Source organism: Corynebacterium sp. 239_CJEI, assembly GCF_001055995.1.
Classification (GTDB): Bacteria; Actinomycetota; Actinomycetes; order Mycobacteriales; family Mycobacteriaceae; genus Corynebacterium; species Corynebacterium jeikeium_D.
The window spans coordinates 1-115,343 of the sequence record NZ_JVOW01000007.1 but is presented as its reverse complement, the minus strand read 5'-3'; the positions used below and the strand labels follow the sequence as shown (position 1 = coordinate 115,343).

General features: G+C 59.8%; 97 protein-coding genes, 2 tRNA genes and 1 pseudogene (1 of these 100 running past the window's edge). 61 read left to right on the top strand and 39 right to left on the bottom strand.

Annotation, left to right across the window (positions count from 1 at the left end; translation table 11 throughout):
• Positions 1 to 904, bottom strand: partial view of an aconitate hydratase AcnA gene (gene acnA / locus ADB08_RS02735; protein WP_080971469.1) — the start only. Its footprint begins 1,883 nt before the window's first position; 904 of the gene's 2,787 nt are visible here — the first part of the coding sequence; the start codon lies at positions 902 to 904; its stop codon lies beyond the left edge, outside the window.
• A gap of 367 nt (positions 905 to 1,271) precedes the next feature.
• Between acnA and ADB08_RS02730 the strand changes: the two genes are divergently transcribed.
• The 6 genes from ADB08_RS02730 (at position 1,272) to ADB08_RS02705 (ending at position 8,484) form a co-directional block, all read left to right on the top strand.
• Positions 1,272 to 1,781 (top strand): DUF6676 family protein, encoded by a 510-nt coding sequence (locus tag ADB08_RS02730; protein WP_038625409.1) that lies wholly within the window; start codon positions 1,272 to 1,274, stop codon positions 1,779 to 1,781.
• Positions 1,782 to 2,410: 629 nt separating this feature from the next.
• The gene (locus ADB08_RS11685; RefSeq protein ID WP_049170593.1) at positions 2,411 to 4,291 is read left to right on the top strand and encodes a DIP1281 family NlpC/P60 protein; all 1,881 of its coding nucleotides are present in this window, start codon (positions 2,411 to 2,413) and stop codon (positions 4,289 to 4,291) included.
• Positions 4,292 to 4,345: 54 nt separating this feature from the next.
• Positions 4,346 to 5,350: an AAA family ATPase gene (locus tag ADB08_RS02720; RefSeq protein WP_016422767.1), complete on the top strand. Its 1,005-nt coding sequence runs from the start codon at positions 4,346 to 4,348 to the stop codon at positions 5,348 to 5,350.
• A complete protein-coding gene (locus tag ADB08_RS02715; protein ID WP_016422768.1) occupies positions 5,350 to 6,198 on the top strand; it encodes a DUF58 domain-containing protein in 849 nt (282 codons plus the stop codon). The genes ADB08_RS02720 and ADB08_RS02715 overlap by 1 nt, the downstream gene beginning before the upstream one ends.
• Positions 6,199 to 6,313: 115 nt before the next feature.
• Entirely contained in the window at positions 6,314 to 7,306 is a 993-nt protein-coding gene (locus tag ADB08_RS02710) for a VWA domain-containing protein (protein ID WP_049170590.1), read from the top strand.
• A 119-nt stretch (positions 7,307 to 7,425) separates the two neighbouring features.
• Positions 7,426 to 8,484: a ferrochelatase gene (locus ADB08_RS02705; RefSeq protein WP_049170588.1), complete on the top strand. Its 1,059-nt coding sequence runs from the start codon at positions 7,426 to 7,428 to the stop codon at positions 8,482 to 8,484.
• A gap of 40 nt (positions 8,485 to 8,524) precedes the next feature.
• On the opposite strand, the gene ADB08_RS02700 is transcribed toward ADB08_RS02705, so the two are convergent.
• Complete coding sequence (locus tag ADB08_RS02700) at positions 8,525 to 9,382, bottom strand: hypothetical protein (RefSeq protein ID WP_016422771.1); 858 nt, start codon at positions 9,380 to 9,382, stop codon at positions 8,525 to 8,527.
• 65 nt (positions 9,383 to 9,447) lie between these two features.
• Here ADB08_RS02700 and ADB08_RS02695 point away from each other — a divergent pair, with 65 nt between their 5' ends.
• The 3 genes from ADB08_RS02695 (at position 9,448) to ADB08_RS02685 (ending at position 12,283) form a co-directional block, all read left to right on the top strand.
• Complete coding sequence (locus ADB08_RS02695; protein ID WP_049170585.1) at positions 9,448 to 10,302, top strand: DUF3097 domain-containing protein; 855 nt, start codon at positions 9,448 to 9,450, stop codon at positions 10,300 to 10,302.
• Between the two features lie 60 nt (positions 10,303 to 10,362).
• A complete protein-coding gene (locus ADB08_RS02690; protein ID WP_042388696.1) occupies positions 10,363 to 10,800 on the top strand; it encodes an NfeD family protein in 438 nt (145 codons plus the stop codon).
• A gap of 91 nt (positions 10,801 to 10,891) precedes the next feature.
• Entirely contained in the window at positions 10,892 to 12,283 is a 1,392-nt protein-coding gene (locus ADB08_RS02685; RefSeq protein ID WP_049170583.1) for an SPFH domain-containing protein, read from the top strand.
• Between the two features lie 4 nt (positions 12,284 to 12,287).
• Here the strand turns inward: ADB08_RS02685 and ADB08_RS02680 are convergent, their stop codons facing one another.
• A complete protein-coding gene (locus tag ADB08_RS02680; protein ID WP_049170579.1) occupies positions 12,288 to 12,860 on the bottom strand; it encodes a hypothetical protein in 573 nt (190 codons plus the stop codon).
• Positions 12,861 to 12,988: 128 nt separating this feature from the next.
• Positions 12,989 to 13,660, bottom strand: coding sequence for a TVP38/TMEM64 family protein (locus ADB08_RS02675; protein ID WP_052317814.1), 672 nt, complete (start codon positions 13,658 to 13,660; stop codon positions 12,989 to 12,991).
• Between the two features lie 386 nt (positions 13,661 to 14,046).
• On the opposite strand from ADB08_RS02675, the gene ADB08_RS02670 reads away from it, so the two are divergent.
• The 3 genes from ADB08_RS02670 (at position 14,047) to meaB (ending at position 19,346) form a co-directional block, all read left to right on the top strand.
• Entirely contained in the window at positions 14,047 to 15,939 is a 1,893-nt protein-coding gene (locus ADB08_RS02670; protein ID WP_049170577.1) for a methylmalonyl-CoA mutase family protein, read from the top strand.
• An 8-nt stretch (positions 15,940 to 15,947) separates the two neighbouring features.
• Entirely contained in the window at positions 15,948 to 18,167 is a 2,220-nt protein-coding gene (scpA, locus tag ADB08_RS02665; protein ID WP_005510731.1) for a methylmalonyl-CoA mutase, read from the top strand.
• Positions 18,168 to 18,233: 66 nt separating this feature from the next.
• A complete protein-coding gene (gene meaB / locus ADB08_RS02660) occupies positions 18,234 to 19,346 on the top strand; it encodes a methylmalonyl Co-A mutase-associated GTPase MeaB (protein ID WP_048734122.1) in 1,113 nt (370 codons plus the stop codon).
• 60 nt (positions 19,347 to 19,406) lie between these two features.
• On the opposite strand, the gene ADB08_RS02655 is transcribed toward meaB, so the two are convergent.
• Complete coding sequence (locus ADB08_RS02655) at positions 19,407 to 19,739, bottom strand: ArsR/SmtB family transcription factor (RefSeq protein WP_048734120.1); 333 nt, start codon at positions 19,737 to 19,739, stop codon at positions 19,407 to 19,409.
• 186 nt (positions 19,740 to 19,925) lie between these two features.
• Between ADB08_RS02655 and cls the strand changes: the two genes are divergently transcribed.
• Entirely contained in the window at positions 19,926 to 21,419 is a 1,494-nt protein-coding gene (gene cls, locus ADB08_RS02650; RefSeq protein WP_065421642.1) for a cardiolipin synthase, read from the top strand.
• Positions 21,420 to 21,496: 77 nt separating this feature from the next.
• Here the strand turns inward: cls and ADB08_RS02645 are convergent.
• Positions 21,497 to 21,582: transfer RNA gene (locus tag ADB08_RS02645), tRNA-Leu, on the bottom strand.
• A 226-nt stretch (positions 21,583 to 21,808) separates the two neighbouring features.
• Between ADB08_RS02645 and ADB08_RS02640 the strand changes: the two genes are divergently transcribed.
• Complete coding sequence (locus tag ADB08_RS02640) at positions 21,809 to 22,381, top strand: YbhB/YbcL family Raf kinase inhibitor-like protein (protein WP_049170574.1); 573 nt, start codon at positions 21,809 to 21,811, stop codon at positions 22,379 to 22,381.
• 138 nt (positions 22,382 to 22,519) lie between these two features.
• Here ADB08_RS02640 and ADB08_RS02635 read toward each other — a convergent pair whose 3' ends face one another.
• From ADB08_RS02635 to ADB08_RS02625, 3 genes are all read right to left on the bottom strand, one after another.
• Entirely contained in the window at positions 22,520 to 23,620 is a 1,101-nt protein-coding gene (locus tag ADB08_RS02635; RefSeq protein WP_016422783.1) for a quinone-dependent dihydroorotate dehydrogenase, read from the bottom strand.
• On the bottom strand, positions 23,621 to 24,784 hold the full coding sequence (locus tag ADB08_RS02630; RefSeq protein WP_187401166.1) for a hypothetical protein: 1,164 nt from the start codon (positions 24,782 to 24,784) through the stop codon (positions 23,621 to 23,623).
• Positions 24,785 to 24,892: 108 nt separating this feature from the next.
• Positions 24,893 to 25,828: an aldo/keto reductase gene (locus ADB08_RS02625; protein ID WP_049170569.1), complete on the bottom strand. Its 936-nt coding sequence runs from the start codon at positions 25,826 to 25,828 to the stop codon at positions 24,893 to 24,895.
• A 132-nt stretch (positions 25,829 to 25,960) separates the two neighbouring features.
• Here ADB08_RS02625 and ADB08_RS02620 point away from each other — a divergent pair, with 132 nt between their 5' ends.
• Genes ADB08_RS02620 through metH form a run of 4 tightly spaced genes read left to right on the top strand, consistent with a single transcriptional unit; the run spans position 25,961 to position 32,335 of the window.
• Entirely contained in the window at positions 25,961 to 26,842 is an 882-nt protein-coding gene (locus ADB08_RS02620) for an undecaprenyl-diphosphate phosphatase (RefSeq protein ID WP_040361409.1), read from the top strand.
• A gap of 18 nt (positions 26,843 to 26,860) precedes the next feature.
• Positions 26,861 to 28,216, top strand: coding sequence for a cysteine--1-D-myo-inosityl 2-amino-2-deoxy-alpha-D-glucopyranoside ligase (gene mshC / locus ADB08_RS02615; protein WP_049170567.1), 1,356 nt, complete (start codon positions 26,861 to 26,863; stop codon positions 28,214 to 28,216).
• Between the two features lie 2 nt (positions 28,217 to 28,218).
• Positions 28,219 to 28,626: a hypothetical protein gene (locus ADB08_RS02610; protein WP_049170565.1), complete on the top strand. Its 408-nt coding sequence runs from the start codon at positions 28,219 to 28,221 to the stop codon at positions 28,624 to 28,626.
• 49 nt (positions 28,627 to 28,675) lie between these two features.
• Complete coding sequence (metH, locus tag ADB08_RS02605; RefSeq protein ID WP_049170562.1) at positions 28,676 to 32,335, top strand: methionine synthase; 3,660 nt, start codon at positions 28,676 to 28,678, stop codon at positions 32,333 to 32,335.
• A gap of 7 nt (positions 32,336 to 32,342) precedes the next feature.
• Here metH and ADB08_RS02600 read toward each other — a convergent pair whose 3' ends face one another.
• Positions 32,343 to 33,248 (bottom strand): thioesterase family protein, encoded by a 906-nt coding sequence (locus ADB08_RS02600; RefSeq protein ID WP_049170560.1) that lies wholly within the window; start codon positions 33,246 to 33,248, stop codon positions 32,343 to 32,345.
• A gap of 155 nt (positions 33,249 to 33,403) precedes the next feature.
• Here ADB08_RS02600 and ADB08_RS02595 point away from each other — a divergent pair, with 155 nt between their 5' ends.
• The 5 genes from ADB08_RS02595 (at position 33,404) to ADB08_RS02575 (ending at position 38,293) form a co-directional block, all read left to right on the top strand.
• Positions 33,404 to 34,087 (top strand): HAD family hydrolase, encoded by a 684-nt coding sequence (locus tag ADB08_RS02595; protein WP_080971467.1) that lies wholly within the window; start codon positions 33,404 to 33,406, stop codon positions 34,085 to 34,087.
• Between the two features lie 22 nt (positions 34,088 to 34,109).
• On the top strand, positions 34,110 to 34,373 hold the full coding sequence (locus ADB08_RS02590) for a phosphoribosyl-ATP diphosphatase (protein ID WP_005510825.1): 264 nt from the start codon (positions 34,110 to 34,112) through the stop codon (positions 34,371 to 34,373).
• A 14-nt stretch (positions 34,374 to 34,387) separates the two neighbouring features.
• Positions 34,388 to 35,233 (top strand): ATP phosphoribosyltransferase, encoded by an 846-nt coding sequence (gene hisG / locus ADB08_RS02585; protein WP_016422792.1) that lies wholly within the window; start codon positions 34,388 to 34,390, stop codon positions 35,231 to 35,233.
• A gap of 258 nt (positions 35,234 to 35,491) precedes the next feature.
• On the top strand, positions 35,492 to 36,940 hold the full coding sequence (aspA, locus tag ADB08_RS02580) for an aspartate ammonia-lyase (protein ID WP_016422793.1): 1,449 nt from the start codon (positions 35,492 to 35,494) through the stop codon (positions 36,938 to 36,940).
• Positions 36,941 to 36,979: 39 nt separating this feature from the next.
• Positions 36,980 to 38,293, top strand: coding sequence for an anaerobic C4-dicarboxylate transporter (locus tag ADB08_RS02575; protein ID WP_016422794.1), 1,314 nt, complete (start codon positions 36,980 to 36,982; stop codon positions 38,291 to 38,293).
• Between the two features lie 178 nt (positions 38,294 to 38,471).
• Here the strand turns inward: ADB08_RS02575 and ADB08_RS02570 are convergent, their stop codons facing one another.
• Positions 38,472 to 39,359, bottom strand: a complete 888-nt coding sequence (locus ADB08_RS02570) for a RecB family exonuclease (RefSeq protein WP_049170646.1) — start codon at positions 39,357 to 39,359, stop codon at positions 38,472 to 38,474.
• Positions 39,360 to 39,464: 105 nt separating this feature from the next.
• Here ADB08_RS02570 and ADB08_RS02565 point away from each other — a divergent pair, with 105 nt between their 5' ends.
• The 15 genes from ADB08_RS02565 (at position 39,465) to ADB08_RS02495 (ending at position 56,669) form a co-directional block, all read left to right on the top strand.
• Complete coding sequence (locus ADB08_RS02565) at positions 39,465 to 40,307, top strand: tRNA (adenine-N1)-methyltransferase (RefSeq protein WP_049170556.1); 843 nt, start codon at positions 39,465 to 39,467, stop codon at positions 40,305 to 40,307.
• Positions 40,308 to 40,416: 109 nt separating this feature from the next.
• On the top strand, positions 40,417 to 41,994 hold the full coding sequence (gene arc, locus ADB08_RS02560) for a proteasome ATPase (protein ID WP_239660006.1): 1,578 nt from the start codon (positions 40,417 to 40,419) through the stop codon (positions 41,992 to 41,994).
• Positions 41,987 to 43,564 carry a depupylase/deamidase Dop gene (dop, locus tag ADB08_RS02555; protein ID WP_049170549.1) on the top strand — a complete coding sequence of 526 codons (1,578 nt, stop codon included), beginning with the start codon at positions 41,987 to 41,989 and terminating at the stop codon, positions 43,562 to 43,564. The genes arc and dop overlap by 8 nt, the downstream gene beginning before the upstream one ends.
• A gap of 61 nt (positions 43,565 to 43,625) precedes the next feature.
• Entirely contained in the window at positions 43,626 to 43,820 is a 195-nt protein-coding gene (locus tag ADB08_RS02550; protein ID WP_005510795.1) for a ubiquitin-like protein Pup, read from the top strand.
• Positions 43,821 to 43,889: 69 nt separating this feature from the next.
• Positions 43,890 to 45,350 (top strand): Pup--protein ligase, encoded by a 1,461-nt coding sequence (gene pafA, locus ADB08_RS02545; protein ID WP_049170642.1) that lies wholly within the window; start codon positions 43,890 to 43,892, stop codon positions 45,348 to 45,350.
• Positions 45,351 to 45,394: 44 nt separating this feature from the next.
• Positions 45,395 to 46,423 (top strand): helix-turn-helix transcriptional regulator, encoded by a 1,029-nt coding sequence (locus ADB08_RS02540; RefSeq protein ID WP_049170547.1) that lies wholly within the window; start codon positions 45,395 to 45,397, stop codon positions 46,421 to 46,423.
• Positions 46,423 to 47,454, top strand: coding sequence for a helix-turn-helix transcriptional regulator (locus ADB08_RS02535; protein WP_049170545.1), 1,032 nt, complete (start codon positions 46,423 to 46,425; stop codon positions 47,452 to 47,454). The genes ADB08_RS02540 and ADB08_RS02535 overlap by 1 nt, the downstream gene beginning before the upstream one ends.
• Before the next feature lie 74 nt (positions 47,455 to 47,528).
• Positions 47,529 to 47,840: a Sec-independent protein translocase subunit TatA gene (gene tatA, locus ADB08_RS02530; protein ID WP_049170543.1), complete on the top strand. Its 312-nt coding sequence runs from the start codon at positions 47,529 to 47,531 to the stop codon at positions 47,838 to 47,840.
• An 18-nt stretch (positions 47,841 to 47,858) separates the two neighbouring features.
• A complete protein-coding gene (gene tatC, locus ADB08_RS02525) occupies positions 47,859 to 49,085 on the top strand; it encodes a twin-arginine translocase subunit TatC (RefSeq protein ID WP_065421641.1) in 1,227 nt (408 codons plus the stop codon).
• 24 nt (positions 49,086 to 49,109) lie between these two features.
• On the top strand, positions 49,110 to 51,896 hold the full coding sequence (locus tag ADB08_RS02520) for a DEAD/DEAH box helicase (RefSeq protein WP_049170540.1): 2,787 nt from the start codon (positions 49,110 to 49,112) through the stop codon (positions 51,894 to 51,896).
• A gap of 89 nt (positions 51,897 to 51,985) precedes the next feature.
• Positions 51,986 to 53,101, top strand: a complete 1,116-nt coding sequence (locus tag ADB08_RS02515; RefSeq protein WP_053087301.1) for a M24 family metallopeptidase — start codon at positions 51,986 to 51,988, stop codon at positions 53,099 to 53,101.
• A gap of 32 nt (positions 53,102 to 53,133) precedes the next feature.
• Positions 53,134 to 53,898, top strand: a complete 765-nt coding sequence (locus tag ADB08_RS02510) for an SDR family NAD(P)-dependent oxidoreductase (RefSeq protein WP_048734074.1) — start codon at positions 53,134 to 53,136, stop codon at positions 53,896 to 53,898.
• On the top strand, positions 53,895 to 55,121 hold the full coding sequence (gene cbiE / locus ADB08_RS02505; protein ID WP_049170537.1) for a precorrin-6y C5,15-methyltransferase (decarboxylating) subunit CbiE: 1,227 nt from the start codon (positions 53,895 to 53,897) through the stop codon (positions 55,119 to 55,121). The genes ADB08_RS02510 and cbiE overlap by 4 nt, the downstream gene beginning before the upstream one ends.
• A 46-nt stretch (positions 55,122 to 55,167) precedes the next feature.
• Positions 55,168 to 55,941 carry a precorrin-4 C(11)-methyltransferase gene (cobM, locus tag ADB08_RS02500; RefSeq protein WP_048734069.1) on the top strand — a complete coding sequence of 258 codons (774 nt, stop codon included), beginning with the start codon at positions 55,168 to 55,170 and terminating at the stop codon, positions 55,939 to 55,941.
• Positions 55,929 to 56,669 (top strand): cobalt-precorrin-6A reductase, encoded by a 741-nt coding sequence (locus tag ADB08_RS02495; protein ID WP_048734066.1) that lies wholly within the window; start codon positions 55,929 to 55,931, stop codon positions 56,667 to 56,669. The genes cobM and ADB08_RS02495 overlap by 13 nt, the downstream gene beginning before the upstream one ends.
• A gap of 3 nt (positions 56,670 to 56,672) precedes the next feature.
• On the opposite strand, the gene cobJ is transcribed toward ADB08_RS02495, so the two are convergent.
• Genes cobJ through cobG form a run of 3 tightly spaced genes read right to left on the bottom strand, consistent with a single transcriptional unit; the run spans position 56,673 to position 60,124 of the window.
• A complete protein-coding gene (cobJ, locus tag ADB08_RS02490) occupies positions 56,673 to 58,283 on the bottom strand; it encodes a precorrin-3B C(17)-methyltransferase (protein WP_048734064.1) in 1,611 nt (536 codons plus the stop codon).
• 3 nt (positions 58,284 to 58,286) lie between these two features.
• A complete protein-coding gene (locus ADB08_RS02485) occupies positions 58,287 to 58,937 on the bottom strand; it encodes a precorrin-8X methylmutase (RefSeq protein ID WP_048734062.1) in 651 nt (216 codons plus the stop codon).
• 11 nt (positions 58,938 to 58,948) lie between these two features.
• Positions 58,949 to 60,124 carry a precorrin-3B synthase gene (gene cobG / locus ADB08_RS02480; RefSeq protein ID WP_065419943.1) on the bottom strand — a complete coding sequence of 392 codons (1,176 nt, stop codon included), beginning with the start codon at positions 60,122 to 60,124 and terminating at the stop codon, positions 58,949 to 58,951.
• A gap of 251 nt (positions 60,125 to 60,375) precedes the next feature.
• Between cobG and ADB08_RS02475 the strand changes: the two genes are divergently transcribed.
• The 5 genes from ADB08_RS02475 (at position 60,376) to ADB08_RS02455 (ending at position 69,033) form a co-directional block, all read left to right on the top strand.
• Positions 60,376 to 61,938: a lipase family protein gene (locus ADB08_RS02475; protein ID WP_049170527.1), complete on the top strand. Its 1,563-nt coding sequence runs from the start codon at positions 60,376 to 60,378 to the stop codon at positions 61,936 to 61,938.
• 173 nt (positions 61,939 to 62,111) lie between these two features.
• Positions 62,112 to 65,762: a cobaltochelatase subunit CobN gene (cobN, locus tag ADB08_RS02470; protein ID WP_049170639.1), complete on the top strand. Its 3,651-nt coding sequence runs from the start codon at positions 62,112 to 62,114 to the stop codon at positions 65,760 to 65,762.
• A 98-nt stretch (positions 65,763 to 65,860) separates the two neighbouring features.
• Complete coding sequence (locus ADB08_RS02465; RefSeq protein WP_016422814.1) at positions 65,861 to 66,481, top strand: FxsA family protein; 621 nt, start codon at positions 65,861 to 65,863, stop codon at positions 66,479 to 66,481.
• A gap of 38 nt (positions 66,482 to 66,519) precedes the next feature.
• Entirely contained in the window at positions 66,520 to 68,208 is a 1,689-nt protein-coding gene (lnt, locus tag ADB08_RS02460) for an apolipoprotein N-acyltransferase (protein WP_049170522.1), read from the top strand.
• A gap of 12 nt (positions 68,209 to 68,220) precedes the next feature.
• Positions 68,221 to 69,033: a polyprenol monophosphomannose synthase gene (locus tag ADB08_RS02455; protein ID WP_049170520.1), complete on the top strand. Its 813-nt coding sequence runs from the start codon at positions 68,221 to 68,223 to the stop codon at positions 69,031 to 69,033.
• Positions 69,034 to 69,336: 303 nt separating this feature from the next.
• Here ADB08_RS02455 and ADB08_RS02450 read toward each other — a convergent pair whose 3' ends face one another.
• Complete coding sequence (locus ADB08_RS02450; protein WP_005511311.1) at positions 69,337 to 69,726, bottom strand: RNA polymerase-binding protein RbpA; 390 nt, start codon at positions 69,724 to 69,726, stop codon at positions 69,337 to 69,339.
• Positions 69,727 to 69,807: 81 nt separating this feature from the next.
• Here ADB08_RS02450 and ADB08_RS02445 point away from each other — a divergent pair, with 81 nt between their 5' ends.
• From ADB08_RS02445 to ADB08_RS02425, 6 genes and pseudogenes are all read left to right on the top strand, one after another.
• Entirely contained in the window at positions 69,808 to 70,197 is a 390-nt protein-coding gene (locus ADB08_RS02445; protein WP_152682201.1) for a hypothetical protein, read from the top strand.
• Between the two features lie 17 nt (positions 70,198 to 70,214).
• The gene (locus ADB08_RS02440) at positions 70,215 to 70,925 is read left to right on the top strand and encodes a YceI family protein (protein WP_049170513.1); all 711 of its coding nucleotides are present in this window, start codon (positions 70,215 to 70,217) and stop codon (positions 70,923 to 70,925) included.
• 191 nt (positions 70,926 to 71,116) lie between these two features.
• Positions 71,117 to 71,335: a hypothetical protein gene (locus tag ADB08_RS02435; RefSeq protein ID WP_049170512.1), complete on the top strand. Its 219-nt coding sequence runs from the start codon at positions 71,117 to 71,119 to the stop codon at positions 71,333 to 71,335.
• Positions 71,336 to 71,752: 417 nt separating this feature from the next.
• Positions 71,753 to 72,300: pseudogene (locus ADB08_RS11730) on the top strand (CNNM domain-containing protein); the annotation flags it as partial.
• Positions 72,301 to 72,417: 117 nt separating this feature from the next.
• Positions 72,418 to 73,188 (top strand): hemolysin family protein, encoded by a 771-nt coding sequence (locus ADB08_RS02430; RefSeq protein ID WP_255462070.1) that lies wholly within the window; start codon positions 72,418 to 72,420, stop codon positions 73,186 to 73,188.
• 3 nt (positions 73,189 to 73,191) lie between these two features.
• The gene (locus ADB08_RS02425) at positions 73,192 to 74,229 is read left to right on the top strand and encodes a hemolysin family protein (RefSeq protein ID WP_049170509.1); all 1,038 of its coding nucleotides are present in this window, start codon (positions 73,192 to 73,194) and stop codon (positions 74,227 to 74,229) included.
• 64 nt (positions 74,230 to 74,293) lie between these two features.
• Here ADB08_RS02425 and tpx read toward each other — a convergent pair whose 3' ends face one another.
• Positions 74,294 to 74,791 (bottom strand): thiol peroxidase, encoded by a 498-nt coding sequence (gene tpx, locus ADB08_RS02420; protein WP_049170506.1) that lies wholly within the window; start codon positions 74,789 to 74,791, stop codon positions 74,294 to 74,296.
• A 175-nt stretch (positions 74,792 to 74,966) separates the two neighbouring features.
• Between tpx and ADB08_RS02415 the strand changes: the two genes are divergently transcribed.
• Positions 74,967 to 75,251: an Lrp/AsnC family transcriptional regulator gene (locus ADB08_RS02415; RefSeq protein ID WP_005511316.1), complete on the top strand. Its 285-nt coding sequence runs from the start codon at positions 74,967 to 74,969 to the stop codon at positions 75,249 to 75,251.
• Positions 75,252 to 75,289: 38 nt separating this feature from the next.
• Here the strand turns inward: ADB08_RS02415 and ADB08_RS02410 are convergent, their stop codons facing one another.
• Together ADB08_RS02410 and ADB08_RS02405 are read right to left on the bottom strand one after the other, a co-directional pair.
• On the bottom strand, positions 75,290 to 76,999 hold the full coding sequence (locus ADB08_RS02410) for an FAD-binding dehydrogenase (protein WP_049170503.1): 1,710 nt from the start codon (positions 76,997 to 76,999) through the stop codon (positions 75,290 to 75,292).
• A gap of 117 nt (positions 77,000 to 77,116) precedes the next feature.
• Positions 77,117 to 78,571 (bottom strand): class I SAM-dependent methyltransferase, encoded by a 1,455-nt coding sequence (locus ADB08_RS02405; protein WP_049170499.1) that lies wholly within the window; start codon positions 78,569 to 78,571, stop codon positions 77,117 to 77,119.
• A gap of 187 nt (positions 78,572 to 78,758) precedes the next feature.
• On the opposite strand from ADB08_RS02405, the gene ADB08_RS02400 reads away from it, so the two are divergent.
• Entirely contained in the window at positions 78,759 to 80,180 is a 1,422-nt protein-coding gene (locus tag ADB08_RS02400) for an NAD(P)/FAD-dependent oxidoreductase (RefSeq protein ID WP_049170497.1), read from the top strand.
• Positions 80,181 to 80,272: 92 nt separating this feature from the next.
• Here the strand turns inward: ADB08_RS02400 and ADB08_RS02395 are convergent, their stop codons facing one another.
• The gene (locus ADB08_RS02395; protein ID WP_236659468.1) at positions 80,273 to 80,836 is read right to left on the bottom strand and encodes a PaaI family thioesterase; all 564 of its coding nucleotides are present in this window, start codon (positions 80,834 to 80,836) and stop codon (positions 80,273 to 80,275) included.
• Between the two features lie 106 nt (positions 80,837 to 80,942).
• Between ADB08_RS02395 and gndA the strand changes: the two genes are divergently transcribed.
• The 7 genes from gndA (at position 80,943) to ADB08_RS02360 (ending at position 90,680) form a co-directional block, all read left to right on the top strand.
• Positions 80,943 to 82,394 (top strand): NADP-dependent phosphogluconate dehydrogenase, encoded by a 1,452-nt coding sequence (gndA, locus tag ADB08_RS02390; RefSeq protein WP_049170491.1) that lies wholly within the window; start codon positions 80,943 to 80,945, stop codon positions 82,392 to 82,394.
• 47 nt (positions 82,395 to 82,441) lie between these two features.
• Positions 82,442 to 84,055 (top strand): bifunctional hydroxymethylpyrimidine kinase/phosphomethylpyrimidine kinase, encoded by a 1,614-nt coding sequence (locus tag ADB08_RS02385; protein ID WP_049170488.1) that lies wholly within the window; start codon positions 82,442 to 82,444, stop codon positions 84,053 to 84,055.
• Positions 84,056 to 84,240: 185 nt separating this feature from the next.
• Positions 84,241 to 85,470, top strand: a complete 1,230-nt coding sequence (locus tag ADB08_RS02380) for a DEAD/DEAH box helicase (RefSeq protein ID WP_239660003.1) — start codon at positions 84,241 to 84,243, stop codon at positions 85,468 to 85,470.
• A 3-nt stretch (positions 85,471 to 85,473) separates the two neighbouring features.
• Positions 85,474 to 86,859 (top strand): hemolysin family protein, encoded by a 1,386-nt coding sequence (locus tag ADB08_RS02375; protein WP_016422831.1) that lies wholly within the window; start codon positions 85,474 to 85,476, stop codon positions 86,857 to 86,859.
• Positions 86,856 to 88,070: a hemolysin family protein gene (locus ADB08_RS02370; RefSeq protein ID WP_049170482.1), complete on the top strand. Its 1,215-nt coding sequence runs from the start codon at positions 86,856 to 86,858 to the stop codon at positions 88,068 to 88,070. The genes ADB08_RS02375 and ADB08_RS02370 overlap by 4 nt, the downstream gene beginning before the upstream one ends.
• Positions 88,067 to 88,984: a hypothetical protein gene (locus ADB08_RS02365; RefSeq protein WP_049170479.1), complete on the top strand. Its 918-nt coding sequence runs from the start codon at positions 88,067 to 88,069 to the stop codon at positions 88,982 to 88,984. The genes ADB08_RS02370 and ADB08_RS02365 overlap by 4 nt, the downstream gene beginning before the upstream one ends.
• Positions 88,985 to 89,081: 97 nt before the next feature.
• On the top strand, positions 89,082 to 90,680 hold the full coding sequence (locus ADB08_RS02360) for a hypothetical protein (RefSeq protein ID WP_049170477.1): 1,599 nt from the start codon (positions 89,082 to 89,084) through the stop codon (positions 90,678 to 90,680).
• 144 nt (positions 90,681 to 90,824) lie between these two features.
• Here the strand turns inward: ADB08_RS02360 and ADB08_RS02355 are convergent, their stop codons facing one another.
• The 5 genes from ADB08_RS02355 to secA2 all read right to left on the bottom strand — a co-directional run bounded on the left by ADB08_RS02355 (position 90,825) and on the right by secA2 (position 96,134).
• Entirely contained in the window at positions 90,825 to 91,328 is a 504-nt protein-coding gene (locus tag ADB08_RS02355) for a MerR family transcriptional regulator (RefSeq protein WP_172620271.1), read from the bottom strand.
• 388 nt (positions 91,329 to 91,716) lie between these two features.
• Positions 91,717 to 92,316 (bottom strand): bifunctional nuclease family protein, encoded by a 600-nt coding sequence (locus tag ADB08_RS02350; RefSeq protein ID WP_049170474.1) that lies wholly within the window; start codon positions 92,314 to 92,316, stop codon positions 91,717 to 91,719.
• 45 nt (positions 92,317 to 92,361) lie between these two features.
• A complete protein-coding gene (locus tag ADB08_RS02345) occupies positions 92,362 to 93,120 on the bottom strand; it encodes a MerR family transcriptional regulator (RefSeq protein WP_049170471.1) in 759 nt (252 codons plus the stop codon).
• Between the two features lie 70 nt (positions 93,121 to 93,190).
• Positions 93,191 to 93,616, bottom strand: a complete 426-nt coding sequence (gene odhI / locus ADB08_RS02340; RefSeq protein ID WP_016422837.1) for an oxoglutarate dehydrogenase inhibitor Odhl — start codon at positions 93,614 to 93,616, stop codon at positions 93,191 to 93,193.
• A 238-nt stretch (positions 93,617 to 93,854) separates the two neighbouring features.
• Positions 93,855 to 96,134 carry an accessory Sec system translocase SecA2 gene (gene secA2, locus ADB08_RS02335; protein WP_049170468.1) on the bottom strand — a complete coding sequence of 760 codons (2,280 nt, stop codon included), beginning with the start codon at positions 96,132 to 96,134 and terminating at the stop codon, positions 93,855 to 93,857.
• 190 nt (positions 96,135 to 96,324) lie between these two features.
• On the opposite strand from secA2, the gene rraA reads away from it, so the two are divergent.
• Entirely contained in the window at positions 96,325 to 96,798 is a 474-nt protein-coding gene (rraA, locus tag ADB08_RS02330) for a ribonuclease E activity regulator RraA (RefSeq protein ID WP_016422839.1), read from the top strand.
• Between the two features lie 98 nt (positions 96,799 to 96,896).
• On the opposite strand, the gene ADB08_RS02325 is transcribed toward rraA, so the two are convergent.
• The 14 genes from ADB08_RS02325 to ADB08_RS02260 all read right to left on the bottom strand — a co-directional run bounded on the left by ADB08_RS02325 (position 96,897) and on the right by ADB08_RS02260 (position 111,758).
• A tRNA-Pro gene (locus ADB08_RS02325) sits at positions 96,897 to 96,970 on the bottom strand.
• 86 nt (positions 96,971 to 97,056) lie between these two features.
• Positions 97,057 to 98,052, bottom strand: a complete 996-nt coding sequence (locus ADB08_RS02320) for a PASTA domain-containing protein (protein WP_049170465.1) — start codon at positions 98,050 to 98,052, stop codon at positions 97,057 to 97,059.
• Positions 98,053 to 98,175: 123 nt separating this feature from the next.
• The gene (gene der / locus ADB08_RS02315; RefSeq protein ID WP_049170462.1) at positions 98,176 to 100,476 is read right to left on the bottom strand and encodes a bifunctional cytidylate kinase/GTPase Der; all 2,301 of its coding nucleotides are present in this window, start codon (positions 100,474 to 100,476) and stop codon (positions 98,176 to 98,178) included.
• A 51-nt stretch (positions 100,477 to 100,527) separates the two neighbouring features.
• Positions 100,528 to 101,379: a pseudouridine synthase gene (locus ADB08_RS02310; RefSeq protein ID WP_042389329.1), complete on the bottom strand. Its 852-nt coding sequence runs from the start codon at positions 101,377 to 101,379 to the stop codon at positions 100,528 to 100,530.
• A gap of 341 nt (positions 101,380 to 101,720) precedes the next feature.
• On the bottom strand, positions 101,721 to 102,410 hold the full coding sequence (bioD, locus tag ADB08_RS02305) for a dethiobiotin synthase (RefSeq protein ID WP_049170459.1): 690 nt from the start codon (positions 102,408 to 102,410) through the stop codon (positions 101,721 to 101,723).
• 26 nt (positions 102,411 to 102,436) lie between these two features.
• Positions 102,437 to 103,795, bottom strand: a complete 1,359-nt coding sequence (locus tag ADB08_RS02300) for an adenosylmethionine--8-amino-7-oxononanoate transaminase (RefSeq protein ID WP_222865656.1) — start codon at positions 103,793 to 103,795, stop codon at positions 102,437 to 102,439.
• A 194-nt stretch (positions 103,796 to 103,989) separates the two neighbouring features.
• Positions 103,990 to 105,123: a hypothetical protein gene (locus tag ADB08_RS02295; RefSeq protein ID WP_049170456.1), complete on the bottom strand. Its 1,134-nt coding sequence runs from the start codon at positions 105,121 to 105,123 to the stop codon at positions 103,990 to 103,992.
• Positions 105,124 to 105,566: 443 nt separating this feature from the next.
• Complete coding sequence (gene scpB / locus ADB08_RS02290; protein ID WP_049170455.1) at positions 105,567 to 106,181, bottom strand: SMC-Scp complex subunit ScpB; 615 nt, start codon at positions 106,179 to 106,181, stop codon at positions 105,567 to 105,569.
• Between the two features lie 104 nt (positions 106,182 to 106,285).
• Positions 106,286 to 107,128 carry a segregation and condensation protein A gene (locus ADB08_RS02285; protein WP_187271199.1) on the bottom strand — a complete coding sequence of 281 codons (843 nt, stop codon included), beginning with the start codon at positions 107,126 to 107,128 and terminating at the stop codon, positions 106,286 to 106,288.
• A 3-nt stretch (positions 107,129 to 107,131) separates the two neighbouring features.
• Positions 107,132 to 108,007 carry a ParA family protein gene (locus ADB08_RS02280; protein WP_049170450.1) on the bottom strand — a complete coding sequence of 292 codons (876 nt, stop codon included), beginning with the start codon at positions 108,005 to 108,007 and terminating at the stop codon, positions 107,132 to 107,134.
• 64 nt (positions 108,008 to 108,071) lie between these two features.
• On the bottom strand, positions 108,072 to 109,010 hold the full coding sequence (locus tag ADB08_RS02275; protein ID WP_049170448.1) for a site-specific tyrosine recombinase XerD: 939 nt from the start codon (positions 109,008 to 109,010) through the stop codon (positions 108,072 to 108,074).
• Positions 109,007 to 109,660: an NUDIX domain-containing protein gene (locus ADB08_RS02270; RefSeq protein ID WP_049170445.1), complete on the bottom strand. Its 654-nt coding sequence runs from the start codon at positions 109,658 to 109,660 to the stop codon at positions 109,007 to 109,009. The genes ADB08_RS02275 and ADB08_RS02270 overlap by 4 nt, the downstream gene beginning before the upstream one ends.
• 47 nt (positions 109,661 to 109,707) lie before the next feature.
• Complete coding sequence (locus ADB08_RS02265; RefSeq protein ID WP_049170442.1) at positions 109,708 to 111,339, bottom strand: CTP synthase; 1,632 nt, start codon at positions 111,337 to 111,339, stop codon at positions 109,708 to 109,710.
• Between the two features lie 134 nt (positions 111,340 to 111,473).
• Positions 111,474 to 111,758 carry a DUF4177 domain-containing protein gene (locus ADB08_RS02260; RefSeq protein WP_224783820.1) on the bottom strand — a complete coding sequence of 95 codons (285 nt, stop codon included), beginning with the start codon at positions 111,756 to 111,758 and terminating at the stop codon, positions 111,474 to 111,476.
• Between the two features lie 18 nt (positions 111,759 to 111,776).
• Between ADB08_RS02260 and ADB08_RS02255 the strand changes: the two genes are divergently transcribed.
• The gene (locus ADB08_RS02255; RefSeq protein ID WP_049170438.1) at positions 111,777 to 112,295 is read left to right on the top strand and encodes a type 1 glutamine amidotransferase domain-containing protein; all 519 of its coding nucleotides are present in this window, start codon (positions 111,777 to 111,779) and stop codon (positions 112,293 to 112,295) included.
• A gap of 40 nt (positions 112,296 to 112,335) precedes the next feature.
• Positions 112,336 to 113,130 carry an LURP-one-related/scramblase family protein gene (locus ADB08_RS02250; RefSeq protein ID WP_049170437.1) on the top strand — a complete coding sequence of 265 codons (795 nt, stop codon included), beginning with the start codon at positions 112,336 to 112,338 and terminating at the stop codon, positions 113,128 to 113,130.
• 55 nt (positions 113,131 to 113,185) lie between these two features.
• Here ADB08_RS02250 and ADB08_RS02245 read toward each other — a convergent pair whose 3' ends face one another.
• Entirely contained in the window at positions 113,186 to 114,301 is a 1,116-nt protein-coding gene (locus ADB08_RS02245) for a lipase family alpha/beta hydrolase (RefSeq protein WP_049170434.1), read from the bottom strand.
• Positions 114,302 to 115,343: the final 1,042 nt, after the last annotated feature.

Genomic DNA, 115,343 nt, shown 5'->3' with positions numbered 1-115,343 from the left:
CTGGCGACATGTTACCGATGGTCGCACGGTTGGCCAGCGGCAGCTTGGAGACGCCAGCGCCGTAGAACTCTACGAACTTGCCGACGACGCCGTGCTGGCGCAGCATATCGGTGACGGTGAGCACAACGTCGGTTGCGGTAACACCCGGCTGAATGTCGCCAGTCAGCTTGAAGCCAACGACGCGCGGAATGAGCATGGAGATTGGCTGGCCAAGCATTGCGGCCTCAGCCTCAATACCACCGACACCCCAGCCCAGGATGCCCAGGCCGTTCTGCATGGTCGTGTGGGAGTCAGTACCAACACAGGTGTCCGGGTATGCCAGGCCGTTGTTCTCGAAGACAACGCGAGCCAGGTACTCGATGTTGACCTGGTGGACAATACCGGTTCCCGGAGGAACAACGCGGAAGTTGGAGAATGCGCCAGTACCCCAACGGAGGAACTTGTAGCGCTCATCATTGCGCTGGTACTCAATTTCGACGTTCTTAGCCAGAGCGTCTTCGCTACCGAAGGCCTCGATGATGACCGAGTGGTCGATGACCATCTCTGCCGGGTTCAGCGGGTTAACCTGATCCGGGTCGCCGCCGAGAGTCTTAACAGCCTCACGCATGGTAGCCAGGTCAACAACACAGGCGACGCCGGTGAAGTCCTGCATAATAACGCGAGCAGGGGTGAACTGAATCTCGATCGACGGATCAGCCGAAGGAACCCAGTTGGCGACAGCCTTGATGTGCTCCTCAGTGATGTTGGCGCCATCTTCGTTGCGCAGCAGGTTCTCACCGAGAACCTTCAACGAGTAAGGCAGCTTCTCCATACCCGGCACAGCATCAAGAGCGAAGTAGTCATAAGACTTGTCTCCGACCTCAAGCTTGCGCAGGGCGTTGAAAGAGTTCTTGCTTTCAGCCACAGTCAGCTCCATTTCTATTCGGGTGAATTGTCGCCTTAGCTGAAGAGACCGGCACTCGAATTTCGGCCCTCCACAAGGCATAGGTGCGATCACGCCGCCCCTTATCAACCAATTAAAGCAATAATCACGATGCGGGGCACACGAGCCCACGCACACGTTTTTAAGGAAGCGTTACCGTCCTTGCATCAACAATAACAGTACGAACGTTCTGTATGTAGATTACCCGCGGCGCGCCGAGTCAAGCTACCCCCGTTCACGTCCAAGACAGGCCATTATAGAGGGGACAAACGAAGCAGCATCTCCGCCAAATTGGGGCGCGTGGAAACCATTCTCACGCAAAACAGGAGCACGATACGGAAGGCAGTTAATGCATACGCCAGCAGATTCACAGGCAGCGAAAGAAACCGTCGAAAAGGCGGTCGCTCAGCTACGCACCGACAACATCGTGACAAATAACCCACAGCTCCGAGAAGCGGTCCAGCCAATTGTCGACGATGCCGCAAATCGGGGGGTTCCCAATTTCAATATCATCTACCTGGATAGCGAGAAGATTTACCCCGTTTCCGAGCAAAAGAATACGGACATCTTTTCCTTTGCTCGCCAAGTGGCAGACCAAGTCGGCGGAACCACTGTTGTGCGCACGCCAGGCAATGTGGCCACCGCATCTGCCGATTTTCCCCGCGCAGCTATTGAACGCGCCGACCACGCAATGATGGAGACCCCTCGAGACTATCCGGCGGGCCTAGATGCCTACTTGCACGAACTTACTAACTACGTCGTTCCATGGACTCTTTACAGCCTGATCGCAGGCGTAGTTATCGTCGCACTCTTCGTTGGACTGACGTTCTACTGGCTACGTACGCGCCCAACCACCTAAGGGGTCGCTTTACGACGGGCACTGAAGCTTATCAGCCCCACCGAGTAGATTCACCGCCCCGGTTTTCCATCCCCAGGCAAGAGATAGGGTAAGTGCCCCACAAACTGGTAGCAGCGAGGAAACCAGGCTCCACCTAAATTGGATAACACTGTTGCAGTCATCGTAATGATGTCAACGACTTTACATAGGTCAAGCATCAACGCTTGACCTTTTTTCATGCGCGTTACCCCGAATAACTACCTGCAATGCTTCGGCACGCCGACAGGCCATCGAATAGTGACATAATTCACACACAAAACTAGGGTTCGACATAACCGCAGGCCACGACGTATAACGAAACGGTTACGAAGCAGGGGACGGTTGGTAATTTTGTTACTTATGTTTTTTTAGAGCTTTTTGACCCGTAAAGTGCTCGGTGATGCCAATAGTGGACTCAAGGGTCCAGTATTGACCAAAGAAAACTCGCGGGAGCGCTGGTGTTGCTTTTGGTCGTTGTTTCGGTTCGGCGTTTCGTGCAGTTCCGCTCAAGACCAGAAGACAACAACAGGAAGATATCCAACGATGGGGAAGTCGCTGGTGTCGGACCTGAGGCGTGAACGCACCCATAGGAGAAATGTAGGAGTAACGCGGTGCCGAGTAATCGCAAAGTCCGTGCATCATATTGGACTCGTCCAATTGCCGGTATTATCACGGCGGGTCTTTTGGCGACGAACACCCAGGTTGCAGTTGCACAGCCACTAAATCCGAGTGACGCCCAGATTCGCCAAGCGCGAGAGGCGGCCTCTAACGCCGAGTCGTACTTGCAGTTCCTGGTCGCCGAGGTGACTTCTAGCGAGCGTCGAGTATCTGACCTCGAGCTACGCATGGGCACTCTCCGCGAGGACGTCAACAAGGCCATGGTGGACCTTGAAAACGCCCGGGATGCCGCTAACCGTGCACGCGACGCGGTCAACGAGGCTCGCGCTCAGCTCGATCGTTCTCGCACTGAGCTCGCTAGTGCACAAAAGCAGTTCGACGAACTGGCACGGACAATCATGCGCCAGGGACGTTCCAGCGGCTCGATTCTTGAGGGCGCGCGAGACGCATCCGACGCTATTAATCGCCTGTCCGCCTTGCGTCGCGAAGCCGACCGTCAAGAGCAGACCGTTGACTCTCTGGATAAGAATCGAACTGAGGCTGCCAACCAGGAGTCGGCACTTCGCAAGAAGAGTGACGAGGCTCAGCAGGCAGAGGCGACTGCAAACCAGCGAAACACCGATGCTCAGAACGCGTACTCCGAGGCAAACCAGGAGCTTCAAAAGGAGCAAGCAGATTACCAGCAGGCTCAAGTTGACCGCGATGCCGCAAAAGCGTCTTTGGACGCAGCCCGTAATGCGGTCAACGAGCTGAACTCCCAGCGCCAGAATTATGAGAACGAGCAGGCCCGCAAGGAAGCGGAAGACGCCGCTGCCAAGAAGGCCGCCGAGGAAGCTGCAGCTAAGACTCGTGCCGAGGCCCAGGCGAACCAGACCGAAGAGGATTCCTCTTCTGAGTCCACAGATGAAAGCAATAGCTCCACTGGTTCTAACAGCTCCACTGGTTCCACTGGTTCTACGAGCTCCACTGGTTCCACTGGTTCTACGAGCTCCACTGGTTCCACTGGTTCTACGAGCTCCACTGGTTCCACTGGTTCTACGAGCTCCACTGGTTCCACTGGTTCTACGAGCTCCACTGGTTCCACTGGTTCTACGAGCTCCACTGGTTCCACTGGTTCTACGAGCTCCACTGGTTCCACTGGTTCTACGAGCTCCACTGGTTCCACTGGTTCTACGAGCTCCACTGGTTCCACTGGTTCTACGAGCTCCACTGGTTCCACTGGTTCTACGAGCTCTACTGGTTCTACGAGCTCCACGGGTTCTAACAGCTCCACTGGCGCTGACAGCTCCACCGGCTCCACCAGTTCCTCTGAGACGACCGAATCTTCGGATTCCTCTGAGTCCACCGATACCTCGGATTCGTCTAGCACCGGCAGCTCGTCGTCAAGCGGCACCCCGGCACAGACTGTGGCGCCGACGAATCCGGAGACCGGTCAGAGCACCTCGGGTTCTTCCAGCCAGAAGGTCGAGACTGTCATCGCACGCGCGATGGGGCAGCTCGGTGTCCCATACGCATGGGGCGGTGGCAACGCCAACGGCCCGACCAAGGGCATCCGTGACGGCGGAGTAGCTGACTCCCACGGCGACTACAACAAGATTGGTTTCGACTGCTCGGGCCTGACTCTGTACGCCTACGCCGCTGTCGGCATTGACCTGCCTCACTACACCGGCTACCAGTACCAGCGCGGAAAGCACTACCCGGCATCTCAGATGAAGCGTGGTGACCTGCTGTTCTGGGGCCCGAATGGTCATGGCCACGTCGCTATCTACCTGGGCGATGGCAAGATGATTGAGGCACCGCAGTCCGGTTCTGTGGTTAAGATCTCGCCAGTCCGTTATAACGGAATGACACCGAACGTTGTCCGCCTCGTCTAGTTTCTAACGACGTGTTCTACAGGTCGGGCGACCGACCTAAAGAAGGGTTTCTCTGTGACCTACCCAACGCCCACTGACCACACGGACCTCGAGCGCGCATACGCGGAGCTGGGGAAGGTCGTGGTTGGCCAGGAGCACCTGATTAAGCAGCTCTTCATCGCGATGCTCGCAGGAGGTCATGTCCTGCTCGAAGGTGTTCCGGGTGTTGCGAAAACTCTGGCAGTGTCTACTTTTGCCACAGTGATGGGTGGGTCCTACTCCCGCATCCAGTTCACTCCGGATTTGGTGCCATCAGATATTGTCGGCACCCGGATTTTCCGCCAGGACACCTCGGAGTTCATTGTCGAGCCCGGCCCGGTCATGTCAAATATCGTGCTCGCTGATGAAATCAACCGCGCACCGGCGAAGGTGCAGTCGGCTCTGCTGGAAGTCATGGCAGAGCACCAGGTGTCCATCGCAGGGGAGTCCACGCCAGTACCGGAGCCGTTTTTGGTTCTGGCCACGCAAAACCCAATCGAAAACCAGGGTGTCTACCCACTGCCGGAGGCCCAGCGGGACCGTTTCCTATTTAAGGTCCTCGTGGGTTACCCCACTCCGGCGGAAGAGCGGGAGATTGTCTACCGCATGGGAGCCACCCCTCCAGTCGCGCAGCAGATTCTCACCCCAGAGAGTGTTCGGGAACTGCAGCGCGCTACCCGCGAAGTCTTTGTCCACCACACACTGATTGACTACATCGTGGCCGTCATCGAACTCACCCGCAATCCGATGCGGGCGGAGTTGAAGGATGTCGACCGCTGGCTTTCCTATGGCGCATCACCGCGTGCAACTCTTGGTGCTGTCGCGGCTGCCCGCGCCCATGCGCTGTTTTCCGGTCGCGACTATGTCGTGCCGGACGATGTGGTCTCCGTGCTTCCCGACGTGCTTCGTCATCGCTTGGTCCTGTCCTATGAGGGCCTGGCCGATGGCGTTACTCCCGAACGGATTATTGACATCGTGTTGTCTCACGTGCGCCTTCCCCAAGGCGCGAGCACTGGCTCCGATGAGGGCACTGCCTCCTAATGTCAGCTCGTGAAGACGATCTTGCACGCGTCCTGGCGTACTTAGAGCTAACTGTTACGCGTAAGCTCAACGGACTTTTGCGCGGCAGCTTTCTCTCCACCGCTACTGGAGATGGCTCTGAGCCGGTTGGCTCCCGCGAATATGTCATCGGCGATGATGTTCGCCAGATGAACTGGGCAGTGACAGCCCGCACTGGAGTGCCGCACGTTCGCACCTCCGAGGCCGAGCGTGAGCTGGAGTGCTGGATCGTCGCCGAACCCGCCGCACGTCTGTCCACGGGATTGGCCGATACCACCAAACGACATCTGCTCACCGCCGCTGCCGGCGCTGTGACGATGCTTAACGACGCCCCGGGGTCCCGAACTGGATTAATCGCCGGTGGCACTCCAGTGCCCGCGGGCCAGGGCCGTGCCCACAGCTTGATGCTGCTCAAGCAGTTGGCTGACGCGACTGCTGAGCATAACCTCGCAGCGGATATTGACACAGTAATGACTCAGGCTCCGCGCGCTGGGCTGTTGGTTGTCATCTCGGATTTCCTTGGATCACTCGATTGGGCGCGCCCGCTGCGCGTTGCCTCGGCCTCGACAGAGATTATGGCGATTCGCCTGGTAGATCCAGCCGATGAAGCCTTACCCGGCGAAGGCCCGGTGGTCATGGCGGATTCCGCAACCGGCGAGACCATTGAACTCAACATCAACGACAAGACCCGCGCCGAGTATGCAGCTCAGGCTCGTGCCCACCACGAGCGTGTAATCAATGAACTGCGCAAATGCCGTGCTCGCGTTATTACCTTGCGTACGGATTCCGATTGGGTACTGGATTTTGCTCGACAAATTGGCCAACATTAGCGTCTGAGTAACCGCTTGTTAGTGCTATCTCTTTTGGGCCACCGACTAACCGGCTATAGCCACTGGTTTATACGCGACTGTTTAGGCGACTGGATGTGAGGAAACTGATACCGCGATGACGTTCCTAAACTCAACTTTTGCGCACCCAGGGTGGCTGCTCGCACTCGCTCTGCCTCTAGTGGCAGCCGTGGCCTATTGGATCAGCACTAAGCAGCGAAAGCAACGTGCCATTGCCTTTGGCAACTTCACCATCGTTGGATCACTAGGGAATAAGTCGTCGGCACGCCTGCGCCATGTCGTAGCTATCAGTGCGCTGTTGTCACTTGTTCTGGTCATCATTTCATTAGCTGGTCCGATTTCGGAGACCAAAGTCGCCCGCAACCGAGCGACGGTCATGCTGGTGGTCGACGTTTCGCTGTCCATGTCGGCCACAGATGTTGCGCCCGACCGCATCACTGCAGCTAAAGAAGCCGGCCAAGAGTTCGTGGAGAACCTTCCCGACGACCTCAATATCGGCCTGGTGACGTTCTCTGGTCGCGCTCGCACTGCTGTCAGCCCGACTACCAACCATGACACCGTGAATCGAGCGCTCCAGGCTGCTGAGTTAGATCAGGCGACTGCGACCGGTGATGCCATCGCAGCCGCGCTCGATGCCATCAATCAGTTCAGCGACTCAGTTCAGGGCGGGGGAGAAGGCGCCCCACCAGCTACAATTGTGCTGCTTTCCGACGGCAAACAGACCGTCCCACAAGAGCTCGACGATCCCCGCGGCGCGTATACCGCGGCCGCCGAAGCCGCCAAGACCGGGGTGCCTGTCAACACGATTTCGTTCGGTACCGCGCAAGGCGCAATCACGGTTCAGGGCGAATTGATTCCAGTGCCTAACGACGACGATTCGCTGCGAGAAATCGCCCGTCGAACAAAAGGTGAGTTCTTCAGCGCTGGCTCCCTCGAGCAGCTCCGCGATGCCTATGGCTCACTGGAAGATGACATCGGTTACGAACTCAAGCGGGCCGAGAATCCGAGGCCCTATCTGATCGCAGCCTTCGCGATGCTGCTAGTGACCGTGGGCTCACTGCTTGTGACCAATCGTCGAATTCCGCAGTAGGGCTGGGTTAGGGTGCCGTCGTAAAGCGATTTGTATGGAACCCGATTGGCAGGAGACGCCGGGGGCATTGAGCAGTCGTCTTATGGAGTCCTCAGACTGCGCTACTAACATGATTAGCTATGTCTTCTGATAATTTTGACGCTATTTTGCTGTTGTCTTTCGGCGGTCCCGAAAAGATGGCCGATGTGCGTCCCTTCCTGGAGAATGTCACCCGCGGCCGCGGAATTCCGCCGGAGAGGTTGGACGAAGTCGGTGCACACTACGCGCACTTTGGCGGTAAGTCCCCGCTCAACGATTTAAACCGCGAAATTGTCTCCAACCTTAAGGCTGAGCTCACTCGCCGTGGCTATGACTTGCCTGTTTATTTCGGCAATCGCAATTGGCATCCGATGGCTGAAGACACCGCGGCAAAGATGGCTGATGACGGTGTTAAGCGAGCGCTCGTTTTCGCCACTAGCGCCTGGGGCGGCTACTCCGGCTGCCGCCAGTATCACGAAGACATTGCTCGGATGCGCGAATCTCTGGGCGACCGTGCTTTTGACATGGAGAAAATCCGGAGCTTCTACGATCATCCGCTCTTTATAAAAGCCTATGCAGACGCAGTGCGTGAGGCGTTTGCCAAGCTACCGGATGACCGCCGTGAGGACACCCGGCTTATTTTCACCGCTCACTCTATTCCGGTCTCTGCGGACAAGGCATCCGGGCCGGTAGAGCTCGGCGGAAATCTTTACTCCCGCCAGGTCAACGAAGCAGCACGGCTCGTCGCCGACGCAGTGGGTATCACCGACTTTGACGTCGTCTGGCAGTCCCGCTCTGGCCCGGAGCACGTGCCGTGGTTGGAGCCTGACATCGTCGACCACGTTGAAGCGAAGGTCGCCAACGGCCTCCGATCCGCAATAGTGTGCCCGATTGGCTTCATCTCGGATCATGTTGAGGTCGCCTGGGATTTGGATGCTGAGCTTCAGGATGAAATGGCTCATCACGACATCGTCATCGAGCGGGTCGCAACGCCTGGTCCGACGGCTACTTTCACCGACATGCTCGTGGAGCTCATCGAAGAGCGCATCGCAGATGTCAAGCCCCGCCGTCTGGGAAGTGAACCGCTACTCGGCTCGGCCTGCAACGGCGCCCCCTGCGCCGCATCCTGTTGTACCCCGGCAAAGCGCCGCCCACACTGATTCCTTTGGCGGCAATGGGGCCGCGGGGCAAGGCAAATCCCTAGCGAGTCCACTCCTGAATCGCGTATTCCACCGCGCTCATCCGCGCCTGCCGAATCTTCCGCCACAGCGGGATGAGCTGCGCATCAAACGCGGCGCTGCCGTGCCCCGACTCGCTGCCCTGTGCCACCGCCAGAATCGACGACACCCGATCAGCTCTGGCGAGCACTCCCAGTGCACGGCGTGGCACATCATCCGGCACAAAGGCCATGTCCAGGTGGTCATCGAGCATGCCGACCATCAGCCGGGGATCCACTTTCGGGGCACCACTGCTTGACGACGTCAGCGGTGAACGCGGCATCGCCGCAATCGTGGCAGCCGCAACCCGCGCCGCATCTGCCAGCTGTAAATCCGCCTCGCCAGGGGAGAGATAGGCCGGCTCGGGAATGTGGCCTTCCAGTGTGTACCAATGCCACTGCGGTAGGCCTGGCACCGGCGTTGTCACTGGTATGAGCACATGGTTCCAGCCCGGCTCCGCATCCGCAATCACAATGGCCGAGCCTGCTGCGCGTGCAGCTTCAGCGGCGTCGGTTCCCGCAGGCAGTGCAGGTGCATCACCGGGCCCGGAGAGAATGAGGCGGACGAGGGGACGGTGGTCACTGTGCCAATCTCCCGCTTCAGTAACCGCTCGAAGAAGGCGGAGCATGTCGCTTCGATCGAGATCAGCGTCGCAATCGATGACATTCGGAACCGTGGCGTCGGCAAGCACGAACGTCCCCGGAACTGACGTGGGTCCGCCGAGCGAGTCTAGCGCGTCGAGGAGATGATCGTAGTTTTCCAAACCCGACAACCACGCGCCCAGCCAAAGGGCGATGTGCTGAGTTGGACTCCAGACCTGGTCGAGAACACTGCGCTGCATAGTGCAGCTCATCCTAGTGCAGCGTGTCGTTGGTCCCGTAACCGATGCTGTTAATCTCAGTACCCATGAGCTTTCAAGACCCGTACCGCAATCAGGACGTGTTCGCTGGCGCACGTGGCCACCGCCGCCGTATCCCACAGCCGGCACGCGAGGTGACAGCAGAAAATGGTGTTGTCGTCGAGGCGTCCTATGACGGATTCGTCGGTGCAATTATCGGGTTGGAGAAAACTTTCGACGGCTGGTGCGTCCGGCTGGAGGGCCGCCACGGCAAGTCTCGGCTGTTTCCCATGCACGAGCGCGGTTTTCTCATCGACGGCAAACCTGTGACTCTGGTGCGTCCGAAAGCACAACCCAAAAAGCCCTCGCAGGATCTGTCGGCATCGGGCTCGCGCAAGGTCCACAACGTCAAGGCCAAGGTTGCTCTCCCCAGCCGTATCTGGGTCGAGGGTATTCATGACGCGGCAATCGTCGAGAAGGTGTGGGGCCACGATCTGCGTGTTGAGGGCGTAGTCGTGGAGTATCTGGAGGGCTTGGACAACCTTCCAGAACGCTTGGCCGAATTTGGTCCGGGTCCGAAGCGCCGCGTCGGAGTCCTGGCAGACCACTTGGTGGAGGGCAGTAAGGAAAGCCGCATGACTCAGCAGCTCGGCCCGCACGTGATGGTCACAGGCCACCCGTTTATCGATGTCTGGCAAGCGGTCAAACCCTCGTCGGTAGGCATCGAGGCATGGCCGGAAGTTCCCTACGGGGAGGACTGGAAGACAGGAATCTGCCGTCGCTTGGGCTGGGGAGACGACCCCAAGGAGGGCTGGCGACGTGTCTACGCAGGTGTACACACCTACCGTGATCTGGAGTCAGATTTGATTGGCGCAGTTGAGCGCCTGGTCGACTTCGTAACTGAGCCACATATGCAGTACTGACCCCGGAATACTGGCTCCACTCGCCCCACATTTGTTCTGCAAAGTAGGTAGGGTGAGGGCGTGATTCCTCTCCTTTGGCTCGGAGCAAGCCTCCTACTGGTTCTCGGTGAACTCGCAGTCGGAGATTTAGCACTGTTAATGCTCGGAGGTGGTGCACTGGCAGCGTCCGGTGCGAGCCAGCTTGGAGCGCCGCTTTGGCTATCAGTGGTTATCTTCGCCGTTGTGTCCGCCGCACTTGTGCTGACAGTTCGCCCTGTGTTGCGCAAAAAGATGGCAAAACCGGACAAGTCCGCCGAACTGGAGTCGCGTCCGGAACTGCTAGCGGGCCGTCATGCTGAGGTCATCGAGCCAGTTTCTTCGTCAGCGGGTCTGATTAAGGTCAACGGCGAGTTGTGGAGCGCGCGCAGTCTTCTGACTGCGCAGACCTTCGATGCGAAGGAAAGAGTCACGATTGTAGAGATTTCGGGCAATACCGCAGTAGTGGACAAGCTGCTCTGAGCAGTCAACTCACTTAAAGGGCGCTCGGAGCACTCTTAGTTACTGACCATCAAATAACTGACCACACAGTTTCTAGCTACGAGGGAATTCCATGGAAGGCTTTATCATCCTCGTCGTTTTCATTCTCGTGGTTGTTACCTTGGTTCTCAAAGCGATTGTGCTGGTCCCTCAGGGTGAAGCGGCAATCGTAGAGCGACTGGGACGATACACGCAGACACTGAATAGCGGCCTGAACTTCATCATCCCGATTATTGACCGAGTGCGCGAGAAGGTTGATACCCGTGAGCGTATGGTTACCTTTCCGCCACAGGCAGTGATCACCGAAGACAACCTGACTGTGGCTATCGATACCGTCGTGACATTCCAGGTCAACGAACCGGATCGGGCGATTTACGGTATCGACGACTACATCTTCGGCGTCGAACAGATCACTACCGCAACGCTTCGCGACGTCGTGGGTGGTCTGACCCTGGAAGAGACACTGACTTCCCGTGACTACATCAACCGCCGTCTGCGCGGCGAGCTGGACGAGGCGACTGCCAAATGGGGTCTTCGTATTGCTCGTGTGGAGCTGAAGGCTATTGAGCCGCCACCGTCGATTCAGCAGTCGATGGAAAAGCAGATGAAGGCCGATCGCGAGAAGCGCGCCATGATTCTGACTGCGGAAGGTACCCGCGAAGCCGATATTAAAACTGCTGAGGGCCGTAAGCAGGCACAGATTCTGGCCGCCGAGGGTAACAAGCACGCAGCAATTTTGGCTGCTGAAGCTGAGCGTCAGGCAACCATTCTGCGCGCTGAGGGTACTCGCGCCGCTACCTACCTTGAGGCACAGGGTAATGCTCGCGCTATCCAGAAAGTCAACGCCGCTGTCAAGGCTTCACAGTTGACACCTGAGATTCTTGCCTGGCAGTACCTGGAGAAGCTACCTGAGCTGGCAAATAAGGACGGCAATACTGTTTGGATGATTCCGTCGCAGTTCGGTGACAGCCTCGAGAGCTTCGCTAGGGCTTTTGGCAAGAAGGATGCCGACGGTGTCTTCCGCTATGAGCCTCCGGCCGTGAGCCGAGAGACCAAGGAAGAAGCTGAGCAGGGCCGCGATGAGAACTGGTTCGACATGTCGACCAACCCGGAGTTGGCTCGTGCGGTTGCCGCGGCGAACGAGGTCGCTAACCGCCCGGTTGATGATCCGGTAACTGCAGCAGCTGGTAATACCCCTGAGAGGAAGAAGAACCGCCGCGCTGAGTCGACTCAGCCCGCTCAGCCTGAACAGTTGGGTGGCCAGAACCGCCCGGCAGCGGTTGAACCTGCGACACCGGCTGCACCGGCCGCGCCCGCTGCGCCGTCAGTTCCCTCCGGCAAACGTGACCTGCCCTCGGCTCCTGGTACCGGTAATACCAATGCAGGCGGCGGTGCACACTCCACCGATCGTCCAGATTTTTCAGGATGGTCACGTGACCCTTACGCCCCAGAAAATGGGCAGTAAGTTTTTATAACTCGTCAGCTCGCTGAAGCAGATGGACGGCCAGGTTCCACCCGGCCAGCTCCGCCTGCCAGCCAGCTGCCGCGAGGCGCTGATTGACGGCCTGCTTAGAAACTCCCAATTCTTCCGCGGCCTCTACCTGTGAATAACCAGCGCGAACCAAACCAGTTGCCTCGCGCCCTTCGGGGGACCTGCGAGAGATAACGTGGTGCAGCAATGTGAATGCTGCACCAATATCCTCCGAGTAGTCCTTACCGCGCGGATTGTTAGTCCGAATGCGGGTTTTTACCGTGCCGGCTCTGCCTCCCTTACCGATGACTGAGCTCGATGCCAGATGCGCTTGCTCAATGTCGTCCTGAGGACAAACACCGATACCTATTGCCCAGTCACCTGCGGCCAATAGCGCCAGCACAAGCGTGGTTACTCCCACAGCATTTTCAGGAGCTGCGCGAAGCTCTTCGATACCTGCAACCTCAACAGTTCCTACGCCTTCCAGGCCGGAAAGTGCCTGCGCAGAAGCCCGAACGTGATCTGCCCTGCGAGTAGATCGACCGCGATAACTGGCAAAGACTGAGTACATACGTTCCAGTCTAGCCCCACCCCTTGACAGTTGGGCTAAGACACGTTCATTCCCTCCGCAAACTCACGGGCAACCAACACCAGCTCGCCGAAAAACTCACGTCTAGCTCAAGAGCGCCAAGCGGTGTTTTAACGTTTCGAAGAACCGGTTACGACAGGGAACTTGGCGTCCGCAAGAAGTCCCAGCAAGCCAAGCACGAGCAGAATTCCCGTGGCCACCGCAAAGCGCACGTCGAAGCCGACCAACAGCGCGTCGCCAAGCAGAACGACGGCGAGTGTGTTCGGCGCCGAACCTAGGGCAGTGGCGATGATATACGGCACGATGCGTATCGACGACAGTCCACAGGCGTAGTTGAGAAACGAAAATGGCACGCCAGCAATCATGCGCAAGCTGAGCACTGTGAGCCAGCCGCGTTGCTCCAACCGATGGTCGAGACTGAGAAGACGGCGGTTGGTCAGGTGCGTGCGAAACCAATCGCGTCCCAAAAACCGCACAATACAGAGGGAGAGAAGGGCAGAAACCGTCGTCGCAGTAATTGCCAGCAGGAAACCGAGCACTGGCCCGAAGAGAATTCCGGAAGCCAAAGTGAATACGGTGCGGGGGATTGGGAACTGAGTCAGTGCAACGTATGCGAGAAAGTAGAGGAGCGGGAACCAGTCACCGGCATCGATGGACCACTGCCGGATGGTAGCGACGGTGGGAACATCGACGTACAGCGTGACGACGACCCCCACACCTACGGCTAGCACCAGCAGAACCTTTTTGAGTGTAGGGGTAATTCGCACATCGGATACGTTCACCCATTTGAGGTTACCGGGGATTGCGGGGAAGCGTGTGACCTGCGCGTTGGAGGCTCTGCGAGGAGGGCTAGTCAGCGGCTAAAGGCGTTTGCCCATTATTTCACTAGGATGGGAATCAAGGTCACTATGCCTTGGCTCGAGCACTTGACGTGCCCGTCAGCACAAAACCGAACGTAAGGGTATTGCACAAATAGCTGAAAAGTTCAGTGCATGGACACTCGGGTGAGTCTTAGCGTCTGACTAGTGGCTCTTATTGACTATTGGAGGAAGCCAACGCCTTTAAATCCCTTTCCGTCGCGGAGAATTCGGAAATTGTCGCAGCCGAATTTCCTCGGTTATGGATTGATAGAGGCGTTGCTTAGAACATGTAAGGGAGAAGGTCTGTCGTGACTGACCGAACGACCCCCGAATCACCTTCCACGCTGCCACCAAACTTCGAGGAATTGCAGAATTCCTGGTATCAGGGCGTGGCCAAGGTATTCGCGCGGGTGCACAAGCAAGACGTTGCAGATGTACCGCTCGATATTTGGAAACGACTGATTCAGACCACCTATGACGGTGTCGATGTTCGCCCGCTCTACACCCGCGCGGACGAGCTCGCGGAAAGCCCAGCTCCGGGCCAGTTCCCATTCGTCCGTGGCGCAAAGGTCACTTCGGACAACACCAACGGTTGGGGCGTTCGGGAAACCTTCGGTCGCCAGTACCCAGGTGAGGATGCACTTGACCCAAAGGCCGTCAACGAGACTCTGCTGACTGCACTGGAAAACGGCACCACGGACATCCGCCTGGACTTCACCGGCTCCCTCGAAGCCGCTGATGTGCCGGCTCTGCTCAACAACGTCTACGTCGACCTTGCTCCGATTGCCGTGCATGCCGGTAAGAAGACTGCGCAGGTTGCGGAAGCACTGACGTCCTACATCGAGCAGGCAAACCCGACTAATCCGGACGCCGTCGCAGTCGAGCTTTCCGCGGCTCCGCTGACCTCCGCTTTTGCCGGTATTGACGATATTTCTCTCGACGAGGCCACGCAGCTGGCCGTCAAGGCGGCTAAGCAGCCGGGCGACGTCCGTGCCCTGCTTGTCGACGGCGTTGTTTTCTCCAACCTGGGTGCAAACAACATCCAGGAGATTGGCTACAGTCTCGCCGTTGGTGTCGCCTACTTGCGTGCGCTGACCGACGCGGGCTTGAGCGCTGAAGAAGCCCTCGGCCAGATCGCTTTCCGCTTTGCCGCTACCGACGACCAGTTCGACACCATTGCGAAGTTCCGCGCCGCTCGCGTTCTCTGGGCCCGCGTTGCTGAGGTTATCGGCGCCCCTGAAGCTGGCCGCGCTCCGATGCACGCCGTGACAGCCCCGGTCATGTTCAGCCAGCGCGATCCGTGGGTCAACATGCTGCGTGTGACTGTCGCCTCCTTCGCCGCAGGTGTCGGCGGTGCCTCCTCAGTTGAGGTTCTGCCGTTTGATTACGCAGTTGTCGGCGGCATGCCGAACGTCTCCAAGACTTTCAAGGCTCGCATCGCTCGCAACACCAATCTGTTGCTGCTGGAAGAGTCTCACCTTGGTTACGTCGCCGACCCAGCAGGTGGCTCCTACTTCGTCGAAGACCTGACCGAAGAAATGGCCGACAAGGCATGGGAGATCTTTACCGGCACTGAGGCCGGCGGCGGTTTCGCCTCCGCGGAGGCCGATATTCGCGCCACCCTGGACGCTACCTGGGAAAAGCGCCGCGCCGACATCGCACACCGCCGCACCAAGGTCACCGCCATCAACGAGTTCCCGAACCTGGCTGAGGCCCCACTGGCTCCTGAGGCCCGCCCGGAGGGCGACCCGATTCGCCGTTGGGCCAGCGACTTCGAGGCGCTGCGCAACCGCTCCGATGACTTCCTGGCTGAAAAGGGCAACCGTCCGCTGATTGCCATGCTGCCGCTGGGTCCGCTGGCCAAGCACAACATCCGCACTGGTTTTACCTCCAACCTGCTGGCTTCCGGCGGTATCGCCGTCGCCAACCCCGGCCAGGTTGTGCCGGGCGAGGCAGGTTTCGAAGAGGCAGTGAAGGCCTCTCCGATTGTCGTGCTGTGCGCAGCCGACAGCGAGTACGAGGCCTCGGGCCAGGACGCTGTCAAGGCCGCCCGCGCCGCCGGCGCTAAGGAGGTCTTGGTGGCCGGCTCCGAGAAGAGCTTCGCCAATGCCGCTGAGGACGCTCGCCCCGACGGATACCTGAACATGACCATCGATGCTGTCGCGGAGCTGTCCCGACTGCTGAACGAACTGGGAGCGTGAAGGAAGTAATGACCACCATCCCAAATTTCGCTGACATCTCCCGCAACACCGACGACGCAGCCGCTGCCACCAACAAGGCAGCTGCCGCGGAAGCTGGTGAAGTGTGGACCATTCCAGAGGGCATCGATGTCAAGCGCGTCTACGATCGCGCTGACCGCGACGCCGCTGCTGCCGAGGGCCACCCGGTAGATTCTTTCCCGGGTATCGCCCCATTCATGCGCGGGCCGTACCCGACCATGTACACCAACCAACCGTGGACTATTCGCCAGTACGCTGGCTTCTCCACCGCAGCTGAGTCCAATGCCTTCTACCGCCGCAACCTCGCGGCCGGACAGAAGGGCCTTTCGGTCGCTTTCGACCTAGCTACCCACCGTGGCTACGACTCGGACAACCCGCGTGTGTCCGGCGACGTCGGTATGGCCGGCGTGGCAATTGACTCGATTTACGACATGCGTGAGCTCTTCCAGGGCATTGACCTGGGCGGCGTCTCGGTGTCTATGACCATGAACGGCGCTGTGCTGCCGATTCTGGCCTTCTACATTGTCACCGCTGAAGAGCAGGGCGTTTCGACCGAGCAGCTGCGCGGTACGATCCAGAACGACATTCTCAAGGAGTTCATGGTTCGTAACACGTACATCTACCCGCCGAAGCCTTCGATGCGAATCATCTCCTCGATCTTCGAGTACACCTCGGCAAAGATGCCGAAGTTCAACTCGATTTCGATTTCCGGCTACCACATTCAGGAAGCGGGCGCGACGGCCGACCTTGAGCTCGCTTACACGCTTGCCGACGGCATCGAGTACCTGCGGGCCGGTATTGACGCTGGCCTTGAAGTTGATAAGTTCGCTCCGCGTCTGTCCTTCTTCTGGGGCATCTCGATGAACACCTTCACCGAGATCGCCAAGCTGCGTGCAGGCCGCATCCTCTGGTCCGAGCTGGTTGGCAAGTTTGGCCCGAAGAACCCGAAGTCCCAGTCCCTGCGTACTCACTCGCAGACCTCTGGTTGGTCGCTGACCGCCCAGGATGTCTACAACAACGTCGCGCGTACTGCTGTTGAGGCTATGGCCGCAACACAGGGCCACACCCAGTCGCTGCACACCAACGCACTGGACGAGGCTCTGGCACTGCCGACTGACTTCTCAGCCCGTATTGCTCGTAACACTCAGCTGCTGCTTCAGCAGGAGTCCAACACCACGCGTCCGGTTGATCCGTGGGCTGGTTCCTACTACATCGAGTGGCTGACTAATGAGCTGGTCAAGCGTGCACGCCAGCACATCGACGAGGTCGAAGAGGCCGGCGGTATGGCACAGGCCACCATCGAAGGCATTCCGAAGCTGCGTATTGAAGAGGCCGCAGCTCGTACGCAGGCCCGTATTGACTCGGGTCGTCAGGCTCTCATCGGCGTGAATAAGTACCAGGTCGAAGAGGACGAGGCCATCGAGGTTCTCAAGGTTGAGAACTCCCGCGTACGCCAAGAGCAGATTGACAAGCTGGCTCGCCTGCGCGCCGAGCGCGACGAGGAAGAGGTTCAGAAGGCACTGGCCGCTCTGACCGACGCTTGCCGTAACCCGGGTGAACCGGGGGACCTGGACAAGAACCTGTTGAAGCTCGCTGTCGACTGTGCTCGCGCCATGGCCTCCATCGGTGAAATCTCCGACGCCATGGAAGAGGTCTTTGGCCGCCACCAGGCCGAGATCCGTACTCTCTCCGGCGTCTACAAGGACGAAGTTGGCAAGGAGGGAGCCGTGTCCAACGTCTCCAAGGCCATCGCCATGGCCGATAAGTTCGAAGAGCAGGAAGGTCGCCGTCCCCGTATCTTCCTGGCCAAGATGGGCCAGGATGGTCACGACCGTGGCCAGAAGGTCATCGCGTCCGCCTACGCGGACCTCGGCATGGACGTTGACGTGGGACCGCTGTTCCAGACTCCGGAGGAGGCCGCCAAATCGGCCGTCGACTCGGATGTCCACGTCGTCGGTGTTTCTTCACTAGCCGCCGGACACCTGACGCTCGTTCCTGCCCTGCGCGATGAGCTGGCAAAGCTGGGGCGCGAGGACATCATGATTGTTGTCGGTGGTGTTATCCCACCGGGCGACTTCCAGGAACTCTACGATGCCGGCGCCGCGGCTATTTACCCGCCGGGCACTGTCATCGCTGATTCGGCAATCGACATGATGACCAAGCTCTCTAACGAGCTGGGCCTCGACCTTGCCGTTGACGAAGAGTCCTAAATAACTACCGCATCCGCGCTGGGCTGACTGTTCAGCTCAGCGCGTTGTCGGAATTGAGAAGTAGCGATGAACGAGTATCTTGAAGAAAACCTGGGCACCCTCGTCACTACCGCTGGCACGGTCGTTGAGGGAAAGACCGCTGTAGCCCCCGAAGTCGTCCGCCGTGCGCGACGACGGATCGATGTCGACGACCTCTTTGAGGGCGTGCGGGCTGGAAACCGCACTAAGTTGGCCCGGGCAATCACGCTGCTGGAGTCGACTGCTCCGGCGCATAAGGTGCTGGCTCAGGAACTACTGGTGAAGTTGCTGCCATTTTCCGGCAAGGCCATGCGTGTCGGCCTTACCGGCGTCCCCGGCGTCGGTAAATCAACCACGATTGAAACCCTCGGACTGAAGCTGATCGAGGAGGGCCACCGCGTTGCAGTGCTGGCCATCGACCCGTCGTCGACGAAGTCCGGTGGTTCGATTCTGGGCGACAAGACCCGTATGTCCCGGCTCTCGGCCGCGGATGAAGCCTTCATTCGTCCGTCGCCCTCTGCGGGCACACTCGGTGGTGTCGCCAAGGCAACGCGTGAGGCCATGGTGGTGCTCGAGGCCGCAGGCTACGACATTGTCATCGTCGAAACTGTCGGCGTCGGTCAGTCCGAGGTCGCGGTGGCCCAGATGGTGGATACGTTTGCGTTTCTGGCACTCGCCGGCGCTGGTGACCAACTCCAGGGCATCAAGAAGGGTGTGCTGGAGATGGCCGACGTGATTTCTATCAACAAGGCGGATGGTAAGAACTTGCGCCCGGCAAAGCGCGCTGCGCGTGATCTGATGACGGCCATGAAGATGGTTCGTTCCTCAGACCAAGTCTGGACGCCACCGGTACTGACTATGTCGGCATTGGAGGACGACGGCATCGACAAGTTCTGGCAAGCCATCGAAGACCATGTCGAGGCTATGCACGAGAATCATCTCTTTGATGAAAACCGCGCTAACCAGCAGATTAAGTGGATGTGGTCCATGGTTCACGAGACGCTCTTGCAGCGGCTCAACACCAACGAGGCTGTGCAGACAGAGAGCACCCTGGTGGAAAAACAACTCCGCTCGGGGCTGCTCACACCGACGCTCGCCGCCCAGCGCATCATGGAGGCATTTGACCAGGGAAGGGCATCGAACGCCGGGCTCGCCAACTAGGTTCAGAAAGGCGCGGGGTTTTCGTCGTAAAGCGAGTAAAGCGGGCGTATCCGTGTGCGCCTACTGACCGCGGTGATGGGGCGGATCGCTGTAGAGCGTGTGTTCGGCGAAGTGGAGAGCGTTGACCACGAGGTTGGTAAGGTGCTCGTCGGGCTGAGAGTAGAAGCTAGACGTGCCCTCCTTGCGGGTCTGCACCATATTGGCCATGCGCAACTTCGCCAGGTGCTGAGAAATCGCGGGGACGGGGCGATCGAGCGCGCTAGCGATGGCGGTGACGGTCATCTCCCCGTCACGGAGGAGCGACAGGATCGAGAGACGCGTCTTGTCGGCCATCAACTTCAGTACGTTAGTGGCAACGTCGAACTCGGTGCTCGTAGGAGCCTTCTCAGTCATTTGGAGGGGTAGTCCTTTCGAAGTCGACATGCCAAACGCTTGCGATGTTCAATGAGTTGAACCTTACTACGTATTGATACCAGTATTCAATTTCAGATGTCACAATAGGCTGTCACGAAAAGGGGAGAGTGCACCTAAGGGGCCGCGACCAAAGGTACTGAAAATTCCTTCAGTAATATCATCTGCATGGATTGGTTGATGGGTACCTTCCCGTGGCTGGTGGAGGACTTAACGTGGTGGCAAGTACTATTTTTCGCACTCGACTACACGATTAAGTTCATCGCGATTGGATGGGTGCCGGAAAACCGAAGCCCATCGGCTTCGACGGCGTGGCTGCTGCTGATTCTGCTGATTCCATTTATCGGCCTACCTCTGTTCCTCTTCCTGGGCTCGCAGCAGATTACGGGCCGTCGGCATGAGGTACAGGCACTGGCACAGGAGCTCATTGCGGAACGTACCGAGCATCTGCCCGACGTACCGGACGATGCCGAGATAGAAGATGACGTTGTCAACGTATTCAAGCTCTCGCGCCAGCTCACGGGAATGCCGGCAATTGCCAGCGCGGAAAAGGGACTTTTCACCGAATTCGACGCCTCCATTGACCGCATGATTGAGACCATCGATGCGGCCCAGAAATCAATCCACGTGCAGTCCTACATCTTTGCACTGGATTCCAGCACGGAGCCTTTCATACAGGCTCTTGAACGCGCGCACGACAGGGGACTAGAGGTCAAGGTACTGGTCGATCCAATTGGTTCGTGGAAGTACCCCGGCTACTACAAGCTGAAAAGGCGCCTGGACCAGGCTAAAATCTCCTGGCACCCGATGCTGCCCGTGAGCTTGCTGAAGCTCACCTGGCGCCGCCTGGATCTGCGTAATCACCGCAAGCTCGTAGTTGTTGACGGCGACATTGTATTCATGGGCTCGCAGAATTTGATTGAGCCCGAATATCAGAAGAAAAAGAACCATAAGATCGGCCGTCGCTGGGTGGACACGTGGATTGAGCTCGAGGGCGATATTGCGCTGGCCTTCGACGCAATTTTCGCGGTTGATTGGACCAGCGAGCTATACAAGACCCCAGACGCCACCAGGGACTATTCACTCCACAACACCGAAGTCAACGACAACTACAACGTTGTCCAGGTGCTGCCGTCGGGTCCGGGCTTCAGCACGGAGCCGAACCTGCGCGTCTTCAATAACATGATCTACCAGGCACACGAGCGGATTATCGCCGTCAGCCCGTACTTCGTCCCCGACGAATCCATGCTCATGGCGCTGACCTCTGCCGCATATGGAGGCATCGACGTCCAGCTCTACGTCAACGAAGAGTCCGATCAGTTCATGGTCGGCCACGCGCAGCAGTCCTACTACCAGGCACTGCTAACCGCTGGCGTGAAGATCTACCGCTATCCGGCGCCTGCGGTCCTGCACTCCAAGTTCATGGTTATCGACGACCGCATGGCCATGTTCGGCTCCTCCAATCTGGATATGCGCTCGTTCGGCCTCAACTACGAGATCACGCTTCTTTCCGCCGCCGGTTCCATCGTGGACAAACTGATCACGCTTGCCGACGAGTACCGCGACAAATCTTTCCTGCTCACCCAGGAGGAATGGAATGACCGGCCCCTTCGTCAGCGCTACCTGGACTCTGTTTTCCGCTTGACCTCGGCGCTGCAATAGGGCAGTCCCATTGGTCCGACAGACAAAGCAAAAATCCCGAGAGCTGCACTAATTGCAGTTTCTCGGGATTTATCTTGTGTCCGGAGGGGGACTTGAACCCCCACGCCCGTTAATAGGGCACTAGCACCTCAAGCTAGCGCGTCTGCCATTCCGCCACCCGGACCGGGTAGGAAGCACTTCCGTGCTGACCTGTGATACTGTATCCCGACTACATAATGAAACACAAATTGGCAGGTCAGAGGGGCATTAGCGCGCCAAACCTGGGTGTAATTACATCAGCGGTGTTAGCCCCGCATCCGCCTTGGATTCGCACTGAGAATCAGGCCCTGCAGATAGGGAGTCTTGTAAAGTCCCTGCAGCGCGCTCATAAAGTAGGCACACTGGTAGTTATGACTACGAATTCCAACGACACCGCAAACGACACTGCAAATGCTCCGGTTTTCCCGGGACCAGATCCGTACGCACCGCTGAAGGATTTGCCAACCTTCGAGCTGTCCTCGCCAGATATCAAGGACGGCGAGAAGATTGCGGATGAATTCCGCGCTCCGTCGAATGTTTCCCCACAACTGGATTGGGCAAATCTGCCGGAGGGCACTAAGTCCATTGCCGTGACCTGCTTCGATCCGGATGCTCCGACCGCTTCGGGCTTCTGGCACTGGGCTGTCTTCAACATTCCAGCGACCGAAAAGGGTCTGCCACAGGGAGCTGGCTCCGAAGACGGCTCTAAGCTGCCAGAAGGCGCTATCCAGCTTGTCGGCGACTCGGGCATGCGTGGTCACTACGGAGCTAACCCACCGGCGCAGCATGCCCCACACCGTTACATGTATGCGGTGCACGCGGTCGACGTGGAGAAGCTTGAAGTTCCGGAAGATGCGACGCCGACCGTGCTTGGCTTCAATCTGTACTTCCACTCGATTGCGCGTGCCATCATCACGCCGTGGTGGGAGAACGTCGGGGAGTAGGGATACGACGCCCACACGGGCAACTCAACCGACCGGGCACGCTACTCATACAGAAAACCCCGGGGCCAGCGCCTTCATGGCCGCTGGCCCCGGGGTCACGTGTTTATTGGGTTAGGAAGCCTCAACGGCTTTCAGCAATTAACCACGCCACGGCAGACCACAGCCGACTGCCTCCGAAATGGAGTAGAATCCCTGAGCTCGAATCTGGCGAGCCAACCCTTGGTGAATGTCACGAATCCAGTCCGGACCGCCATAAATCAACGGTGTGTAGCCCTGCAGTAGGGAAGCGCCGTTGGCAATCCGCTCCCACGCTTGCTCAGCCGTTTCTATGCCGCCGACGCTGATGAGAACTAGTTTGTCTCCGACGCGCTCGTGCAGCAGCTTCAGCACCTCTAGTGACCGAGCTGCCACAGGAGCACCCGAGACTCCACCGGCCCCCATCTCCGCGACCTCATCCGCGGGCGTACGCAGGCCCTCGCGAGAAATGGTGGTGTTGGTAGCCACAATGCCCGCCAGCCCCAGGTCAACCGCCAAGTCAGCAACTGCGATGACATCATCGTCGGAGAGATCAGGAGCAATCTTGACCAGCACCGGCGAGTCGGTCTCCTCAGTCACCGCTGCCAGAATCGGGCGCAGTGACTCCACTGCCTGAAGGTCGCGCAGACCCGGCGTATTCGGTGAGGAGACGTTGACAACAACGTAGTCCGCCAAGCCGCCGAGCTGGCTAGCCGATTCTCGATAGTCATCGACGGCCTCTTCCAGCGGAGTCACCTTGGTCTTACCAATGTTGATACCAATCACGTCGTCACTGCGACGCGCCCGCAAGTTCTCCGCTACAGCAGCGGCGCCGGGGTTGTTGAAACCCATGCGGTTCAAAATGGCGCGATCTTCCTTCAGACGGAACAGACGCGGGCGATCGTTGCCCGGCTGCGGCTTGGCAGTCACGGTTCCCAGTTCCGCGTAGCCAAAACCAATTGGCCCCCAGCAATCCGGAGCAATAGCAGCCTTGTCGAAGCCTGCGGCGAGCCCCAGCGGACGCGGGAAGTCCACGCCGAACACGGTTTGACGCAGCACAGCATCGTCAACAACGAGTAACTTGCTCACCGCCCGCTGTAGACTCTCCGACTTCTGCAGCCCCTTCAGGGTCTTCGAGATGGCCTCGTGAATCTGCTCCGGTGGGACCTGGAACATTGCCTTTAGCGCGAGTTGATAGGACTTGGCGCGAAGTTTCGAAGGCATCTACTTAGTCTCTCCCTCGGAGTCGTCTGCTCCCTTGGTGTCACCTGCACCGGTCGGTAGTTTATCGGCTGGTTCCCGAACCGACATCTCCTCACGGATCTTCTCTGCATCCTGCTTGAAATCAGCAATTGCCTTATCGACGTCCGCGGAGTCAAAAATCTGGGCCCCGTCACCGGTAGCCGAGAAGACGCCAATCTGGCCATCCTCGGTGGCAACAATCGACTGTGGATCTGCAACCGTGTTGATGTCCGCGACCTTGACTGGGGTACCCGAGCTGATGTCGTAGCCAGTCAGCTTGTTCACCTTCGTCGAAGTCACCCAGACAATTCCGCGCGATTCATCGACCGCTACCGCCCACGGAGCCTCCGGGGCCGGAGCTGCCTGGTGGAGGCGAATGACGTCAGTGGCAGTGTAAATAAGAAGCTGGTTGCCCTTGGTGTCTGCGGCAGCAATGACATGATCACCGGAAGCTACCTTGCCGACGCCGATGCCCGCACGCAGCGCAGAGCCAGCGCGGGACTCATCGAGCTTGAGCTCATGCACCGAAGTCTCCGGACGGTTGACCTCTAACAGCTTGACGTCCGCGTCATTGTCCGCTTTGGGAATCTCAACGAGCTGCGACCCGTTATTGGCAGCCTTGAAGTCACTGGCCAACTCGCCATCAGCGCCGAACACATCGACGACATTGCTATCCGCATGGGCACCGATGATGCGGCCGCCTTCCAGGCCAACTGCGGCGGAGTAGTTGGTGCCACGGCCGACAACGGCCGTTTCCGTAGCCTGGTCAGTAATGACGTGGATGCCATCTTCACACGGCAGCAGAGCGTTAGGGCCGCCCGGCGCGAGCTCACCACACTTCGCGTCCAGCTTCATTGATCGCTCAATTGGGTTATTCAGCGGACCGGCAAAGATCTTGTCCCCGGCCTTCAGGACAACTCGGTCGCCGACCAACACGGCATCGGTAACGTCCTCATCAATCTTCTTGGCTCTACCGATAGCAGTATCGGGAGCAGCGGGTGAAGCGGCCGGCACTGGCGTGGCGTTGCCCATTCCGGCATCGATGTCTCCTTCCACATCGGAGGAGCACCCTGCCAGGACCACTGCGCTAGCGGAAAGCCCCGCTAGAAGGGAGGTTATGACACGTCGACGACTGTTTTCACTCACGCTATAGAAACTACCACCCCGGCCTGATTACTTTGTGGACGCCTCCAGCCGTGGGAGGTTCTCGCATTCGTTGTGCCTTATAAGTCTTTAGAAGACTGCCGTTACTGATTACAGCGTGACGTCGTCAAGCGCGTTGCAAATCTGCGGTGGCAGCGTGAGTTGTTCGGAGGTGAGGTTTTCGCGTAGCTGAGCGCGGTCTCGAGCGCCAACGAGAATCGAGGTGACGCCCGGCCGATCGCGTGCCCAGGAAATCGCTGCGACGGCAGCACTGACGCCGAGCCCCTTGGCTGCGGTGGTCAGCGCGCCTGCAACCGTGACGCCGCGTGTGTCGAGATAGTCCTGTACCTCTGCGTCGGCGTGTTCGGAAGCAGCGCGGGAGTCTTCGGGAATGATGTGCTGGTATTTGGCGGTCAAAACACCTTGGGCCAGTGGGGCGCCACTGATAAAGCCGAGCCCCAAATGCTCACAGGCGGGCAGCAGTTCTGCCTCAGGGCTTCGCTGGAGCAGCGAGTACTCATGCTGTGCGAACACCGGAGCGATTCGATCCGCGGCGGCATGCGTCACCGCTGCCTGCCAACCGCTGTATCCACGCACTCCGGCGTAACGTACTTTCCCCGTGCGCACAGCCCATTCCAGGGTATCGGCGACCTCTTCCGGTGGGGTCAGCCCATCCCAGTAGCCGGGCGACCACAGGTCAATGTGTTCGACGCCGAGGCGTCCGAGCGTTTCGTCGAGGTCCTTTTGCAGTGTCTTACGCGAGCAGTCCACGCGCCTGCCGACGGGCCGCTCGGGGTGTATGCCAGATGCGACCGAGAGCACCAATTCGTCGGCAACGCCGCGCTTTGCGATGACCGCACCCAGCATGTCGGCAACAGTGTCGCCGCCGTGGAGTGGGGAAGCGTCGACAAGGTTGCCTCCGGCGTCGAGGAAGTCCGTCAGGATGCGTCCGGCCTCGTCTTGCCTGGTACCCGCACCCCAGGTGGCCGTACCCAGCCCCAAGGCGGAGACGCGTAAACCGCTGTTGCCCAGAATTCGTTGTTGCACGATTTTTACTTTAGGACACCCGTGTGCGGTCGCGGGAAAAGTTCCGCGGGAGAGGTCTCGCTATCGCCGCACCGAAACCTCGCTATAGCCACAACACAAACCGGACGAGTAGCCTATACACCCGTGACTATCATGACGACACTAAGCGCCTCAGCGGATACCGCTGCCGATACCGCCGGCACCGGCATGACCTGGGCGCAGACGATCATCCTGTCCGTAGTGCAAGGTCTGACGGAATTTCTCCCGGTGAGTTCCTCGGGGCACCTTCGGATTGTCTCCGAGCTGCTGTGGGGCCAGGACGCCGGTGCATCCTTCACCGCTGTGGTGCAGCTTGGCACCGAATTGGCTGTGTTGGTGTTCTTCGCCAAGGACATCTGGCAGATCCTCACTGGCTGGTTTGCCGGTCTGTTCAATAAGGAAGCCCGCGGTTTCAACTACCGCATGGGTTGGATGGTGATTGTCGGTACGCTGCCGATTGCCATCATCGGTGTGCTGGGGAAGGACCTCATCCGCGATAACCTGCGCAATCTCTGGATTACAGCCGCTGTGTTGGTGCTTTTCTCCTTTGTCTTTATCGCCGCAGAGAAGTTCGGCCGTCGTGAGCGCAACTATGAAGAGCTGACCATGCGAGATGCCATCGTCATGGGTTTCGCGCAGTGCCTGGCGCTCATTCCGGGTGTGTCGCGCTCGGGCGGTACGGTGTCTGCCGGCCTGTTCTTGCACTTGGACCGAGAGGTTGCAACGCGCTTTTCCTTCCTGCTGGCTATCCCCGCTGTTTTCGCTGCTGGAATTTTTTCGCTTCCAGACGCGTTTGACCCTGCGGCGGGACAGGCCGCTAGTGGTGCGCAATTGGCCATCGGTACGCTGATTGCCTTCGTCGTCGGCTATGCGTCTATCGCATGGCTGCTGAAGTTTGTGTCGAACCACTCCTTCGCTTGGTTCGCCGCGTACCGCATCCCGGTCGGTTTGATTGTTATGGTGTTGCTCGGCTTCGGCACGATCAACGCTGTTTAGTGAGGTAGTGAGTATTTAATGCATTCGTGGCCCCAACCACAGGTTCCCAGTCTCGGCGATGCGCGTTTCGATGTGTTCAACCGCGCCAGCAATACAGGTAAGGCGCATTCGCTTGACGACGAAAACTCAACATCGGTACCCCTACGCCTCTACGACACCGCGGATCAGAAGGTCTCCCAGGTGGAAGCGGGACCGGAGGCGACCATGTACGTGTGTGGCATCACACCCTATGACGCCACGCACCTGGGGCACGCAGCAACCTACCTCACCTTTGATCTGATTTACCGTCAGCTGCTGGACAATGGACACTCGGTGCATTACGTGCAGAACATCACCGATGTCGATGACCCGTTGTTCGAACGTGCGGAGCGCGATGGGGTGGACTGGCGCGAGCTGGGCACCTCGCAGATTGATTTGTTTCGCTCGGATATGGAAAACCTGTCGGTGATTCCACCGCGCGACTATATCGGCGCCATTGAGTCCGTGGGCGAGGTCGTGGAAATGGTCGAGAAGCTGCTGGAGAATGGCTCAGCCTACCAGCTCACCGATGACGAGTACCCGGATGTGTACTTCCGCAAGACTGCCACTGAGAACTTTGGTTACGAGTCCAATTACTCGGCAGAGCAGATGGCGGAGTTCTTTGCGGAGCGCGGTGGCGACCCGGATCGCCCGGGCAAGGAGGACCCACTGGACGCGCTGGTGTGGCGTGCCGCTCGCCCCGGGGAGCCAAGCTGGGAGGCTCCTTTTGGTGCGGGCCGGCCGGGTTGGCACATTGAGTGCTCGGCGATTGCCACCAACCGCCTGGGGAAGAGCTTCGACATTCAGGGCGGTGGCTCGGATCTCGCGTTCCCGCACCACGAGTTCTCGGCGGCTCACGCTGAAGCCGCTACTGGCTGTGCACGTATGGCGCGCCATTATGTTCACGCTGGCATGATTGCGCTCGATGGCGTGAAGATGTCCAAGTCGCTGGGCAACCTGGTGTTTGTCTCCAAGCTGGTGGCCGCCGGCGTCGACCCGAGTGCTATTCGTATTGGCGTGTTCGCCAGCCATTACCGCTCTGATCGCGATTGGTCGGACGAGGTGCTGGAGGCGGCCAAGGCACGTCTCGAGGCCTGGCGAGCGGCTTGCGCAGCTACTAAGACTGCCACCGATGAGAAGGCTGTACGCGCAGCAGCGGCACTGGTTGCCGATGTGCGCGCAAGCCTGGCCAATGACCTGGATACGCCGGCTGCTCTGGCCGCTATCGATGCCTGGGCTGCGGAGTGGTCCTCGGCTACCGGCAACAAGGCAGATGCTGGCACAGTAACCGGCGCAGCGGGTGCCGGAGAATTCGTTGCCGCCGCGCTGGACGCGCTGCTTGGCGTTAAAATTTGAGCATGAGCAACTCAGATCTGTCTGCTGTCGAAGTAACGCAAGAGAACATCGATAAGCTAGTTGCCGATTTGCGCATGTTTGCCACCGGCAGCTACCTGCAGCCCGAGGAACGCGAGTTCTGGGAGCCACTTTTTGACGAATCGGTAGCCGACCAGGTCGGGGAAGCCCTCCGTGGGGCCGCCGCTGGTATTGATCAGGCGGCGGAGCTGGCCGTCGATAAGCGAGAAGAAGCCGCAACGCAGGCGGTAGAGAACTGCCTACAGCGCGTGGCTGCGATTGAGCATGAGCACGGTGGCTCGATTTTTGATGAGGAGCTCGACGAGATTCTCGCGATTATCAATTCCGCAACGAAGGCTGTCGGTTTGGACCTGCCTGCGGTGAAGGCGGAAAGCTACTTTGAGATGGAATAACCAGCCCGATTAACGGCGCGGTTATGAAAGTAGACTAAGGTGTCTATTCATGACTGATCGCCACTCTTCCGAGTTCCTCACCGCACTGCACAGCCGTGTACTCATTGGCGATGGCGCCATGGGTACCCAGCTGCAGTCTTTTGACCTCGACGTTGACGCGGACTTCCTCGGCTACGAGGGCTGTAATGAGATTCTCAATGACACTCGTCCCGACATCATCGAGACGATTCACCGGCGTTATTTCGAGGCCGGCGCCGACCTGGTGGAAACCAATACCTTCGGCTGCAACTTCCCGAACCTCGCGGATTACGACATTGAAGACCGTATCCAGGAGCTAGCGCACAAGGGCACCGCAATCGCCCGCAAGGTCGCTGACGAAATGGGGCCGGGGCGCGAGGGGATGCGACGCTTTGTCCTCGGTTCGCTGGGCCCGGGCACGAAGCTGCCGTCGTTGGGGCACGCTCCGTACGCTCAGCTTCGCGACGCTTACACGGAGGCCGGACTCGGCATGATTTCCGGTGGCGCGGATGCGTTTTTGATTGAGACCTGTCAGGATTTGCTACAGGTAAAGGCGGCCGTCAACGGCGTCAAAGCCGCCATGCGTCAGGCTGAGAAGAAGATTCCGATCGTCGTCCACGTGACCGTCGAGACCACAGGCACCATGCTGATGGGCTCGGAGATTGGTGCGGCCCTGGCGGCGCTGCAGCCGCTGGGTATCGACATGATTGGCCTGAACTGTGCAACGGGCCCGGACGAGATGAGCGAGCATCTGCGCTACCTGTCCAATTTCGCCTCCATCCCGGTATCTGTAATGCCGAATGCGGGTCTGCCAGTGCTGGGTAAGAACGGTGCGACCTACCCGCTGACCGCACCAGAGCTAGCCACAGCGCTGCGCGGCTTTGTTGAAGAGTTTGGCCTGGCGATGGTCGGTGGCTGCTGTGGTACCACACCGGAGCATGTTTCCGCTGTTCGCGATGCTATTACCGGTGCAGGCGCCTACGCTGAGCAGGGCCCTGCTGTTCAGGCAGCACGCCCATCGACGGATCCGGACGCAAAGCCAATCGATGAGGTCGCTTCGCTGTACTCGGCAACTCCGCTGACGCAGACAACCGGCATCACCATGATTGGTGAGCGCACCAACGCCAACGGTTCCAAGGCTTTCCGCGAGGCCATGCTGGCCGGCGATTGGGAGAAGTGCCTTAACACCGCCCGCGGTCAGGTCACCGATGGCGCACACATGATTGACCTGTGTGTGGACTACGTGGGGCGCGACGGTCGCGATGACATGGCAACCCTGGCATCCCAAATCGCCACCTCGGTGACGTTGCCGGTCATGCTGGACTCCACGGAACCGGAAGTTTTGAAGACTGGCCTGGAGCACCTCGGTGGTCGCTGCGCGGTCAACTCTGTGAACTTTGAAGACGGCGATGGCCCGGACTCGCGCTACCAGCGCATTATGCGCCAGGTTGTTGAGCACGGTGCTGCCGTGGTCGCTTTGACTATCGACGAAGAAGGTCAGGCGCGTACGAAGGACAAGAAGATTGAGATTGCCGAGCGCCTCATCGCCGACATCACCGGCACGTGGGGACTGCGCGAGCAGGACATCATTGTCGACTGTCTGACTTTCCCGATTTCCACTGGCCAGGAGGAAACTCGCCGCGACGGCATCGAAACCATCGAAGCCATCCGCGAACTTAAGCGTCGCCACCCGAACGTGCACACCACGCTCGGCCTGTCCAACATCTCCTTCGGTCTGAACCCGGCGGCCCGCCAGGTACTCAACTCGGTGTTTCTCAACGAGTGCATCGAGGCCGGCTTGGACTCCGCCATTGCCCACAGCTCCAAGATCTTGCCGATGAACAAGATCGACGACAAACAGCGCGAAGTCGCTCTCGATATGGTCTACGACCGCCGTCGTGAAGCGGGACACCCCGACGGGGAATACGACCCACTGCAGGTCTTCATGGAGCTCTTCGAAGGAGTCTCCGCCGCTGACGCGAAGGACGCCCGGGCCGAAAAGCTCGCCGCCATGCCGCTGTTCGACCGCCTAGCGCAGCGCATCATCGACGGCGAGCGCACAGGTATCGAAGCTGACCTCGACGAGGGCATGAAGGAAAAGGAACCGCTGGCGATTGTCAACGAGGACCTGCTGCGCGGCATGCAGACCGTTGGTGACCTGTTCGGTTCCGGCCAGATGCAGCTACCGTTCGTGCTGCAGTCGGCCGAGACAATGAAGGCCGCGGTGGGCTATCTCGAGGGCTTTATGGATGCCGAGGATGCCACGGGCTCCAAGGGCTCGATTGTGCTAGCCACGGTGAAGGGCGATGTCCACGACATCGGCAAGAACCTGGTAGAGATTATTCTCTCCAACAACGGCTACACCGTACATAACCTGGGCATTAAGCAGCCGATCGCTACGATTCTGTCCGCCGCCAAGGAACTGGATGTCGACGCTATCGGCATGTCCGGCCTGCTGGTGAAGTCCACTGTGGTGATGAAGGACAACCTGCTGGAGATCAACTCCGCCGGCGATGCCACCCGCTTCCCAGTGCTGCTCGGCGGCGCCGCGCTGACGCGTAGCTACGTGGAAGACGACCTGTCCGAGCTCTACCACGGCGATGTCTACTACGGCAGGGATGCCTTCGAAGGACTGCGCATCATGGACGAGCTGATGGCAGCTAAGAAGGGCCTCGGCCCAGACGAGAATTCGCCTGAGGCCATTGCCGCCCGCGAAAAGAAGGAAGCTCGCCGCGCCCGCCGTGAGCGCTCCAAGCGCATCGCCGCGCAGCGCGCCGCCAAGGCTGCTGCTGAAGCCCCCGAGGTGCCGGAGCGTTCCGATGTCGCCGCAGATGTCCCCGTTGCGACACCGCCGTTCTGGGGAACCCGCATTGTCAAGGGCCTGCCCCTCGACGACTACCTGACCACCCTCGACGAACGCGCTCTGTTCATGGGGCAGTGGGGACTGCGCGGCACCCGCGGCGACGAGGGGCCGAGTTACGAGGAACTGGTCGAATCCGATGGTCGTCCACGCCTGCGCGCATGGCTGCAGCGCCTGCGCGCCGAGAACATCCTCCAGCATGCGGCTGTCGTCTATGGCTACTTCCCAGCAGTTTCTGAGGGCGATACCGTACACGTACTGCCGCTACCTGCGGAAGGGGAGCAGCCCGACCCCGCGGCAGAGCCAGTGGTGTCCTGGACCTTCCCGCGCCAGCAGCGTGGTCGCTTCCTATGCATTGCTGACTTCATTCGCTCGCGCGAAGATGCCATCGCCGCAGGACAGACCGACGTCATGCCGTTCCAGCTGGTGACCATGGGACAGCCCATCGCTGACTTCGCCAACGATATTTACGCCAAGAACGAATACCGCGATTACCTGGAGGTTCACGGTATCGGCGTGCAGCTCACCGAGGCGCTGGCCGAGTACTGGCACCAGCGCATTCGCTCCGAGCTCGCGTTCTCCGACGGCACAAGTGTTGGCGCGGAAGACTCCGACGATACCCAGGACTTCTTTGACCTGAAGTACCGCGGCGCTCGTTACTCCTTCGGCTATGGTTCCTGTCCGGATCTGACCTTCCGTCAGGGCATGATTGACCTGCTGCAGCCGGAGCGCATCGGCGTGGAGCTCTCTGAGGAGCTCCAGCTGCACCCAGAGCAGTCCACCGATGCGTTCGTGCTCTACCACCCGGAAGCGAAGTACTTTAACGTGTAGCTTCGCGTTATCCCTGCGGTCGCACCAGCAAGGTCTGCATACTGCGGCCGATGGGGCCGTGCATATCGTAGAGCTCGCCCGCGGTCATGCCGATTCCGTCCGGCCCAATGGAACCGCGGGCGGCGATGCCCACCCAGCCGCCGTCTTCCGACTGCAACTCCGATTCCGCCAACTTCTCCGAGGCGCCGAGCTGGGGGAGTCGGTGCAGGTGAACCACTAAGTCGGTATTCATAAACGCCCACTGGTGCGGGCTCAGCGTGGCCCCGATACCGTTGGCGGTATCAGCTACCTGCATGACTCGCTCCACCGCAGTCGGCTCCTCCCCGAGCACGATTGGGTACTGCGCGCGAACCCAGTGAATCTGTGTCTCGGCCAGCTCTTCCGTCGCCCCTGCGCGGGCTTCAATTGATTCGATGTAACCTCCACTCCAATCGTCGGTCAGCGGAATGTACTCGGCGCTGCATTCCTCGGGCCCGGGCACCTGCTTGTCGAATGCACGCTCAATATCCCGCGTATCCGCAGTGGCCATCATCCATGCGGACGCCGTGGCAACTGGCCGCCAGGCACCCTTGACGTCGGCAAGCAATTCGGCTTCGACCTTGGCGATTTGCCGCCCCGGGCGCGAGACCCATGAGCGCGCGCGGAGCTCCGTGTACGGTACAGCCGACAACAGATCCACGGCGATGCGAGTAATACGCATCCCCTCGCTTTCCAGACGGCGGCGCTCCAACATGCGCGTCAGCAGCGCCGACGGCGGCGCACCGTGCTGAAACGGCCCCCACGCCCCATAAGTGAAGCTGGTGGGCATGAAGCGCTCGTAGCTGAGCTCGCCTTCGGTGACCGTCCCTAGCGGAATGAAATATGCCTCGGGTTGGTCGATAGCCTGGGCGAGCGAATCTTCAGTGGTTGTCATAGCGAGTCGATGCCTTTCATTCACGCGGGACACGTTCATGCGGTGGTTTCATGCAGCACCGCAACATACTTTCCTTCCTGAAACTCTAAACCCTCATCCGACGGTTTTCCTGACATAATCGCTAAATGCTTGATTGCCTGGCATAGTCGCATGGTGTGAAAGCAATTTTGTGGGACATGGACGGCAGCCTCATCAACACGGAACCTCTGTGGGAGATTGCCACGTACGACCTCTCGGAATTCGTAGGCCGTCGCCTGACTCCGGAGTTGCGCATGCAGTGCGTCGGCAACACGCTCTGGGACACGCTGTCGATTTGTGCTGATCATGCGGGACGCACGCTTGACGACGAGCTGTTTGCCTCGGGCTCCCAATTCGTCGAAGGTCGCTTCACAGAATTGGTTCTAGAACATGGGGTGGAGTGGCGCCCGGGTGTGCCGGAGATTTTGGACCAGGCCCGAGCTGGTGACATTCCGGTGGTGTTGGTGACCAATACCCGTCGGCACGTGGCGCAACCCTGCATTGATGTCATGGGGGAGCAGCACTTCGCCGCAACAGTGTGTAGCGATGAGGTGGCCAACGGCAAACCGGCACCGGATCCGTACTTGCGTGGCGCAGAGCTAGCCGGATTTGCGCCAGAGGACTGCCTGGCTATCGAAGATTCCTCAACGGGGGTGCGCTCTGCACTCGCTGCGGGATGCACGGTGGTGTGGAATCCAATGCCGGATGTGAGCGTTTCGCAGGCTGATGTGGGGACGTTAGTACCCCCGGCGCGCTTCATTTCGGGCAATTTGGATACCTCGAATTTGGGCTTATTGCGGGCTGCTTTCGCGGGCGAGTAGACGACATGGAACAATAGACCGGGTGAAGAACTTTGATGACCTGTTTGCAGAGCTGAAGGAAAAAGCACAGTCGCGCCCCGAGGGATCGGGCACAGTCAAGGCGCTGGACGCTGGTGTGCATTTCCAGGGCAAGAAAATTGTCGAAGAGGCCGGTGAGGTCTGGCTTGCAGCTGAGCACGAATCTGACGAAGCCCTCGCAGAGGAGATTTCGCAGCTGTTGTACTGGCTGCAGGTGGTCATGGTCGGTCGCGGGCTGAGCCCCGAGGATGTTTACAAGTACCTGTAGGAGAAATCAACACCATGCTGCGTATTGCCGTGCCCAACAAGGGATCGCTGTCCGAGGCGGCAGTCGAAATCCTGAAGGAAGCTGGCTACCCGGGTCGAGGCGACTCCAAGAGCCTGACCATCCACGACGAAGCCAACGACATTGAGTTTTTCTTCCTCCGCCCGAAGGATATTCCTATCTACGTTGGCAACGGCCATCTGGATTTGGGCATCACCGGCCGCGACCTGGCCGCTGACTCGCTGGCTCCGGTCGATGAGGTTCTGAATCTGGGCTTCGGCGCCTCGACCTTCCGCTACGCCGCTCCGGCCGATGAGGAGTGGACCGTAGAAGCTCTGGAGGGCAAGCGCATTGCCACCTCGTACCCGAATCTGGTGCGCGAGGATCTGAAGGCTCGTGGCATTAACGCCACCGTCATTCGCCTTGATGGTGCAGTGGAGATTTCCATCCGCTTGGGAGTTGCCGACGTTATCGCCGATGTTGTCTCCACCGGTCGCACCCTGCGCAAGCAGGGATTGAAGCCATTCGGCGATGTTTTGGTCAGCTCTGAGGCAGTTGTTGTCGGACGCAAGGGTGTAGAGGTCACCGAGGAGCAGCAGGTGTTCCTGCGTCGCATGACCGGCATTCTGCATGCCAAGACGTACTTGATGATTGACTACAACATCCGTGCGTCCGCGCTGGAAGAGGCATCCAAGCTCACCCCGGGGCTGTCCGGCCCGACCGTGTCGCCGCTGGCTAACGAGGATTGGGTAGCAGTTCGCGCGCTAGTTCCGAAGGCAGAGGCCAACCCGCTCATGGACGCACTGGCAAAGATTGGTGCCGAGGCGATCTTGGCTTCGAATATCCGTATCGCGCGTATTTAAGTCACGCGAACCTTACACGCTATCCAGTGGGAGCTTCCTAGCTGAATCCACCCTTTACCTACGCTAGCGTAGGTAGTAATATTGACACTAAGAGTGCGCACGGCGTTAGCCGGACCGAAGCAGTAACTTTATGCCTGTACATGCGGCACATACGCCAGCACTGTAGTTTTGGCGGTGTAACCAATCATCGCCACTAAATGTGGCCCACAAGGCTGCGTCTACTAGGTCTGCTAAAAGGCTAGAAGGGATTGCTTCCACATGTCCGCAACACGTACCGAGGTCGACCTGCTTGGCTCTATGGAGGTCCCGGCAGAGGCTTACTACGGCATCCACACCCTGCGCGCAATCGACAACTACCAAATCTCAGCCAAGACCATCAACGACGTGCCCGAATTCATTCGTGGCATGGTGATGGTGAAGAAGGCCACGGCCATTGCCAACCAGCGCGTCCACACGCTGCCCAGCGATGTTGCAGACATCATCGTCGCCGCATGTGATGAAATCCTGGAAAAGGGACGCTGCATGGATCAGTTTCCAATCGATGTCTTCCAGGGTGGAGCTGGCACCAGTCTCAACATGAACACCAACGAGGTCATCGCTAACCTCGCTCTAGAACTGCTCGGCCTGGAAAAGGGCCGATACGACGTCATTCACCCCAACGATGATGTCAACCAGTGCCAGTCAACCAACGATGCCTACCCAACAGGTTTCCGTCTTGCCATCCACATGTCGCTGCTGAGCCTGCAGAAGCACTTCGACTCCCTGGTTGAGGCTCTACACGCCAAGGGTGATGAATTCAACGACATCATCACAATGGGGCGCACGCAGCTGCAGGATGCCGTTCCCATGACCCTGGGACAGGCTTTCCACGCATTTGCCCACAACCTTGAGGAAGAGCAGGAGTCCATCGCAACTGCGTCGGCACGCCTGCTGCAAATCAACCTGGGAGCAACCGCTATCGGTACCGGTGTAAATGCGCCGGCAGGCTACCGCGAGGCCGTGACCCAGGCGCTGCGTGAGGTCAGTGGCTTTAAGGTGACCTCTGCGAAGGACCTAATCGAAGCCACCAGCGATACCGGCGCCTACGTCAGCGTGCATGCATCCCTGAAGCGCGCGGCCATGAAGATTTCCAAGATGTGCAACGACCTGCGCCTGCTGGCATCGGGTCCACGAGCCGGACTGAATGAAATCAACCTTCCGGAGCGCGCCGCTGGGTCTTCGATTATGCCGGCAAAGGTTAACCCGGTAATCCCAGAGGTCGCGAACCAGGCCTGCTTCAAGGTCTTCGGCAACGACGTGACCCTGACCTGGGCAGCCGAGGCTGGCCAGTTGCAGCTAAACGTGATGGAGCCTGTCATCGGCGCATGCCTCTTCGAGTCGATTGAACTGCTGCGCAGTGCTACCGACACTCTGCGCGACAAGTGCATTACCGGCATCACCGCTAACCCGGAAGTTTGCCGCGGCTATGTGGAAAACTCCATCGGTATCGTGACCTACCTGAATCCGGTCATTGGCCACCACGAGGGCGATATGATTGGCAAGGAAGCCGCTCGCACTGGCCGCTCCGTCCGGGACATTGTCCTCGAACGCGGGCTGATGGACGAGAAGGAGCTCAACCAGGTCCTGAGCACCGAGAACCTCATGCACCCGGAATACCGGGGGAAGCGCTACGTGGCAGGGGAGTCTCGCCTCGACGATTTGTCCTAAGCGGCAACAAGTCTAACGAGTGACTTTTCGGAGATACACATGTTAGTTGCCGTCCAAATCTCTATCGTTCTAGCAGCGATCCTCCTTGGCGCGCGTCTTGGTTCAATTGCTATCGGGTTCGCCGGTGGGCTGGGCGTTTTGGCGCTGGGCATCACCGGGGTTCCGGTCACCAAAGACGACATTCCGTTCGATGTCATCGGCATCATTATGTCGGTAATCGCGGCAATTGCCGCTATGCAGAAGGCCGGAGGCATGGACTATCTCGTCCACATTGCCGAACGGTTGCTGCGCAAGAATCCGCGACACATCACCTACTGGGCCCCGGTTGTCACCTACCTGATGACACTGCTCGCCGGCACCGGCCACACCGCATTTTCCACCCTCCCAGTTATCGCCGAAGTATCCAAGGAGGGAGGCGTTCGCCCGTCCCGCCCGCTGTCCGTGGCGGTCATCGCATCTCAGTTGGCGATTACGGCATCACCCATTTCAGCGGCTGTGGTGCTGATGGCTTCGCTCATGGAACCCCGCGGCGTTGGTTATCTCACACTCCTGGCGATTGTCATTCCTTCGACGTTCCTCGCCATCCTTCCGACCGCCTTTGTCACGAATCACCTAGGCAAAGAGCTTGACGACGATCCGGAGTATCAAAGCCGCTTGGAAAAGGGGTTAGTCTCCAAGCCACGTGGCCAGATGAGCGAATACGTGCCAACCAAGTCGGCCAAGTGGTCCGTGGCGATTTTCCTACTCTCGATTCTCGCGGTGATGGTCTACGCGACCATCAGCACTGAACAGGTCGGCCTCATCGCTGACCCCACGCTCCCACGAAACGAGGCGATCATGTCAATCATGTTGACCGCCGCCACTGTTATCGTGCTGGCCTGCAAGTTGGACGCGGCAACCATTTTGAACACACCGGTGTTCAAATCGGGCATGTCCGCCAGCGTCTGCGTTCTCGGTGTGGCGTGGCTGGGAACCACAATTATCAACCACTACATCGACGACATTAAGGCCGCGTCCGGCAGCCTACTGACCACAATGCCGTGGATGCTGGCAATCGTGCTATTCTTTGCGGCCGCATTGCTGTACTCGCAGGCGGCCACGGCAAAGGCCATCATGCCCGCTGCGCTCGCGGTGGGAGTTTCTCCCATCACTGCGATTGCTTCCTTCGCAGCGACTTCCGCGCTATTCGTACTGCCTACTTACCCGACGCTCCTTGCCGCGGTGGAGATGGACGACACTGGCACAACCCGAATTGGCAAATACGTGTTTAACCACTCGTTCATCATCCCAGGCACCTTATGTATTGCCCTGTCCGTCGCGTTCGGTTTCGCCTTCGGCAGCGCACTGCTGTAGTGGGGGGCTACCTAGAACACCGCATAGAGAAACTGACTAGGTTTATGACAAAATCGAAGCGGTTAAGTCCATTCACCTGTCATAAACCTAGTCAGTAACTTGTACTGACACCGTTACCGCCGACGGTGGCACCCCGCGAAAGCTAAGTTCGCCGCGAGAGCCACCCCATCCGCAGCTTTTACTCAGTGCCGCCATCGCCGACAGCACCCGGCCAACCGGGGTACTCCGGTGTGACCCCGCCATAGGCAGGGCACATCTCCTGGAAAGAACACCACCCGCAGAGCTTGGACTTCTTCGGTACAAAGTCACCGTTTTCACCGTCGCGCACGATCGCCGACCACAAGTCGGCAATCTCCGCTTGGAAGGCCTCTAATTCTGTCGCGTTGGGACTCAGCACCAGGTCATCGGCAACCTTCAGGTACATCAACCGCAGCTGTTCCGGGATACGACCGGTGAGCCGCCACCACACCAGCGCGTAAAACCGCATCTGGAAGAGCGCCTCATCCTGGAAGCGAGGAGAGGGCTTCTTGCCCGTCTTGTAGTCGACAATCCGGACCTCACCGGTCGGGGCAATATCGACGCGGTCGATAAAACCACGAAGTGGCACTGACAATGGCACAGTCTGATCCGCATCCGGATCGATAACCAGCTGAACGAACTTTTCCATCTCGGCCGCATCGAAGCCCATGGGGTTTTCCATCATGAAATACCCCTTGAGCAGGCCGCGGCATTCGACCAGGAAGTCGTAGTAATCATCCTCCGGAACTAGCTCAATCAGTTCCTCGTCCTTTGCACGCATGTCCTCCCAGGTCGGCTTCAGCCGTTTCACCGCTGCGGGGTAAGTGCGTTCTTCACGGGGCCAGGCATGCATCTGTTCGAGCACAGCATGCACCAACGTGCCCTTGACCTGCGCGACAGTCGACGGCTCCGGAATCTTGTCAATCGCACGGAACCGGTACTTCAGCGGGCACTGGCGGTAGTCATTAGCTCTCGACGGCGACAGCGCCAACTTAGAGCGGCGGGAAGGTTGAACTGCTGACTTAGAACTTTGGGCATTGTCGGGCATACTAGCCAGGTTAGAGTACCGCCCGGATTTGGCTGCACCCGACATGACCCGACCCAACCAAACCGAACCAGACCCAACCAAACCCCAAAAGGAGCCCACACACCTATGGCATTGAGCGGACCATTCCAAGTCGGCGACCGAGTCCAGCTGACTGACTCGAAGAATCGCCACTTCACCGTCATCCTCGAGGAGGGTGGCAAGTTCTTCACTCACCGCGGCACCATCCTCCACGACGACCTCATCGGCGCCAAGGAAGGCACCACCGTCACCTCCAGCGAAGGCACCGTCTACCTGGCCATGCGTCACTTGCTGGTCGATTACGTCCTGTCCATGCCGCGCGGTGCTGCGGTGATTTACCCGAAGGATGCTGCACAGATCATCGTCGAGGGCGACATCTTCCCAGGTGCGCGCGTGTTGGAGGCCGGCGCTGGCTCCGGCGCGCTCAGCCTCAACCTGCTCCGCGCCATCGGCGCTGACGGGCAGCTTATTTCCTACGAGGTCCGCGAGGATCACATCGAGCACGCGGAACGCAACGTTGTCGACTTCATGGGTCACAAGCCCGACAACTGGGACTTGCGCCTGGGCGATCTCAACGAGGCCTCCGTCGAGTCGCTCGGCGGCCCGGTCGACCGAGTCATTCTGGACATGCTCGCTCCATGGGAATGCCTGGACACCGTTTCGAAGGTGCTTCAGCCTGGCGGCGTGCTCATGGTCTATGTCGCCACTGTTCCGCAGCTAATGAAAGTCATGGAGGGCATCCGCGCGCAGAAGTGCTTCACCGAACCACGCGCCTGGGAATCCCTGGTCCGCGACTGGAATGTTCAGGATCTCTCCGTCCGCCCGGCGCACCGTATGCAGGCGCATACCGCATTCCTGGTGTGGGCACGCAGGCTTGCCGACGGCACGGTGCCTCCGCGCCCACAGCGACGAAATCAAAAGAAGCTCTAGACCCGCCGCTTCGCGCTGGGAGGTGTAGCCGTCGTAAAGCGTGATGCGACACACGGTCTAAATCGACCAAGCAACAACGGCATCTGGCCCTATGGGTAATCTGGGATACATGACAACGCCGTCTGACAAAATCCGTGATCTTGAGCAGAAGAACTACAACCTCGGCATTCGTAATAATCGCCTGGTTGAGCTGTTGCGGGACTCCCGTAACAAGCTAGAGCTACTGCGCCAAGACATGGAGGACATGCTGGAGCCGCCTAGCACGTACGGTATTTTCCTTAAGCCGGGGCCGGAGAAAGGCACCGCAGAGGTTTTTACCGGAAATCGACGGATGCGCCTGCGGGTGCAGCCGGAGATTAATGAGCGGGCGCTTCGGCCGGGTGCGCAGGTGCGTCTGAATGAGGGCTCGATAATCGTGGAGGACTGCGGTTATCCGGAAAGCGGCGACATCGCCAATGTTCGTGAGGTGCTGCCGGATCGGGAGCGCATTTTGGCCTCGGATACTCACGGTGAGGAATTCGTGGTGTCTCTGGCGGGGGATTTGTCGCCGAAGCCGGGGGACTCGGTGATGATTGACCGCAAGTCGGGCTATGCGTTTGAGGTCATTCCGAAGTCCGAGGTGGAAAACCTGGTGCTGGAAGAGGTACCGGATGTCACCTACACGGATATCGGTGGTTTGGACAGTCAGATTGAGCAGATTCACGATGCCGTGGAGATGCCGTTCCTGCAGCCAGAACTGTTTGAGCAATACAACCTGCGTCCTCCGAAGGGTGTGCTGCTCTACGGCCCTCCCGGCAATGGTAAGACGCTGATTGCCAAGGCTGTGGCTAATTCGTTGGCTCGCAAGATTGCGCTATCCCGAGGTAAAACCGAGTCGGAGGCGCAGCGGGCGCAGTCGTACTTCTTGAATGTCAAGGGCCCGGAGCTGCTGAACAAGTTCGTGGGTGAGACGGAGCGTCAGATTCGCCTGATTTTTGACCGCGCTCGCGACATTGCTGAGGATGGCAAGCCGGTTATTGTCTTCTTCGATGAGATGGACTCGATTTTCCGCACTCGTGGTTCGGGCATCTCCTCGGATATGGAGAACACTGTGGTTCCGCAGCTGCTCAGTGAACTTGACGGTGTGGAGGGGCTGGAAAACGTCATCGTGATTGGTGCCACCAACCGCGAGGAGATGATTGACCCAGCAATTCTGCGCCCGGGACGCCTGGATGTGAAAATCCGCATTGAGCGCCCGAATGAGGCTGCGGCGAAGGATATCTTCCGCAAGTACTTGACTCCAGAGCTGCCGTATAACGCAGCCGAGGTGGAAGCGCGCGGTGGGGTGGAGCAGAATGTCGCACACCTCATTGACCAGGTTGTTGAGCGGATGTACGCCAAGACGGAAGAAAACGAGTACGTGCGGATTCGCTATGCCGATGGCACCAGCGAAGTTATGTACTACCGCGATTTCAACTCCGGCGCGATGATTTCCAACATCGTCGACCGTGCGAAGAAGTCCGCCATCAAGTCGGTTATCGCTGGCGGCGAGGCTGGTATTAGCTTGGATCACCTGCTGTCTGCAGTGGCGGAGGAGTTCGCGCAGAACGAGGACCTGCCAAACACCTCGAACCCGGATGAGTGGGCTCGCATCTCCGGTCGTCCAGCGGCGCGCGTTGCCTCGGTCGAGGTGATTCGCCATGGCTAAATCCGCCGCCAGTTCTGCACAGTCGAACCGCTTCTTCGGCACGGAGATTGAGTACGGCATTTCCAGCCCGGACAACCCGGATGTCAGCCCAATTCTCACCTCCACGCAGGCCGTGCTCGCTTTCGCGCATGAGCAGGAGGAGGGCCTGTCGGGGCGCATCCGCTGGGATTACGCACCAGAGTCGCCACTGCGCGACAGCCGTGGTTTCGACCTGCGCCGTTACCACCAGCCACCGATTGTTGACCCGAATGCCGTCGGCGCTGCAAACCTGCTGGTGCAAAATGGTGCCCGTTTCTACGTCGATCACGCGCACCCGGAGTACTCCTCACCGGAGACGGCAACCGCCCGCGAGGCGGTTATCGCTGACCGCGCAGGTGACAAGATTATGCTGCGCGCAGCTCAGCTTGCCGCCGAAGCCACCGATGCTGAGGGCAATCCAGGCCCGATGCTGAAGCTCTACCGCAACAATGTCGATGGCAAGGGCGCCTCGTATGGTGCCCACGAGAACTACCTTTTCTCCCGAGAAACCGAGTTCGATGACATCGTCGCCGGTCTGACGCCGTTTTTCGTCACCCGCCAGGTGTTCACGGGCGCTGGTCGCGTGGGTCTGGGGCAGACGGGGCAGGAGTCGGGTTTCCAGATTTCGCAGCGCGCGGACTACATCGAGACTGAGGTCTCGCTGGAGACCACTTTGAACCGCGGCATCATCAACACCCGCGATGAACCACACGCAGACTCCGATCGCTTCCGCCGCCTGCACGTCATCATCGGTGATGCCAACATGAGCGAGGTCGCCACCTTCCTCAAGCTGGGCACCACAGGTTTGGTCATCGACGCCATCGAGGACGGCGTGCGTTTCGACGACCTGCAGCTCCGCAACCCCGTCGAGGCCGTCCATAAGGTCTCCCGAGACTTGACTTGCACCGAGAAGCTGCAGCTGGCAGACCATGTCACGTGGATGTCCGCAGTGGAAATGCAGTACGAGTACCTGCGTCGCGTGGAGAGCTACGACCAGCAGGGCGACGTCGTCAAGCTCTGGCGTGAAGTGCTCGACGTGCTTTCCGACGACCCCCGCAAGGCAGCCCATCTGCTGGATTGGGTGGCGAAATACAACCTCATGGAGGGCCTGCGTACCCGCCTGGGCGCAGGCTGGGATCACCCGAAGTTGGCGTTGATTGATATTCAGTACTCGGATATTGACCCTGCTCGTGGGCTGTACCATGCGCTGGTGCGCCGCGGTTCGATGCGCACACTCGTGACCGAGGAAGAAGTCGACCGAGCGGTTGAATACGCACCGGAGTCTACGCGTGCGTATGTACGCGGTGGCATTCTGCGCCGCTTTGGCAAGGATGTCGTCGCGGGCAGTTGGACCAGCTTGGTGGTGGACACCGCGGGGGTGTATCGGAGCACTCGTGACGTGGAGTCGCCTGGAATTACGCTGGCCTACATTACGCTGGATGAAGTTGACCGTTTCACTGCCGCAGAATGCGGTGACGTGTTGGAGTCTGCGGAGACAGTGGCCAAGGTGGTTGAGCATCTGCGTACTCTCGGGGCTATCCGCGAACAATAGGCACACATAGTGCAGTAATAGAGCAGTAATACTCAAAAGTTCATTTTTAAGGAGCAATATCATGGCTGGTAACACTCAGGTTTTCGGCGGCGGTTCCGGCGGAGGCGACGAGGAAGAGTTCGGCGAGGTCGCTGGCGGCGGTCAGGCTCAGGAGCACGTTGCAGCTGCTGACGACCTGCTGGATGAAATTGATGGTCTGCTGGAGAACAACGCCGAGGAGTTCGTGCGTTCGTATGTCCAGAAGGGTGGCCAGTAAAAAGTGACTGACCAGCAGGTAGGGCAGCAGGAGCCGGAAGCAACGCCGACACCGGTACCGGCGCAGGCGTTGACCCGACGCATCACCGGTATTGAGACCGAGTTCGGCATCACTCTGACGCTGGATGGCTCGCGCCGTCTGGGACCGGATGAGATTGCCCGCTACATGTTCCGCCCGGTGATCGCTAAGTACGGGGCAACCAACATTTTCACCCCCAATGCTGGTCGTATGTACCTCGATGTCGGAAGCCACCCGGAGTACGCTACCGCTGAGTGCGATTCGGTCTCGCAGCTGGTAGCGTACGACCGCTCGGGCGAGGTCATCTTGAATGAACTCGCTGAAAAGGCTGAAGCAGAGCTTGCCGACGAGGGCATCGGTGGCAAGGTCTACCTGCTGAAGAACAACGTTGATACCGTCGGTAACTCCTACGGTTGTCACGAAAACTACCTGGTTGGACGTGAACTGGGACTGAAGTCCCTGTCCAAGCTGCTGCTACCTTTCTTGGTTACGCGACAGCTCATCTGTGGCGCGGGGAAGATTTTCCTGCCGTACCCAACCTCGCCGTATCACAACGATCCGATTCAGTACTGCTTCTCGCAGCGCGCGGATCATGTGTGGGAGGGCGTCTCCAGTGCAACGACGCGCTCCCGGCCGATTATTAACACTCGCGATGAGCCACACGCGGACTCCAACCGATTCCGCCGCTTGCACGTCATCGTGGGCGACTCCAACATGAGTGAGACGACGACTGCGCTCAAAATTGGCTCCACTCAGCTGGTACTGGAGATGATTGAAGCCGGCGTGAAGTTGCCGGACTTCGAAGTCGCCAACGAAATCAAGTCCATCCGTGCGGTGAGCCGCGATATGACCGGCAAGGCCGAGATTCCACTGCGAAGTGGCGAAACTGGCACCGCACTGCAGATTCAACGCGAGTTCCTGGACGCTGCGACGGAGTGGCTGAAGGTCCGCGAAGAAAACATGGTCAATGAAGACAAGGGCATTGCCGGGGCCGGCACGTCCAACGAGGAAATGGGCCGCATCGTCGAGCTGTGGGGTCGCGCGCTGGATGCCGTGGAAACCGGTGACTGGTCTCTCATTGAGCACGACATTGACTGGGCCATTAAGTACTCGCTCATGAAACGCTACCTGGATCGCGGTCTAACGCTGGAGGACCCCAAGCTTCATCAAATCGACTTGGCCTACCACGACATCCGTCCCGGCCGAGGCATCTTCCGTGCGCTGGAAGCCCGTGGCATTGCCTCGCGGTGGATCACCGATGAGCAGGTCGCTGAGGCAGTCCGCATCGCACCGCCAACTACTCGTGCGAAGCTGCGCGGTGATTTCCTCGTTGCAGCTGAAGACTCCAGTTTGAAGACCGTAGTGGACTGGACACACCTGAAGATTTCCGGTGACGATCCCATCTCCACCATGCTCGGCGACCCCTTTGCCACGGAAAACAATGAGGTCAATGAGATGATCGAGATTCTGACGGCCGCGAAGAAGACCTCGGATACGGATCCGGAAAACTAGTTCCGCCCCCCGGAAACTGCCCCAGGAAAAGGAGCCCCACAGTCGTGTCTGTCCCACCGGTATCGGAAAGCCCCGGATCCGCTGCGATCAGTGAGACCCAACGCCAGGTTCAGCTGCTGTTGGCGCTTGCCGACGACACCGGGTGGGTCAGCGAGTCGTGGATCTCCAAACATGTCGAGGGTTACTCCCGTGTTTCCGAGGATTCCCGGGCTCGTTATTTACGTGCGGACACCGCGGCGCTCCTGGCAGCCGGGGTCCCGGTGGAGGTTTCGTCGTCAAGCGCGGGCGATAAGGTCAAGCGTCTGCGCCTGAACAGACTACGGTGGACCCAGCACGACCCCGAGTTCACTGAAGCGGAGGCTTCGGTGGTTTTCCAGGCGGCGAATGCGGCGTTTGGTTCGGAGGAGCTGAGCTCGACGGCTGTGGCGGCGTGGCGGAAGCTCGCATCGTTTGCGCAGCGCAACGCCATTGCGAAGCCGGATGAGTCGGTGGTGGTGGCCGATGCGGTGGATATGAGTCGAGTGGATTTCAGCACACTGCTGACTGCAATGACCTCGCCGCGCCGGACGGTGGAGATGTGGTACTCCCGCCAGTACGGCGTGGATGATGAACTGCGCATGCTGGAGCCGTGGGGTCTGATTAACCTGCGCGGGCGCTTTTATGTGTTGGGCTTTGATCCGCAGCGTGAGGCGGCGCGTATGTTCCGGCTCAGCCGTATCCGCGATGTGTCGGATACAGGGACGTCGGCGACCCAGCCAATGCCCGATGGTGACTTGCAACAGATTGCGGAAAACATGTTGCACCGCGGTGGCAAGACCTATCAGGCGGTTGTTCGTATCGCTCCGAATACCTGCGCTGATGTGGTGATGAAAGCGACCGCGTTGGGGGATGGGCGCTACGAGTTGCCAGCGGCACCTGTGAGTGAGATTGTGTCCACAGGTTTGAGTTACGCACCGGATTTGATTGTGGAATCACCTGAAGAGGCACGGTCGGAGATTATTGCTCGGTTGGAGCAGGTACTCGCTCGCCATGGCGGATTGAATGGTGCGAAGAACGCTTTGGAGGGCAACTAATGACAGTGCATGCAGCCCGGGAACTGGACGCAGGTGTCAGCGTCGACGAGTTGTTGGCGGTCGTACCGTACTTTTCGCAGCACCGTTCAATGACAGAGGCCGCTACCGAGCTGGCCATACCTTTTGCCCGAATTCGGGCAATCGTGGAGCAGATTGCCGACATCGACCAGCCGGGACTCCTCGGAGTGCGGGCTTTTGAAGTTGATTACCGCAACAGCTTTGATGTCCGTATTCGCCCTCAGGCAACGGTGCTCAGCCAGCCACGTGCGCTCACAGCCGAAGAAACCGCGACCTTGCTGCTCATCCTGGAAACCATCGAGGACTCCGCAGCCACCACTTCCTCCGAGGCCGCGCAGACGGCCGCGACAAAACTACGCAGTGCTCTGGGAATAAACGTCCCCATCATTGACTCGACCGCTGCGGAAAATGGCAAGGCCTTTTCCTTTTCTGAGCAGATTTATTCCGCGCTGCATCAGCGCAAGGTGTTGAAGGTGCGCTACCGGAATGCCTCAGGGCAGATTACAGTCCGTGAGCTTGACTGTGTCAACGTTTATACAGTTGAATCCACGACGTATCTCCGCGCTGTCGACCGTGCGCAGGAAGACCGTCGTCAGAAGAGCTTCCGCGTCGACCGCCTGGAGGCCGCCGAGGTCCTCGACACTCCCTCCGGTTTCCACCGCCCCGAGCCTGTCGATATCCGTGATCCCCACGCCTTTGGTGCGGAAACGGGAACGTCCGAATGGGCAAGTGTGCTTATCGACGCCGACGCCACCTGGATCGCAGACTATGAACCGGTCTTCTTTACTGAAGATGAGGGAGAAGAAGAGGATACCGAACTGGTCTCTGACCAAGGCTTAGGGCAGTCGGAATTTGTCGCTGACGTGCCGATGTCCGACTTGGCCGCAACAGTCTCCTTTGTGCTCCGCCGTTCACCGAGCGTAACGGTCGCTGAGCCCTTAAAATTGAAAAACGCCGTTGTTGCGCGAGCCCGCGAAGCTTTGGCAGAGTATGGTCGAAACGACAAGGCTTAAATCAAAGCTTAAATCGCGCACGATGTGGCAACTTGCCACTTGTATTTGTATTCATTTGAAAGGTCTCTAAGCGGATGCCGAACCTAGGTCCCTGGGAAATCATCATTATCCTGGTCGTTCTTGTCTTGCTCTTTGGTGCAAAGAAGTTGCCGGATGCCGCACGTTCGCTCGGCCGCTCCATGCGTATCTTCAAGTCCGAAGTCAAGGAAATGCGCAACGATGACGAGCACCAGGAGCAGGCTGCAATTCAGCAGGCTCCGCAGGCCCAGCCACAGCAGCCGTACCAGCCGCAGCAGCAGTACCAGCAGCAGGCACCGCAGGCTCAGCCGCAGCAGCCGTACCAGCCGCAGCCTGGCCAGAACAACCCTGGCCAGCCGCAGCAGTAGTAGAAGGCCGGTTGAAGCGTGACTTCAGCTACATCCACATCACGTCCTCGGAAGCGCCAGCGTAGGCGCAATCCCGAGGGCGTGATGACTATTGTCGAGCACATTCAAGAGCTCCGGCGTCGCCTCGTTCTCGCCCTCGCTGGTATTGCCGTCGGCACTGTTGTGGGCTTTATCTGGTATCAGACCGCCTTTACCATTGGTCAGTTCCGCATACCGTTTACCTCGGTCAATGTTGGCCCTGTGCACTTTAAGTCCCTGGGTGAGTTGCTCAAGGATCCGTACTGTCAGCTTCCACCCGAGATGCGTCTCGGCGGCGGTGAGGGCGCGGAGTGTCGTCTGCTGGCGACCAGTCCGTTTGAAATGTTCATGCTGCGACTGAAGGTCGGTGCGCTGGCCGGTCTGGTGATGTCGTCGCCATGGTGGCTCTACCAGATTTGGGCCTACATCACTCCCGGCTTGGTTCGGAAGGAACGCCGCACCACGCGCAGAGTTGTGACTGCCGCCGCGCTGCTGTTTGTCATGGGTTCCGTCCTGGCCTACTACGTTGTCGCCATCGGTCTGGAGTTCTTGCTCCAGATTGGTGAAGAGACGCAAATTTCTGCACTCACCGGTTCGCAATACTTCGGTTTCCTCTTGGCGCTCATCGTCTGCTTTGGCGTGAGCTTTGAGGTTCCGCTTTTCCTGGTCATGTTGAACATGGCCGGTGTCGTTACCTACGAGAGCATCAAGGACAAGCGCAGCATCATCATTATGTCGCTGTTCATCTTTGCGGCCTTCATGACTCCGGGGCAGGAACCAATATCCATGGTCGCAATGGCAACGGCACTGACGTTGCTGGTGGAAATCGCAATCCAGATTTGTCGTCTCCATGACCGTCGTAAAGCAAATGAGCGACCTGATTGGTTGGACGTCGATGACGAGCAAGGCTCCGGACCCATTACAGCGTCCGGCCCGATTGGCTCCGCCGGCGGTATCGGTGATGTGGGCGGCATTGACGCCCCGACTTCAGTAAGTGCGCCGACGTCGATTCAGCCGGGCGGCATGCCGACGGCATCAGCGGCCCCGACGACCTCTCCGGTCTCTGGCCCCACGCCAGTGAACGCGCCGACGCCGACGCGGGCATCCCAGATGCGTCCTACTCGCAATTCGCGTCCACCACGGCCACAGGGCATGATTCCGGAGACTCCGATGCCGACGCAGGACTTGCGAAATCGTCCGACGAGCGACTTTGATGATGTTCTCTAGCGCGGTTTATGACACTCTAGAGGCATGACTCTTCTCGGCGATTTCGTCAGCCAACAGGATTTCGATCTTGACGACTTTCAGCTCCGCGCCTGCCAATCAATTGAGGCAGGGCGGGGCGTTGTCGTCTGTGCACCCACCGGTGCGGGCAAGACCATTGTTGGCGAATTCGCTATTTATGCAGCTCTTGAGCGCGGTGGCAAGTGCTTTTACACCACACCTATCAAGGCGTTGAGCAACCAGAAGTACCACGACCTAATCGAGGACTACGGCGAGGACCGCGTAGGCCTGCTCACTGGCGACACTTCTATTAATGGCGACGCGGACATCGTGGTGATGACCACCGAGGTGCTGCGCAACATGATTTATGCGGACTCGCCGACGCTGAAGAGGCTCACGCATGTGGTGATGGACGAGATTCACTACCTCGCAGACCGCGAGCGCGGCGCTGTCTGGGAAGAGGTTATTTTGAACCTCGACCAGTCCGTGGCCGTCATCGGTTTGTCCGCGACGGTGTCCAACTCCGAGGAGTTCGGCCGCTGGCTGTCCACGGTGCGCGGGCACACGGACGTCATTGTCACGGATCTGCGCCCGGTTCCGCTGCATCAGCACATGCTGGTGGGAAACCGGCTCTATCCGCTTTTCGAGGCGAAGTCGGACAAGGTCAATCAGGACCTGTTGGAGGCGTGCCGTCGTGCCGAGTTCGGCTACGGCGACGCTGGGGCCAGGGAGCGCTACCAGTACAAAAAGCACAAGGGCGGTGGACGCTCGTATAGCTGGGGCGATAAGGGGCAGCGCAAGTTCCGCCCGCCGAAGCGCGGCGATGTTATCCGCATGCTCGGCTCCATGAACATGCTGCCCGCGATCGTTTTCATCTTCTCCCGCGCGGGCTGCGAAGGCGCGCTGGCGCAGGTCGGTGCTACGCGCGCAGAGCTCACTGACCGGGATGAGCAGGAGCGCATCGCCAAGATTATCGATGACGGTGTTGCACACATTCCGAAGGAAGATCTGCAGGTTCTCGGTTTCCTGCGCTGGCGCCGCATTCTCATCCGTGGTTTTGCGGCGCACCATGCGGGCATGCTGCCTGCGTTCCGGCACATTGTGGAAGAGCTCTTTAACGAAGGCCTGGTCAAGGTTGTCTTCGCCACCGAGACGCTTGCGCTGGGCATCAACATGCCTGCCCGCACGGTCGTGCTGGAGAAGCTGGTCAAGTTCAACGGCGAAGCACATGTGGATCTCACGCCGGGTCAGTACACGCAGATGACCGGTCGCGCTGGCCGCCGCGGTATTGACACTGTCGGCAATGCAGTGGTGCAGTGGGCCCCGGCAATGGATCCGAAGGCTGTCGCAGGGCTGGCATCTACGCGCACATACCCGCTGATTTCCACCTTCGCGCCGAGCTACAACATGAGCGTCAACCTCCTGCAGACGCTCGGTTACGACGGCTCGAAGCGCGTCATGGAGCGCTCATTCGCACAGTTCCAGGCGGATGGCGACATCGTCGGAGTCGCCGCCGAACTGTCCAAGGCAAAGCAAGAAGCCGCGGCCCTGCGTGCGGAACTGCTCGGCAGGGGAGCCGACGCGCACGCTGAAGGGGCGGAGGCTGAAGCGTCGTCGTCAAGCGAGGAAGGCAGTTCGCGTGACGACGAGCGCCTGACCCAGATGCTTGAATATCTGGATCTGCGCGCGAAGCTGACCCAGGAGGAGAAGAACGCCAAGCGCCGCAATATTGAAGACCGCCACACGGAAACAGTGACCGCGCTGCGCAGACTCCGTCGAGGCGAGGTTATTCCTCTGCCGAAGGGTAAGAAGGTGCAGCTGGCGGTCGTGTACCGAGAGGACCATTCGAAGTCGAATCCACGTCCCGGTGTCATCAGTGTCGGCGGGTTCGTGGGGCGTGTAGAGCCGCATATCTTCCCAGCGGCGCCGCAGACGGTCGGCGCGATTAAGCTGCCTCGGGATGCGGACCGGCATCCGCGACGTGCGCTCGGAATTGTGCGCGCAGAGATTGGCCGCAAGGGGCTAAAGGGACCAAAGCGGCTGAAGCGTCGCACTGGTGGCAACTCGCCGGCGGTGAGGAAGCTGCGACAGGAGCTGCGCGAGCATCCGCTACATGGCGATCCTGCGGTGGAGACGATGGCTCGTCACGCCGATACGCTGCGGCAGGCCGAGGCGCATGTGGCCAAGCTGCAAAAGCGCGTCGATTCCGCCTCGGATACATTGGCGCGCACATTCGACCGCATGCTGCAGTTGCTAACACAAATGGACTACGTGGAATGGCGGGAGGGCGCGGAGCCGACAATTACCGAGGAAGGCCTGCGGCTGGCGCAGATTCACAACGGCTCGGATTTGCTGGTGGCCACGTGTCTGCGCCGCGGTATTTGGGATGACCTGGACCCCGCGGAACTGGCCGGTGCGGTGTCGAGCTTGGTCTTTGAAAACCGCAAGGCCAGTCAAGGCAGTGACGAGGTGCCTACCGAGCCGCTGGCCAAGGCGCTGGGGAACACCTACCGCATCTGGGAGGAACTGTCGGAGGATGAGCGCCGTTACCGGCTGCCGGTAACGGACTTGCCGGATATGGCTTTTGCTACGGCAATTCATCAGTGGACTGCGGGTGCACCGCTGGGGTACTGCCTGCAAGCCGCCGCCGAGAGTGGCGCGGAGCTGACTCCAGGTGACTTTGTCCGCTGGTGCCGTCAGGTCATTGACCTGCTGCAGCAGATCAAGAAGACGGGCTACTCCACGGACATTCGCGACAAGTCCGCCGAGGCTATTCAGGCAATTCGCAGGGGCGTAGTGGCGCTGAACAATTAGTTGCCGGTTACGTTGGTCAGCCGAAGCCTCGTCGCCCCGAGGCCACTCAACCGGCGACGGGCACAGGCCGACGGGTACAGTTGGCAACTATGAGCAACGGTATCTTTAGCTTTGACATCTATCAGCAGCGTCTGGATCGCACTGCGGAGCTACTCCGCAGCCGCGATGCGGACGCTGCAGTCTTTGGAACCGGCGCTGACCTGCAGTATCTCATTGGTTCTGCGGTCACTTCGCATGAACGCCTGACCGCGCTGGTGGTCACTGCATCCGGCACCACCACGTTGGTACTGCCCGCCGTGGAGCGCGGGGATCTGCCGCTGTGCGCTATCGGTGATCTCAACGCCGATGTGGTGTTGTGGGAAGACGGCCAGAATCCGCACCGCATTGTCGCCGACTTGGTGGGCCACGTGGGCACCCTCGCAGTGGGAGCCTCTTTGACCGCTGACCACTTGATTCCCATTCAGGATCTCACCAGAGCTAAAACTGTGTTGGCCGGAGACCTTCTGAAGGAACTGTTCATGCGCAAGGACGCCGCTGAGATTGAACAGCTGCGCGAGGCCGGCACCGCTATTGACCGCGTTCACGCTCGTGTGCCGGGCATGCTGCGCGCAGGTCGCACTGAGCGCGAGGTCGCCGACGAGATCTCGGCTGCCATCCTGGAGGAGGGGCACGTCGCCATTGACTTCGTCATTGTCGGCTCCGCTGAAAATGGCGCGAATCCGCACCACGATTTCTCCGACCGCGTCATCGAGGAAGGCGACGTGGTGGTCGTCGATATCGGAGGCACCTTGCCGCTTGGCTACCACTCCGATTGCACGCGCACCTATGTCGTCGGCAAGCCGGGGGAGAAGGAAGCTGCAGCGTGGACGGCTCTGCGCAAGGCGCAGGAAGCTGCCGTGGCGGCGGTGCGCCCCGGTATAACGGCTGCAGAGATCGATGCGATTGCGCGCAATAGCCTCACCGCTGCGGGCTACGGCGAGTACTTCATCCACCGCACTGGTCATGGCATTGGCCTGTCCACGCATGAAGAGCCGTTCATTATGGCTGGCAATGAGCTCAAGCTCGAGCCTGGCATGGCGTTTTCGGTGGAGCCGGGTGTGTACCTGCCGGGTGAGTTCGGTATGCGGCTGGAAGACATCATCGTTTTCACCGAAGACGGCGGAGAATCGGTCAATAATGGTCCGCACGATTTAATTACCGTCTAATCGAGGTTTAGAGGAAAGGTATTTTCTAGCGCATGGGACACGTACTCGTTCTTGGTGCCACCAGCGAGATTGGCGGGGAAGTTGCCGCGCGACTGGCCAACCACAACACCTTCACGCTCGCTGCGCGCCGCACTGAGGCGCTCGACGGCATTGCCGGTCGGCTCATCGACTCCGGTGCCGTCGCGGTGCACCGCATCCACTTTGATGCCGATGACATCGCGGCACACCGCCAGTTCGTCGAGCACGCCTGGCAGCACGGTCCCATCGACACGGTGATTGTCGCGTTCGGTATCCTCGGTGATCAGCGGAAGTGTGAGGAGTCCGGCGAGGCTGCTGCGGCAGTCATTCATACCGACTTCACAGCACAGGCATCGATTCTCACTGAGCTTGTCGCGCGCATGGAGTCCGACATCGCCTCCGGCACGCTGCCTGTGCGCGATAAGGTCGCGGGCCGCATCATGGCCTTTTCCTCTATCGCAGGTGCCCGCGTGCGCCGCGCCAACTACGTCTACGGTTCGGCGAAGGCCGGTCTCGATGGTTTCCTCCAGGGCATGCAGGACCGCCTGCACGGGAGCCATATTCAGCTGACGATTGTCCGGCCGGGCTTCGTCATCGGCCGCATGACCGAAGGCATGAAGCCAGCGCCGATGTCCTCGCGCCCCGCCGAGGTCGCGGAGGCCGCCGTCACTGCTTTCGACGGTCGGAAGCCCCACGTCTGGGTGCCGCGTAAATTGGCATTGCTCGCACGCGCCACACATCTGACTCCGCGCTGGATTTGGCGCAAGATGCCCCGATGAGCCCAAAGCTTCGCGTCGTCGGCATCGGCTGCGACGGGTACCCTGGTCTATCCGCCCGCGCTGTCGAGGCGTTGTCGTCGGCTCGCCGCATCATTGGCTCTCCCCGTCAGCTCCATTTGCTTGCCGACGTCAACCTGGACGCCGACCTCTCACCTTGGCCAGGTGGCTTCTGGAAGGACTGGCAGGCCACCCTGGCAGATATTGACCCCGCAGTCGATGTCATCCTCGCCAGTGGCGACCCCATGTTCCACGGTGTCGGCGCGTCCCTGGTTCGGGAGCTCGGCCGTGGCGCCGTGGAGGTTATTCCAGCGCCATCGTCAGCCTCATTGGCCTGCGCCTACCTCGGCTGGCCCTTGCATGACACTCCGGTGATTTCGCTGGTGACAGGGGAGCCGGGGCTACCTGGAGCCGCGCGTGTGGTACCGGTAGCGGATTCACTACGGCCCTTCCTGGTGCTGTGCCGAAACGCGGACTCAGTGAAAGAGGTCGCTACGGTTTTAGCCGACCGCCCAGACACCAAGCTCATCGCGCTGACCAATCTCGGCGGCACGGAAGCTACAGGGCTGCCGGAGTCCGTTGCCGCAGGCACGGTGGCGAACCCACCAGTTCCAGCTGGCAACCTCACGGTGCTGGCGGTGGAGCCGTCGGGAAGCGCGCGCGGCTGGCTGCGCGACGGTGACTTTGACTCGGATGGTCAGCTGACGAAGGCGCCGATTCGCCAAATGACGGTCGCTGCATTGGATCCGCGGCCGGGAGCTCTGCTGTGGGATGTCGGCGGTGGCACGGGGTCGATTGGCATTGAGTGGGCTCGGCACGGCGGACGTGCGGAAATTTTCGAGCGCGATGCTGTTCGTGCAGAGCGAATTGCTAAGAATGTGGCGGCTCTGTCTGGCAATGTGACCGTCCACCACGGCGCAGCGCCGGGGGTTTTGGCTGACTCGAATCTTCGCCCAGATGCCATTTTCATCGGCGGAGGTCTCACTGCTGACGGAATGATTGAAACCTGTTGGCAACGCCTTGCCCCGGGTGGCATCATCGTCGCAAACACCGTGACGCTGGAGTCGGAGGCTTTGCTGTGGCAGGCGCGTCGCGACTATGGCGGGGATGTCACCCGGCTTTCCGTGGAGCGCGCAGGTGCAGTCGGCAGTTTCACTGCGTGGCGCCCTGCGTTGCCGGTGGTGCAGTGGGTGGCGGAGAAGCCAGTAGCGCCTGCGCTACCATAGACGTAATATCTCTGTCTAGAAAATATTGAGGACTCTGTAACTCACAATGACTGTGTATTTCATCGGTGCAGGCCCGGGGGCAGCGGATTTGCTGACGCTGCGCGCGGACCGGCTTATTCGTTCCTGCCCAGTGTGTCTTTACGCGGGATCGATTGTCCCGCCTGAGGTGCTGGAAAACTGCCCCGAGGGCGCAGAGATTATCAATACCGCGCGTATGCCGCTGGATACCATCATCGAGACCATTCAGGCGGCACATGCGGCGGGCAAGGATGTCGCACGCCTGCAGTCCGGTGACCCGTCGGTGTGGTCGGCGCTGGCAGAGCAGGTTCGTCGTCTCAGCGAGCTCGGCATTGACTACGAAATCGTTCCGGGTGTGCCGGCATTTTCCGCGGCGGCGGCCGCTCTGGGCCACGAGCTCACGGTGCCAACCGTTGGTCAGTCAGTGGTGCTGACTCGTATCTCCGGGCGCGCTTCCAAGATGCCGGAGGGCGAAACCTTGGAGAACTTCGGTCGCACGGGCGCGACCCTGTGCATTCACTTGGCCGCCCACGATATTGACCGTGTGGTTGAGGAGCTCACCCCGCATTATGGTGAGCACGGCCCGGTGGCAGTGGTAGCTTTCGCATCCCGTCCGGAACAGGTTATTCTCCGCGGTACGCTGGCTGATATTGCGCAGCAGGTCAAGGATGCAGGTGTGACTCGTACGGCTGTCATCATTGTCGGCAAGGTGCTCACCGCCGAGGCGTTCCCGGATAGCTACCTCTACAGCGATGATCGCCCACGCGATGAATACGGACGGACCATCCCATGCGTGCACTAATACTGGGTGGAACTGCTGAAGCCCGCGCCCTGGCCAAGCGCCTAGTGGGCGAGGGCTGGTTTGTCACCTCGTCACTGGCCGGTCGCGTTTCCAACCCCAAGCTGCCCGTCGGCAATGTCCGTATCGGCGGTTTTGGCGGTCCCGCAGGACTGACTCGATGGCTAATCTCCGATGCCACTGAAGTCATCATCGATGCCACGCATCCGTATGCAGAACAGATCAGCGAATCTGCTGCTGAAGCTGCCCGAGCCACCGGTATTCCGCTCGTGGCGCTGCATCGCCCTGCGTGGGAGAAGCAGCCAGGCGACAACTGGGTTGAGGTGTCCTCTATGCAGGAGGCCGCGGACGTTGTTGCCGACCGTTTCTACAGCCCGTTTCTCACTATTGGCCGTCAGCAGCTTGCTCCATTTGCCGGTGACTCCAACGGCCGTTACCTCATTCGCTGTGTGGAACAGCCCGCGCCGCCGCTGCCGAAGAATCGGAAGATTATTCTCAGCCGTGGGCCTTACGATGTCGCAGCGGAGCGCAAGCTCATGCGGGATTACGCCGTGGACTGCGTGGTGACCAAAAACTCCGGTGGTGCTGCTACCTACGCAAAGATTGAGGCAGCCCGCGACCTAAAGAAGCCGGTCGTTATCGTGCAGCGCCCGCAGCTGCCCGGCGCGGATATCGCCACCGTCGCCACAACGGTGGATGAGGCGTACAACGCCGTCATCCGCCGGGCGTAGCGGCTAACGCAGCAACTCGCCAGTTCCGCTGGTGCCGCCCTCACCGTAGTGACGTGCGGTGTAGACCCGAGTGGTCTTGCCGGCACGATACGCCTTGGTCGACGACGAACCGATAATCACCATGGTTCGCATATCGACGACATCCGGATCGAACTCCGCCAACGTGGTCACGGTAACGTTTTCCTGCTCCGAGCCAACTGCCCGTGCCACAATCACAGGCGTTGTCGGTTCGCGGTACTCCATGGCCAATGCGCGTAGCTCTCGAATCTGCCATCTCCGCGACTTGGATGCCGGGTTGTAGACAGCAAATGCCATGTCTGCTCCGGCTACGGCACGCACTCGCTTAACGACGACCTCCCAGGGCTTCAACCTGTCGGAGAGACTGAGCATCGCAAAGTCATGGCCAAGGGGAGCGCCCACTCGACTTGCGACAGCCTGAGCCGCAGTCATGCCTGGCACGACTCGAACTGGAATGTCTCGCCACATATCGTCATCAGCGACTTCCAGCACTGCGGCCGCCATAGCGAAGACCCCCGGGTCACCGGAACTGACCACCGCAACTCGACCTCCACGCTTGGCGATATCCAGCGCCATAGTGGCTCGCTCTGCCTCTACGCGGTTGTCTGAGAGGTGGCGGCGTTGCCCGGCGCGCTCAGGAACCCGGTTGATGTAGGTGGAGTAGCCCACCAGATCCGTGGCTCGGGCCAGTTCCTCGGTGACTTCTGGGGTGGTCCAGCGCTCCGCACCCGGGCCTAGGCCGACAACGACGACTTCACCAACTGCTGGGGCAGCCGACTCAGTCGCCGTATCGGTGACTGTATCGCTCGCCGCATCATTAGCTGGCTCAGGCGCCCCAGAAACACTCCGTTCAGTTCCGTAGACAGCGGAAGGCACGACGGCTACTGCGAAGTACGGAACTTTCTCCGGGTCTGCATCGGCCAGCGGGTAGCTGGTGTGCTCATTCATGGTTGCTCGCTCGACAACGTAGGCGCGCTCGAGCATGCCTGCGGACTGCAACGCTGTACGAACCTTCTCAACGTTTTTCCCCAGCTTCATAATGACTACACAGTCTGAGGCGTCAAGAACCGCAGCGATGCGCTCGGAATCAGCGGTGGCGGGAACAACGCTGACGATTTCGGTAGCCTCGCCGAGCGGCTGACCAATCTCTGCTGCCGCCGCAGTAATGCTGGCCACTCCAGGGACAATCTCAGTGGGAAAGTCCTCGCTGAGGGCGTGATGCAGATGCTGGTACGAGCTATAGAGCATCGGGTCACCGAGCGAAAGAACTGCAACACTTCGTCCCTCGGCCAAGTGCTTGTGCAGGCGAGCAGTGGCCTCTGCATAGAAACCGGCGAGCTGCTCGCGGTAGTCGACTGGGCGCCCGGTGGTCACCGGGTATTGCAATTGCTCTTCCACGGCAGCGTCGTCACGCGCGTCAATCAGTTCGGCGGCGATTGAGCGCGCCGTGGAACGTCCGTGAGTTCCTGCATGGTAGGCGATGACATCGGCTGTGCGGATGATGTCGGCACCGCGGAGTGTAATGAGACCTGCGTCGCCGGGACCGAGTCCGACGCCGTAGAGATGACCAGGCTGAGCACTGTAGGAGCCGGACATGGTTTAGATGATCTCCTTTGCGGTCGCAATGGCATTGAGGGCAGCACAGGTGATAGCCGAGCCACCGCGACGGCCGGTGACGGTGATGTACTTCAGCTCTGGGTTTTCGGCACCGGAGTCGATAGTGGCCTGCTTTGATTCCGCGGCACCGACGAAGCCCACTGGCATGGCCAAAATGGCAGCGGGCATGGGGAAGGAGCCCTCATTAATGCGGTTGAGCAGGTGGAAGAGGGCGGTGGGAGCGTTGCCGATGGCGACAACCGCGCCCTCTAGGCGTGGCTTCCACAGCTCCACGGCGGCAGCAGTGCGCGTGGTGCCGAGTTCTTGAGCCAGCTTGGGGACGCGCTCATCACGCAGCAGGCAGATGACCTCGTTGTCAGCAGGTAAGCGCTTGCGGGTAATACCCGAGGCGATCATGTTGACATCGGTGAAGATAGGAGCGCCTTCCTCGAGAGCCTGGCGAGCTGCGCGCACAGCTCCCGTGGAAAAGACGATGTCCTTGGCCAGGTCGGTCTGACCTGCTGCGTGAATCATTCTGACAGCGACGGTTTCCTCATCGGCATCGAAGCGGGAAAGATCGCTTTCTTCGCGAATGATGGCAAACGAGTTACGGTAAATATCCGCACCGTCGGTGTTGTACTCAAAGCGCTTCATAGGCTTAAAGCCTAGTCCACAGCAGTGACTTCGTATTCTCCGTCCCCGGTGGCGAGATAGTCGAAGTAACCGCCCTTGGGCTTGCCGCAGCGACGCTCACAACCGGAGAAGTGCACGCGCCCCTCGGGCAGTCGGCCATCGGCAATTGCGTGAGAAGCATCGCCGCGGGTGTCAGCCAGAGACTTTTTGCAGCCGGGGCGTCCGGTGCAGGCGCTGACGCGCAGCCAGGTGGACTTCCGATCGAAGATCAGACCATTGGGCGCCAATACCTTGACGACCTGTTCGGCAACTTCCTCTTCCAAATCATGCAGGATCAGCGAGTACCACGGAGTGATATGCACCGGCACCTGAGTGTGCGAGATCGCTCGGGCCAGACGCGCCGGGAGGACACCAAAGCGCAGGCCAGCGGCCAGGCTAACCAGGCCATCCGGCTGGTCAATCCAACCGATCTGGCGGGACAGCCCGGCGGTGGCATCGAAGCTCTCAGCCGGAGTCGGCTCCTGGCGACGAACTCGCGCGCCCAATTCCTCGACTACGGCATCAGCAACGCGCTCGGCCGCATTGGCTTCGGCGATGCGCCAGGCTGAACCACGGCTGTCATTCCACACCTTCGCTGTGGTGATGAGAGCCTCCACGACGTCGTCACGCGAGACGACAAGCCCCGAGGTCGCGCCACCAATGATGAGTTCGAACGTGTTCTCATCGTGGGCGACAACACCGAAGTCGGGGCGCTCACCGAGCACGTCACCGCGGCCATCGTCGAAAGCCATGAGTGTGCGACCTGGCAGTGTTGCCAGCGACGGCTCCGCGATGAGGGCCTTGTCGAACTCTTGAACCAGGTCGCGCACATCAGCTTTACCGCCGACGCGACCGGACAGCGGCGACTGAAGAACGTTGCGTACGCGGTCGTGGCTGGTGGAGGGAACCAGCTTCTCTTCTTCCGCGGCATCGGCGAATGCGCCGGTGTTGGTGATGCCACGGATCTGAACATTGCCGCGGGAGGTGAAGTGAATATCACCGTCGCCGAAATTCTCGGCCAAATCGGCGAGTACGGCGAAGCCCGGCGCGGGGAGAAAGCCTCCGGGGAAGCGCAGACGACCAATTGCGCCATCAGCTGCGATATGAACCTTGCGGCTGCCGGGGCAACCGTCCTGACGAGTGCGGGTTCCTTGATCAGATGCAGTCATACTCTCAAGAATACGCAAACACACACAGAGCTGAGCCCCCGAAAACAGGGGCACATTATCCAGCCCCTTTCCAGCCCAACGAAACCATCCTGAAGTGGAGTTTTCATACCCCTCCGCAAAAACATACAAATTCTTCACTGAAAATCCACCGATCTACCTTTTTAAAACCTTATTGTTTTCATAACCTAACTTCCTCTGAATTAAGGGAAGTTTTCATTGGGTTTTCAATCTGGGGTTATTCAGGAGATTTCATGCCACATCACGACGCTGAAGCACTCACGCACGAGGCACACGACACCGTCGGCACCGGCCGTGCCTCGACACAGACACGCTCTGCTTCACGACGAAACCGTCGCACAATCCGAACGGGAATCGGGGTAGCGCTAGCAGGTCTTATGACCATCGGCCTGGCTACACCTGCAAACGCACAGCCACTAAACATCCCGGGCCTATCGGATAGTGGGCTGGCGGATAAGGTGTCGTCGTCAAGCGCAAACCGCGAACTGCCTGGTTTCGGCCATGTACCGAACCCGAATATGGAGAGGCTACTCGGCATCGAGAAAGACGATGAGGAGTCTGGTAGCGAGGGCGCAGGCAGGCAGCTGACCCCGGAACAGGCTCGCGTGGCCGCAGCCTCTCCGCTGAATTCTCTGCCGCTGACCCCGTCGCGCACGGCAAATGCCGGCATGCTGGTCAGCAGTGAGGATGCCGAGATGATGGTGAACGACAAGCTGTGGAATGTGGATGCCAAGCGTATTCACTACAACTCCACGGATTCCCTCGGAAATCCCAGTGTGGACACAGCCCTTGTGGTGACGCCGAAGACGGAGTGGAAGGGCAGCGGTCCGCGTCCGGTCGTCGCAATCGCGCCGGGCACGCAGGGTGGCGCGGAAAAGTGCGACCCCTCGGTATCCTCGCAGACCGGCCTAAAGATTGAGTTCGGTCCGTTGGACATTATTGCTCCATACGAGACGATCCCGATGGTCGCGAACTTGAAGCGAGGCGCGACTGTGGTGATGATCGACCACCACCGCAATTCCCAGGGTAACCAGGACTACGTCGACAACATCGCCTCGGCACAGTCACTGTTTGATGCCGTGTCTGCCTCACACGAGCTCGGCGTGGACAAAAATGCGCCCGTGGGAATTTATGGCTACTCCCAGGGTGGCTCCGCAGCCGCTGCAGCCGCTGAGCGTGCAGGTGTCTACGCTCCAGAGCTCAACGTCGCCGCATCTGCCGCCGGCGGCCCGCCGTCCGATCTCGCAAACGTCCTCGACCAGATTGATGGCACTACGCTGACCGCCGCGATTGCACTGGCAATCAATTCTGTCCTGGATAAGGATCCGGAGCTGCGCCGAGTCCTCAAGGAAGAAATCAGCCCCGAAGGCAAAGAACTGCTGGACAACGTGGGCAACTACTGCGCGGGTGGCTTGGGTTTCCATCACTCGTTTGAAACCACTGACCAGTACACGACTAGCGGTGAGTCACTCAGCGAGATGATTAAGCGCTACGAGCCGGTACAGAAGGAACTCGCACGCCAGCGCGTCGGCAACTTCGTCCCAAATGCGCCGGTGTACCTCTACTCGGGTGAGCATGATGACATCATCCCCATCAACCAGGTTCGCAAGCTGCGCGATTCCTGGCTGAATCTCGGCTTCACCGACCTGGAGTACGTCGAAAACACGACTTCACCGGTGCTACCGAAGACGGGCATTAACCATATCGTTCCGATGCTCGCGGAACTGACTAATGCCACCGACTTCCTCTGGTCCCACTTCCCAGATCAGCCGGCGGAGCAGTCGCTGGAACTCTAGCAATAGCCCCTGCAGTAGAGTGATGGAGAAATCCACTGCCATGCCGCTGACGAGAAGCTCGGTGAAAATCCGCACGGTCGCGCCACTGTCACAGTCAGACCTCGTCATCGGTTAGAAGGCAGACTCCCGCCGACCGGGGACGCGTTGCTCCCCAGGAAGTGAATGACTACACCGTGATTCTGCTGCTGTCGACCTCGGATACCGACCTTCTGTCCGCCCGCGCGGCCGCTCAGGCCAACCCGGAGGTGTCCTACCGTTGGGCAAACCCGGCGCGTCTGCTCGACGATGATTTGCCCACGCTTGCCGACGGCGCCGATGTCGTCATCATCCGACTTCTCGGTGGCCGCCGCGCCTGGGAATCCGGCATCGACTACTTTGTGAACTCCGGTATTCCCACCGTCCTCGTCTCCGGTGAGCAGGCACCCGATGCCGAACTCACCGAGTATTCGACAGTTCCCGCAAACGTCGCCACGCAAACGCACATTTACCTGGCGGAAGGCGGCGCAAAGAACCTCGCACAGCTGCACAATTTCCTGTCGGACACACTGCTTCTGACCGGACTTGGCTTTGAAGAGCCCACTCGCATGCCGGCCTGGGGTTTCCTGGAGCGCGACTCCAAGGTGGCCACGGAAGATTCCCGCGGCACCGTCGGCATTATTTACTACCGCGCCCAGCACCTGGCGGGAAATACGCACTACATTGAGGCGCTTGCTGACGCGGTCGAGGCTCGCGGCTACGTCGCCAAGCCTATCTTCGCCGCGTCCCTGCGCACCGCCAGCGATGAACTGCTGGCAGAGCTAGCTTCCTGCGACGCGCTCATCACCACGGTGCTCGCCGCTGGCGGCAACCGCCCGGCACTCGCGCAGGCCGGCCAGGACGATGACGGCTGGGATGTCGCCGCACTCGCAGACCTGAACATTCCCATCATCCAGGGTTTGGCCCTGACTTCGTCCAAGGCGGCATGGGAGGACAACGACGAAGGTCTGTCGCCGCTGGACGTCGCAACACAGGTCGCCGTCCCCGAATTCGACGGCCGCATCATCTCGGTCGCGTTCTCGTTTAAGGAAATCGACTCCGACGAGCTCATTTCCTACGTCCCGGATCTCGAGCGTTGCGACCGCCTGGCCGGCATCGCCACCCGTTACGCCGCGCTCCGCCACATCAACAACGCTGACAAGCGCGTCGCCGTCATGCTCTCTGCGTACCCGACCAAGCACGCCCGCATCGGCAACGCTGTCGGTCTGGACACACCAGCATCCACGTTGAAGGTGCTGCACGCGCTTGCCGACGCCGGATACAACCTCGGCGACACCACCAAAATCCCCGGATATGCCACCGCCGAGGATGGTGCCGATGAACCAGATGCGTTCATGCACGCCATCATCGAGGCCGGCGGCCAGGACCCGGACTGGCTGACCGAAGAGGTTATGGAGGCAGCCGAGCTTCGCCTGCCCGCTGCCACCTACGAGAAGTTCTTCGCTACCTTGCCGGAAGAACTTCGCTCCGACATGCAGGACAAGTGGGGTGCCGCGCCGGGCACCCTGTACGTCCACCCGGATACCCAGGACATCTACATTGCGGGCCTGACCTTCGGCAATGTCGTGGTCATGGTGCAGCCACCGCGCGGTTTCGGTGACAACCCGGTGGGTATCTACCACGACCCGGATCTGCCGCCGACGCACCATTACCTGGCCTGCTACCGCTTCCTGTCGCTGCCGCAGGCGGAGGGCGGTTTCGGCGCCGATGCCGTGGTTCACATGGGCAAGCACGGCAACCTGGAGTGGCTGCCGGGCAAGACCGTCGGCCTTTCCGCTTCCTGCGGCCCGGATGCTGCCATCGGCGAGCTGCCAATGATCTACCCCTTCCTGGTCAACGACCCGGGCGAAGGCACACAGGCCAAGCGCCGTGCTCACGCCACGCTTGTCGACCACCTCATTCCGCCAATGGCCCGCGCCGAATCCTACGGTGACATCACCCGTCTGGAACAGCTTCTCGACGAGCACCAGAACATCTCCGCCATGGATCCGGCCAAGCTGCCGGCCATCCGCCAGGAGATTTGGACGCTGCTGACCGCCGCGAAGATGGACCGCGACCTCGGCTGGGACGAGCGCCCGGACGAGGAGGTCTTCGATGACATGCTCATGCATGTCGACGGCTGGCTCTGCGAGATTAAGGACGTCGCCATCCGCGGTGGCCTCCACGTGCTCAGCCAGGCACCGGAAGACGAATCTCTAATCGGCACTGTGACCACCATGTTGCGCGCCCGCCAGCTGTGGGGCGGCAAGCAGACCCTGCCGGGCCTGCGCGAAGCTCTCGGCCTGGCCGAGGACGGCACCGATGAACGCCACGCTGTGGACTCTATCGATGCACTGGCTACGGCGCTGGTAACCGCCGTGGTGAAGAATCCCGACCAACCGGTGACACAGATCGCGGCTGATGTGCTCGGCTCCGAGGAATTTGCCGATATCGCGGCACCAAACGGCCTCGACCAGGTCGTCGAGCTGCTGCAGTTCACCCGCGACGAAATTCTCCCGCGCCTGGCTGCTACCAGCGAGGAGATCCCACGCATTCTTTCTGCTCTCGATGGCGAATTCGTCCCGGCTGGCCCCTCCGGCTCACCGTTGCGTGGCCTGGTCAACGTGCTGCCGACTGCCCGCAACTTCTACTCGGTTGACCCCAAGGCGGTGCCGTCGCGCCTGGCTTGGGAAACCGGTGTTAACCTCGCCGATGGCCTGATTGAGCGCTACCGCGCCGACCACGGTGAGTACCCCAAGTCGGTTGGTCTGTCGGTGTGGGGCACTTCCGCCATGCGTACCTCGGGCGATGACATCGCCGAGGTGCTCGCGTTGATTGGTGTGCATCCGGTGTGGGATGACGCATCTCGCCGTATTGTCGGCCTTGAGCCGATTCCGCTGGAGGAGCTGGGCCGCCCGCGCATTGACGTGACCGTCCGTATTTCCGGCTTCTTCCGTGATGCGTTTCCGCATGTTATCGACCTTTTGGATGATGCGTTTCAGCTCGTCGTCAAGCTTGATGAATCCGATGAGGACAACTACGTGCGCGCCCATGCGAAGGCCGACCAGCAGGAGCGCCCGCGTCGCATCTTCGGTTCCAAGCCGGGCACCTATGGAGCTGGCCTGCTGCAGCTGATCGATTCCGGTTCCTGGCGCGATGACGCGGACCTGGCAAAGGTCTACACGACCTGGGGTGGCTACGCCTATGGCCGCGGTGTCGATGGGGAAGAGGCAGCTGACGACATGAAGACGGCCTACCGCCGTATTCAGGTTGCCGCGAAGAATGCCGATACCCGCGAGCACGATATCGCCGACTCCGATGACTACTTCCAGTTCCACGGCGGCATGATCGCCACGGTCCGCGCACTGACGGGTTCCGCTCCGGAGGCCTATGTGGGCGATTCCACCCGCCCGGACGCCGTGCGCACCCGCACCCTGCACGAGGAGACGCGACGCGTCTTCCGTGCCCGCGTGGTCAACCCACGCTGGATGCAGGCAATGCGTAACCACGGCTACAAGGGCGCCTTCGAAATGGCCGCAACCGTCGACTACCTCTTCGGTTACGACGCGACGGCGCAGGTCATGGATGACTGGATGTACGAAACGCTTACCGACGAGTACGTTGCGAACCCGGAAAACCGCGAGTTCTTTGAACAGTCGAATCCGTGGGCTCTGCACGATATTTCCGAGCGCCTGATGGAGGCCGCCGAGCGCGGTATGTGGGAAAACCCCGACCAGGAACGCATGGATTTGCTGCGCCAGACCTACCTGGATACAGAGGGCGACTTAGAGGAGCGCGCTGACCGGTAGGTAACCGCTAGGCGACCGGTAGGCGACCGCTAGTCGTGGTCTAACCGGCCGATAGCCGTAACCACTTGCTCATCTAGTGGCGGTTACACTGGGGAACTATGAGCAAGTGGTTCACAATTATTTACCTCATCGCCGAGATTGCGGCCTTTATCGCACTTGGTGAATGGATTGGCTATGGCTGGACCGTCCTGCTGGTTCTGGGTCTATTCATTCTGGGATTGGTTTTCGCCGCCATCGAGTTCAAGCGCATCTACCAGAAGTTGCTGCTGGATACTTCTCGTACTCTTACTGAGTACGGACAGAAGCATCCGGAGGAGGCAATCAAGCGCTCGGCAAAGGGCGCGGGACACTTTGTGGCTGACTCGGCAATTCTGTTGGTTGGCTCTTGGCTGATTGCCCTGCCGGGCGTCGTCACCACCGTTGTTGGTTTCCTCATGGTGCTACCGCCGACTCGCTGGCTGATTCGTAAGAGCGGATCGGTGGCGCTGCTCAACGGACTCCGCAACTTCAGTGACCGCAGCATGATGGTGGTCTCTCAGTACGGCATGAACCCCGGTGCTCCAGGAACTGGCGCTGGTGCTGGCGGTTTTTCGGGTTTCCCTGGATTCTCTGGTGGTTTCCCGGGTGCGGATGGCAAGGCCTTCCCACAGGATAAAATCGTCCCACCGGCACCGGACAACGCCTGGGATGATGACCAGGACGACAGCGACAAGCGCTAACTCAAAAACTCGCAAACGTAGAGAGTTCTCTTATACAAGTGCACACTAACCGCCAAGCGCGCTCCAGCGAGCACGGGAACGTCGCTCAGAAAGACGCTTCGAAAGGCATTCCGGAGAATCCGAATCGCTGGCAGGCGCGCTTTCGCGCGCTTACCCCACTAAAGCAGCGCCTCGTTCTCGCCTTCATTGCAATCCTCGCTGGTGGATTGCAGTTCTTAAGCTATGCGCCCATGAGCTGGTGGTGGACGGCCTGGATCGGCCTCGCCCTGCTCATTTTTGCCTTCTTCTGCGCAGCCGATTGGAAATCCAGCGTAGTGGTGGGCTTCAGCTGGGCAACAGCGACGGCACTTTTCTCACTGCCGTGGATCGGCTCCTTCGTCGGCATTGGCCCCTACGTGGCGCTCTCAATTGTGCTGGGTCTCCTGACAATTCCGGCGGCGCTTGCGATGTGGCTGATTGCCCAATCCAGTTTCCCCCTCGCGCTGAAGCTCCCTGGCATGGCCGCTGCGCTCGTGGCAGGGGAGGCGCTGCTAGCCCGCTGGCCTTTCGGAGGCTTCCCCTGGCTCCGCGTTGCCTGGGGGCAGGTCGACGGCCCGCTGGCCCCAGCAGTGGCAATCGGCAGCACTGCATTGGTCACTTTCCTCGCTGCTTGCGTTGGTGCGGGACTGGTCGCGCTCACGCTACGTTCCTATGCAACCTCCGCTGCGCTTTTGGTGGGAGCGTTATTCGTCGGCTGGGTTCTTCCTGCGTGGACCCAACCACTGCCTGAGCCTACGGCCGCTGACAACACCCGTGTCGCGGTTATCCAGGGCAATGTTCCTCGCCTCGGTTTAGAGTTCAATGCCCAGCGCCGCGCAGTCCTGCAAAACCACGCCGATGCCACCAATGAGCTGGCACGACGTGTCCACCAAGGTAAGGAACAGCAACCGGATATCGTCATCTGGCCCGAAAACTCCTCCGATGTCAGCCCGTTTACGGATGGGGAAGCGGCACGCATTATCGAAAACGCCGCGATGAATATTGGCGCTCCCATCGTGGTCGGCACCTTTACCTACACCGATGGGGTGCAAAACACCATGGTGGTCTGGGATCCGCAGACCGGCCCCGGCGACCAGCACGAGAAAATCTATCTCCAGCCCTTCGGCGAAACCATGCCATTCCGCGAGCTACTGCGCCACTTTTCCGACATGGTCGCTCACGCCGGAGACATGACTCCGGGCAACGGCGATGCCGTGGTCACAACGCCAGGCACAGATGGTTTAAAGAAGGTCAATCTAGGCGTGGCCACCTGTTACGAAGTGGTCTTCGATGGCGCCTTCCGCAACGCGGTCAACCACGGCGCAACCATGCTGGCCACGCCCACAAATAACGCCACCTTCGGTTTCACCGACATGACCTACCAACAGCTGGCCATGAGCCGCATGCGAGCCATGGAGTTCCAACGCTCCACGGCCGTCGCCGCAACCAGCGGTGTGAGCGCGATTGTGGATGCGCACGGAGACGTCGTAAAGCAGAGCAAAATCTTCGAGCAGAAGGTACTCACTGAAACTCTGCCTCAGTACGCCCACCTGACTTTTGCAGCCCGTTTCGGGACGTGGATTGAAGGTCTACTGACTGCATTCGGTATTCTTTGTGTGGTTGGTGCCGTCCTGCGTCGCCGTGGCGGAGATGCCAGGGCAGGCGCAGATGAAGTTGATGGCCGGGATACTGAGCAGAACATGCACTAAGGAGAATCACGAGTGACTGCCCTAAATGAGTCGACGCTGGTTGTCATTCCCACTTTCAACGAGCGGGAAAACCTGCCGGGCGTGATTGCACGCCTGCGCGCAGCGGAGCCTCGCGTCGACATTTTGGTTGTCGATGACTCTTCACCAGACGGCACCGGTGAGCTCGCCGATGAAATCGCTGCCGCTGACAAGTCGGACAACGGCGAAGAGCACATCTACGTCCTGCACCGCGAGGGCAAGGGCGGTCTCTGGGGTGCGTACCGCGCGGGCTTCGCTTGGGGTCTCGAGCGCGACTACGAGGTTCTCTGCGAGATGGATGCCGACGGCTCCCACGCACCAGAGCAGTTCCATCTGCTGCTGGAGAAGCTCGAGGACGGTGCCGATGTCGTCATCGGTTCCCGCTACATTCCGGGCGGCAAGACCGTCAACTGGCCAATGAGCCGTCAGGTTCTCTCCCGCGGCGGCAACCTCTACATCTCGCTGGCGCTCGGCGCGGGCATCTCGGATATCACCGCTGGCTACCGTGCTTATCGACGGGAAGTTCTCGAAACCCTCGATCTCGACAACATTGGCAAGGCTGCGTACCTGTTCCAGACCGAGCTCGCTTTTGAGGCTGTACAGGCGGGCTTCTTGGTGGAGGAGGTTCCGATCACCTTTACTGAGCGCGAGTACGGCGAGTCCAAGATGGATGGCAGCTTTGTGAAGCAGTCACTGCTGCAGGTCACCAAGTGGGGATTCAAGCACCGCTCACAGCAGGTAAAAAACCTGGGGTCGGAGATTGGTCGCCTGGCTGGTCACGAGTTTAAGCAGCGATTCCGCAAGTAGGGCTAGGGCAGCCCCAAAGATTGCGGCCTGCCCGTGTGGAGACGGGCTGCCTGTATGACTGCGGGCTGCCTGTATGAATGGGGGCTGCAAATGTGAAACTGACTTAGTTTATGACAGTTTCAGGCCATTTTTCAGGCCATTTTTGTCATAAACGCAGTCAGTAACTCGGATCGGCCCGCCGCAGCCAGGCACCAACAAAAAACGGGCCCGAATAAGGAGCAAAACCTTATCCGGACCCATTTTGCAGCATGTAATTCACAGCTGCAGCGCCCTAAAGCTCACTAGCGCAAGCCAGCTCAAACCTTAAGCGTTCTTCTCTGCTTCTTCGGCTTCCTTCTGAGCCTTCAGCAGGCGAGCGGCGTTACGACGACGCTTGCGCAGCAAGTCAACACGCTCATCCAGCAGCACGTCGAGCTCCTCGATGGAGCGGCGCTCACGGAGCATGTCCCAGTGAGTCCTCGGCGGCTTCACCGGCTTGGCTTCAGTGCCTTCGCCTTCAACCAGCTCACCAATTTGGCCATTCTTGCACAGCCATTCACCTGGAATTTCCGCGTCATCCGCGAATGGGACCTCGAAGATCTCACCGGATTCAGTGCGGTAGCGGACCATCATTCGCGGCGCGAGGTCATGATCGCGATCGGTCTCATACGAAACGGCGCCCATGCGACTGCCACGAAGAACTCGATCTGCCATGTGGAACGTGCCCCCTTTGGTAGAAATACTAGACCACACATTATAACGCCTTAGTCAGCATTCATGCCATAATTGACTTCTGTGTCAGATCAGAAGCCGAGCACAACTATCGCCAATTGCCAGTGGTGTGGCCGCGAAATGGAGGTCGCGATCCGCGGTCGCCGGCGCAAATTCTGCAGCCAAGCCTGCCGGCAGCGCGCGTATGAAAAACGCACCGGCGTAGCAAAAGGCGCCTCCAGGCCGATTGCCGAACGAATCAATTCGGATCTCACGCTGAAGACCACCGATGCCACGAGCAGGTCGGCGGGCGATGACGTCGTAAAGCGAATAGGGGACGGGCTCTTCGAAGTACGTTGTCTCGCCGAAGACTTGCGCACCGCGCTTGACGACGACATGGAGACTTCCGCCCTACAGGAGATTACGCAGGAATTGATTATGAAAACGCGTGAGGTGGAACGGTTTATCCCATAGCGGATTAAAAGGATAGGATGAGCACTATGAATTCTGGTGTCCGTAAATCAATTATTACTTTGATAGCCGTTGCAGTTGTTGCGCTCGCAATTGTTATTGTGGGACCAGTTTTGTATCGCGTTTTCACGCATGAAGGGGTGCGTACTGGGGATTTCGAGGCTAACGAGCTGCCTGCAGCAACGACTGACGCGAATGGCACCTGGAAGATTGTCGGTGGCGATAACTCACAGAACACCTCCGTTGGCTTTACTTTTAACGAGGTGCTGCCAGGCAGTAGGCGGACGACGTCCGGTTCCACCCACGATGTCACTGGCGAGCTGAAGGTTGCTAACAACAATCTTGAGGACGCATCCGTTGTTGTTGACATGGCAACTCTGACTAGCGATATTGAACGTCGTGACATCAATGTCCGCAACAATATTTTCAGCGTTGAGCAGTACCCAGAAGCTAAGTTTGAGCTTGCAGAGCCGCTCGATATTTCAAACATTCCAGATAACGGCCAGTGGGCGAATATCGAGATTCCGGGACGCCTGACCATCCGCGGTGTCACCAATGATGTCACCGTGCCGATGAAGGCCGCTCGTACCGAAAACCTGGTTTTGCTGTCGGGCACTCTGCCAATCAACCGACTGGATTACAACGTGCGCCTGCCACAGTTTGTAGCTGCATCCATCGAGGAAAACGGCGAACTCAATCTACGCATTGTCGCAGAGAAGCAGGACGCGTAGGACGGGTAGGTTTCGCGGCTGGCAGGCACCGCCATCTAAAGAAAATCGCAGCGGAGCTAATCCGAAAGAGGCTTCTAGCCAGCGGAAATATACCTCGATTCGTCACTGTGACGTAATAAAGCCATTTAGTCACACACCACAGAAACCCCACCAAAAACATTTTTGGTGGGCTAGTTGGGAGCCACAACGATATGAACACCTACGAAGCAATGTTGCTCGCACGAAAGGTGCGAATGGTGCTGCTCATTATCTTCATCGCGTTCGTGACCTACAAGGGCGTGTGGTGGCTCGCGGCTGTCGGCGCATTCCTGATTGGCATGACTCTGTGGCAGAACAAGCGACTGCGGGAAGAGATTGCCGTCCGCAACGCGGATGAGCTTGCAGCGAACGCCAAGGACAATGAGCAATAGACCCGACGGCATGGATCAAGCGCCAAGGTAGAACGCGGCGGCGGAAAAGGCGGCGGCGGAAAAGCGGCAGCCCTGGGAATTCGGAAAACCCCAGGGCCAACCACTTTCAATATTTGTCCGATAATATACATTATGACATTTTGGCCTTAGGATCCCGTCCTCCCCATTACCGCCGATGCGCCATTGCCGTCAGGTCTAAGGAATTTTTAGTAAGATTTCTCGCATGCCTGAACTCTCAGACACATCCAGTAGCTCCGACAGACCCGATACGTCAGACACGTCAGATAGAGCTGACTCGTCCGACGACCCTGAGCCTCGAACCAAAGTAAACGGGCTCTCTGTAGCCGCAGTAAGCGCAATAACCGTAGCAACCGCAACATCCTCAGCGAACGCAGCAAACACTCCAGGTGATGCCGCGTGATTGTATCCGCGCTTATCGTATTAGCGGTCTTTCTTTTCCTCGTTTTCGCCAATGCAATTTTCGTTGCTGTCGAGTTTTCCTACCTCACGGTTAATAGGAACGATGTCAAGAACGCCGCAAACGCCGGCTCAAAGTCCGCATATTTAGTAGACCGTGCTCTATCACGCACCTCTACTAACCTCTCCGGAGCACAGCTGGGAATTACGGTCACCAGCCTTGTTGCTGGTTTCCTGACCGGTCCTTCCCTCGGCGTCCTCCTCGAAGCCGCTTTTGGTGGCACTAGCATCTCTCCCGCCACCGTCACTGCAATCAGCACTACGGGCGCTTTCATTATCGCGACCTTCACTCAAATGGTCTTTGGCGAACTCGTCCCAAAAACTGGGCCATCGCCGAGCCCACTAAAGTCGCAAACCTCGTGGTCAGACCACAAAATGCCTTCATGTTCGCATTCGGCTGGCTGGTCTGGCTACTCAACAGCGCGGCTAATTGGGTGCTAAAACGGCTCGGCTTCTCCCCTGAGGAAGAGGTCGCCAGTGCCAGGACCGCGGAGGAACTCCGTGCCGTCGTCACGCGCTCTAGCGATGAAGGAAAGATTAACCCGCAGACCGCCGAGTTGGTGGCGCGATCGATTGAGTTCGGCGAGCGCACGGCGGCTGATGTGATGACGCCACGCACGCAGATTATCTTTATCGAAAATCAGAGCGTCGCAGAGATGCTGACGGTCGTCGCAGATTCCGGGCACGCCCGCTTCCCCGTCGTCGGCAACAGCGTCGACGACATTCGCGGCGTGGTGCATTACACCGACCTGCTCAGCGTGCCACACGCACAACGCTTGACGACGTCGGCTGCGAGCCTGGCCAAAGATGTACTCGTGGTGAACGACTCGACCACACTTGATCCGCTGATGCGTCAACTGCGTGAGGATGCATACCAGTTCGCAGTGGTTGTCGATGAGTACGGCGGCACGGACGGCATTGTGACGTTGGAGGATCTCGTCGAGGAGATCGTCGGTGAAATTGACGATGAACAGGACGATCGTTCGTTGCTCTACAGCCGGATTAGCCCCAATACGGTGATTGTTTCCGGTCTCATGCGCCCTGATGAGTTGGGAGAGATCCTAAACCTGGTCCTGCCGGAGGGCGAAGAATCCGACACTATTGGTGGATTTATCACCGAACGCTTGGATCGCATGCCTCGCTTCGGCGACACGATTACGGTCGAAGCCACCGACCACGAAAACCTCGATGAGGAGAACTTGCCTACCACCGCTGAAGTTGCTTTTCGAGTCGAGCGCATGGCGCGTCACCGCGTTGGCCGTATTCGTGTCCAGGTGGACCGCGCCGGCAACAAGGTCACGCGCACGGATGAAGGCGCTGACCAGGACGGCACCAGTCACAACCACGTCGAGCACAACAGCGAAAAGGAGGGCTAGAACATGCCACTACTTACTCTTATTTTGCTGTTGGCCCTCAATGCCTGGTTTGTCGCCGCTGAATTTGCGATGGTCTCGGCTCGCCGCGATCAAATTGAACCGGATGCCGTCAGCGGCTCTACCAGCGCAAAGTACGCGCTGCGCGGTATCGAAAACGTGTCGGTCTCCCTGGCGGCAACACAGCTGGGCATTACCGCCTGTTCCCTGCTCATCGGTGCCGTCGGCGAGCCTGCGATTGCGCACTTCTTCGAGCCCTACATGACAGCGCTGGGACTCCCCGCGGGCACCGCCCACGTGGTTGCGCTGGCGTTGGCGCTGCTGATTGTCACTTTCTTACACATGGTTGTCGGCGAAATGGTGCCGAAGAACATCGCTATTGCGGCTCCCAGCCCGACTGCGAAGTTCGTGGCTATTCCGCTGTATGTGATTGTGCGGGTGCTCAATCCGGTTATCTGGGCGATGAATACGACCGCGAACATCGTGGTTCGCAAGGTTCTTCGCGCCACTCCGAAGGACGAGGTCGATTCCTCCTTCACCGCTAGTCAGGTGCAGGATTTCGTCGCCGAGTCCGGGCGTCAGGGCCTTCTCGACAATGACGAGCTCGCGCTCCTCCACAAAGCTCTCGGCTTCGAGCATCTCACCGCCGCGGATGTCACTATGCAACTCGACACCCTCGTCACCATTGGCTCCGACGCCACCGTCGCCGACATCGAAGAGCTCAGCGCACGCACGCGCTTTTCCCGCTTCCCCATCACCGATGCCGACAGCAGCTTCATCGGCTACCTTCATGTCAAGGATTTGCTCTCGCTTGACGACGGTCACCGCGACCGACCCTTCCCGCGGAATCTGATTCGCACCTTTGCAAGCGTCAGCCCGGATGCCAAGCTCCAGACGGTCATGCGGCTGATGCAGCGCGAGCAGGCTCACTTCGCCTTGGTGACGGAGGAAAATAGTACTTCGGAGAGCTCTGTCAACGGAATCGTTGCGCTGGAGGACGTACTAGAAGAGCTCGTCGGCGAAGTCCGCCAGGCAACAGCCTAGCGAGTGCGCCGACGAGCCCCGTCGATTCCAGCTGGTTACTTGCTGCTGAAAGCTAGTTAGCTAATTACTTCAGTGCAGCCAGTGCGGAGTCGTAGTCCGGCTCCGTGGTGATCTCATCGACCAGCTGGTTGTAAATGACCTTGCCCTCTTCGTCAGTGACGACTACGGCACGAGCAAGCAGGCCAGCGAGCGGGCCATCCTGCTGGACAACACCGAAGGCTTCGCCGAAGCCGTGGCGGAAGTCCGAGGCAACCTCAACGTTGTCCAGGCCTTCTGCAGCGCAGAAGCGGCCGAGAGCGAACGGCAGGTCACGCGAAACATTAACCACGACGGTGTTGTCCAGCCCAGCAGCGTCCTCGTTGAAGTGACGCACCGAAGCTGCACAAACACCGGTGTCTACCGACGGGAAGATGTTGTAGACGACCTTCTTACCAGCGAAGGTCTCGTTGGTGACCTCCCCGAGGTCGCCACCGGTGAGGGTAAACTCCGGAGCCTTGTTGCCCACCTCGGGCAGGTCTCCGGAAAGCTGGACTGGGTTGGACTGAAATGCGGTTTGTGTCATAGCGCCCTTTTTACCGCCTTTCGTCCGGATCCTCCAGGCTGTTTTCTGGAAATCAGTAGAATCGTGACAGAAATGAAATTCCGGGCCGCAGTATCTTGAGCAATCTTGCGTACCTTGCGGTCCGGGCCACGCTATTCAAGCGGGCCCCACGTTTAAACTCCGAGGAAAGGCAGCCATGAGTTTGATTACCGCAATTGTGTCCATCGATGTCGAAGCTGACAAGATTCCGGAGGCCGCCGAGACCATCGTCGAGATCGACGGCGTGACTGAGGTCTACTCCGTTACTGGTGACTGGGACTTGGTCGTCGTGGTGCGCGCAACTAATCACGATGATTTGGCGGAAATCATTCCAAATCTCATCAGCAAGGTCGACGGTGTTATTCGCACTCAGACTCAGCTGGCTTTCCGCACCTACTCTCAGCACGACCTGGAAAGTGCATTCTCCATCGGGCTGGAGTAGGCGCGGTTTCTTCCACCGAGCCGTGCGGTATGCGGGAGCTACTTAACCACTTCCGCCATCGCGCGGCCTGCCTGGCGGCCACTGAAAATACAGCCGCCCAGGAATGTACCTTCCAGCGCGTTGTTGCCGTGAACGCCACCGCCACCGAAGCCAGAGGCCTCGCCTGCAGCGTAGAGCCCCTCAAAAGGTGTTCCGTCCGGGTGCAAGCACTGGCCGTCGAGGGTGGTCTCGATGCCACCGAGCGTCTTGCGGGTCAGCATGCGCAGACGAATAGCAATCAGTGGGCCGTTCTTCGGATCCAAAATCGGTGATGGCGGCACGGAGCGGATGATCTTGTCCCCGAGGAAGTTCCGGGCCACGTTGACGTAATTGACCTGGTAGTCCTTGGAGAAGGGATTACCGGTCTGCATATCGCGCTGACGAATCTGCTCCTCGAGCTTCTCCAGGTCAATCTTCGGCGCTGCGGCTCCGGACTCCCCGCCCGAGCTCGCCTCCACAATCTCGTTCATCCCCTCGACCAGCTTTGGCAGATCGTCGGCAACCACCCAGTCTTCGCCGTTATCCATAAACGCCTGAATAGGTGCGGCAACACCAGAGGTCACCTTGCCAATCAGCTTCTTGATCTCCTTGTCGGTCAGATCCGGATTCTGTTCTGAGCCAGAGAAAATAAACTCTTTGCCCACGATGTTCTTATTCAGCACAAACCAGGAGTACGAGTGTCCGGTGGCCAGAATGTGCTTCATCGTGCCGACAGTATCGGCGCCCGGAATATATGGCGCTGGCAGGCGGTTTCCTTCTGCGTCGAACCACATGGCCGACGGCCCCGGGATGATACGGATACCGTGATTCGGCCACACGGGATTCCAGTTCTTCATGCCCTCGGTGTAATGCCACATGCGGTCACGGTTGACGAGGTTTGCGCCGGCCTGCTCTGCGATCTCGATACCACGGCCGTCAACATGCTCTGGCACACCGCAGACCATGTCCTTCGGCATCTCGCCCAGGCGCTCGGTCGGCCAGCACTTACGCACGGCTTCCAGGTTGCCGCCAACACCGCCCGTCGCAATGCACACGGCCGACCCGCGGATCTCAAAGTCCTCCCCTGTTTCCTCGCGTGACGACGCCACTCCTCGCTCTAAAGATTCACAGGGAACCAGAATCTTGCCACGCACGCCGACGGCGCGGCCATCTTCCACAATCACCTCGTCAACGCGGTGGCGATGGCAGTATTCCACCAGCCCCTTCTTCGCAGCCTCAGCGACCGGCTCTGCGAATACGCGGACGATTTCGGGGCCTGTGCCCCAGGTGAGGTGGAATCGGGGTACCGAGTTGCCGTGACCGTCGGCACGCCCTTCACCGCGCTCAGCCCACCCGACGACAGGCAGGAACTTCACGCCGAGATTGCGGAGGTAGTCACGCTTCTCCCCTGCCGCGAAGTTCAGGTAGGCCTTGGCCCACTTGCGTCCCCAGTTGTCTTCCTCGCGGTCGAACTGCGCGGAGTTGAACCAGTCAGCTTCAGCGAGCTCGCGGTTGTCCTTGACTCCCAGACGACGCTGCTCTGGCGAGTCGACGAGAAAGATTCCTCCCAGCGACCAGAAAGCCTGTCCGCCGAGGTTGTTGGCATTCTCCTGATCGACAAGGATGACCTTCTTGCCGGCCTGCGTGGCCTCATACGTCGCGACCAATCCGGCAAGTCCGGCGCCGACGACAACAATGTCTGCAGTACGTGTGGTGCTCTGTGCGTTCATAGTTTCGTTTTTAGACCCTAAACATCGCCTTTGAGGTGGTTTTGCCTAAAAACGTGATTTATTTTTACAGGCTTTATTTATCTGGCGAATTTCCAACGCGCCCGGAGCTGCCCACTGCTAGTGAGGCCTGCGTGGCGCATGCACTAGCTCGACCTGTACGAGCGTGACTTTCTCTGCGCGCACGAGCGCTTCAAACAGCGACAGATAGTAATTCCACATCCTCCGGAACACTCTGTCGTAGCCGATACCAGCGGCTTCGCGCGCATGCGCCGCAAAGAAATCTCGCTGGAGCTGCAAGGTCGTCGCGAAGTGCGCCGGAATGTACTCTTCCGCCGCGATGCGCAGGCCGGTTTCCCGGTCCACCATCTTGCGCAGCTCTTCCATGGTGAAAAGCTGCAGCTGCGGCCACACATAAGCGCGTACGAGGTCCAAGCTGCGCTCGGCGAGCGCATCGAATTTGTCCGTCGCTACCACCATTTGGACGACGATGGTGCCGCGGTCGACAAGCAGACGCTCGGCGCTCTTCAGCCAGCGCAGCGCACCTGCACGACCGAAGGTCTCCAGACGCCCGACGTTGATAACCGCCTCGAAGTCGGACTCGAATTCGCGTGGCGACGGAATGTTGCGATCCATCTGGATCACATCGACCGCGCCGCGCAATCCGGCTTTTTCCACCCGTTCCAGCACCGTTTCGGTGTGGTCATCAGAGACGGTAATAACCTCCGCGCCCGCTCCTCTTTCTGCAGCCCGAAGGGAAATTTCTCCGCCTGCCGACGGCCATTCGGCGACACGGTCTCCGGCCCGGACTCGAGCAAGATCGAGGATGTGCTCAATATTGCGCACCTGGGCATGCAGAAAATCGGCACGCGCGACGGATTTCGGGGCATCGACATAAGTCACGTCAACTGACCAGTGCGAGGGAACCCCACCCTTGCCAGCACCACGGGCATAGTTTTGAATCTGTTCCCGCGACGAGGTTCGCACTCCGGAGGCGAACAGGCCGGAACCGCCCATCAGCAATTCGCCGGAATAGAGCTCGAGCAATGAGGTCGGCAACTCTCCCGCCATATCTGGCCCATCGAGACGCGGACGTGAACGCGCGACTTTCATCAGACCACGTGCCAGCGGCCCCAACGAAGCAATATCAAGCTCGGCGCTGAGCAGTCGGCTGAGAAGCTCTGGCAAATCATCACTGGACCATTCGCCCGCGAGATAGGCCTCCCCCAATCCGAGCCATTCTGAATCAGCTAGTCGAGAATAGAAAACAGGATCAATGACGCTGAAAACGACTGGACGAAACGATTCAGAACTAGTGGGAGATTCACTGCCGCCGCTAGAGCTGGCACCACCGACTCCGTCGATAGCCAAATCGGCGTCACCCGTCGACCGAGTAATGAAAGACTCCCCGACAAACTCACCGGATTCAACCAGTTCAATGCCGTTATCCTGGCAGAGTCGCTCAAAAGAGCGTTCCATCATTTCGGCACGTTTCGCTAGAAAACGCCCCTCTGGAATACGCGCAACCCGAGGCCATCGCTCTGCGTCAATTGCCTGCCGGCTTGCCGAATTCACCCTGCCCGAACCTCCTAACAATCGCGCCGCATAAAGGTACGAATAACGAACTGAGTTTGCTCTCGCAGCCTACCGCGCAGGGACCCAGAATAGGCGGTGGCGCACCGAGAGGATTACTATTGTGGCTTGCCGGCTAAAAGCCGAATCTAAAACTTCGAGAACTTTCAAGTCTGTGAGGAGAAAATACATGACCGAGACTCCGTACCGCCCGCACTCCGGACGCCCGCACGTGGTCGTCATCGGTTCGGGTTTCGGTGGCTTGTTCGCGGCGAAGAAGTTGCAGGGCGCCGAGGTCGACGTCACTCTCATCGACCGCACTAACCACCACCTGTTCCAGCCACTGCTCTACCAGGTAGCAACGGGCATCCTGTCCTCGGGCGAAATCGCTCCGTCCACTCGTACAATCTTCGACGGTGTTCAGAACGTTCGTGTTGTCAAGGGCGATGTCACCGACATCGACGTCGAAAAGCAGGTTGTGACTTCGGAACTGGGTCACCAGACTTCCAAGTGGGAATACGACCACCTCCTGGTTGCCGCTGGCGCTGGCCAGTCCTACTTCGGCAATGATCACTTTGCCGAGTTTGCTCCGGGCATGAAGAACATCGACGACGCACTCGAAATCCGTGCCCGCATCATCGGCGCGTTTGAGCGCGCCGAGCTGACCGACGATCCCGCTGAGCGCGAGCGCCTGCTGACCTTCGTCGTTGTCGGCGCTGGTCCGACTGGTGTTGAACTTGCCGGCCAGCTGGCCGAGCTGGCTAACCGCACCCTCGCATCGTCCTACCGCAGCTACAACCCGCACGCTGCACGCGTCGTCCTGCTCGACGGCGCACCGCAGGTTCTGCCGCCGTTTGGCAAGCGTCTGGGCCGCAAGGCTCAGAAGTCCCTGGAAAAGATGGGCGTCATCGTCAAGCTTGGCGCGATGGTGACTGACGTCAATGAAGAGGGCGTCACCTACAAGAACATGAAGGATGGAACCGAGGAGTTCATCCCGTCGTTCTGCAAGATTTGGTCCGCCGGCGTGTCCGCTTCCCCGCTGGGCAAGATGATTGCCGAGCAGACTGGCGCCGAGACCGACCGCGCTGGCCGTGTCGTTGTCAACGAGGACATGACAGCTGGTGGCTACAAGAACGTCTACGTCGTGGGCGACATGTCCAACCGCGAGAACCTGCCGGGTGTTGCTCAGGTTGCTATTCAGGGTGGCGAGTACGTCGCCGCCAACATTGCAGCTGAGGCCGACGGCCGCGATGTCGCAGAGCGTCAGCCGTTCGAGTACTTCGATAAGGGCTCCATGGCAACCGTCTCCCGCTTCTCCGCAGTGGTGAAGATGGGCAAGGTTGAGGTTACCGGCTTCATCGGCTGGATTCTGTGGCTGGCCGTCCACCTGATGTTCCTGGTGGGCTTCCGCAACCGCCTCGTCTCCTGCGTCAGCTGGGGCCTGAACGTCCTGGATCGCAACCGTTGGCAGATGGTTTCCACCCGCCAGCAGATGTACGCACGCAACGCCATCGACCGCCTGGCCGAGTTCAACAAGGACAAGGCTGAGCAGGATCTGCCGCTGGAGGTTCGCGACACTCGCCGCGAGCACCGCGCAAAAAGGAACAAGTAGTTAACTTGCAGGTGGCCAGATTAGAAAACAGCTAATCACGACAAGCCACCTGCGAGCTTCCTACCAGGCCCGTTACCACCTATAACGATTTGCTACAGCGGCTTGTCGAGTACCGCAATTCGTAGGTTGGTGCGGGCCAACAGTTTTTCATCTGCCTTGCGGGTGTGCTCAATGCGCCACAGTTGCATGGTGCGCCCCAGGTACTCTGGCTCCGCCGTGGTAACGATTACCTCGCCAGCCCGGGCGGAGCGGTAGAAATCGGTGTTGTTGTTCACACCGACGACCGGCTTCTTCGCACCGCAGGCAACGAAACCAGCAATAGAGCCAGCAGTCTCGCCTAGCGAGCAATAAACACCGCCATTGGCTAGGCCCCACGGTTGCAGGTGGTCGGGCCCGACCTCGAGCTCCATCTGAATTCGCTCCGGCCCGACATGGACAAACTTCGTGCCCAGCAAGGTATCTAGACCGCCGATTCCGTTATCGCCCAAGGTGCTGTTAAAAACAGCCAGCTCCTCATCGCTCAAGGCTTCCTGGCTCGCCTTCGTCGCCAGTGTCATATAATCGCGCAGCGCCTTCCTCTTCGCCTGCTCGGCGGCGGAAGCTGCAGAGTTAGAGTCCTGTGAACTGCCATTATTCGCAATAGTCTCGTCAGTCATGCCAAACATTGTGCCAGCGCACGCCATCACTCGTGGCAGTTTCAATGTTAAAAGCAGTAACAATTTTCTGAGTCCCAGATACAACGAACCCCGGCCAGGCTTTAAGATGGTGGGCATGACCGATAACAATGAACTCGCACAAATTGGTGTCGTCGGGCTCGCCGTCATGGGCTCGAATATCGCACGCAACTTCGCCCACAAGGGACACACCGTTGCCGTGTACAACCGCAGCCCGGAGAAAACTCGCACCCTCATCGCTGAACACGGTGATGAAGGCTCATTCATCCCGTCCGAGACCATTGAAGAGTTCGTCGCTTCGCTGGAGCGCCCGCGTCGCGCTCTGATCATGGTTCAGGCAGGTGCCGCTACTGATGCGGTCATCGATCAGCTTGCCGACGTGATGGAGCCCGGCGACATCATCATTGATGGCGGTAACTCTCTTTACACGGACACCATCCGTCGCGAGAAGGCTATTCGCGCCCGTGGCCTGCACTACGTTGGCACTGGTATTTCCGGTGGTGAAGAAGGTGCTCTGACTGGCCCATCCATTATGCCGGGTGGCACGAAGGAGTCCTACGAGTCCCTCGGCCCGCTGCTGGAGTCCATCTCCGCTCACGTTGATGGCGTTCCGTGCTGTACTCACATTTCCTCCGATGGCGCTGGCCACTTTGTAAAAATGGTCCACAACGGCATCGAGTACGCGGATATGCAGGTCATTGGCGAGGCCTACCACCTGCTGCGTGAGGCCGCTGGCCTCACCCCTGCCGAGATTGCAGATATCTTCCGCGAGTGGAATAAGGGCGACCTGGACTCCTACCTGGTCGAGATTACCGCTGAGGTTCTCTCTCAGGTCGATGAGAAGACAGGCAAGCCGCTGGTGGATGTCATCGTTGATGCTGCTGGTCAGAAGGGTACCGGCCGTTGGACGGTCAAGGCCGCTTTGGACTTGGGCATTCCAGTAACTGGTATTGGCGAGGCCGTGTTCGCTCGCGCCCTGTCGTCTTCCCTTGCTCAGCGTGAGGCTGCCCGCAACCTGCCGTCGGGAAGCCTGGCTAAGGCACCGGAAGATCGCGATGCTTTTGTGGAGCGCGTCCGTAAGGCGCTCTACGCTTCCAAGATCGTTGCCTACTCGCAGGGCTTCGATGAGATTAACGCTGGTGCCAAGGAGTACGGCTGGGAGATTGACCGCGGTGCGCTGGCGACCATCTGGCGTGGTGGCTGCATCATCCGCGCACAGTTCCTGAACCGCATCAAGGAAGCGTACGACCGCAATCCGGAGCTGCCGGCGCTGGTACTCGACGAGTACTTCCGTGACCAGGTCACCGAGTGCCTCGACGCGTGGCGCGACGTTGTCGTCACTGCAGCACAGATGGGTATCCCGGCTCCGGTGTTCTCCTCTTCGCTGGCTTACTACGACGGCCTGCGTGCGGAGCGTCTGCCGGCAGCACTGGTTCAGGGGCAGCGTGACTACTTCGGTGCGCACACTTACCAGCGTGTTGACCGCGAGGGTGCTTTCCACACCCTCTGGTCTGGCGACCGCTCCGAGGTTGAAGCGTAGTCTTGAAGTCTGTCGCTTCACGCTCTTGAAGTTAAAAGGGGTCTGAGATGCCATTTCCCAAGAAGGCAAAGCCTGATTTTGTGCCACGAGTTCTTTCCATCGCCGGCACAGACCCAACAGGTGGCGCTGGGCTCCATGCCGATTTGAAATCAATCGCCGCCGCCGGTGGTTATGGTATGGGCGTGGTCACCGCTTTGGTATCTCAGAACACCGTGGGCGTTCGTGCCGTCCACACCCCACCTGTTGACTTCCTCGTCGAGCAGCTGGCTGCTGTAACTGAGGATGTCACCATCGACGCGGTGAAGATTGGCATATTGGGTTCACGCGAACTCACGCAGGCCGTCACCAACTGGGTTCGGGAGACCAAGCCAGCCGTGGTTGTTCTCGATCCGGTTATGGTCGCCACCTCTGGCGACCGTCTGCTTGACGAAGATGCCATGGACGCAATGCGTGACTTGGTCGCGGAAGCCACCGTCATCACGCCGAATGTTCCCGAACTGGCATTGCTTGCCGACGCCCCGGAGGCCAGCGACTTCACTGAGCTGATTGAGCAGGCGCTGGAGTTCGCGAGCAAGAACGATGTCATCGTGATTGCAAAGACTGGTCACTTAAGTGATGAGGAAGCCGGCAATGCCGTGGCCTTCCCCGATGGCCAGGTTTTCTTCAGCTCTTCTCCCCGCATTCACACTGAGAACACCCATGGCACGGGTTGTTCGCTGTCCGCAGCTCTTGCCACACGGATTGGTGGGGGCTCTGCGATTAATGATGCCCTGCGCTGGACTACGCGCTGGCTCAGCGAGTCCATTCGTTTCGCGGATAACCTCAACGTCGGCCAGGGGCACGGCCCCATTGACCACGGCCACAGGGCTCGTCGCCTGGAAAAGGTCGCGCTTCGCCGAATGCAACCAGTGCATCTGAACTCTAGTTTTTACCCGGCGGCCATCGAAGGCACTGATACTGAGCAGACGCCGAAGGAGCTGGAATCTTTCTTCGGCCACTCACTCCAGATTGCGCCGGCGGGCCCCTTTACTTCCCAGCTGTGGCGGGACATCGAGGACATCGTTGCCGAGATTGGCGGAATGTTCAGCGTCCCCACGATGCTCCGCGGCGACCTTTCCTCGGACGAAACCAACTTCTTCGTAGCGCAAGAGGCCTGGTACTTGCACCAAGTTTTCCCAGTCCTGTCGCATCTGGCAACCAAAGCACCCTGCGCTAAGGAACAGGTTCTGTGGTCGTCACTCGCACAGGAAGCCCTGGTGCGTGCGTTGGAATTGAGCAATAACGCGCTGGAAGAGACTTCTTCGGCGCTCGAGGACATCGAGCCGACAACCATCACGCAGCTTTTGCTGGACGTGCATTCTTCCTGTAGCGCTTTCAACCCATATCGGGTCGCCGTAACCAGTATCGTCGCCGAAATGTGGATTGCAACCGAGCTGACTCTGCAAGGAAAATCGCTGGTTGATGGGGATTCCGCGATCGCGAACTGGGTGGAGGTGTATTCCGACCCCGAGTATGTTGACAGTGTTCAGCAGGCTCTCGAGGTCCTTGAAAAGAATATGTCCACGGCCAGCGATGCGGAGCTCAAATCCATCCGCAACATCTTCCGTCGAGCCGCCATTCTTGAGCGCGAGGCCTATGCGCAACCGGGTCGCGGTTGGTAAATGTCATGGGACGGTAGTTTTCAAGCTCACCGGACGTGCCTATTGCATGGCTGTCCGGGGATAGCGGTATTCTAACAAGCATGCCCCCTCCTGCTGAGTCCAGTGATTTCAGACAGTTGGGCACGCCGGAAGCGATTGTGAGTATTCTGCGTGCCCAGCACATAACTTCGCCTACCGCCGTGCAGGTGGCGACTTTGCCAGATGCTTTCGCTGGCAAGGACGTTCTCGCACAGGCCCCCACAGGCTCGGGCAAAACGCTCGCATTCGGCATTCCGCTGGTCGCGTTACTCAATAACGCCTCTCCAGCGCTTCCCGGTTACCCGCGCGCGCTCATTATTTCGCCAACGCGCGAACTCGCAGATCAGATTGCTGATGTCCTGGCTGACATCGGTGCCGCTGCAGGTCTGCGTGTCTTGAGCTTGGTCGGCGGTGACTCCGTGGCCAAGCAGCAGACTCTGCTCGCGGCACCAGTCGATATCGCTGTGGTCACACCGGGTCGCGCACACGATTTGCGCCGCCGCGGTCTCCTCAGCCTTGAGCACGTCCTCGCTGTTGTCGTTGACGAAGCGGACATGCTCGCTGACATGGGCTTTCTGCCCGATGTTCTGGGCCTGGTCCGTGCGTGCCCGAAGTCGGCACAGCGCATGGTTTTTTCCGCCACGATTAACGACGACGCCGCGGGGCTTATTCGCGATCGTCGCGCAAGTAGCACTGAAGTTGCGAAGCACAAGGTCACTGCCTCCCGGTTGACCATGCGCAATATGCGGCATCTGTTACTTCGGGTGGAGGACAACAACGAAGCCGACGAAGTGGTCGCCTGGATTGCCTCCCGCAAGGATCAGTGCGTCATCTTCGCCAACTCTAAGGCGCGTGTCGTGCAGCTGGCTAAGTTTCTACAGTTCTATGACATCAAGTTAGGTTTCCTCCACGGCGATCGCGGCCAGGCAACTCGCCGCGCGGTCCTCAAGGCCTTTGCCGACGGTGAAATCAATGTCCTCGTCACCACGGATGTGGCCGCTCGTGGCATTGATATCGATGCTCTTGACTTGGTTGTGCACGCGGATCCGCCAAGGGATTCCGCGACGTATATTCACCGCTCTGGTCGGACGGCTCGTGCAGGTGCTTCCGGCACGGTAGCGATGATTGTGCGTGACCGCCAGGTTGATCAGGCCCGCGAGCTGCTGGCAGGGGCCGGCGTTGAAGCTGAAGAGCTGCGCGCCGCTCCGGGACTGCCGCGATTTGTCAAGGAACTGGGCGCACGGCGTCCGCGCCGGGCTCGTCAAGATCAGAGCCAATCGGCAGGCGGTGCTGGTGGTGCCGGTTACCGCGGGCGCGGCGGTTCGTCGGCAAGCGGAAAGAATCGTGCTGGCGGTCGCGTACACCGCCCCAAGCGAGGGAAAAAGAAGAAGAGATAATCAGTGGATATTGTTCTCAATATTGTCGCGGTTGTCGGCTTTATCGCGCTAACCGCTGGCACCGGCCTCTTTGTGGCGTTTGAATTCGCGCTGACGGGACTGGAGCGGTCTACGATTGACGCCGACCGCGCCCGTTCAGCGGATGCACCTGCTGAGGCCGTTCACAAGGCGCATAATCGACTGTCCTTCCACCTCTCCGGTGCACAGCTGGGCATTACGTTGACGACACTGGCAACTGGTTTCCTCGCGGAACCGGTGCTGGCGCAGTACTTCACGCCGATGTTGCATTGGATGGGGCTCAGCGAGTCTGCAGCGGGACCGACCGCGCTGATTCTTGCGCTCATTGTGGCCACGATGTTGTCAATGGTCTACGGCGAGTTGGTGCCAAAGAATGTCGCGATTACAGAGCCGTTGGCAGTAGCGCGAGTTACGGCTCGTCCGGTGATGGCGTTTAACTGGGTGTTCCATTACTTCATCCATTCGCTGAATGCCACGGCGAACTGGCTGGTGCGCAAGCTCGGTATTGAACCGGCGGATGAGTTGGCTTCGGCGCGTTCCCCGCAGGAGCTGGAAGCACTGGTACGTAATTCTGCGGAGCAGGGTGCATTGGATGAGTCGAAGGCCGCTGTACTCGAGTCGTCGTTACGCTTTGGCGAAACGACGGCGGAGGACCTAATGACGCCGCGGTCGACGATTACTTCCCTCGATGTCGATGACACGGCGCTGGATCTGCTGGCTGTCGCTATCGAATCGGGGCATTCCCGCTTCCCCATTACTGACGGGGACCTCGATGCCACTGTCGGTGTTGTCCACGTCAAGGACGCATTTGCGGTGCCTGCGGCGAAGCGCTCAACCACCACTATGCGGGAGATTGCACGGCCTGTGCCGACGCTGCCGCAGTCGCTGGACGGCGATGCCGTGCTGGAGGCCGTGCGTTCGGCCGGCTCGCAGATTGCGCTGGTCGCCGATGAGTACGGCGGCATCGCCGGCATTGTCACCATCGAGGATGTCGTCGAGGAAATTCTTGGCGAGGTCTGGGATGAGTACGACGACAAGGAGTCCGAGCAGGAAGTCAAACGCGCGATCGAAGGCTGGAACTGCTCTGGCCTTGTGCGTACCGACGAGCTGCCGACCAAGGTCGGATACTTCGCCCCAGAAGGTAGCTTCGAAACGCTCGGTGGATTGATTATGTTTGCGCTCGGTCGCATCCCGGAGGTCGGTGACGTCGTCCTGCTGCCAGAGACCGAACGCGACTTCATGGACGAGTTCGAATCGGGTATCGCCGGACGCTGGTACGCCCGCATTCTGGCGATGGATGACCGCCGCGTGGACCGTGCAATTTTGATTCCTGTGACCAACGAACGCGCTAAGGAGATGTTCAACCTATGAGTGACTGGTTTGGAATCCTCCTGACTTTCTTCTTGTTGTTGGTCAACGCGTTTTTCGTGGGCGCGGAGTTCTCACTTATTGCTGCGCGCCGTGACCGTTTGGAAGCGCTGCTGGCTCAGGGAAAGAAGCGCGCACGCACAGTTATCAATGCTTCTGAGCACCTGTCGATGATGCTCGCCGCCGCACAGCTGGGCATCACCATTGCCTCGCTACTGCTGGGTAAGGTCTCTGAGCCGGCGCTGGCACATCTGCTGGAAGCTCCCTTCCAGGCGATGGGTATTCCGGAGTCGCTGCTGCACCCGCTGAGCTTTGCCATCGCATTGATGCTGGTGTCAGTGCTGCACATCATGCTCGGTGAGATGGTGCCGAAGAATATCGCGCTGGCAGGACCGGAAACGATGGCCATGCTGCTCATTCCGGTTCATATGGTCTTCTACCGCCTGACCAAGCCGCTGTTGCTGCTGTTTAACTGGATGGCTCGCCATACGCTGAAGCTGTTCGGCATTGAGCAGCGCGATGAGCTCGACACCACTGTTGATTCCACTGAGTTGGCATCGATGATTGCGGAGTCTCGTCAAGAGGGGCTCCTTGACAGCGAGGAGCACGTCCGCCTTCGTCGCACACTGGCTTCGGCCACGCGCACCATTGAGGAGGTACTGATTCCGCACGAGCAGATTCGGCGCCTCCCCACCGCACCGACTGTCGGCGATCTAGAGACGGCGGTCACCGAAACTGGCTTCTCCCGGTTCCCCGTCGCTGCGGCCAACAATGAACCCAACGAGTACCGCGGCTATGTTCACGTGAAAGATGTCCTCGACCGCGTCATGGATCCTGCCTCCGGCCCAGAGACAGCCATCCCCGATGACGAGATTCGCCCGATGATCGAGATTCCGATCGATGCCACGCTGGATGAGGGATTGCGCATCATGCGCCGCTACAGCGCCCACATGGCAGTGGCTGTACGCGCTCGCATGCCAAAGCCGCACCTGCGCGCAAACGCCCCGGCAAGCATCGCTCCGAAGACCGGTGCTTTCTCCGGCGCGGAGCAGATCGGCATCGTGGCTCTGGAGGACCTCATCGAGGAGCAGGTCGGTGTCGTGCGCGACTGGACCCACGAGGTCTCCCCGCGTCGCAGCGGTGCGCCAAAGCAGCACTCGGCCGTGAACCAGCCCCGGACCCGACCAGGCAGCACGCAGGGACGCCAGCAGTGACGCCTACGCCCGATTCGTCTTTCGATTGGCGTGAAGCCAAAGCAAGGCATATCGCCCGCGTCGATGTCCTGACCCGCGACCACCTGTCCCGTCGCAGTCGCGGCCAGCGCCACCCGGTCTGGGACTTCATCTTCGAGTACTACCCCGTTAAGCCCGGCCAGCTCCGCCGCTGGTCACCGGGCATCGGCGTAGATCTTCCCGGTGCGACAGCCAAGGACATCAGTCACCTGAAGTTCTTTACCCTCGACACGGACGACACTACCGATAGCCCTGCCCGCAAGGACCCCACCGATACCGCCTCTGGGACGGCGCGCATGGATGTTTCGGCGTACGTCGATAAGCGAGGTACGACGGTGGGGTACATCGGCAATCTGTTGCGTTCGACGCGCGCGAATCCGGCGCACTTTGACTGCTTTGGTCTGCATGAATGGGCGATGGTGTATCGCCAGCCCGAGCATCGTCATCCGGAGCCACTGCGGCTGGGTCAGGCAGGCACGGACGAGGTCGTCGAGGCCCACACGGTTCGATGTACGCACTTCGATGCCTTCCGTTTCTTCACGCCCGACGCCGTGCCGCTCAACGAGTTTGCACCGACGCGCGAGACGCAGCCGCACTGTGAGCAGATGGGTTGTCTGCACGCCAACATGGACTTGTATAAATGGGCGACCAAGCTCGGCGAGGCGGTCCCCGGCGACCTGTGGCTGGATACTTTCGAGCTCGCGTGCAGTGCCCGTGAGTTGGATATGCGCGCCGCTCCCTACGATCTGCGGGATTGGGGTTTTGCGCCTATTCGCATCGAAACTCCCGAAGGCAAGGCCGAGTACGTCCGCCGCCAGCGTGAGCTCAGCGCGCGTGCCGATGTTCTGCGCGGCCGTCTTCTCGAAGTGGTAGATGTCGCATTGTCCACGCAGTAAAGTTGGCAGGAGTTACGTGCGCGTTTGTGCTTTACGACGAGGTCTGCTGCGAGTCGACAGTGCCGAGCACACTCAGCATAGAAAGGGCTAGAACGACATGGGACGACACGCCTCGGGTGAGAACAACTATCGAGTGGCTAAGGGGCCTTTTATTGCCGTCTTGGTCGTAATTGTTTTGGTCGCTGCGGTTTTTGCCTGGGTTAATCTGCGCAAGAGCAACGATTCGTCGATTGATGCTGACCGTGCACGGTGTACGAAGGGTGACCTGACGCTGGTGGTGACCGCTGATCCTGCTGCGGTGGGCTCGGCACAGAAACTTGTGCAGGACTATGGCGAGTCGAATCCCGTGGTGAGGGACTTCTGTGTGCGGCCACAGATTACGGTGGCGGGCTCGCAGGAGGTTGTGAACGCCCTGTCTGAGGCTGGCGGTGCTGAAGCTGGTGAGGGAGCTCCGGAGGACCCCGCTGCGGGTGAAGCCGGTACTGGAATTATGACTCCGGGAGTCTGGATTCCCGCCGATATCTCTTTTGTGGACCAGGCGAAGAACTCAGACAAGGTCAAGGTCAACAACCCCAAGACGTGGTTGCCGCCGATTGCCAGCGGCGTGGCCTTCACAACCAATCGTGCTGACCAGCTGAACAACGCCACCTGGGAAGAGCTTGCAGGATTGCGCGTGGCCGCCCCAGGTGGCTCCGATGCGGCACTGTCGGCCGTGATTAGTGCTCGACTTGGCGGTGGCCCGGACGTCGCTCGCGAACGCGCGGGCTTGGGTGAGGTCTACACCTCCAATACTCTGCTGACCATGCTCAGCCAGAACGTTGCCGACTTCGACGGTGTGGCCGCGACCCAGCCCATGCTGCAAATGGCCGGCGAAGGGCTGAAGCTGGTCTCCCCTGCGGATGCACCCCAGTTGCATGCGCCAGTTGTCACCTTTGGCTCCGGCGGCAAGATCGACGAGAACACGGCTCGCGCGGCCGAGGACTTCCGCAACTTCGCAGCAGATCACGGCGCCGACGGCGAAGCTGCTGAGAGCGCTTTCAGCCCTGAAGTAGCAGAGAACTTTGGGGTGCTCTCGCAGATTCAGACGGATTCTTTTGCGCTGCCGCCAGCACTGGAGCAGCCGGACGCGCAACAGCCCGCAACTGCGGTGGGTTCGGCGCTCCTGCTCGCTGACACCTCCGAGGGCGTCGATGTCGGGGCGCTGTCTGCGGCACTGACCGGCGCTATCGATGCGGCACCTGGCGGCCGATACGGCCTGTGGACATTTGCACCCGAGGTGAACCGCCTCGCGGAACTTCCCGCGCCCGATGACGAGGCCAACAACGGCGCGGACGCCGTAAAGGGTTCGCTGGCCGAACTTCCGGCCGGTGGTGAGGCACAGTTCTGGCCAGCGCTTATCGATGCCTACCAGGCCGCCCGCGACACCTACTCCCCTGACAAGCCCAACCGACTCGTCGTGCTCACCTCGGGGCGCGATGCCTCGGGCGCCGATGCCGCCGAGTCTGTCGAGAGGATCAAGGAACTCATTAGCCCGGACCGCCCGGTAACGATTGAGGTCATCGTGCTTCCCGACGGGGACAGCTCCAGCCCCGAGCTGCAGGAAGTGGCAAATATGACCACTGGCTCTCTGCGCATTGCGGCTGACTACGGCGACGGCCTGGCCTCTCAGTTGGCTGCGGCTATCGGTACGGAGTAAGTAGCAAAAACCGCCTCCATCTGGTCCAACCTCGGGAGAGGAAAAACGGAACCAGTTGTGGAAGGCGGTTTTCGTTTAGTTTGTTTCGGCTATTTGAGCGGCGGCCGTAGCAGCAACGCCGCTGTCCAGCCAAATAGTTGGCTGTTAGGAGATGCGACGGCGACGACGCTCAGCCAGCTCGTCGATGCCAGTGCCTGGGTTCTCCTGAGTACCGTCGATACGCTCGGACGGGAAGGAGGCGATGGTGCCAGTCAGTTCCTTCATAATGCCCGGGACAGCAATGCCGAACACTCCCTGGCCACCGTTGAGCAGGTCGATGACCTCTTCATTGGAGCGACACTGGTAGACGGTGCGACCGTCGGAAACCAGAGTGATGGTAGCCAGGTCATCGACGCCGAGGTCGCGCAGGCGGTCGACAGCCAGACGGATGTTCTGCAGGGAAATACCGGTGTCCAGCAGTCCGCGGACAATCTTCAAAACGAGGATGTCGCGGAAGGAGTACAGACGCTGGGTACCCGAGCCCTTGGCGGTACGGATAGAAGGCTCCACCAGCTTGGTGCGTGCCCAGTAGTCCAGCTGGCGGTAAGAAATGCCCGCTACCTGACATGCGATGGGAACGCGGTAGCCAACCTGCTCGTCCGGTCCCATGTCGAACAGGGATTCCTGAACCGCGCGTGGCTCTTGCGAGTCCGACGCACGGAGCTCATTGTCGCCAAAGAGCGAACCGCTGTTGTCGTCGACCATATAAATTCTCCCGAGGTAGTTTCACTGCCGTTATTTATCTTTCGCCAAGGTTAATCGGCTGTCAATACATCACAGGACGACACGCCGAATCTCTAAACCTAAAGTTAAGGTTTAGAGTTTGGAGTCATAGTTTCCCCAGCTCAAGCACAACCCGGGAGAAAAACCGCAGGACGGGATGAAACCATAACTTACGAAAAGTTACCCCTTTTATGGGGTCATTCAGCGACACGCCGGAGGAAATAAGCGTCACAACTACCTCAAAAGTAGCCAGTTATTCACTCCAGTCACACGTTTAACGGTCGCCATCGGAAGCTGAATCGGCGCCACCGTCGGCTTCACCATCAGACTTCTTGTCCTCCGCATCACCATGCGGCTCGGCGAAGTAGTCAGCATCAATACTGTCGAGGAATTCCGCAAACTCCGACACCGATGCCTCGACGGAGTCGGTCTCCGACTCGTCGGTAAGCGAACCGCCATTGGTTGCGACGAGACGCGCCGCTACCGACGTGGCGTCGAGCACATCACGCGCGACATACAGCGGAACCTCAAGCTCGCTAGCGATAAGGATGAGGTCGGAGGGCCGCATATCAATCTCTGCACCACCTTCGAGCACCAGGCTGGCGATGAAAACGCCCTCATGCACGCCCGTAATCTGGCCGCGCAGGGCGCTCTGCCCCACCATGTCCAGCGTATCGACGAAGACCTCATGCATGCCCGGGCGACGCTGCGTAGCGCCGGTCTCACGGGCGGAGTACTTCGTCGCCGTCGCCAAATCAATCCAAATCGGGATAATCCGATTGGTCTCTTCGGCATGCAGGAGCAGCACTGGATCGTCCTCAGGAGGATGCGCCATCCAGTCTAGAAACTTGACTTCTACGAGTTTTTCGTCCATAACAGCGATAATTGTAGCGAGCCGCTATTTACGCGGGACTACCGACTACTTCCCCAGGTCCTTGTTGACCTGGCGCTTGACCAAAGTGCCGTGCAGCGTGACCATCAGCGCAGTCATCTCACGGCCCATCTCCACAGCCTTCTGCTTGCCGCTAGCTGCACGCGACTTACTCAGCGGACTAGCAGCGAGCGACACCAAATCTGCCTCACGGGCCGCAGCGGTACGCACAGTTTTGAGGTGGCGGGCATCCAGGCCAAACTCAGCCAGCTTGACCGCCGTCTCAGTGATGAGCAGGTCATCGCCATCGAACATGTTCAGCGTGTCCGGAGTAATCAGGCCCACTCGAACCAGTTCAGTGATGAACTTCTCGCTAGCGCCGGTGCGCTCTGCCAGCTCCGCCTGCGTCAGCGAGACCACTGCGGCTTCGCGGAACTGATCCGCCGTCACCAGTGGAGTGACCGATGCCAGCCCGTCGCCGCCAGCGTTGCCCGCATCAATTTCGTCGAGCTGCTCTTTAATAACCTTCAGCGGCAAGTAGTTATCGCGCTGAACGGTGAGAATGTAGCGCAGGCGGTCAATGTCCGCCTGGCTGTAGCGACGATAACCCGAGGAGCTACGCGACGGGCACAGCAGCCCCTCCGACTCGAGAAAACGAATTTTGGACAGCGTTACATCAGGGAACTCAACCTTGACTTCCTTCAGCACAGCACCGATGGTCTTCTTCTTGCCCACCGAGCGTGCTTGCTTCGCAGTGCTTTCCGACGACGCCGGCTGCGCAACTGCTGATTTGCGTACTGCTGCCACTGGTCTTTTCCGAGCCTTTACAAAAATAAGGGGTTAATGCCGACAGGCGTCGACATTAACCGATGTCGAATTAGTTACCGATCAGGAAGACGAGGCGGAACTTACCGACCTGAACCTCGTCACCATTAGCCAGAACCGCGGAGTTCTTCGGCTCGCGGTTAACGTAGGTACCGTTCAGCGATCCCACGTCGACGACCTCGTAGGAGTCACCGTTCTTGCGGAACTCTGCGTGACGACGGGAAACAGTCACATCATCGAGGAAGATGTCGCTGTCCGGGTGACGACCAGCGGTTGTGACTGCCTGATCGAGCAGGAAACGCGAACCCGCATTTGGCCCCCGCTTGACAACCAAGAGTGCCGAGCCCGCCGGAAGTCCTTCAACACCGGAGACCGTGGAGTCCGTGTTAGAGCCGGACTCCATTTCCTTCAGCAAATCTGCACGGAAGACCGAGGTGGTCTCGACCGATGCCTCTGGCTGGCCGCTATTGCTAGTCATATCTTTCCCTCCGGGATAACCTTGGGCGATTTACTCGTTACTTTTTAGATAATAGCGCCCCAACCGCTTTCATGTTGTTATCTAATCCCAACCATGTTGTGACGCAGCTCACCGACAGGGTATGTACAACATGATTGATATGCGTAAATACCGACATCTGAGAGCTTTCTCTGTGGGTGTACCTAGGCCGGTCACCTGAGAAATATTTTCAAATTGTTACCAAACTTGTGGTTACGGCTTACCTAAACATCGCGGCAATCGAGCCGACGACCGAGCCACCACCATTGCTCAATGGGTTGTCGTTGACCATGTAAGTCCACGTCGAGCTCGGGCGAGCAAGACCCGTGTCCTCCAGATGTGCGCCTTCGCCGTCGATTTCGACCTCTTGGAAGGTCTGCACCGACTCGGTAACGGCATTGTTCACCAGGTTCTTAAAGGCGCCGATGGCGGCGCGGTGGAACTCATCAATGGGGCTTTCCTTAGCCAGCGCGCGCAGGTGAATCGACTCCCGCAGGTCATCCAAATCCGCCAGGTGGTCCGACCATCCGCGATCCAGGTGGCTCAGCATGATTTCCCGGGCAGCGTCCTCGGCGACATCGCGCCCGATTGCGGATTCGACTTCCTTCGCCCGCGCCGATGCCAACTTGGACAGTTCTTCCCAGGCAGCATTCGTAGTCAGCAGCTTCTCCCGGCGCTCATCCAGAATCTCGCGCTGGTCACCGATGAGCTTGTTGTACTTCCATGTCGTCGCATGAATCGACAGCATGGTCGCCTCTGTCACTCGCTGTGCGCGGTCGATGAACTGATAGGCCCTCTTATCCCGGACGCGGCCATCGTCCTCGGGAAGCACGCTCAGCGTCTCGCCAGCAGCGCCCTCGGAAATCACCGGATCATCCAGGGAGACAAAGAACACCGACGAGCCCGGATCGCCCTGGCGCCCGGCGCGGCCACGCAGCTGATTGTCCAGTCGGTCAGTGCGGTGCTTCCCCAGGCCAATGACGCATAGTCCACCGCGCTCAACGACCGCATCGCGGTTGGATTCATCTGCCCCGCCGAGACGGATGTCGGTTCCTCGTCCGGCCATCTGGGTGGATACTGTGACGCGGCCAATATCGCCAGCATTGGCGATGACTTGGGCCTCCAGCTCGTCATTTTTCGCGTTCAGCACCGAGGATTCGATGCCGCGCAGGACCAGCGCATCGGCTAGTCGTTCCGATTCCGCCACGTCACGGGTGCCTACGAGTATTGGTCGACCAGTGCCGTTGAGTTCCACGACCTCGTCGACAAGCGCGGCGAACGCGTCGTCGGTGGTGGCGTAGATGCGGTCGGGCTCGTCGTCACGAATGCATGGGACGTTGGGTTCGATGACGGAGACGTGGAGTCCGTAGAACTCGCGGAACTGGTCGCCCGCGGAGGTGGCGGTGCCGGTCATGCCGCAGGTGATGTCGTAGCGGCCGACGAGCTGCTGGATGGTCATGGAGTCGAGGATTCGGCCGCCCTCCGAGACCTGCAGCCCCTCCTTGGCCTCTACCGCTGCTTGCAGACCGTCCGGCCAGCGCTGCAGTTCCGCCACGCGTCCCTTCGAGGCGTCGATGAGCTGTACCTTGCCGTCGCGCACGATGTAGTCGACATCGCGCTGCAGCAGCTCGTGGGCGTGCAGTGCAACGTTGACCTGAACCAGAGTGGTACCGACATGTTCGGCGTCGTACAGCGAGCCGATGCCAAGCAGGCGTTCGACGCGTGCGGCGCCGGTATCGGTGAGGAAGACGTTGCGGCGGCCTTCGTCGACGGTGTAGTCGTCGCCGAGCTGCAGGCGACGCACCACGTCGGTAATCTGTCCGGTCGGTGCGGTGCCCGGCTCATTGCCGGCAAGCACAAGCGGGACCAGCGCTTCATCGACCAACACGGAGTCGGCCTCGTCGATGATCGCGACATCAGCGGGCGACTGCACGCGGTCCTCGACGGTCGGCGCGCAGCGGTCGCGCAGGACGTCGAAGCCGAGTTCGTTGACGGCGGCGTAGACGATGTCTGCCGCATATGCTTTACGACGCTCCCCCGGTCCCTCCTGCGGCGAAATAGCCGCCACCGAGAGGCCTAGGAACCCGAACAGAGGTTGCATCCACTGCGCGTCGCGGCCTGCGAGGTAGTCGTTGACGGTCACAGAGTGCACGCGGTGGCCACGCAGCGCGAAACCGGCTGCAGCCAGGGCGCCGGAGAGAGTCTTGCCCTCACCGGTGGCCATCTGGACAACGTCTCCCTCCATGAGCGCCAGTGCGCCTTGCAGCTGCACATCGAAGGGGCGCATGGACAGGGTGCGCTGGGAGACTTCGCGGAGCGCGGCTAAAAGCTCCGGTGCGTCGGTGGCGTGTTGGCGGGTGAAGTCGGCGAGGCCGGCGTCGGAAAGCGCCTGTACCTGCGACTCGAGCTCAGCGGCGCGTGCCACCAGCCCTACGCTGCGTTTTTGGTTGCGCCCTTGCTTGCCGCTAAGAGCCTTCCAAAACCAATTAAACCCAGCCATCTTCTACCCTTCCTGCGCACGTGTGGTTGTCGGCGCGTTCTGACTCACCAGAGTAATCAATCTGGACCGCCCTTCGGAGCACCAATCGCTGCCAGCGAATTTGCACCATATGTCTTTAGTCACATCTTGAGTTTGAAACAATGGGTTTAACACTTGATGCGAGCAATTTTCGGAAGGACTTGAATCCCCTATGGCAATCGAATTCATCCCCACCGCTGACCTGGTTGACGAGATCGGCCCGGACGTGCGTTCCTGCGATACTCAGATGCGTAACCTCGGCGGTCGCGTGGAGTTCTGCGGCAAGATCTCCACGGTCAAGTGCTTCCAGGACAACGCGCTGCTGAAGAAGGTCCTGTCCGAGCCGTCTGAGGGCGGCGTGCTTGTCATCGACGGTGACGCTTCTGTTCACACGGCGCTGGTCGGTGACGTTATTGCGGGGCTCGGCAAGGACAATGGCTGGGCTGGTGTGGTCGTCAACGGCGCGATTCGCGACTCCAAGCTGATTGGCGAGATGGACTTCGGCTGCAAGGCGCTTGGCACCAACCCGCGCAAGTCCACCAAGACCGGCGAGGGCGAGCGCGACGTCGTTGTCTCCTTCGGCGGCATCGACTTCGTTCCGGGCGAGACGCTCTACGCTGACTCCGACGGTATTGTCGTGCGCTAGTAGCATCGCGCGCTAGACGGCAAACAAAAGCCGTAAGCAATAGCCGTAAACAAAGCCGCCGCCTCCCGGAATCTTCCAGAAGACGGCGGCTATTTTTGTCGGGCTGACCGGATTTGAACCGACGACCCCCTCACCCCCAGTGAGGTGCGCTACCAAACTGCGCTACAGCCCGTGTGCACGAAAGTGCAACGAGCTATAGGTTACATCATTGGAGTTTGAAGGCGAAAATCGCCCCTGGCACCTTCCCTGCCTGCGGCGTTACTGCAGGTAGATGGTCACAGGCGTGGATGTCTCCGCCATCTGTCCCTCCGGCGGATCAATCGAGGCGACCTTGCCCATAATCGCGGCCAACGAGTTGGTCGGATTGCCCTCGGCGTCGACGACAGTCACATTCTGGTAGCCGTTGGTACGCAATTCCACCTCGACCGATGCCGGGCTCTTGCCCACCACGCCCTGCGGGATGGTGCCCCAACCGCTGCTGCGCTCACCGGGGCCAGGGATAGCTGGCGGCGACTCGCGAAGTTGGTCGAGCTCCTGCTCAAGGCGCTCACGGGTGTCGTTAATCGTGCCCGACGGGTCCAAACGATCGGTTGGGCTTGTCGTGGTTTCTTCCGGCGAGGTTGTCGTCGGCGTCGGGCTTGACGACGTCTCCTGCGTCGGCTCCGCCGTATTGTCGTTTTTGTCCTCGGTTCCGGAAGTAAAGGACAAGACCAGGGCTACCAGCGCGACTACGGCCACCATGGCGGCGATGGCCACAATGGCGACAGGCTTGCCCCAGCCCTTCTTAGAGTCATCATTGCCACTGTTGCCACGGTTATTGCCGTTGTTCATGTCGCCGTAACCGCCTGCGCCGCCTGCGGAGTACTGCTGGGTTGCACCTGCCTGCTGGCCCGCCTGACCATAGCCGCGTTCTTCTTCAGAAAGCGGGGCCCAGTACTGGCCGCTACCCTGTGCGCCACTGCCTTGTGCACCGGCGGCACCAGCACCTGCACCGGCTCCGGCACCTCGCGAGTTCTCAAAACGTGTTTCATCGCCACGCTGCAGGAATTGTGTCTCAGAGGAGTCGCCACCGAAGTATTCGGTCGGCTGCTCGCCCGCGAAGTCGGCATCTGGGTTGTATCCGCGGTATCCCTCGTCCCGCGGAATGTAGCGAGTCGCGGAGTCATCGCCGTATGCGCTTGAGGAATCGCGTCCGTAGCTGTTGTCTCGGCCATCGTGCTGAGAGCCGTCACGGTTGTTGCCGCGCCTGACCATTGTCAGTTCTCCTTATCGCTAATTTACTGAAACTCTAAAATGCCAACGAAAAGCCCAAAATGCAATCGCCTAAATCACATTTTGGGCTTTTCTCAGCTCGCCACGCGCAACTGGCGGAGCTTCCTAGCGGCGCTTCTTCTTCTCGCGGACACGCACCGCGATGCGCACCGGCGAGCCCTCAAAACCGAATTCTTCACGCAGCTTGCGCTCCAAGAAGCGACGGTAGCCGTGCTCCAGGAACCCGGTGGTGAACAGCACAATTACCGGCGGGCGCGAGGATGCCTGGGTGGCAAACAGCACGCGCGGCTGGCGGCCACCACGCAGCGGTGGCGGGTTCTGCTGCATGATCGCACGCAACCAAGTGTTCAGGCGACCAGTGGAGATACGCTTATCCCACGACTCCACGGCCTCCAACATTGCCGGTTCCAGCTTCTGCACAGCGCGACCAGTCTTGGCGGAGATGTTCACCCGACGAGCCCACGGCACGTGTGCGAGCTGCTCTTCAATTTCGCGCTCGAGCAGATCGCGACGGTCCTCATCCATGAGGTCCCACTTGTTGTAGGCGACCACAAGTGCGCGACCGGAGTCGAGAATCATGCGCAGCACGCGCTGGTCCTGCTCGGTGATCTGCTCGGAAGCATCGACCAGGAAGATGACGACTTCGGCGTTGTCAATCGTCGAGCGAGTACGCAGCGAGGCGTAGAACTCGTGGCCCTTGGCGGTCTTGGTCTTCTTGCGGATACCAGCGGTATCCACAAAACGCCAGAGCGCCTCGTCCATCTGCACCAGGGAGTCCACCGGGTCAACCGTGGTACCGGCCACGTCGCTGACCACTGCGCGATCTTCACCGGAGAGCTTGTTCAACAGCGAGGACTTGCCCACGTTCGGCTTGCCCACCAATGCCACGCGACGCGGCCCGGTCGGTAGCGACTTCGCACGCGGCACCTCCGGGAAGGAAGCCACGACTTCGTCCATCACGTCGGCATTGCCACGACCGTGGAGGGCCGAGGTTGGGTGCGGCTCGCCGAGCCCGAGGGCCCAGAACTCCGCGACGTCGCCAAGCTGCGAATCCGACTCAAACTTGTTGGCAGCGAGAATAACTGGCTGCTCCGCGCGTTGCAGGCGACGGGCCATGACCTCTTCCGTGGCGGTGATGCCGACGGTGGTGTCAACGACCATAACAATCACATCGGCGGTCTCCATGGCGGTCTCCGCCTGACGAGCAATCGCCGCATGCATACCCTTGGCGTCCGGGTCCCAGCCGCCGGTGTCCTGCACCCAGAAGCGACGTCCGCCCCATTCACCCAGGTAGGAGATGCGGTCACGGGTCACGCCCGGGAAGTCTTCGACAACTGCTTCACGACGGCCAATGAATCTGTTAACCATGGTGGACTTACCAACATTCGGTCGTCCCACAATGGCTACGGTCGGAAGAGCTTCTTCCTCCTCGTCGCTGACGCCAAGCGCTGCGAAGGCGTTTTCCAATTCTTCCCAGTCGGCATCGTCATCGATCTGGCCGGTTTCGGCGCGCTCGATGGCTTCGGAGATGATCGTCTCGTGGTCGGCAATCGTGCGGTCGATGAACTCGTCTGCGCTGGTGTGGCTGCCTGCGGTGCCCGGCGCGTTTTCGCTCTCCACGTTTGCGACCAGGTGTCCGGCGGTGTCGTCCTCGGAGTCGTCGTAAGAGCCCTCGAACTCCTCGTTGTCGACATCGTCCCAGTCCATAGTGGACCCCGGGTAGCCGGCCTCAACGACATCGAGGACGTTTTCCACGACCTCTTCAATGTCCATCTCAGAGGTGTCCAGAATGAACGCGTCCTCGGCTGGCTTCAGCGGAGAGGTCGCACGGTTGCTGTCGAGTTCGTCGCGGCGGATGACGTCGGCAAGCACGGTGTCGAAGTCAGCCTCACGACCAGCAGCGATGTCCTGGTCGTAGCGGCGGCGAGCGCGGACCTCTGCGGAGGCGGTCATGAAGATCTTCGCCGGAACGTCCGGGAGCACGACCGTGCCGATATCGCGGCCTTCCACCACACAGCGCACAGCCGATGCGGCCAGCGAACGCTGGAGTGCGACCAGGTTGGTGCGCACGGCCGGAATCGCGGAGACCGCCGACACGTTGCGGGTGACCTCCGGGCCGCGAATCTCGCCGGAGACATCCTCGCCGTCGAGGAGGACGGCGGTGGAGTTCGGGTCATCGGAGACTTCCAGTGGCAGGGCGGCCGTCGCCTTGGCCACGGCTTCCTCGTCGGTCGGGTCGATGCCCTGGCGCAGCACCCACAGGGTGGCAACGCGGTACATAGCGCCGGTGTCCAGGTACTTTGCACCCAGCTCGGTTGCGACCATCCGAGAGACAGTCGACTTGCCAGTGCCGGAAGGGCCGTCAATGGCAACCAACAGCATGTCGTCAGTGTTCTGCTCGCTCATGTGGGCTCCTTCAGCTCCTTGGTTCTCTTCGTTCTTTTTCACTAGTGCCATTTACAGCCCCACCGCGTTGTAGAGGGAGGTCAGCTCAGCGCGGTTGAGTGCGCGGAGAGCGCCCGGGGTCTGCTCGCCCAGCTGGACAGTGTGAATCTTAGTGCGCACCAGGCGCTCGACCGGGAAGCCCGCAGTCTTGAGCATCCGGCGGACGATGTGCTTGCGACCCTCGTGCAGCTCGATGCGGACGATGGAGCGGCCCTGCCAGACATCGATGATCTGCGCCATGTCCGCCTTAGCGATGCCGTCATCAAGCTCAATGCCCTTTTCCAGCTCACGCATGACCTTGGCATCGACCTCGCCGACAACGGTGGCCATGTAGGTCTTGGTGACCTCGTAGCTCGGGTGCATCAGGCGGTTGGCCAGCTCACCATCGTTGGTGAGCAGCAGCAGGCCCTCGGTGGGCGCATCCAGGCGACCCACGTGGAAGAGTCGCTGACCAGCGCTGATCTTCTCACCGATGATGTCGCCCACACACGGGCGGCCCATGTCATCGTGCATGGTCGACTGCACACCACGCGGCTTGTTCAGGACGAAGTACTGCATGTCCTCATTGACGATGACGCGGGAACCATCAACGCGAATCACAGACGTGTTCGGGTCCACCCGCACGCCCTGCCGCGTCACAATCTTGCCGTCGACCTCGACGCGGCCTTCGTCGATAAGCTTTTCCGCCATACGACGCGACGCCACGCCTGCCTGTGCCAATACCTTCTGCAGGCGCACGCCCTCGCCTGCTTCGCTGTGCACGCGCTTGCCCGAGCCGCGGCGGTCGGAGTCCACGTGCTGGTGGCGCGCCGGGCGGGCGTTGGATACGTAGATGTCCTTCGCGTGGACGTTGGAGGTCTCCACCTTCGCGCCGCTGTCGCGACGGCTGCGGTTGCGCTGGGCGTTAGTGGAGCCGCGGTTGGATTGATTCTTACGGTTCTTGTGTGCCGGTGTGCCTTCTCGGCGAGCGGGTTTAGCCACTTGACCTACATCCTTTTCAAGCGTTGGAGAATGTTCTGTTTGTTAGAACGTCAGCGCCAGGCGACGCTGTTCTCTCCCCCGTGGGCCCAAAATGGCCGGTGGAAGCAGGTTAATAAAGAGAATTACAGAGAAAGCCTCGCGCCTTGTCGTCTAGCCACCTTAGCACGTTTTTCGCAAAACGCCAGCTTAACGACGTCGCGCGCGGCCTCCACCTACAGCGCCTTTTACAGCGCTGCGGCCCACTCTCGCACGCCCGGCAGCCACTGCGTAGCTTTCGCCACAAACTCCTGCCGCTCCAACCTGCCCGCTCCGGCCTGCACCGACCCCAGCAGCGGCACCCCGGTGATGCGCGGCAATTCTTCCAGGTTGGTCTCGATGATCGGGTCGATCTCCGCCGGCAATGAACCTCCGACCAGCGCCGTGACATTGACTCCACGGCCCCGCGCCACCTCGACGGTGAGCTCCGCCTCGTTCAGGCAACCCAGGTCCAACCGCGTCACGACCACCATCTGACTACCCGGCAACAACCCCGCCAGCTCCGGCAGCGCCCAATCCTCGCCGAGTCGCACCAGCAGTCCGCCCGCGCCCTCCACGAGGACAACGCGGTTCGGACCGTCGATAAGCTTAATCTTCTCCGCGATCTCCGTGGCGTTCGGCAGGCGCATGCCCGCGCGCTGAGCCGCCGCCACCGGCGCCATCGGCTCGGGGTAACGCTCGAACCCATGTAGGTTATCGATCCCCGTCAGCTCCGCGACAGTGTCCAAATCGCCGCCATTTGGGCCCGGGAAACCGGTCTGAATCGGCTTGACGACGTGCACCTGCCTGCCCTCTTCGCGTAGTGCCGCCGCCAGGGCTGCCGTGCCGATGGTCTTTCCAATATCGGTACCGGTGCCGGTGACAAGGACGATGCTCATGGTGGTTGGTGCTCCTTTTGGTTGCGCTACTTGCGTTCTTCCTCGGCGGCGACGATGGCGGCGATGGCCTCGCAGATACGGTCGACCTCGTCATTGGTGCTGATGTACGGCGGCATGGTGTACACCAATTTGCCGAATGGCCGCAGCCACACCCCGGCATCGACGGCCGCTGCGGTGGCCAGGCCCATGTCCACTGGACGCTGCATCTCCACGACACCGATTGCGCCAAGGACACGCACGTCGGCCACAGCATCGCTGCTGGCTAGGGGCTGGAGCTGGTTGCGAAGTCGGGACTCGATGCGCGGGACATCCTCACGCCACTGCCCCTCTGCAATCAGGTCGAGCTGCGCGCAGGCCACCGCACAGGCCAAGGGGTTTCCCATGAAGGTGGGGCCGTGCATGATACCTCCGCCTGCACCACTGGAAATGGTGCGAGCCACGTCGGCGGTGGTGAGGGTGGCTGCGAAGCTCATAAAGCCGCCGGTCAGCGCCTTGCCGACACACATAATATCCGGCACAATCCCGGCCGCCTGCGTCGTGAACAGGTCACCGGCCCGGCCGAAGCCGGTGGCGATCTCATCCGCGATGAGCAGAATCCCGTGCTTGTCACACAGCTTCCGGAGCCCCACAAGCAGCTCGTGGTCATGGAACCGCATGCCACCAGCGCCTTGGACTACCGGTTCAATGATGATGCCGGCGACGGAGTCGTCGATAAGCGAATCGAAGTGCGCGAGATAGCGTGCGCGTTCCTCCTCGGTTGCGCCGCGGGCGGGTGGTTTGTCGGCGAAGACCTGCGGAGTCCACTGCCCCGTCCACAGCGAATGCATGCCGCCCTCGGGGTCGCAGACGGTCATGGGCGCGCGAGTGTCGCCGTGATAGCCGCCGCGCCAAGTGGCCAGGCGGGTGCGCTCGGGATGGCCTTTGGCCTGCTGGTACTGCAGCGCCATTTTAATCGCCACTTCGACGGAGACCGAACCCGAGTCGGAGTAGAAAATGGCATCGAAGCCGGGGCCTGCGAGCTTTAGGAGCTTCTCCGCCAGCTCAATGGCCGGACGGTGCGTGAGTCCGCCGAACATGACATGCGACATCGTGGTGGCCTGCTTCTTCGCGGCTGCGACCAGCTTCGGGTGCGAGTGGCCGTGGCAAGCGGCCCACCAGCTGCTCATGCCGTCGATGAGGGTGCGGCCGTCGGCGAGGTGGAGGTTCACGCCCTCGGCGGACTCGACCAGCTTGGGCGCGACCGGCGACGGGATGGGGCCGTATGGATGCCAGATGTGGTCGGCGTCGAATTGGGCGAGGTCGGCGATGGCTGGCCGGGTGTGTGGTTGGGCGGGTGGTTGGGCGGGCGGCGGGGTGTGCGGCTGGGCGGTTTCCGAGGCTGTCATGATACTCAAGCATAATACCTGTACAGCGCCAGACTTGAACGCCGTTCGGGGTTGGTGGTGGAGCTTCTCGCAAGGATTACAGACAGTCTCAGCGACTTTACGACACCCATGTCACCTCGTGGCAGCTGTGGAGGTGGCATGAGGTGACACCTGTGTCGTGAAGTGAGGTTGGGGTGGCCCGATGAGCCAGCCAGCTAGTACAGCCGCCCCGCCTGGCTCCACACTCGTCGGCGACGCATGGCCAACTCGGCCGCCTTACCTGTGATCGTGATGGGCTGCCGCGCGAAGGCGTAGTTACCGCGATAGCAACTACCACCATTTGCTAGGTGACGCCGGATTTCCGCGGCTGCTTGCCGCAAGGTGGCTACGGCGGAGCCGTCGAAAAGCTGTGACCAGACGATCCGGATGACATTCAACCCGAGGTTCTTCAGGCGCTTTTCGCGCTCCAGCTCCTTTGCGATTGCCACCTGCGTGTCCGCGACTCCACCGTCGGTGTATTTCATACGGCCGTCGAACTCGACGACCAGCCCAAGTTCGGGCAGGTAAAAGTCCACGCGTGCGATGAAGCCACGATCATCCCGAAAGGAAACCTGCTGAAGCAACGGAGCCCGAGAATCGTCGACAGCAGCTAGCCCCGCCTGGACGATTGCTTCTTTAGTGAGCGATTCCCCAATGCTTTCCGACGACGCTGTCGCTTGCCCCAACAATCTCCTGGCCTGTGCATTTCCCGGAGCACGCGGATATGCAGCCAACGTGGCCAACAGCTCCTCGGTGTCGGTGTGGCGCTGGAGGGCGGCGTCGGCAAGCACTAGTGCATTGTGCGGAGTGCGGGAACGGCAGACGTCGATGACGGACTTTGGGACATCGGTGACGAGGCGGCCATCGATTTCTACGATGTCCTCGGGGAGAATCCGGCCGGAGACGCGGATGAGGCGTTTGTGCGGCTGGTACGGGCCATTCGGTGTGCTTCGCGATTGCCCGCGCGTGCGGCCGGAGTTGGCGATTGCGATGGGAGTGTTGTGCGTGAGTAGAGGTAAACCGTGGAGAGCAGCGGCGGCATCGCGGGTGACTACGGTGGTGGTGCCGCGATGGACGAGCGCTTTGATTTCCAGGATGTAACGTTCGGTGCTGTTTAGGGTGAGCCACCTGTCGACAGGCACGTACGCGCCGTATGCGAGCCACAGGAGGCTGCCGCTTTTGGCCCGCCGGAGGAGATCTCGGTCGGAGTGCTGGCCGATTCGGGAAATTGCGAATGTGCTGGGGCGGGCGCATTCGCGCTGCTGGCCGGTACGGATGATGTCGTCGGCGTCGTAGTTCCACTGCGGCATCGGATTGCGCTCCTGAGGTCCAGGCAACTGCTGGTGGGTGGGGGGCGGGGTGTGAGTGTTTGTGGGTTTGTGTGTTTGTGAGTGTTTGCGAGTGTTGGTGAGTGCTACGTTCTCATTTTTGGGCTCACACGGAGGCTCAGAAGGCGTCAATTTGGCGTCGACTGTGGATAGTTTGCAGTTTTCGGGAGTTATCCACAGGGCGTGTGGTGGGTGTGGTGTGCGGTGTGGGTGTGGTGGGTGCAAAGGCTCGCAGTGAGCTGTAGCGAGCAGCATACCCAGCCCGGAATGCGACTTCACGACACCCACGTCACCTCGTGGCAGCTGTGGAGGTGGCATGAGGTGACACGCGTGTCGTGAAGTGGGTTAGCCGATGGAGCGAGCCCCGCAGCCCCGCAGCCCCGCGGCCCAGCTAGGCCCCCTGTCCAACCGCCCCAGAACCCCACCTAGTCCAACGGCTCGTCGATCAAGTCGACTTCAGGCAGCAGCGGAGCCAAATCAGGCAGCTGGTCCAGCGAATCAATCCCCAAAAGCTCCAGGAACAGCGTCGTCGTAACGTACAAATGCGCGCCGGTTGCCGGGTCCTCTCCGGATTCCGCAATCAGACCGCGCGCGACCAGCGTGCGCATCACGCCATCGACATTCACACCGCGCACACCGGAGACCTGCGCACGCGTGGCGGGCTGTCGGTAAGCCACCACTGCCAGCGTCTCCATAGCTGCACGTGAGAGCTTCGACTGCGAGCCATCCAGCAAGAATCGCTCCACCGCGCTAGCGTGCGCGGGAGCTGTGTAAAACCGCCAGCCCTCATCCGTTTCACGCAGCTCAATGCCGCTGCGACGTGCACGGTATTCGTACTCAATCTCGCGAAGCACGTCACGGACATCACTTGCGGAAACATCCAGCGCCCGCGCCATATCCTCCGCCGCCACCGGCGTATCGACTACCAGCAGAATCGACTCCACGCCTGCTCGCAACGGGTCAATGGGCGGCAACTGAGCCGAAGAAGCAGACGCGGGCTCCACGGCCTGCTCGGATGGTCCGGAACTGGTTTCGCTCATGCGCGTCAGATTACGCAACCTCCCGCGCCGGGCGCTAATCAGCTGTTAGCACCAGCCCGACCAAGCCCACGCTCAACAGCCCAGCCCCAACGCAGCCCAGCCACCTACTCCCAGTTCGCCGCCGCCACGACGGCCGGGTCCACGTCCAGCCCGGTCCAGGCCACGTGGATTTCCTCCAGCGCCTCCTCCTGCTCCACACCGATCGCCTTGGCTCGGTAGAGCTCCAGCAGCGCCAGGAACCGCCCGACAACCTCCATGGACACGCGGCACTCCGAGGTCAGCTGCGTAAACGTCAACCAGGTCCCCTCGCCGGCCAGCCGCAGCGAGTCCAGAATTTTGCCCGCCTGCTCCGGCACGGACACGGGCACACCGTGGATGTGCCCGACGCCGACTTCCTCCGGCGGCTTCGGACGCATCACGACGGCCGCAAACTCGGCGAACTCCCCGAGCGACATGCCCAGGCGCACGGGCGGCAGCAGCTCCTCGAACTGCTTGTCCGGCCCCACAGCTCGCGGATAGCGCCGCGGCGCGGTCTTCTGCCACTCCTCGAATTGGTCGGCTACCTTGCCATACGCCTGGTATTGCAGCAGTCGGGCGAACAGCAGGTCGCGTGCTTCTAGCAGTTCGAGGTCTTCTTCGCTGTCGACGTCGCCACGCGGCAGAAGTCGTGCGGTCTTGAGGTCGAGCAGCGTCGCTGCCACGACGAGGAATTCGGTGATTTCGTCGAGATCGCTGACTGCGTCGAGGCTGCGCGTGTACGAGATGAACTCGTCCGTCACCGCCGCCAGCGCGACCTCGGTGACGTCCATCTTTTTGCTGCTGATGAGCTGCAGCAGCAGGTCGAAAGGCCCGTTGAAGTTCGCGAGCGCGACGCGGAAGCCGGTGATCTCTTCCTGCACGCCCTCGCTTGACGACGGTTCGGGAGTGTAACTATCCGGGGAAGTCACCTATTATTTGCGGCCTTTGCGCTCGATGACCTCGCGGGCCAGGTTGCGGTACTGTGCCGCAGCTGGGGTGTTCGGTGCCCAGGTGGTGATGGGCTCGCCGGCGACGGAGGTTTCCGGGAAGCGGACGGTACGGGTGATGACCGTGTCGAAGACCTTGTCACCGAAGACCTCGATGAGGCGTTCCATGACTTCCTTGGCGTGGCGCGTGCGGCGGTCGAACATGGTGACCAGGATGCCGGAGACTTCCAGGTTGAAGTTCAGGCGGTCGCGGACCTTGGCCACCGTGTCGGTGAGCAGTGCCAGACCGCGCAGGGAGAAGTACTCCGCCACCATTGGGATGATGACGCCCTCGGAGATGGTCAGCGCATTGACGGTCAGCAGGCCTAGCGACGGCTGGCAGTCAATGATGATGAAGTCGTAGTCATTCATCACTGGGCGCAGCGCGCGTCCGAGGGCCTGCTCGCGGCCGACTTCGTTGACAAGCTGGATTTCCGCCGCCGACAGGTCGATGTTGGCCGGAACGAGGTCCAGGCCGGAGACCTTGGTGTGATGAATGGCATCGCGGACATCGGTGGTGTCGTCGACGATGAGGTTGTAGACCGTCAGGTCGAGTTCCTCATGAGGAACACCAAGACCGGCGGATAGTGCGCCTTGCGGGTCCAAGTCAACGAGCAGGACTTTACGGCCGAACTCTGCCAGCGCTGCGCCCAGGTTAATGGTCGAGGTGGTCTTACCCACGCCACCCTTCTGGTTACACATTGCCAGGATGACTGCGGGGCCGTGACTGTTCAGGGGTGCGGGTTCCGGCAGCTCGCGCACCGGACGACCGGTGAGACCGAGTTCAACTCGATCGGCCTCAAACAACCCTTCTTCAGCCACAGTCAATCCCTCTTCCTTGAAGATTTCTCATCAATTCTACTGCGCGATATATTACCGCCACATATTACCGCGAGTATTCAGCCCGTGGGTGAGCCCCCGCCCAGACTCGGCGCATATTCTCCGCGGTAATCATGGTGTAGATCTGGGTCGTCGTCACCGAGGCGTGCCCCAGCAGCTCCTGGACAACACGCACATCGGCACCGCCCTCGATGAGATGTGTGCCGAAACTGTGGCGCAGGGTGTGCGGGGAAATTTTCACCTTCAACCCGGCGCGCTCACCCAGCTCCGCCAGCGTATTTCCCGCCGACTGCCGAGACAGCCTACGCCCCAGCGAGTTGATAAACAGCGCCGGCCCGGAGTTCGCCCGCACCCAGCTCGACCGACCGCGGGTCAGCCACGCATCCAGCGCCGCCATGGCCGGCGAGCCCACGGGCACGATGCGCTCCTTGCCACCCTTGCCACGCAGTAACACGAGGTTGGTTTCGCGGTCCACGTCATCGATATCCAGACCGGTAACCTCTGAAACACGGGCGCCGGTCGAGTACAGAAACTCCACCAGTGCACGGTTGCGCAAATCCGTCACGTCAGCGGTGTCGTCGTCGGGGACGGACTCGATTAGCCGGGTGACCTCGTCAATGCTGAGTGCCTTCGGATACCGCGAGGGCTGCTTCGGCGGCGCCACCCGCTTGGCGACATCCACCTCCAACGCCCCCTCACCCACCGCGAACTTGTGGAAGCTCCGCACGGCCGACAGCGACCGCGTCACCGAGGTCGGGGCCAGCGCTGGCCTTCCCGCCGACTTATCTCCCCGCGCCAGATACGCCAGGAACTCTGACACATCCTGCTCGGTGACCTGTGTCAATCGCGTACGCCCAATCTCCCGCAGATAGGTGCGGTACTTCTCCAAGTCGCGCTTATAACTGGCGAGCGTATTCGCTGACAGGCCCTTTTCCACCGCGAGGTAGGTGACGAAGGCGTCGACAAGCGGATCGATCGAACTCATCGGATGCGTTTCAGATCCGCGCCGGCGCCGAGCTGCTCGGTTCGACGCTTGGCCAGGGCCGTCGGCCGAATGTCGAACGGCTCCACGACCGAGCGCGGCGTCGCACCCCGCAGCAGCACCTCCGCCGCCAGCAAAATGCCGGACAGCGCGATGCCGTTGAGGACCTCTCCGCGCAGCGCCATCGCCACTGCCTCATCCACTGCGATCCACGACGCAGTCATGTCCGCTTCCTCATCGTGGGCTTCCGGCTTATCGACGGCACGGAGCCCCCTGGCCAGATAGATCCGGACCGCTTCCTCTGCGAACCCGGGCGAGCTGAACATATCGGTAAGCAGGGACCAGGACTCGGCCTCCAGTCCGGCTTCCTCGACCAGCTCACGCTTGGCGGCCTCCAGTGGGTCCTCGTCCGCGACATCGAGAAGTCCGGCCGGCAACTCCACCAAGCGCTGCCCCGCTGCCTGCCGCCACTGATTCAGCAGGTAGAGGCGGTTATCCTCATCTGTGGCAACGACTGCGACAGCGCCGAAATGCTCCACGATCTCGCGGGCGGACACATTCCCGCCTGGCATTCGCACCTGGTCGCGGCGGACCGCGATGATAGGTGCCTCGAGAACAATCTCGGAATCAACAACGTCAAATTGGTGCGCCATGAGCTTCACTCTAATAGGTAGGCCGGATTCGCCCTCGCGGAGCTAAGCTAAGCGCGCTTGAGGGCTGCGGCGATGAGGCCGTCGAAAAGCGGATGGGCGCTGGTGGGGCGTGACTTCAGCTCCGGGTGCGCCTGCGTGGCCACGAGGTATGGGTGCACGTCCGTGGGGTATTCGACGAATTCGACGAGTTTGGCGTCCGGCGAGGTGCCCGAGATGACCAGGCCTGCCTCTTTGAGCTGGGCGCGGTAGGCGTTGTTGACCTCGTAACGGTGGCGGTGGCGCTCAGTGACATCGGTGGTGCCGTAGAGGCCGGCGACGACGGAGTCTTCGGCAAGCTTCGCCGGGTAGGAACCCAAGCGCATGGATCCGCCCAGGTCAGCCTCACCGGAGACGGCCTGCAGCTGTTCCTCCATAGTGGCGATGACCGGCTCGGCCGCGTTCTCATCGAACTCGGTCGAAGACGCACCTTCGACGCCTGCGGTACGCGCCGCCTCGATGACAACACACTGCATTCCCAGGCAGATTCCCAAAAGTGGCGTACCGGTTTCCTTGGCGTAGCGGATGGTCGCGATCTTGCCTTCGATGCCGCGCCCGCCGAAGCCGCCAGGGATGACAATCGCGTCAACGCCGGCCATATTTTTCTTCAGTCCCTCAGGGGTTTCGCAGTCATCGGAGGCAACCCAGCGGATGTTCGCCTTCACGCGGTGGGCGAAACCTGCGGCACGCACAGCTTCCGCGACGGACAGGTAGGCGTCCGGCAGGTCGATGTACTTGCCGACGAGCGCCACCGTGACCTCGCCCTTCGGGTTGTGGACGCGTTCGAGCAGGTCTCCCCACACGGCCCAATCCATGTCGCGGAACGGCAGGTTCAGGCGGCGGATGATGAAGGTGTCCAGGTGCTCGTCGTAGAGAACCTTCGGGATGTCGTAGATGCTCGGCGCATCCGGGCAGGACACCACGCCCTCGCGGTCGATGTCGCACATCAGCGCAATCTTGTTTTTGAGGGAATCGGGAACGTCGCGGTCGCATCGCAAAACGACGGCATCGGGAACCAGGCCAATCGAGCGAAGTTCGGCCACCGAGTGCTGGGTGGGCTTGGTCTTCAATTCCTTGGAGGGGCCGAGGTACGGAACCAGTGACACGTGCAGGTAGAAGACGTTCTCGCGGCCGACGTCGTGACGCACTTGCCGCGCGGCCTCCAGGAAGGGCTGCGATTCGATATCGCCGACGGTGCCGCCGATTTCGGTGATGACCACGTCGGGCTTTTCGCCGTTTGCGTCGGCATTGCCCATAGCGACGATGCGGGATTTGATCTCGTCGGTGATGTGCGGGATGACCTGCACGGTCTGGCCGAGGAATTCGCCGCGGCGCTCCTTGGCGATGACCGAGGAATAGACCTTGCCGGTGGTGACGTTACCGCCGGCGGAGAGGTTGCGATCGAGGAAGCGCTCGTAGTGACCGAGGTCCAGGTCAGTTTCTGCGCCATCTTCAGTGACGAAGACCTCGCCGTGCTGGAAGGGGTTCATGGTGCCCGGATCCACGTTGAGGTAGGGATCGAGCTTCTGCATAGTCACTTTCAGACCACGCGAGGTAAGCAGGCGGCCGAGCGAAGCCGCGGTTAAGCCTTTGCCGAGGGAGGAGGCTACGCCTCCCGTAACGATGATGTATTTCGTAACCACGGGACTTCAGAATATCGCTTGCGCAGGTGCAAGCGCAAGCGCCTTTTCATAATGGCGGATAATTTCTTCATATTTGGGTAACTTTTTCGGAGTTGCGCCCCATCCGCCAGCAGGAACGCAGCGACAAATGCGAACTACGCGATACTCTCGAAGAGAGTGGTCGCCTGGATGCGGTCCCCGCCCATCAGCCCCTTACTGCCCGAAGAGGCAGTAGTAATCGTGTGCAGCCGAAACCCCTGCGAAGCCTTGTCGTTGATTACCCTCTCAAGCTCTGTCAGATTAGCTGAGCCGGTACCGATGAACTTTTCCTTCAGAACCACCTGAAGAACTTCATAATGAGGCATTTTCCGCCCTCCGTTAAAGTATTTTTCAATATTGCACGCAAAACAATACTCGGGCGGATGCATAAACGCGATCACGTCGTTACCCTCGGGGCTATGCCTGATTTAACGAATAAGACCATTGCAGTTTTGGCCACCGATGGATTTGAGGACTCCGAGCTGACGAGCCCGGCTGAGGCCGTGAAGAATGCCGGTGCGACCGTGCACGTTATCTCCACGGAGGAAGGCTCCATTGAGGGCAAGAACGGCACGAAGGTGGACGTCGATAAGCTGACCAGCAGCGTTTCTGCTGATGATTACGATGCCCTGATTCTGCCGGGCGGCACCGTGAATGCCGACCAGATTCGCATCGATAAGGATGCCGTGGCTTTGGTGAAGGGATTCGCCGCAGCCAACAAGCCAATCGGCGTGATTTGCCACGGCGGTTGGATTCTCACCGATGCGGATGTGCTGAAGGGCCGCACTATTACCTCCTACATCAGCGTCAAGACTGACCTGATTAACGCTGGAGCCAACTGGGTCGATGAGGAAGTTGTCGTTGACGGCAACCTGATTTCCTCCCGCACCCCGGCCGACCTTGAGGCTTTCAACAAGGCACTCGTAGAGAACTTCTAAGCCACTCAGCTTTTAGCACCACCAAAGGACGGCTGTTGCCATGACTTCATATTGGGATAACCCAAAGTCGCTGTGGGATCAGATTCCACAGCACGATCAGGAAGATGCTTCCGGGCAGCAGCCTCCCGCACCGGAGCAACCTTCCGCGGCCACACAGCCTGCCGCGCCTGAGCAACTTTCCGCGCCCGAGCAGCCTCCCGCACCGCAGCAGCTTCCGCCACAGCAAGGGCGCTATCAGGGATTGCTCTCGCACAACAGCATCGTTATCCAGCAGATTCGAAACTTCATGGCGGATGATTTCGACATCCTGGATACCGAGGGCAATTGCATCGGAAAGATCGAAACTACCGGTGGCACGCTGAGCCGCATGTTTATGGGCTCTCGTCGCCTGACAGTTTCCGAGCCAGACGGCACTCCGGTATTCGTTATTACCGATCCGACCGATCTTGCCCTTGACCGTTACGAGGTCTACTACCCCGACCCGCATGCGACTGATACCGAAGGCAAGCAGCAAGGTGGAGCAGAGTCATCGCACCTTCTGGCCACTATTCAGCAGAAGTTTGCGTTCTTTAAGCGGCGGCTGGAGATTTCCATCCCCGGTTTTGCCAATTGCGAGGTCGACGGCGACGTCTGGCATTACGACGCCACTTTTATGATCAACGACGTCAGAGTCGCACAGATGTCACGCAAGTGGTCGGGGTTTGCGAATCTCCTATCCGGCAATGAACGCTATGTGCTGCAGCTCAAGGATGATTTGCCACCACAATTGCGCGCGTCGATCATTGGTGCCGCCATTGCCCTGGATTTGATGGCGAAAAAGGCGCAATCCGACTAGCTGATTTCGCTGTCGGCTCGCGCCTTTTATCAAGAGCTACTGCTCGCGACTATCGCTACCGCGACCCGGCAGCCTGAGCGATGCGTCCGTCGATTTCCGTGATTCCGTCAGAGACGGCATTGACGTGTTCTGGGCGAACATTAGCGTTGTCGTTGATGCCGCCTTCAAAAACGGCGGTTACCGGCACGCACGGAACCTCAACATTACGTCCAAGCGCATTCGCTACCAGCGCGATTGCTCGCGGCGAGAAAGTCAGCCCAATATGGCCCGACAGGTCCGCAGAGCAACCATCCTGTAGGAGGATGTTGTTGGAAGTCGGTGCGTTCCACTGGCTTGCAGCCATTGGCGTGACGGCTTCATCAACCTGAGTCGAGATCGCAACGTAGTTGACGCCCGGCTGCTCCAAGCCGCCTTCATTGATCTTGGCCATGAACTGGCCGTGCTGCATCAGATCCACCAGGCTCGGGCTGACAATGAAACCCGCAGCCTTGTCACCGGCATTGTCGAACTGGTTGAGCTGTTCCAAGCCGTAGGAAGCGCCGAGCAGGGTTGTGCCATGCAGCACGCCCGCCAGGGAAACGACGGTGCCAATCCCCCGGCCCTGCTCCTGCTTGGCGTAGGCGGCAGCCAAGGCGCCACCGGCAGAGTGTCCAACAATATCGACGGCGGTAGCACCAGTTTCCGCCTTGAGAGTGTCAATCTTCGCAGTCAGCTCAGCCAAAGCGGTATCCAACGGGGTCATGTTACGCATGGTTGGAATAGAGCCCAGCACCGAAAACTCGTCAGGGCCTAGCTTGCCAACGTTAAATGCGTACAGGCACTTCCCCATTGCCTTTAGCTCCGGTGCCATGCGGGCATAGGTCTGGTACGAGTTCGAGTTCATTCCGTGGATCATGACCACTGGATTCTCACCAGGAGCGGGAACACACTGCACATTTGTGCCCTCTGGGCTGATGTTCTCCGTCATCCCCTGATTGACCATGACGGTGGGGAAATCATTTGCCTTTGGCCCCCACTCGCCCATTTCGGTCCAGGACAGGACCTGATTATTACCTGTTGCCGCAGCCGGTGCAGCGGCCGCGATAGGAGCCGCCGCCAGAGCGACACCAGCCGCAGCCAACAGTGCTGTGGCTGACCGTGCCAGCTTTGCAAATGCTCGATGAGTGCCCATGATTACTCCTTGCCTAGAACAGTGAATAGTAAAACGCTTCCAATAAGAACTACGGCATGGGCAAGAGCAAAAATCAGGCTACGAATCGTTATCGTACTCTGAAAGGAAATCAATGAAAGCCCCTCAAAAGGGTGAATAGAAAGTGAACTAAATATAACTATAACGCTATTCATTTACAGGCCTGCAAGCTTTTAAAGTGATATCGACCACAGCGCGAAACGAGGCGAGACCCCCCTCGCAGCACCACAGGAGCATCGCTGATACTGACATCGCCATTAAGGATAAGCGCCTGCTCCACGAATATTTCAAACAACCAGTGATGCGGACGCTTGATATCGTCAGCGAGGAAACTGAGTCACCAATAGCAGAACTTAGAGAACACCCTCTCACCTGCCCGTACAGTATGGTATTTCATATGCACAAACGATACGTTTTCGTCCTCTCACTGACTATTCCAGTACTGTGCCTTTCGGCTTGCTCCAACAGAGAACCAGAAAAAGCACCGGAACCGACTACCGTTACAAAAACTGTCACCAGCCCAGAAAGCAGCACAGAATCGACGACGCAATCCACCACCAAGACCCCTAACCCGTCAACACCCCCGACCCGGACGACAGAAAGCTCGAGACCCACCGGTTACACCGGCGCACCCAACGGCGAACCGACAGCTATAAACAAAACGATTTCGCATTGCGCGAAATCCTCGCAGGGACTCTACGAGCAGGGCACCACCTGGTTTACCGACGGCACCTCCGGCTGGACACAGTATTGCGCCAACAATTTCTATGACGGCCCTTCCACGAACACCGCCCCGGAACCTCAGAACAACGAGCCATCCCCTTGGGTTCAAGGCCAAATCGACTGGGCTGACTGCCTAAACTCTGGCCATTCTGAGGAAGAGTGCCGAGCGATGTTGAATTAAGAAGCCGCTGCCGCCTTCAACAAGAAACATTCGCAGCGACAGCTACGCCAATTCAATTCATCGCCCGTTACCTTGTGAGTGTCCCCGATAATGGGGATAGTCGCTGGTCCGGTATGGCTT

Coding starts and splice junctions, on each gene's coding strand:
- ADB08_RS02575 (WP_016422794.1), top strand. CDS start 36,980: ATGTTAGTTGCCGTCCAAATCTCTATCGTTCTAGCAGCGATCCTCCTT.
- odhI (WP_016422837.1), bottom strand. CDS start 93,616: ATGACTAGCAATAGCGGCCAGCCAGAGGCATCGGTCGAGACCACCTCG.
- ADB08_RS02510 (WP_048734074.1), top strand. CDS start 53,134: ATGGGACACGTACTCGTTCTTGGTGCCACCAGCGAGATTGGCGGGGAA.
- ADB08_RS02250 (WP_049170437.1), top strand. CDS start 112,336: ATGACTTCATATTGGGATAACCCAAAGTCGCTGTGGGATCAGATTCCA.
- ADB08_RS02730 (WP_038625409.1), top strand. CDS start 1,272: ATGCATACGCCAGCAGATTCACAGGCAGCGAAAGAAACCGTCGAAAAG.
- ADB08_RS02350 (WP_049170474.1), bottom strand. CDS start 92,316: ATGGACGAAAAACTCGTAGAAGTCAAGTTTCTAGACTGGATGGCGCAT.
- ADB08_RS02355 (WP_172620271.1), bottom strand. CDS start 91,328: ATGGGACCGGACGAGCAGGTTGGCTACCGCGTTCCCATCGCATGTCAG.
- ADB08_RS02425 (WP_049170509.1), top strand. CDS start 73,192: ATGCCACTACTTACTCTTATTTTGCTGTTGGCCCTCAATGCCTGGTTT.
- cbiE (WP_049170537.1), top strand. CDS start 53,895: ATGAGCCCAAAGCTTCGCGTCGTCGGCATCGGCTGCGACGGGTACCCT.
- secA2 (WP_049170468.1), bottom strand. CDS start 96,134: ATGGCTGGGTTTAATTGGTTTTGGAAGGCTCTTAGCGGCAAGCAAGGG.
- scpB (WP_049170455.1), bottom strand. CDS start 106,181: ATGAGCGAAACCAGTTCCGGACCATCCGAGCAGGCCGTGGAGCCCGCG.
- ADB08_RS02620 (WP_040361409.1), top strand. CDS start 25,961: ATGACGACACTAAGCGCCTCAGCGGATACCGCTGCCGATACCGCCGGC.
- ADB08_RS02410 (WP_049170503.1), bottom strand. CDS start 76,999: ATGAACGCACAGAGCACCACACGTACTGCAGACATTGTTGTCGTCGGC.
- ADB08_RS02360 (WP_049170477.1), top strand. CDS start 89,082: ATGGGACGACACGCCTCGGGTGAGAACAACTATCGAGTGGCTAAGGGG.
- ADB08_RS02715 (WP_016422768.1), top strand. CDS start 5,350: ATGTCAGCTCGTGAAGACGATCTTGCACGCGTCCTGGCGTACTTAGAG.
- ADB08_RS02550 (WP_005510795.1), top strand. CDS start 43,626: ATGGCTGGTAACACTCAGGTTTTCGGCGGCGGTTCCGGCGGAGGCGAC.
- ADB08_RS02295 (WP_049170456.1), bottom strand. CDS start 105,123: ATGCCGCAGTGGAACTACGACGCCGACGACATCATCCGTACCGGCCAG.
- cls (WP_065421642.1), top strand. CDS start 19,926: ATGGATTGGTTGATGGGTACCTTCCCGTGGCTGGTGGAGGACTTAACG.
- ADB08_RS02600 (WP_049170560.1), bottom strand. CDS start 33,248: ATGACAACCACTGAAGATTCGCTCGCCCAGGCTATCGACCAACCCGAG.
- der (WP_049170462.1), bottom strand. CDS start 100,476: ATGAGCGAGCAGAACACTGACGACATGCTGTTGGTTGCCATTGACGGC.
- cobJ (WP_048734064.1), bottom strand. CDS start 58,283: ATGTCCGGCTCCTACAGTGCTCAGCCTGGTCATCTCTACGGCGTCGGA.
- ADB08_RS02300 (WP_222865656.1), bottom strand. CDS start 103,795: ATGACAGCCTCGGAAACCGCCCAGCCGCACACCCCGCCGCCCGCCCAA.
- cobM (WP_048734069.1), top strand. CDS start 55,168: ATGACTGTGTATTTCATCGGTGCAGGCCCGGGGGCAGCGGATTTGCTG.
- ADB08_RS02270 (WP_049170445.1), bottom strand. CDS start 109,660: ATGGCGCACCAATTTGACGTTGTTGATTCCGAGATTGTTCTCGAGGCA.
- ADB08_RS02415 (WP_005511316.1), top strand. CDS start 74,967: ATGAGTTTGATTACCGCAATTGTGTCCATCGATGTCGAAGCTGACAAG.
- dop (WP_049170549.1), top strand. CDS start 41,987: ATGGCTAAATCCGCCGCCAGTTCTGCACAGTCGAACCGCTTCTTCGGC.
- ADB08_RS02570 (WP_049170646.1), bottom strand. CDS start 39,359: ATGCCCGACAATGCCCAAAGTTCTAAGTCAGCAGTTCAACCTTCCCGC.
- aspA (WP_016422793.1), top strand. CDS start 35,492: ATGTCCGCAACACGTACCGAGGTCGACCTGCTTGGCTCTATGGAGGTC.
- ADB08_RS02450 (WP_005511311.1), bottom strand. CDS start 69,726: ATGGCAGATCGAGTTCTTCGTGGCAGTCGCATGGGCGCCGTTTCGTAT.
- ADB08_RS02695 (WP_049170585.1), top strand. CDS start 9,448: ATGAGCTTTCAAGACCCGTACCGCAATCAGGACGTGTTCGCTGGCGCA.
- rraA (WP_016422839.1), top strand. CDS start 96,325: ATGGCAATCGAATTCATCCCCACCGCTGACCTGGTTGACGAGATCGGC.
- ADB08_RS02565 (WP_049170556.1), top strand. CDS start 39,465: ATGGCATTGAGCGGACCATTCCAAGTCGGCGACCGAGTCCAGCTGACT.
- ADB08_RS02385 (WP_049170488.1), top strand. CDS start 82,442: ATGCCATTTCCCAAGAAGGCAAAGCCTGATTTTGTGCCACGAGTTCTT.
- ADB08_RS02245 (WP_049170434.1), bottom strand. CDS start 114,301: ATGGGCACTCATCGAGCATTTGCAAAGCTGGCACGGTCAGCCACAGCA.
- ADB08_RS02440 (WP_049170513.1), top strand. CDS start 70,215: ATGAGCACTATGAATTCTGGTGTCCGTAAATCAATTATTACTTTGATA.
- ADB08_RS02700 (WP_016422771.1), bottom strand. CDS start 9,382: ATGCAGCGCAGTGTTCTCGACCAGGTCTGGAGTCCAACTCAGCACATC.
- ADB08_RS02435 (WP_049170512.1), top strand. CDS start 71,117: ATGAACACCTACGAAGCAATGTTGCTCGCACGAAAGGTGCGAATGGTG.
- ADB08_RS02680 (WP_049170579.1), bottom strand. CDS start 12,860: ATGTACTCAGTCTTTGCCAGTTATCGCGGTCGATCTACTCGCAGGGCA.
- ADB08_RS02430 (WP_255462070.1), top strand. CDS start 72,418: ATGACGCCACGCACGCAGATTATCTTTATCGAAAATCAGAGCGTCGCA.
- cobG (WP_065419943.1), bottom strand. CDS start 60,124: ATGACTGCATCTGATCAAGGAACCCGCACTCGTCAGGACGGTTGCCCC.
- ADB08_RS02655 (WP_048734120.1), bottom strand. CDS start 19,739: ATGACTGAGAAGGCTCCTACGAGCACCGAGTTCGACGTTGCCACTAAC.
- ADB08_RS02320 (WP_049170465.1), bottom strand. CDS start 98,052: ATGGTCAGGCGCGGCAACAACCGTGACGGCTCTCAGCACGATGGCCGA.
- ADB08_RS02710 (WP_049170590.1), top strand. CDS start 6,314: ATGACGTTCCTAAACTCAACTTTTGCGCACCCAGGGTGGCTGCTCGCA.
- mshC (WP_049170567.1), top strand. CDS start 26,861: ATGCATTCGTGGCCCCAACCACAGGTTCCCAGTCTCGGCGATGCGCGT.
- ADB08_RS02395 (WP_236659468.1), bottom strand. CDS start 80,836: ATGACTGACGAGACTATTGCGAATAATGGCAGTTCACAGGACTCTAAC.
- ADB08_RS02640 (WP_049170574.1), top strand. CDS start 21,809: ATGACTACGAATTCCAACGACACCGCAAACGACACTGCAAATGCTCCG.
- ADB08_RS02610 (WP_049170565.1), top strand. CDS start 28,219: ATGAGCAACTCAGATCTGTCTGCTGTCGAAGTAACGCAAGAGAACATC.
- arc (WP_239660006.1), top strand. CDS start 40,417: ATGACAACGCCGTCTGACAAAATCCGTGATCTTGAGCAGAAGAACTAC.
- ADB08_RS02685 (WP_049170583.1), top strand. CDS start 10,892: ATGGAAGGCTTTATCATCCTCGTCGTTTTCATTCTCGTGGTTGTTACC.
- bioD (WP_049170459.1), bottom strand. CDS start 102,410: ATGAGCATCGTCCTTGTCACCGGCACCGGTACCGATATTGGAAAGACC.
- gndA (WP_049170491.1), top strand. CDS start 80,943: ATGGTGGGCATGACCGATAACAATGAACTCGCACAAATTGGTGTCGTC.
- ADB08_RS02485 (WP_048734062.1), bottom strand. CDS start 58,937: ATGAAGCGCTTTGAGTACAACACCGACGGTGCGGATATTTACCGTAAC.
- ADB08_RS02370 (WP_049170482.1), top strand. CDS start 86,856: ATGAGTGACTGGTTTGGAATCCTCCTGACTTTCTTCTTGTTGTTGGTC.
- ADB08_RS02275 (WP_049170448.1), bottom strand. CDS start 109,010: ATGAGTTCGATCGATCCGCTTGTCGACGCCTTCGTCACCTACCTCGCG.
- ADB08_RS02465 (WP_016422814.1), top strand. CDS start 65,861: ATGAGCAAGTGGTTCACAATTATTTACCTCATCGCCGAGATTGCGGCC.
- hisG (WP_016422792.1), top strand. CDS start 34,388: ATGCTGCGTATTGCCGTGCCCAACAAGGGATCGCTGTCCGAGGCGGCA.
- ADB08_RS02535 (WP_049170545.1), top strand. CDS start 46,423: ATGACAGTGCATGCAGCCCGGGAACTGGACGCAGGTGTCAGCGTCGAC.
- scpA (WP_005510731.1), top strand. CDS start 15,948: ATGACCACCATCCCAAATTTCGCTGACATCTCCCGCAACACCGACGAC.
- ADB08_RS02255 (WP_049170438.1), top strand. CDS start 111,777: ATGCCTGATTTAACGAATAAGACCATTGCAGTTTTGGCCACCGATGGA.
- ADB08_RS02515 (WP_053087301.1), top strand. CDS start 51,986: ATGAGCAACGGTATCTTTAGCTTTGACATCTATCAGCAGCGTCTGGAT.
- ADB08_RS02400 (WP_049170497.1), top strand. CDS start 78,759: ATGACCGAGACTCCGTACCGCCCGCACTCCGGACGCCCGCACGTGGTC.
- ADB08_RS02705 (WP_049170588.1), top strand. CDS start 7,426: ATGTCTTCTGATAATTTTGACGCTATTTTGCTGTTGTCTTTCGGCGGT.
- ADB08_RS02495 (WP_048734066.1), top strand. CDS start 55,929: ATGCGTGCACTAATACTGGGTGGAACTGCTGAAGCCCGCGCCCTGGCC.
- tatA (WP_049170543.1), top strand. CDS start 47,529: ATGCCGAACCTAGGTCCCTGGGAAATCATCATTATCCTGGTCGTTCTT.
- ADB08_RS02520 (WP_049170540.1), top strand. CDS start 49,110: ATGACTCTTCTCGGCGATTTCGTCAGCCAACAGGATTTCGATCTTGAC.
- meaB (WP_048734122.1), top strand. CDS start 18,234: ATGAACGAGTATCTTGAAGAAAACCTGGGCACCCTCGTCACTACCGCT.
- metH (WP_049170562.1), top strand. CDS start 28,676: ATGACTGATCGCCACTCTTCCGAGTTCCTCACCGCACTGCACAGCCGT.
- tpx (WP_049170506.1), bottom strand. CDS start 74,791: ATGACACAAACCGCATTTCAGTCCAACCCAGTCCAGCTTTCCGGAGAC.
- ADB08_RS02635 (WP_016422783.1), bottom strand. CDS start 23,620: ATGCCTTCGAAACTTCGCGCCAAGTCCTATCAACTCGCGCTAAAGGCA.
- ADB08_RS02475 (WP_049170527.1), top strand. CDS start 60,376: ATGCCACATCACGACGCTGAAGCACTCACGCACGAGGCACACGACACC.